This is a genomic window from SAR324 cluster bacterium (assembly GCA_015232315.1).
Taxonomy (GTDB): Bacteria; SAR324; SAR324; order SAR324; family NAC60-12; genus JADFZZ01.
On the sequence record JADFZZ010000006.1, the window covers coordinates 1 to 115,343 of the forward strand.

Annotated in this window: 93 protein-coding genes (1 of these 93 running past the window's edge); 62 read left to right on the forward strand and 31 right to left on the reverse strand. The window is 40.5% G+C overall.

Annotated elements, in window-relative coordinates; translation table 11 throughout:
* Positions 1-46: 46 nt before the first annotated feature.
* Both HQM11_06580 and HQM11_06585 read left to right on the forward strand, forming a co-directional pair.
* Positions 47-412, forward strand: a complete 366-nt coding sequence (locus HQM11_06580; protein ID MBF0350678.1) for an AAA family ATPase — start codon at positions 47-49, stop codon at positions 410-412.
* A 10-nt stretch (positions 413-422) separates the two neighbouring features.
* Positions 423-740, forward strand: coding sequence for a PD-(D/E)XK nuclease domain-containing protein (locus HQM11_06585; GenBank protein ID MBF0350679.1), 318 nt, complete (start codon positions 423-425; stop codon positions 738-740).
* Between the two features lie 19 nt (positions 741-759).
* Here the strand turns inward: HQM11_06585 and speB are convergent, their stop codons facing one another.
* The 4 genes from speB to cobA all read right to left on the reverse strand — a co-directional run bounded on the left by speB (position 760) and on the right by cobA (position 5,811).
* Positions 760-1,650: an agmatinase gene (gene speB / locus HQM11_06590; protein MBF0350680.1), complete on the reverse strand. Its 891-nt coding sequence runs from the start codon at positions 1,648-1,650 to the stop codon at positions 760-762.
* 13 nt (positions 1,651-1,663) lie between these two features.
* Positions 1,664-2,998 (reverse strand): hypothetical protein, encoded by a 1,335-nt coding sequence (locus HQM11_06595; protein ID MBF0350681.1) that lies wholly within the window; start codon positions 2,996-2,998, stop codon positions 1,664-1,666.
* Positions 2,999-3,079: 81 nt separating this feature from the next.
* Positions 3,080-4,255, reverse strand: coding sequence for a phosphoserine phosphatase SerB (gene serB, locus HQM11_06600; protein ID MBF0350682.1), 1,176 nt, complete (start codon positions 4,253-4,255; stop codon positions 3,080-3,082).
* Positions 4,249-5,811, reverse strand: coding sequence for a uroporphyrinogen-III C-methyltransferase (gene cobA / locus HQM11_06605; GenBank protein MBF0350683.1), 1,563 nt, complete (start codon positions 5,809-5,811; stop codon positions 4,249-4,251). Before cobA ends, serB begins: the two co-directional genes overlap by 7 nt.
* 47 nt (positions 5,812-5,858) lie before the next feature.
* Here cobA and HQM11_06610 point away from each other — a divergent pair, with 47 nt between their 5' ends.
* Genes HQM11_06610 through HQM11_06620 form a run of 3 tightly spaced genes read left to right on the forward strand, consistent with a single transcriptional unit; the run spans position 5,859 to position 7,284 of the window.
* The gene (locus HQM11_06610) at positions 5,859-6,026 is read left to right on the forward strand and encodes a hypothetical protein (GenBank protein ID MBF0350684.1); all 168 of its coding nucleotides are present in this window, start codon (positions 5,859-5,861) and stop codon (positions 6,024-6,026) included.
* Complete coding sequence (locus HQM11_06615; protein ID MBF0350685.1) at positions 6,019-6,564, forward strand: PilZ domain-containing protein; 546 nt, start codon at positions 6,019-6,021, stop codon at positions 6,562-6,564. Before HQM11_06610 ends, HQM11_06615 begins: the two co-directional genes overlap by 8 nt.
* Positions 6,565-6,594: 30 nt before the next feature.
* Positions 6,595-7,284 (forward strand): ABC transporter ATP-binding protein, encoded by a 690-nt coding sequence (locus tag HQM11_06620; protein ID MBF0350686.1) that lies wholly within the window; start codon positions 6,595-6,597, stop codon positions 7,282-7,284.
* On the opposite strand, the gene HQM11_06625 is transcribed toward HQM11_06620, so the two are convergent.
* A complete protein-coding gene (locus HQM11_06625; GenBank protein ID MBF0350687.1) occupies positions 7,279-8,613 on the reverse strand; it encodes a hypothetical protein in 1,335 nt (444 codons plus the stop codon). The two genes, HQM11_06620 and HQM11_06625, sit on opposite strands and share 6 nt — an antisense overlap.
* A gap of 96 nt (positions 8,614-8,709) precedes the next feature.
* Here HQM11_06625 and HQM11_06630 point away from each other — a divergent pair, with 96 nt between their 5' ends.
* The 3 genes from HQM11_06630 to HQM11_06640 all read left to right on the forward strand — a co-directional run bounded on the left by HQM11_06630 (position 8,710) and on the right by HQM11_06640 (position 12,040).
* On the forward strand, positions 8,710-9,615 hold the full coding sequence (locus HQM11_06630) for an LD-carboxypeptidase (GenBank protein ID MBF0350688.1): 906 nt from the start codon (positions 8,710-8,712) through the stop codon (positions 9,613-9,615).
* A 198-nt stretch (positions 9,616-9,813) separates the two neighbouring features.
* The gene (locus HQM11_06635) at positions 9,814-10,269 is read left to right on the forward strand and encodes a M67 family metallopeptidase (protein MBF0350689.1); all 456 of its coding nucleotides are present in this window, start codon (positions 9,814-9,816) and stop codon (positions 10,267-10,269) included.
* Between the two features lie 10 nt (positions 10,270-10,279).
* Positions 10,280-12,040, forward strand: a complete 1,761-nt coding sequence (locus tag HQM11_06640; protein MBF0350690.1) for a PLP-dependent transferase — start codon at positions 10,280-10,282, stop codon at positions 12,038-12,040.
* A gap of 170 nt (positions 12,041-12,210) precedes the next feature.
* On the opposite strand, the gene HQM11_06645 is transcribed toward HQM11_06640, so the two are convergent.
* Positions 12,211-17,472 carry an AAA family ATPase gene (locus tag HQM11_06645; GenBank protein MBF0350691.1) on the reverse strand — a complete coding sequence of 1,754 codons (5,262 nt, stop codon included), beginning with the start codon at positions 17,470-17,472 and terminating at the stop codon, positions 12,211-12,213.
* Positions 17,473-17,565: 93 nt separating this feature from the next.
* The gene (locus HQM11_06650) at positions 17,566-18,216 is read right to left on the reverse strand and encodes a cyclic nucleotide-binding domain-containing protein (GenBank protein ID MBF0350692.1); all 651 of its coding nucleotides are present in this window, start codon (positions 18,214-18,216) and stop codon (positions 17,566-17,568) included.
* Positions 18,217-18,269: 53 nt separating this feature from the next.
* Between HQM11_06650 and HQM11_06655 the strand changes: the two genes are divergently transcribed.
* Positions 18,270-20,540 (forward strand): hypothetical protein, encoded by a 2,271-nt coding sequence (locus tag HQM11_06655; GenBank protein ID MBF0350693.1) that lies wholly within the window; start codon positions 18,270-18,272, stop codon positions 20,538-20,540.
* Positions 20,541-20,555: 15 nt separating this feature from the next.
* Here the strand turns inward: HQM11_06655 and HQM11_06660 are convergent, their stop codons facing one another.
* Positions 20,556-21,719, reverse strand: a complete 1,164-nt coding sequence (locus HQM11_06660; protein MBF0350694.1) for a hypothetical protein — start codon at positions 21,717-21,719, stop codon at positions 20,556-20,558.
* A gap of 179 nt (positions 21,720-21,898) precedes the next feature.
* On the opposite strand from HQM11_06660, the gene HQM11_06665 reads away from it, so the two are divergent.
* The 5 genes from HQM11_06665 to HQM11_06685 all read left to right on the forward strand — a co-directional run bounded on the left by HQM11_06665 (position 21,899) and on the right by HQM11_06685 (position 28,697).
* Positions 21,899-22,585 (forward strand): TetR/AcrR family transcriptional regulator, encoded by a 687-nt coding sequence (locus HQM11_06665; protein MBF0350695.1) that lies wholly within the window; start codon positions 21,899-21,901, stop codon positions 22,583-22,585.
* Between the two features lie 15 nt (positions 22,586-22,600).
* Positions 22,601-22,807, forward strand: a complete 207-nt coding sequence (locus tag HQM11_06670; GenBank protein MBF0350696.1) for a DNA gyrase inhibitor YacG — start codon at positions 22,601-22,603, stop codon at positions 22,805-22,807.
* Positions 22,804-24,750 (forward strand): DNA mismatch repair endonuclease MutL, encoded by a 1,947-nt coding sequence (gene mutL, locus HQM11_06675; protein MBF0350697.1) that lies wholly within the window; start codon positions 22,804-22,806, stop codon positions 24,748-24,750. The genes HQM11_06670 and mutL overlap by 4 nt, the downstream gene beginning before the upstream one ends.
* Before the next feature lie 215 nt (positions 24,751-24,965).
* Positions 24,966-28,085 (forward strand): isoleucine--tRNA ligase, encoded by a 3,120-nt coding sequence (locus tag HQM11_06680; GenBank protein MBF0350698.1) that lies wholly within the window; start codon positions 24,966-24,968, stop codon positions 28,083-28,085.
* 42 nt (positions 28,086-28,127) lie between these two features.
* A complete protein-coding gene (locus tag HQM11_06685; GenBank protein MBF0350699.1) occupies positions 28,128-28,697 on the forward strand; it encodes a hypothetical protein in 570 nt (189 codons plus the stop codon).
* A gap of 1 nt (position 28,698) precedes the next feature.
* On the opposite strand, the gene HQM11_06690 is transcribed toward HQM11_06685, so the two are convergent.
* Positions 28,699-29,082, reverse strand: a complete 384-nt coding sequence (locus tag HQM11_06690) for a response regulator (protein ID MBF0350700.1) — start codon at positions 29,080-29,082, stop codon at positions 28,699-28,701.
* Between the two features lie 152 nt (positions 29,083-29,234).
* On the opposite strand from HQM11_06690, the gene hemH reads away from it, so the two are divergent.
* The 5 genes from hemH (at position 29,235) to carB (ending at position 38,606) form a co-directional block, all read left to right on the forward strand.
* Positions 29,235-30,323 carry a ferrochelatase gene (gene hemH / locus HQM11_06695; GenBank protein ID MBF0350701.1) on the forward strand — a complete coding sequence of 363 codons (1,089 nt, stop codon included), beginning with the start codon at positions 29,235-29,237 and terminating at the stop codon, positions 30,321-30,323.
* A 137-nt stretch (positions 30,324-30,460) separates the two neighbouring features.
* Complete coding sequence (locus HQM11_06700; protein ID MBF0350702.1) at positions 30,461-31,378, forward strand: chemotaxis protein CheV; 918 nt, start codon at positions 30,461-30,463, stop codon at positions 31,376-31,378.
* 224 nt (positions 31,379-31,602) lie between these two features.
* Positions 31,603-34,152: a hypothetical protein gene (locus HQM11_06705; GenBank protein ID MBF0350703.1), complete on the forward strand. Its 2,550-nt coding sequence runs from the start codon at positions 31,603-31,605 to the stop codon at positions 34,150-34,152.
* A gap of 6 nt (positions 34,153-34,158) precedes the next feature.
* Positions 34,159-35,184, forward strand: coding sequence for a hypothetical protein (locus HQM11_06710; protein ID MBF0350704.1), 1,026 nt, complete (start codon positions 34,159-34,161; stop codon positions 35,182-35,184).
* Between the two features lie 197 nt (positions 35,185-35,381).
* Positions 35,382-38,606 carry a carbamoyl-phosphate synthase large subunit gene (gene carB / locus HQM11_06715; GenBank protein MBF0350705.1) on the forward strand — a complete coding sequence of 1,075 codons (3,225 nt, stop codon included), beginning with the start codon at positions 35,382-35,384 and terminating at the stop codon, positions 38,604-38,606.
* Between the two features lie 147 nt (positions 38,607-38,753).
* On the opposite strand, the gene HQM11_06720 is transcribed toward carB, so the two are convergent.
* From HQM11_06720 to HQM11_06730, 3 genes are all read right to left on the reverse strand, one after another.
* Positions 38,754-39,260 carry a hypothetical protein gene (locus HQM11_06720; GenBank protein MBF0350706.1) on the reverse strand — a complete coding sequence of 169 codons (507 nt, stop codon included), beginning with the start codon at positions 39,258-39,260 and terminating at the stop codon, positions 38,754-38,756.
* An 85-nt stretch (positions 39,261-39,345) separates the two neighbouring features.
* Positions 39,346-40,476: a protease SohB gene (gene sohB, locus HQM11_06725; GenBank protein MBF0350707.1), complete on the reverse strand. Its 1,131-nt coding sequence runs from the start codon at positions 40,474-40,476 to the stop codon at positions 39,346-39,348.
* Positions 40,477-40,509: 33 nt separating this feature from the next.
* On the reverse strand, positions 40,510-41,910 hold the full coding sequence (locus HQM11_06730) for an undecaprenyl-phosphate glucose phosphotransferase (GenBank protein ID MBF0350708.1): 1,401 nt from the start codon (positions 41,908-41,910) through the stop codon (positions 40,510-40,512).
* Positions 41,911-41,958: 48 nt separating this feature from the next.
* On the opposite strand from HQM11_06730, the gene HQM11_06735 reads away from it, so the two are divergent.
* Positions 41,959-42,990, forward strand: coding sequence for a hypothetical protein (locus HQM11_06735; GenBank protein MBF0350709.1), 1,032 nt, complete (start codon positions 41,959-41,961; stop codon positions 42,988-42,990).
* Here the strand turns inward: HQM11_06735 and HQM11_06740 are convergent.
* Genes HQM11_06740 through HQM11_06760 form a run of 5 tightly spaced genes read right to left on the reverse strand, consistent with a single transcriptional unit; the run spans position 42,976 to position 47,430 of the window.
* The gene (locus HQM11_06740) at positions 42,976-43,476 is read right to left on the reverse strand and encodes a cytochrome c-type biogenesis protein CcmH (protein ID MBF0350710.1); all 501 of its coding nucleotides are present in this window, start codon (positions 43,474-43,476) and stop codon (positions 42,976-42,978) included. The genes HQM11_06735 and HQM11_06740 overlap by 15 nt on opposite strands.
* Positions 43,476-44,012, reverse strand: a complete 537-nt coding sequence (locus HQM11_06745; protein MBF0350711.1) for a redoxin domain-containing protein — start codon at positions 44,010-44,012, stop codon at positions 43,476-43,478. Before HQM11_06745 ends, HQM11_06740 begins: the two co-directional genes overlap by 1 nt.
* A gap of 3 nt (positions 44,013-44,015) precedes the next feature.
* A complete protein-coding gene (locus HQM11_06750; GenBank protein ID MBF0350712.1) occupies positions 44,016-46,007 on the reverse strand; it encodes a heme lyase CcmF/NrfE family subunit in 1,992 nt (663 codons plus the stop codon).
* 2 nt (positions 46,008-46,009) lie between these two features.
* Positions 46,010-46,738 (reverse strand): bifunctional demethylmenaquinone methyltransferase/2-methoxy-6-polyprenyl-1,4-benzoquinol methylase UbiE, encoded by a 729-nt coding sequence (gene ubiE, locus HQM11_06755; protein ID MBF0350713.1) that lies wholly within the window; start codon positions 46,736-46,738, stop codon positions 46,010-46,012.
* 17 nt (positions 46,739-46,755) lie between these two features.
* On the reverse strand, positions 46,756-47,430 hold the full coding sequence (locus tag HQM11_06760) for a histidine phosphatase family protein (GenBank protein MBF0350714.1): 675 nt from the start codon (positions 47,428-47,430) through the stop codon (positions 46,756-46,758).
* A 235-nt stretch (positions 47,431-47,665) separates the two neighbouring features.
* Here HQM11_06760 and polA point away from each other — a divergent pair, with 235 nt between their 5' ends.
* Both polA and HQM11_06770 read left to right on the forward strand, forming a co-directional pair.
* Positions 47,666-50,422 (forward strand): DNA polymerase I, encoded by a 2,757-nt coding sequence (polA, locus tag HQM11_06765; protein MBF0350715.1) that lies wholly within the window; start codon positions 47,666-47,668, stop codon positions 50,420-50,422.
* A gap of 152 nt (positions 50,423-50,574) precedes the next feature.
* Positions 50,575-51,027 carry a hypothetical protein gene (locus HQM11_06770; protein MBF0350716.1) on the forward strand — a complete coding sequence of 151 codons (453 nt, stop codon included), beginning with the start codon at positions 50,575-50,577 and terminating at the stop codon, positions 51,025-51,027.
* A 6-nt stretch (positions 51,028-51,033) separates the two neighbouring features.
* Here the strand turns inward: HQM11_06770 and HQM11_06775 are convergent, their stop codons facing one another.
* On the reverse strand, positions 51,034-51,648 hold the full coding sequence (locus tag HQM11_06775; GenBank protein MBF0350717.1) for a regulatory protein RecX: 615 nt from the start codon (positions 51,646-51,648) through the stop codon (positions 51,034-51,036).
* Here HQM11_06775 and trmB point away from each other — a divergent pair.
* Genes trmB through HQM11_06805 form a run of 6 tightly spaced genes read left to right on the forward strand, consistent with a single transcriptional unit; the run spans position 51,640 to position 56,214 of the window.
* A complete protein-coding gene (gene trmB / locus HQM11_06780) occupies positions 51,640-52,362 on the forward strand; it encodes a tRNA (guanosine(46)-N7)-methyltransferase TrmB (GenBank protein ID MBF0350718.1) in 723 nt (240 codons plus the stop codon). The genes HQM11_06775 and trmB overlap by 9 nt on opposite strands.
* Before the next feature lie 52 nt (positions 52,363-52,414).
* Positions 52,415-53,134 (forward strand): NTP transferase domain-containing protein, encoded by a 720-nt coding sequence (locus HQM11_06785; GenBank protein ID MBF0350719.1) that lies wholly within the window; start codon positions 52,415-52,417, stop codon positions 53,132-53,134.
* 5 nt (positions 53,135-53,139) lie between these two features.
* Positions 53,140-54,186, forward strand: coding sequence for a dTDP-glucose 4,6-dehydratase (gene rfbB, locus HQM11_06790; GenBank protein MBF0350720.1), 1,047 nt, complete (start codon positions 53,140-53,142; stop codon positions 54,184-54,186).
* On the forward strand, positions 54,158-55,144 hold the full coding sequence (locus tag HQM11_06795) for a glycosyltransferase family 61 protein (GenBank protein ID MBF0350721.1): 987 nt from the start codon (positions 54,158-54,160) through the stop codon (positions 55,142-55,144). Before rfbB ends, HQM11_06795 begins: the two co-directional genes overlap by 29 nt.
* Positions 55,145-55,165: 21 nt before the next feature.
* Positions 55,166-55,516: a hypothetical protein gene (locus HQM11_06800; protein ID MBF0350722.1), complete on the forward strand. Its 351-nt coding sequence runs from the start codon at positions 55,166-55,168 to the stop codon at positions 55,514-55,516.
* A gap of 38 nt (positions 55,517-55,554) precedes the next feature.
* Positions 55,555-56,214, forward strand: coding sequence for a hypothetical protein (locus HQM11_06805; protein ID MBF0350723.1), 660 nt, complete (start codon positions 55,555-55,557; stop codon positions 56,212-56,214).
* A gap of 8 nt (positions 56,215-56,222) precedes the next feature.
* Here the strand turns inward: HQM11_06805 and trmFO are convergent, their stop codons facing one another.
* Complete coding sequence (trmFO, locus tag HQM11_06810) at positions 56,223-57,548, reverse strand: methylenetetrahydrofolate--tRNA-(uracil(54)-C(5))-methyltransferase (FADH(2)-oxidizing) TrmFO (GenBank protein ID MBF0350724.1); 1,326 nt, start codon at positions 57,546-57,548, stop codon at positions 56,223-56,225.
* Positions 57,549-57,746: 198 nt separating this feature from the next.
* On the opposite strand from trmFO, the gene HQM11_06815 reads away from it, so the two are divergent.
* The 9 genes from HQM11_06815 to HQM11_06855 all read left to right on the forward strand — a co-directional run bounded on the left by HQM11_06815 (position 57,747) and on the right by HQM11_06855 (position 66,867).
* Entirely contained in the window at positions 57,747-58,181 is a 435-nt protein-coding gene (locus HQM11_06815; GenBank protein MBF0350725.1) for a hypothetical protein, read from the forward strand.
* Between the two features lie 166 nt (positions 58,182-58,347).
* Entirely contained in the window at positions 58,348-59,517 is a 1,170-nt protein-coding gene (locus tag HQM11_06820) for a hypothetical protein (GenBank protein MBF0350726.1), read from the forward strand.
* 10 nt (positions 59,518-59,527) lie between these two features.
* Positions 59,528-60,136: a tetratricopeptide repeat protein gene (locus HQM11_06825; GenBank protein MBF0350727.1), complete on the forward strand. Its 609-nt coding sequence runs from the start codon at positions 59,528-59,530 to the stop codon at positions 60,134-60,136.
* A gap of 4 nt (positions 60,137-60,140) precedes the next feature.
* Positions 60,141-60,437, forward strand: a complete 297-nt coding sequence (gene yhbY, locus HQM11_06830) for a ribosome assembly RNA-binding protein YhbY (protein MBF0350728.1) — start codon at positions 60,141-60,143, stop codon at positions 60,435-60,437.
* A 31-nt stretch (positions 60,438-60,468) separates the two neighbouring features.
* A complete protein-coding gene (metG, locus tag HQM11_06835; GenBank protein ID MBF0350729.1) occupies positions 60,469-62,379 on the forward strand; it encodes a methionine--tRNA ligase in 1,911 nt (636 codons plus the stop codon).
* A gap of 33 nt (positions 62,380-62,412) precedes the next feature.
* Complete coding sequence (hemN, locus tag HQM11_06840) at positions 62,413-63,810, forward strand: oxygen-independent coproporphyrinogen III oxidase (protein MBF0350730.1); 1,398 nt, start codon at positions 62,413-62,415, stop codon at positions 63,808-63,810.
* Positions 63,811-63,831: 21 nt separating this feature from the next.
* A complete protein-coding gene (locus HQM11_06845) occupies positions 63,832-64,200 on the forward strand; it encodes a response regulator (protein MBF0350731.1) in 369 nt (122 codons plus the stop codon).
* Positions 64,201-64,241: 41 nt separating this feature from the next.
* Entirely contained in the window at positions 64,242-65,867 is a 1,626-nt protein-coding gene (locus HQM11_06850) for an FAD-dependent thymidylate synthase (GenBank protein ID MBF0350732.1), read from the forward strand.
* 40 nt (positions 65,868-65,907) lie between these two features.
* Positions 65,908-66,867 carry a histone deacetylase gene (locus HQM11_06855; GenBank protein MBF0350733.1) on the forward strand — a complete coding sequence of 320 codons (960 nt, stop codon included), beginning with the start codon at positions 65,908-65,910 and terminating at the stop codon, positions 66,865-66,867.
* Positions 66,868-66,869: 2 nt separating this feature from the next.
* Here HQM11_06855 and HQM11_06860 read toward each other — a convergent pair whose 3' ends face one another.
* The 8 genes from HQM11_06860 to dnaN all read right to left on the reverse strand — a co-directional run bounded on the left by HQM11_06860 (position 66,870) and on the right by dnaN (position 75,245).
* Positions 66,870-67,337: a methylated-DNA--[protein]-cysteine S-methyltransferase gene (locus tag HQM11_06860; protein MBF0350734.1), complete on the reverse strand. Its 468-nt coding sequence runs from the start codon at positions 67,335-67,337 to the stop codon at positions 66,870-66,872.
* A gap of 25 nt (positions 67,338-67,362) precedes the next feature.
* Complete coding sequence (locus tag HQM11_06865) at positions 67,363-68,235, reverse strand: glycosyltransferase family 2 protein (protein ID MBF0350735.1); 873 nt, start codon at positions 68,233-68,235, stop codon at positions 67,363-67,365.
* A 67-nt stretch (positions 68,236-68,302) separates the two neighbouring features.
* Positions 68,303-69,001, reverse strand: coding sequence for a type 1 glutamine amidotransferase (locus HQM11_06870; protein ID MBF0350736.1), 699 nt, complete (start codon positions 68,999-69,001; stop codon positions 68,303-68,305).
* A gap of 1 nt (position 69,002) precedes the next feature.
* On the reverse strand, positions 69,003-69,356 hold the full coding sequence (locus HQM11_06875; GenBank protein ID MBF0350737.1) for a hypothetical protein: 354 nt from the start codon (positions 69,354-69,356) through the stop codon (positions 69,003-69,005).
* Positions 69,357-69,372: 16 nt separating this feature from the next.
* Complete coding sequence (gene der, locus HQM11_06880; protein MBF0350738.1) at positions 69,373-70,686, reverse strand: ribosome biogenesis GTPase Der; 1,314 nt, start codon at positions 70,684-70,686, stop codon at positions 69,373-69,375.
* Between the two features lie 2 nt (positions 70,687-70,688).
* The gene (gyrB, locus tag HQM11_06885) at positions 70,689-73,055 is read right to left on the reverse strand and encodes a DNA topoisomerase (ATP-hydrolyzing) subunit B (protein ID MBF0350739.1); all 2,367 of its coding nucleotides are present in this window, start codon (positions 73,053-73,055) and stop codon (positions 70,689-70,691) included.
* Between the two features lie 13 nt (positions 73,056-73,068).
* Positions 73,069-74,133 carry a DNA replication and repair protein RecF gene (recF, locus tag HQM11_06890; GenBank protein ID MBF0350740.1) on the reverse strand — a complete coding sequence of 355 codons (1,065 nt, stop codon included), beginning with the start codon at positions 74,131-74,133 and terminating at the stop codon, positions 73,069-73,071.
* Positions 74,127-75,245 (reverse strand): DNA polymerase III subunit beta, encoded by a 1,119-nt coding sequence (gene dnaN, locus HQM11_06895; GenBank protein MBF0350741.1) that lies wholly within the window; start codon positions 75,243-75,245, stop codon positions 74,127-74,129. The genes recF and dnaN overlap by 7 nt, the downstream gene beginning before the upstream one ends.
* A gap of 208 nt (positions 75,246-75,453) precedes the next feature.
* Between dnaN and HQM11_06900 the strand changes: the two genes are divergently transcribed.
* The 14 genes from HQM11_06900 to HQM11_06965 all read left to right on the forward strand — a co-directional run bounded on the left by HQM11_06900 (position 75,454) and on the right by HQM11_06965 (position 93,481).
* Complete coding sequence (locus tag HQM11_06900; GenBank protein MBF0350742.1) at positions 75,454-77,538, forward strand: hypothetical protein; 2,085 nt, start codon at positions 75,454-75,456, stop codon at positions 77,536-77,538.
* Positions 77,539-77,548: 10 nt separating this feature from the next.
* On the forward strand, positions 77,549-78,580 hold the full coding sequence (recA, locus tag HQM11_06905) for a recombinase RecA (protein MBF0350743.1): 1,032 nt from the start codon (positions 77,549-77,551) through the stop codon (positions 78,578-78,580).
* The gene (gene mnmH / locus HQM11_06910; GenBank protein ID MBF0350744.1) at positions 78,564-79,631 is read left to right on the forward strand and encodes a tRNA 2-selenouridine(34) synthase MnmH; all 1,068 of its coding nucleotides are present in this window, start codon (positions 78,564-78,566) and stop codon (positions 79,629-79,631) included. Before recA ends, mnmH begins: the two co-directional genes overlap by 17 nt.
* Positions 79,624-82,167 (forward strand): hypothetical protein, encoded by a 2,544-nt coding sequence (locus tag HQM11_06915; GenBank protein MBF0350745.1) that lies wholly within the window; start codon positions 79,624-79,626, stop codon positions 82,165-82,167. The genes mnmH and HQM11_06915 overlap by 8 nt, the downstream gene beginning before the upstream one ends.
* A 39-nt stretch (positions 82,168-82,206) precedes the next feature.
* Complete coding sequence (locus HQM11_06920) at positions 82,207-82,896, forward strand: (d)CMP kinase (protein ID MBF0350746.1); 690 nt, start codon at positions 82,207-82,209, stop codon at positions 82,894-82,896.
* Between the two features lie 73 nt (positions 82,897-82,969).
* Entirely contained in the window at positions 82,970-83,668 is a 699-nt protein-coding gene (locus HQM11_06925) for an HAD family hydrolase (GenBank protein MBF0350747.1), read from the forward strand.
* A 205-nt stretch (positions 83,669-83,873) separates the two neighbouring features.
* Complete coding sequence (locus tag HQM11_06930) at positions 83,874-84,653, forward strand: pentapeptide repeat-containing protein (protein MBF0350748.1); 780 nt, start codon at positions 83,874-83,876, stop codon at positions 84,651-84,653.
* A 369-nt stretch (positions 84,654-85,022) separates the two neighbouring features.
* A complete protein-coding gene (locus HQM11_06935) occupies positions 85,023-85,529 on the forward strand; it encodes a hypothetical protein (GenBank protein ID MBF0350749.1) in 507 nt (168 codons plus the stop codon).
* The gene (locus tag HQM11_06940; GenBank protein MBF0350750.1) at positions 85,523-87,055 is read left to right on the forward strand and encodes a DUF4832 domain-containing protein; all 1,533 of its coding nucleotides are present in this window, start codon (positions 85,523-85,525) and stop codon (positions 87,053-87,055) included. Before HQM11_06935 ends, HQM11_06940 begins: the two co-directional genes overlap by 7 nt.
* Positions 87,056-87,204: 149 nt before the next feature.
* Positions 87,205-87,435 (forward strand): exodeoxyribonuclease VII small subunit, encoded by a 231-nt coding sequence (gene xseB / locus HQM11_06945; protein ID MBF0350751.1) that lies wholly within the window; start codon positions 87,205-87,207, stop codon positions 87,433-87,435.
* Between the two features lie 330 nt (positions 87,436-87,765).
* A complete protein-coding gene (locus HQM11_06950; protein MBF0350752.1) occupies positions 87,766-90,189 on the forward strand; it encodes an Rne/Rng family ribonuclease in 2,424 nt (807 codons plus the stop codon).
* 52 nt (positions 90,190-90,241) lie between these two features.
* Positions 90,242-91,636 carry an L-seryl-tRNA(Sec) selenium transferase gene (selA, locus tag HQM11_06955; GenBank protein ID MBF0350753.1) on the forward strand — a complete coding sequence of 465 codons (1,395 nt, stop codon included), beginning with the start codon at positions 90,242-90,244 and terminating at the stop codon, positions 91,634-91,636.
* Positions 91,636-92,346 carry a heme ABC exporter ATP-binding protein CcmA gene (gene ccmA / locus HQM11_06960; protein ID MBF0350754.1) on the forward strand — a complete coding sequence of 237 codons (711 nt, stop codon included), beginning with the start codon at positions 91,636-91,638 and terminating at the stop codon, positions 92,344-92,346. Before selA ends, ccmA begins: the two co-directional genes overlap by 1 nt.
* Positions 92,333-93,481, forward strand: a complete 1,149-nt coding sequence (locus HQM11_06965; GenBank protein ID MBF0350755.1) for a U32 family peptidase — start codon at positions 92,333-92,335, stop codon at positions 93,479-93,481. The genes ccmA and HQM11_06965 overlap by 14 nt, the downstream gene beginning before the upstream one ends.
* On the opposite strand, the gene HQM11_06970 is transcribed toward HQM11_06965, so the two are convergent.
* A complete protein-coding gene (locus HQM11_06970; GenBank protein ID MBF0350756.1) occupies positions 93,476-94,879 on the reverse strand; it encodes a YihY family inner membrane protein in 1,404 nt (467 codons plus the stop codon). The two genes, HQM11_06965 and HQM11_06970, sit on opposite strands and share 6 nt — an antisense overlap.
* 309 nt (positions 94,880-95,188) lie before the next feature.
* Between HQM11_06970 and HQM11_06975 the strand changes: the two genes are divergently transcribed.
* Complete coding sequence (locus tag HQM11_06975) at positions 95,189-96,850, forward strand: aldehyde dehydrogenase family protein (protein ID MBF0350757.1); 1,662 nt, start codon at positions 95,189-95,191, stop codon at positions 96,848-96,850.
* 10 nt (positions 96,851-96,860) lie between these two features.
* Here HQM11_06975 and HQM11_06980 read toward each other — a convergent pair whose 3' ends face one another.
* Positions 96,861-97,523, reverse strand: coding sequence for a hypothetical protein (locus HQM11_06980; protein MBF0350758.1), 663 nt, complete (start codon positions 97,521-97,523; stop codon positions 96,861-96,863).
* A gap of 89 nt (positions 97,524-97,612) precedes the next feature.
* Here HQM11_06980 and HQM11_06985 point away from each other — a divergent pair, with 89 nt between their 5' ends.
* From HQM11_06985 to HQM11_07025, 9 genes are all read left to right on the forward strand, one after another.
* Positions 97,613-98,029 (forward strand): GNAT family N-acetyltransferase, encoded by a 417-nt coding sequence (locus HQM11_06985; GenBank protein MBF0350759.1) that lies wholly within the window; start codon positions 97,613-97,615, stop codon positions 98,027-98,029.
* 85 nt (positions 98,030-98,114) lie between these two features.
* Positions 98,115-99,362: a TerB family tellurite resistance protein gene (locus HQM11_06990; GenBank protein MBF0350760.1), complete on the forward strand. Its 1,248-nt coding sequence runs from the start codon at positions 98,115-98,117 to the stop codon at positions 99,360-99,362.
* A gap of 35 nt (positions 99,363-99,397) precedes the next feature.
* Positions 99,398-100,942 (forward strand): hypothetical protein, encoded by a 1,545-nt coding sequence (locus tag HQM11_06995; GenBank protein ID MBF0350761.1) that lies wholly within the window; start codon positions 99,398-99,400, stop codon positions 100,940-100,942.
* Positions 100,943-100,944: 2 nt separating this feature from the next.
* Positions 100,945-102,909, forward strand: coding sequence for a HAMP domain-containing protein (locus HQM11_07000; protein MBF0350762.1), 1,965 nt, complete (start codon positions 100,945-100,947; stop codon positions 102,907-102,909).
* On the forward strand, positions 102,906-106,205 hold the full coding sequence (locus tag HQM11_07005; protein MBF0350763.1) for a hypothetical protein: 3,300 nt from the start codon (positions 102,906-102,908) through the stop codon (positions 106,203-106,205). Before HQM11_07000 ends, HQM11_07005 begins: the two co-directional genes overlap by 4 nt.
* Positions 106,206-106,252: 47 nt before the next feature.
* Positions 106,253-106,975 (forward strand): cytochrome c biogenesis protein CcsA, encoded by a 723-nt coding sequence (ccsA, locus tag HQM11_07010; GenBank protein MBF0350764.1) that lies wholly within the window; start codon positions 106,253-106,255, stop codon positions 106,973-106,975.
* Between the two features lie 166 nt (positions 106,976-107,141).
* Complete coding sequence (gene ccmE / locus HQM11_07015; protein MBF0350765.1) at positions 107,142-107,576, forward strand: cytochrome c maturation protein CcmE; 435 nt, start codon at positions 107,142-107,144, stop codon at positions 107,574-107,576.
* Positions 107,577-107,591: 15 nt separating this feature from the next.
* Positions 107,592-109,808, forward strand: a complete 2,217-nt coding sequence (locus HQM11_07020; protein ID MBF0350766.1) for a PAS domain-containing protein — start codon at positions 107,592-107,594, stop codon at positions 109,806-109,808.
* A gap of 7 nt (positions 109,809-109,815) precedes the next feature.
* Positions 109,816-111,381 carry a metallophosphoesterase gene (locus HQM11_07025; GenBank protein ID MBF0350767.1) on the forward strand — a complete coding sequence of 522 codons (1,566 nt, stop codon included), beginning with the start codon at positions 109,816-109,818 and terminating at the stop codon, positions 111,379-111,381.
* Here HQM11_07025 and HQM11_07030 read toward each other — a convergent pair.
* Positions 111,378-112,439, reverse strand: a complete 1,062-nt coding sequence (locus tag HQM11_07030; protein ID MBF0350768.1) for a phosphotransferase — start codon at positions 112,437-112,439, stop codon at positions 111,378-111,380. The two genes, HQM11_07025 and HQM11_07030, sit on opposite strands and share 4 nt — an antisense overlap.
* Positions 112,440-112,748: 309 nt before the next feature.
* Here HQM11_07030 and HQM11_07035 point away from each other — a divergent pair, with 309 nt between their 5' ends.
* Positions 112,749-115,337, forward strand: a complete 2,589-nt coding sequence (locus tag HQM11_07035; protein ID MBF0350769.1) for a BamA/TamA family outer membrane protein — start codon at positions 112,749-112,751, stop codon at positions 115,335-115,337.
* On the opposite strand, the gene HQM11_07040 is transcribed toward HQM11_07035, so the two are convergent.
* Positions 115,334-115,343: the 3' end of a hypothetical protein gene (locus HQM11_07040; protein MBF0350770.1), read on the reverse strand. It continues 344 nt past the right edge of the window; 10 of the gene's 354 nt are visible here — the last part of the coding sequence; the start codon falls outside the window, past its right edge — the gene reads right to left on this strand; its stop codon occupies positions 115,334-115,336. The two genes, HQM11_07035 and HQM11_07040, sit on opposite strands and share 4 nt — an antisense overlap.

Here is a 115,343-nt window from a genome sequence, read left to right on the forward strand (position 1 = left end):
AAAATGATGAATCATTTTTTTTGGGAGGACTATGGAAAGGTGGAACATGATTTATAAAATAAAAGCGCTTCATGATGATGGAAACGGACTATCGATCCATCAGATCGCGGAGCAGTTGAAACTGTCTGATTATGGCATCAGCCACTTTCCCAAACTGGCAACCGAAAATTATTATTTCATCGACCGCACAGTTTTTCTGGAACAACTGGAAAGTCTGCCGGAATCCTATCTGGTGTTCCTGCGTCCGCGGCGTTTCGGCAAAAGTCTGAGGAGCGTTCTGGCATGGAAACCCGGTTTCTTGCCATCGGGGCCACCATGCGCAAAATGGCCTATGACAACCAGCCCAGTGATTTTTTTGCGCTCATTGAAGCTGAACTTCAGGGACTTTCCAACCGGGATTTATCAAGTTTGACGAGAAATACGTGCAGTTGCTGTTTGTGACCTTTGCCCGTCTGAGCGACCTGTATTTTGTGCTGAGCCAGCGGGAAGTGAGCCAGACCTACCCGGACATCCTGCTGACGCACCGACCACCGTTTTTTCCACCGTCCCAGTTCATGTTCGAGTTCAAGTATCTCAAGCAGGCTGATGAACGTCAACTGGAGGAAAAACGCAGGGAAGCCGTCGAACAATTGAAGCGCTACCGCCAAAACGCAGAACTCCGCAACATCGCCCAACTGAAAAGCTACGCTGTGGTCTTCGTCGGCTCCCGACTCGCTGTGCTGGAGGAAGTGACGGACTGAGAGGAATTTTTCAGCGTTTTCAGGGCAGACAGAGTTTTTGATAAAAAACGTAAGAGAGAACTTTATAGGTGAGTTTGGCCACAGCAAAATCGGCATAAGACAATCCGGGCATCGGCGAAAGTTCCATGATATCAGCGCCCACAACGTTATGTCCCAAACAGATCTCCTTCAGTAACATCATCGTTTCATGCCATAGCAATCCTCCCGGCTCCGGTGTGCCTGTCGCTGGCACCACCGACGGATCCAGACCATCGACATCAATGGTTAGATAAACCGGTTCCTGAATACCACGCAGATGCGTGATCAATTGATCCCACAGACCTGAGGATTTGATGGCCGAAGATTTCCACAATTTGACATCCGGTCCAGTCTTGAGGAAATCATGTTCTTCCTCCGAGCAGTTGCGTATCCCGATTTGTGTGACAGGGATACCCATTTCAACCACTCGCCGCATCACACAGGCATGTGAATATTTACTTTTTTGATAAGTATTTCTCAGATCCGCATGAGCATCAATCTGCACCACTCTTAAATCAGGGTATTTCTCTTTATGAGCCTGAATGACAGGCGCACTGACAGAATGTTCCCCTCCCAGACTCAGTACAAAATCATCCGATTGCAGCAGATTTTTTGCGGTTTCATAGACTTTCTTCATCATGTATTTAGGGCCGCGCGAATCTGTCTCAATGTCTTCTTCAACCCGGAAACGAACATCCTTTGAAACATCCCATTCCAGTTCATCATCAAAAAACTCAAGTTGAGGACTAGCATTAAGAATGGCCGCAGGCGCAAACCGGGCCCCCGGATTATAACTGGTTGTGGAATCATAAGGAATCGGCAAAATTCTGACGGTGCCCCGTGCTTCAGAAAGATTCTGATTGTTGACACCAAAACAACGTAAAGACGACATAACTATAACTCATTTAGATTTTATGAAGAACTTCGTTATGGAACAAATGTTCCGCACGATGCACAATAGAGGATAACCAGGAATTCCCGAAAGCCACACTTTCATGAGATAAATTCTGAATCAACCGCGTGTAGCGATTGCCATGTTCAAGACTTAAATTTTCCAATTCATTGGTCAGTGTGTTGGGTACATTCCAGACGTGATCCTGATAATCCAGCAGTTTATTTTTGAGTTTGGGCCAGTGTTTCATAATATTTTTCTGTTCTTCGATCGAATTTTTAGGAGGTAACACCTGCTGACTCAAAATTTGGACAGAATCTTCCAGTGAATTGACAAAATGCTCAATTTGTTTGATTCGCTCTTCAATATTACGTTGAATCACGGCCTGTCCAGCTTGATAGGAGCCACGTTGTTCCTCGTTATTCCGGGCAATAAACATGCGGATTTTATCATACCAGTGAAACATGGCATCCAGTTGTCCCACATAATTAATCTGGGAATTCATAATGTGTTTGGCTCGGGTAAAAATTTTTGGATTATAATCCATTTTACCGGTGGGCAAGCCCCGTCCGAGATTCAAGCCATTTTCCAGTTTTCCGGCAACTCTGATACCCGCGGCTGTGAAGGCGCCAAAAGGACAGCTCAAGGGCCCAAGCAAGCTGTTATTCCCGCCGATAAAAATGCGTTCTTCTCTTAAAAAAATTCCATTTGGAACATCACCCAGCAAAGACGCTGTGGCCTTGTCGCCTCTCAACGTGAAATTAAAATGAATCGTTCCACTGCCAATTTCGGTAAACTCCCCCAAATTCAATCCTGTTCCACCCGCAACAAGAGCATCACAAAAATTAATATTGCTTCCCATTGTGACCCAGGGAAACAGAATCGTCATTTTTGTATCTGTATGCTGAGCCGAGGAGGCATCTTCTTCATAGAGAGACCCCTTGCGAACCCTGAATCCCATGCCAGTTGTCAAATCACTCAAAAATTCTTCCCTGCCCAAAAAAACGGCATCTTCCGCCACGCCACTCCCAAGAATGGAATTAGGCCCAACCCAGGTATTTTTAAGAGTGACAGGTCCAAGTTCACCAATCACACTATTTGAACCGACCACACTGTTGTTCAATGTCGCAGGACCATTCAATCCGATTCGGGCATTGGGAAATAATCTGGTTTGACTCCCTGAAAGGCGGGTGAATGGATATAAAATCACTCCGGAACTGATGCGTTCCAGTTGAACATCCTGTTGAATCGCAACCTGTTCCGGTACAGGAATCACGACTCCACGCGATTGAAGTTCCTGAATGACTTTCACAGGATAATACCCTGAAGCATTGTTGGATGGTTTCATAAGATCATTGTCCCTGAAAGTTTGAAATAATTTTATGCCGATAATATGAATGGCGTGGTGTTTGGCAAAAACTGAGTGAATTTAGTGGCTGAGAAATTCCAGATCCTGACGGGACATTCCCAGAAAATATAACAATGCGTCAAGGTTTGGCTGAGATAAACTTCCTGTGGCCCGTTCCTGTAAAAAACGTTTTGCGTTAAACGCAATTCCCAAACCAGCGCAAGCCAGCATTTCCAGGTCATTTGCACCATCGCCGACCGCGATAATCTGCTCGGTAGCAATATTCTCCGATTGCGCAATTTCCTTGAGCACAGAGGCTTTCCGGCGGGCATCCACAATGTCATTGTCCAGTTCACCAGTCAACACACCATCCCTGATTTGCAGGGTGTTGGCAAATCCATAATCCAGTTTGAATTTTTGACGGATGTGATCAATGAACAGTGAAAAACCGCCACTGACAATGGCAATTTTATATCCCAGTTTTTTCAGAATCCGCACCAGACGTTCAACACCCGGAGTGTATGGAATGTCTGGAATCAGTTGTTCAATGCGTTCCACCGACAGTCCTTTGAGCATTGCGACACGTTGACGTAGAGACTGCTCAAAATCGAGTTCGCCATTCATGGCTCGATGGGTGATGTCTTCAACCTCCCGAACTTTTCCTACCAACTTGCTGAGTTCATTGATCACCTCGCATTGAATAAAGGTCATGTCCGCGTCAAACACGATCAGACGTTTATTTTTACGAAGCAGGGTATCCGGTTGAATCGCCAGATCCAGGTGATATTGTGTTTTGAAATCCAGAAGTCCACCAATAAAATTTTGACGATCAATCGGTTGATCCGAGGTGATTTTGACATCAAACACATGCAGATTTTGATAATCCAGTGGGCAGATACCCGTAACTTTGAGCCGTTTGTCATTCAGATAATGAAACAATTGCGACAAGGCCTCCGAAGAAAAACTTCGGCTGAGCATGGTGAGAATATAGCGATTGGACGGATCTTCCGCAGTCAACAAGGTGATGTCCCGGTTGAAAAACAGATTGAGTCCAAAGTGATCGGCAATTTTCTGAATTTCAGATTCAAGATGTTCAAACGAGCCGTTGGAACCTTGATCAATCAGAATATGAAGATTCAAACTGTGATAAAGATCCTGATGATACATCTCAAGAATTCGGACAGGAAACCGCGATAACAGTTCTGTCATTGTTTCAAGAATATGTGGGTGGTTTTTCCCCTGAAGAGAAATCAGCATGATTCAATCTCCGGAATCCTTAATGTTTGACTGTGAGTAGCAACATATTCACACATGGCGTTTACCATCCCGTCAAAATCCTGAATTTGGGGTTGAACAGTGACAGGCAGATCAAATTTTTTAACTGCGGTGGCTGTTGTTTCGCCAATACAGGCAATCAATGGCGGATTTTTTTGCATCTGCAACAAAATATCCGGAGGTAACATTCCCATCAAATTTTTTACAGCAGAAGGGCTGGCAAACGACAACCAATCGAACTTTTCATTCTTGAGCCGATCCAACAATGGCGCAAAATCAGTATCGGGCATAAGTGTCTGGTAAACCGTGGTTTCTATCACTGTTGCGCCCCACTGTCGCAATGCTTGTAAAACCAGATCCCGCCCTTCCCTGGCTTTGGGCAACCAGACTTTTTTATGTTGCATGTCATGATCCTTGAGATTTTCAATCAGCCCTTCCCCCTGGTAATGATCAGGAACAACATCGGCTGTCAATCCATAAGGTTGAAGAGCCCTGGCTGTTGCCAAACCCACACACGCGATCTTCATATTGCCAAAAAAACGGGAATCTCTTCCAAGATGCCGCAATCGACCCAGGCAACAATGAACCGCATTGGCGCTCGAAAAAATAACCCAGTCTACCAGCTCACCGGATTCAACCAGCTTATCAAACGCATCCCACGAGTCAGGCTCTTGAATCGCAATCATGGGATAGCATTTTACACTGGCACCCGCCTGTTTCAATTTTTCAGAAAGAGAGTTTTCTCCAGATTCCTGTCGTGTCGTCAGGACACATTGTCCAAACAAAGGTTTATTTTCAAACCAGGCCAAAGATTGTCTCAATTCACAGACTTCGCCAATGATCACCAGAGCGGGCAGGAGTTCAGTGGCACATTGAATCCGGCTGACAATGTTTTCCAGAGTGCCTTCAATGGTTTGTTGAGTCGGCCATGTTCCCTGCTGAATCATCGCCACCGGAGTCGCCTGTGATTTGCCATGATGGAGCAATTCTTTCACAATGGTTTCCAGCATCATGTTTCCCATCATGACCACAATCGTCCCCATCCGACTCACTGCGGCCCAGTCCACTTTATTGAACGTATCCTGATGTTCAACCCCTGTCAGCAATGCTACATTGGATGAATAATGACGGTGAGTCAGAGGAATTCCGGCGTATGCTGGAGCCGCAATAGCCGATGTAATTCCCGGCACCACTTCAAACGAAATTCCCGCCTTTGCGATTTCCTGCAGTTCCTCGCCTCCCCGGCCAAAAACAAAGGGATCTCCGCCTTTGAGGCGCACCACGCATTTTCCTTCCTTTGCCTTGGCAACAAGCAACTGATTCAACTGATCCTGGGGAATGGTATGATTTTTCTGGTGCTTTCCCGCATGAATCATTTCTACATGGGCAGGAATTTTTTCCAGAATGGACTCATGAACCAACGCATCATAAATCACAACATCACATTGCTGAAGAAGATTCTGAGCTTTCAATGTGAGCAATTCAGGATCACCGGGACCCGCACCCACTAAATACACTTTACTTCTCGGTTCAGCCATATTACTAACTGCAGAAGCTCATTCTTTCTTCTAAAGAGAGGGGAATCATGGATCAAAAATTTCGGGGGATCCACCTTGATTTGATGAATGACAAACGGGTCCGCCATCATCATGATATGAGCCTGTATCAAGGCCACCAAGCGATGGCCAACATAAATAAAACAGGAAGAACCACAAGTCTTTTTATGGTTTGCGAAAACGGGCAACATGGGTGAAAAATTTCAACGGGAATTTAAACGGGCGATCGGTGTCGCGCCTATAATTTGTGGTGGTATCAGAGGACGATTGGTAGATATAAGTCGAGGTGGTTTGGCTTTCACAGTTCCGCCGGAATCAAAAGACCATTTTGAGAAAGACGCCATCTATGATTTGATGATCAAAACCCCTCAGACCGAAGCCGTGAACCGAACGGAACTCCATATCAATGCCCAGATCCGTAGTATCAGTTATATTGAAAACCAGAAACGCTGTAACATTGGCGCACAATTTGTGGAAATTTCGGACACACAAAAAGAACAGATCAGCCAGGTCATTCTATTTTTTGCCACCAATTTTGGTGAACTTCAAAACCTGCATCAACTGCTGGATTCTATCGGTGAATCCCGCACACTGAACGTGAAGGAGCTCCAAAAAGTATATCAGGTTTCTCTTGATAATTATGAGAATCTCCCGGTGGAAGTTCAAAAGAAAATACATGAATTTGCCATGTTTCTTATCAACAAGATGCGCATCTCGCTGTCATCCGCTAATTAATCACTCTCTTCAATATTTCAAAACCGGACCATGGAATCAGTTTTAAATGTAAAACAATTGTATAAGGGCTTCAAAAGCCATGATCTACCACGGCTGGATGTGATTAAAGAGCTGAACCTCGAAGTGTTTTCAGGAGATACGATTGCCATTGTCGGTCAATCAGGGAGCGGGAAATCAACGTTGTTGGCACTGCTGGCCGCGCTGGACCAACCGGATTCCGGACAAATCCTGGTCAAAGGGCAGGATATTGCGCAAATGAATGAAGACCAACTGGCACGATTTCGAGCCAGACATATTGGAATTGTTTTTCAGCAATTTCATCTGCTCTCACACCTCTCCGCACTTGAAAATGTGAGTTTACCCATGGAACTGGCCCGACATAAAAACGCGGAAAAAAAGGCAGTTGACGCCTTAGGCAGGGTCGGTCTGATCCACAGAACCAGTCACTTTTCACATCAATTAAGCGGGGGAGAATGTCAGCGAGTTGCTATCGCCAGAGCCATTGTAAGCAACCCGGCCATCCTGCTGGCAGATGAACCCACGGGGAATCTGGATGTCAAAACTGGAGAATATATTTCTGATATGCTGTTTGATCTGGTTCATGACATTGGCATGACCATGATTCTGGTGACTCACAATGAGGCACTGGCCAGCCGTTGTTCCCGACAGTTCTTACTCAACAATGGCAGACTTGAGCAAGTGGCACCCAAGCCCTTATGATTTTTTTTCAGGTGGTTTGGAATCATCTTCTTTTTTCCTGGTTTCATCCCGTTTTTTCCCTTCCATACCTCTAACCTGATTTCTCAATTCAGCGAGTTCCTTGACCATGGCTTCTGTTTTTCTGGGAGCTCCGTGCTCCTTACTGATTTCGATGAAGTATTCCAGCATATTGATTTTCTCATTGCCTTTTTCGATGGCTTTCAGATTTGCCTTGGACAAGGCAACCAGTCCTTCCTGCAAACATTCCATTGCGGGTTTGGCCTTGTCGCCAAGCATGTGATTGCGAGCCTTGCATAAATAAGCTTTGTGACGATGGGGAAACCGCTCGTTGTTGCCAGCCTGGGTATAATAATGATTGGCAATACTCAAAAAACTGGCGATGGTTTTATTCAGTGGCAAAGGCCCCGTGCCGACCAACGGCTGGAGTTGCAAACTCCTGTTATCCAGATTGAACCGAAAAATGAAAGATCGTAATTTGCCCATATCCTTCACTTGCTCTTTTTCTTTCTGTCCCGAGGCAACTTTGGAATAAAAATCTACAATCTGTTGAAAAATAAGTGCCTTTCTGAACTGAATTTCTCCAGCTTTGAGCACATACATCGACCGGCTTTTCAACTGCATGATGCTTTCAAATTCAACCAACTGATAAAAGGCCTCATAATATCGCCGTCCCTGCATGCATAAATTAATCATGCGGTTTCGGGATTCAAGATCGTTCAAATCTTTTTTCTGATTGGTCATCACGGTCATTTCCTTGAGTATCTCTTTCTCAATCATATAACCGGAAGATGTTCCACCTGTAATCTTGAAAACCGCTACAATCAAGGACTGGGCAGAAAGATTCACTCGCTTGGCAGAATGCTGAACCGCCATCGAAAGCGTATCAAGCGTTTGATACAGCAAATAGCGTTGGTAACCCTGATCCGTTTTTTCTTTGGACGCACCCTCCAGTAATTTTCTGGCCAGAACTTCGAGATAATGTTCAGGATCCTTGTCCATACGTTTATAATAGAGCTGACATTCTTTAAGAGGCAGATCCAGTTCCTTCACAGAAGTTTTATTTTCAATCAGGGACGCGATCTGTGAAATGGGCACTTTGGGTTTTTTCCCAAATAATGATTTGAGTTTTTTCTGCTCCAGTTCCAGCATTTGTCCGGTGATCGGTTTTGAATTGGCATCAAACGGAAAATCGACACACTGGGGTCCGCCGCCGCCCTTGGGTTTGAGACCAGGTCCCGGTTTTCCTACAGGAGCTTTGCCCGGTGCAGTAGGAGCTTTGCCCGGTGCAGCAGGAGCTTTGGATGCGGCAGGAGGTGGTTGTGCTGGCATGAGGCATATCCTTCAATTGTGACTGGTGTTGGTTGAAAATGAGCGTTGTTTATCTATACAGAATCTATCCTGTTTTCTCAATAGGTATGGTAATTTATGTGGAATCCCTCTCCCTTGAAACCAGGAGACAAAGTAGGAATCATTGCTCCGTCGAGCCATCAGCCTGCCGGTAAAGACACCTATATTCAACAAGCAGTAACGACATTGCAATCGTGGGGACTTGAAGTTATTACACAAGCATCACAAGCCAGAGATTTTTATCTGGCCGACAAGGATAGCGAGCGAGCACGGCAATTTCAAGAAATCTATACTAATAATGACATTAAGGCCATTTTTACAACACGAGGCGGATATGGTGCGGCTCGTCTGATTCCCTATCTGGAAAAAATGTCTCTGGAACCCCACGCCAGGATACTGGCAGGATGCAGTGACATCACAACCCTGCTTCTTTACCTGCATAAACGTTGTGACATGGTTGTGTTTCACGGTCCATGTGTCGCGACTGATCAGTTTTTAACTGAAAAAAACGCCCCGCTGACAAGGGATTCTCTTTATCAATGGCTGTTTAATCCTGATCACACACCAACGCATCAGGTCCAAACCATTAATCCGGGTCAAGCTTCAGGAAAGTTGACTGGAGGTTGTTTGTCCATTGTAGTCACATCGCTTGGAACACCCTATGAAATTCAAACAGACAACAAGATTCTGTTTCTCGAAGATGTGAACGAACCTGCTTATCGGATTGACCGCATGCTGACACATTTGAAAAACGCTGGAAAATTTGATAAGGTTTCCGGCCTGGTTTTTGGAGTCATGGATCAATGTGGTCCTGACAAAGATATTTTACGGGAAATACTGCTCAATCTGTTCCGTGATGGGCCATTTCCAGTGGCCTTCGGCTTGCCTTCAGGACATGGCCCCTTTGGAGTCACTTTGCCCCTGGGACACCCTGTTGAACTCAACACCCACAGTGGGTACCTGCGCTTCCTGAGAGCCTTATGATCGACAACTTGTCTCAATGGTTATTACAGCATCCACGCGAAGGTGTGGTTTTATTATTATGCCTGATTTTACTATTGAGTGTATTGACATTGAGGCAATTGTGGCTGATTTTTTCATATCGTAGCAGCCAGAAGAAAGTTCGTAAAAAAATTACCGAACATCTTTCAAAACCCCAATAATACAAACAGGAGTGATTTGATGCATGTGAGCGAACATATTCTCGAACAATGTCTGGCACACGGGATGGAATCCTATCCTGAAGAAGCCTGCGGTTTCATCAGCGGACCACGGGAACAGGATGGACTGACAGACGTTCACCGAATGGCAAACCTCATGAATGAATATCACGCTCGTGATCCGCAGATGTTTACCAGAACCAACCGTAATGCCTATATGATTGATCCGCTGGCACAAACCAGACTTGAACGACATTTGAAAAAACAAGGACAACAGATCAAAGTCATTTACCACACACATCCAGATGTCGGTGCGTATTTTTCTGAAAAAGACCAGGCCGATGCCCTTTGGAACGGTGAGCCCCGATATCCCGGAGTTTATTACCTGGTTTGTGGAATCACACAGGGAAAACCCGATGGAGTGATTCTCGCATGGTTCAATACAGACACCCGTTCTTTTGATATCATCACACTTTGAACATACCACTATGAAACTGGCTGAACTTTTATCTCAACTTGATGCACAACAGGATTCTTCATTTTTTCGGCAAGTTGATCCTGTTGGTGGAAAATATACTGTGACTGCCGTTCTACCAACGGTTGAAGATATTCTGGACTGGCAGGAAGGGCGGTGCAGTTTTAATTATGGATATTACCGGTTTATTGACCATCCACTGATCCATACATTGCAAGAAGAGCTTGCACGCTATTATCACATAAAAAACTGTATGGCTTACACCACCCATCAATGCGCATTGATGGAACTGCTGGATTATTTGTTGCTGGCAAAACCGCGAATGACAATCAAAGTGATTCATGAACAGGCCAATGATCCTTTGCTGAACAGACTTGAACAACTCCAGACCAACATCGTCCAGGTGCTTCCTGCGGATATCAATAAACTACAGCCCTTATCTGCCGGAAAAGATGAAATTATACTGTTGGCCGTGCCTTCCCCTGATTCATTGATTGAGCAGGAATCATCATTTTTTGAGTTGGTCAGACAACAACGAATTCCTGTGATTGTCTCCACTTCTGAATTGCCGGAAACCACATGGGATACCGCCACAATCACCTATCGGGTGTGTGAACTGGATTCTGAAAAAAGAATCCAGGGTGGAGTGATTTTAAGCAATGCAGACCGTCCGCTGGCGGCTTTGAGAGAATTACGAAAGCAAAAAGGACCCGTTCTCTCCAGCAGAAATCTGGATGCTCTAAAACAGAATATATCCACACCGCCATCCAGAGAATCACAAATTCTGGGTCGGCTATGCGACATGGAACATGCCCGCTATGGATTTCTGTTTCCATCGGGAATGAATGCCATTGCCACGCTCTTCTCAATATTACGCACCGAAACAAAAAATCAGATGGTATGCATCGGTCATCTTTATACCGATACCTATTCTCTGCTGACATATGGGAAATTAAGGTCTGGAAGGCCCGACAATATTTTTCTCAACACTCACGAGTTGGATCAACTGCCCGGTATTTTGCATGAAAATACTGCGGCCATCATCACTGAAACCATTACCAATCCGCTGAATGATGTACCGGACCTGAGAAAAATTTCAGAAATCGCACGGCAACACAATATTCCTGTTCTGGTGGATAATACCTTTGCTACTCCGTTCAATTGCAATCCATTGGATTTTGGAGTCACCGCGGTGATTCACAGCACCACTAAATATCTGAGTGGCGCCAATGATCATGCCGGAGGTGCCGTCCTGGTCAATGATGAAACGCTCGCCCGCAAAATTGAAACCTTTCAGCAGGCATGGGTCAATCGAATGTCAGAATTTGAAACTTCTGTCCTGTGGGACCATATGCAGGATTTTGAACAAAGAATGGTGCGGTTCAACCACAATGCACTGCAGGTAGCCCAATTTCTGGAACAACATCCTGCGGTTCAACAGGTTTTTTATAATCAAAACCCATCCCATGATGATTACGCTGTTGCCAAATCCCTGTTGAGGGGCGGAGGAGCGGTGGTGAGTTTTACGCTGAAAAATGATTCGCTTCAGGGACTGACACAATTTTACAATGCGTCTCTTCAACCAATTATCAAGGCACCCAGTCTGGGATCAAACACCACACTGGTTTGCCCCTACACCCTACTGGCTCATTATCATGAATCTGATGACACATTGACAGAACTTGGATTATCCCGTTATCTGATCCGGATTGCAGTGGGATGTGAGGATGATCTTTCCAAAATCATAGATGCTTTGAATCAGGCACTGTCATAAACAATAGTTATATCAGTTTTTAAAAAGTTAAAAAAAGATGGCAAAATAATATTACTATTGTTTTCATTTCAGCACTTTAACAACATGACTGAGTTTCTTCCCCGCCGCACAGAGTATCATGTCGGGGCCGAAACCCAAACCTACCAATTATTGGTTCTGGCTAAGCCGGGTTAGGTTTGGTTAAAACGAAACACAATCACCGAAACATCATCATCTGACGGATTCCCCTCTGCAAACTGTTCCACCGTCTGAAGCAGTTTATCCAGGAGCAACTCCAATTCCAGAGTCTGATTCTCTTTCATAAACTGAAGCAGACGCGCCTCTCCAAATAATTCAGACCCATTGTTCCGTTCAGTGATTCCATCCGTATAAAGGATTCCCACGTCCCCTGAATGAAGGGTATATGTGGATTCATGACAATTGAAAAAAGGAGTTGGAAATGGCCCCAGCATCAGACTTCTGGAGGATATAAGGACAGGTTCCTCTCCGTTGGCAGGCAGGATCATCACGGAAGGATGTCCGGCATTGACAATGGTCAGCAAACCATCATTCTGGAGGTTCAGCAAAACGGCAGACATAAAGCGATCCTCCGGCAAATGGGCGTGGAGTTGGTCATTGACAAAGGTCATGACTTCCTGGGGAGAAGCATCGGCTTTTTGCCCAATCAGAATATCTGCCATGATGGTGGTCAGCGCAGCCGCCACCCCATGTCCGGTACTGTCGCCAAGAAAAAGGTTGAACCCCCCGGAAGAGTCTGCATACAGTTTGTAAATATCTCCTGAAACATGGGAATGTGGAAGATACCGCACTGCCACATTCAGAAATCCAGGAAGTTTATATCCTGTGAATAACTGGGACTGCACCACGGCCGCAGTCTTTAAATCCTGGGTCATCTCGGTATTTATCTGTGCCAGTTCCTGATTGGCTTGAGTGAGCGTCTCCGTTTTTTCCTGTAATTGTTGGGTACGATCCTGAACTTTCTCTTCCAGATTGGCATACAGTTGAGCATTTTCGATAGAGATGGAAGCTTGGGTCGCCAACATGTTCAGAACTTCCAGACGCTCAGAAGTAAAGGCACCCGTCAGCAAATTATTTTCCATGTACACCACGCCGGTGAGTTGTCCATGCTGGAGAATGAGTTCACAGAGAACGGATTTCAGGGAATGCTGTTTCACATAAGAATCTTGGGAAAACCTTGATTCCGCAAGAGCATGGTCTAACAGAACGGTTTGAGAGTTTCTCAGAGCGTGACGGATGATCGAACAGGGAATCAGGGAAGTTGCCTGTTCAGAGTCCAGAGGAATATCCTGAAACACCTGAACCTGCTTTCCTGTGTTGTCTGCCATCGCCTGGATGGCCCACTGTTTTCCTTTCAGGAGCAGAACTCCTTTTTGAGCGCCGGCATTTTCCATCATCAGCCAAACCAGTTTTCCCAATAGATTTTCCAGATGGATTTCTCCTGAAATGGCCTGAGCTGATTTCATCAGACTTCCAAAATCCAGATCGGTCGGAATGGTGTTTATGGACGTGGAATGGATTGTAAGATGTCCTGGATAGCTCCGGGTTGTGCTTGAACTACGGTTCAGGACTGAGAGTTCTTCATAGTTTTCTTCCAACTGATGGACTTTGGCATTCGCTTCCAGGATTTGATACAAATGATGAGCCTGTTTTAAATACGTAGTGGCGATCAGGAATTTGCCCCGTTTTTTGAAATATTTGCCTGCATATTCGTAGGCTATGGCTTCATCGAGGGGAAATTCATGGGTTTGCGCTCCCTGGATGGCTTTTTCGTAAAAAAGTTCTGCATCCTCAAAATGACTTGCCAGACGGCAACGTTCGGCTTCGATCAGATCCCATTTATGCTGATAGGTCATGGGATTATGTTTTGCCCATAGTTTGATCATTTTTTGTCGTTGGACTGCCTGTTTTTTCAGACGGGCCGCCGCCTGTGGTTTCAATTCCGAAAGCTGCAGGGAATTCATGGCATCCAGAAAAGATAACATCCCAAAGTAAGCCAGCCCCTTCATGGCATCCTTATTGGGGATTTGCTGCACGCATTCCCAACCCTGTTCATACTCCTCAAACAGGAACGCCAGGTGCAGTTTGGTGGTTAACACGTATGTGACTCCATTATGATCATTCGCTGCACGCAGTTCTTCCAGGAGTTCCTGTTCCTGATCCAGTAGCAGGGGGGATTTTCGAATTTCATACAGATTTTTCAGTGTTGCCTGACTGATGAGTGCATACAGATAGGAGGTACGATGATTGAGAACTCGGGTTTGTTCTACCAGGATTCTGGTTTCCTCCTGAGCCTGACGGATATTTTTTCCATGGAGTATAAAATATTGGGCTACAACGCAGTTACAATAGGCGGCATATTCGACATCACCCGATTCCAATCCTGCCTTGTATCCCATCAGGAGGGGTTCCCTGGAATCCCAGAGATTGTGAAACCAAGGGGACACAAAATGAGTATTCAAAAATAGCGCTTTGCTTTGCATTTGACGCAAATTGTATTTCTGGAGGAGTCCCATAGCCAGCCGAGAAACGGATTGCCCTGTTTTCATATCCAGAAGCACTCCGCAATGAACAATGCTATAGGTTAACAGGCAGATGATCGACTCTGGGGCAATGCCATAACGCAGGGTCAGTTGAATCCCTATCAGTGAAAGATTCAGAAAAAGATTCTGTTCACTCATATAGGCAACCCCGGTCAGCGCTGACAGTATTTTCATTGCACCCAACATTTGGGTATCACTCATGAGAGGCGCTTCTTTTAAAGACTCCATTGTGTGCCAACGCATCAGAAATTTTGTTTTAAGCAGAGAGATTACAATATCGATGGAGGTTGGATGAGGAGAAAGCGGAATACCCACCAGTTTTAAGGCTTCACAACCCGTTACTAACGCCTGCTCATTGTCTTGACGTGCGGTGAGTACTCCAATTTTGATTTCATAAAATTCCAGTTTTCTGGTCAGTTGAATCCGATGTTGAAACACAGCCTCTATCAAGGAATCCACCAAAGAATACTTTCCTCCCAAATAAGCCGCACTGACCGCCGCCTGATACAAATCTACGGTCAGCTCATGAAACCGTTCCCATGAATCGGCAGGCAACAGGGTGATGGCACGTTGAACATAATTCAAGGAGGGTTCAAAGGCTGAATTCTGAAGAGCTTTCTGTCCAGCCTTCAGATTGAGATGGATGAGTTCCAGATAATCCTCTTTGCTTTTCAGAAGGGTTTGTCCCTGATTCAGGTGATAAACGCATTCAAACAAGGATTCGTCCTGATGCGGAAGGGAGTCCTGCTGGATCAAACGGCCTGCTTTCAGATGCAAGGCCGGAAGTTCCCCCGAATCGAGGAGAGAAAACGCGGCCTGTTGGAGTCGGTCATGGGCAAACCGATAGCCAACCCGGCTATGGTCTGTTTCTTCTCCAATCTGCAGATATTCTGAATTGACCGGCAGGAGAATCCGAATTTTCAGGAGTTCCAGAAGGCTTTTACTCAATTCTAACGGATTGAGTCCACAGAGTCCTGCCAGTCGTTTGAGGGAAAACCGGGTTCCCAACAAGGCGGCGAGCGCCAGAATTTTCTGTTCCTCTGGACTCCGCTTTTTCAATTGGGTGAGGATCAGTTCCACGACATTTCCAGACATCTGCTGCTGGATCACCGCGTTCATGTTCCATTGCCAGATTCCTGTGCCGGCTTTCTGATGAAGGATTTTTTCCTGATGCAGAAATTCCAGAAAGCGAATCAGGAAGAAGGGATTTCCGTCTGTTCGTTTCAGACACTCTTCAGCAAGGGCTGTGACCTCCACCTGGGAAACATGGAGGGTGTCACACAACAGGTTTGCGACATCCTGACGCCCCAGGTGGCCCACGGAAATCAGGCAAGCGTCGAAAGGGTGGGCGTCTAGCTTGGCAAACCATTCGGTGAGGGGATGAGCCGCATCCACCTCATTATCCCGATACGAAATCAGGAGCAATAATCCCTGAATTCGCTCATTGAACAATAGTATTTTTAGAAGCTCCAGGGAAGACAGATCGACCCATTGCAAGTCATCCAGAAACAACACCAGGGGATGCTCTGGTGTTGCCAGAACCTGGACAAAATTCTGAAATACCAGGGAAAACCGATTTTGTTGTTCCAGGAGTCCCAGTTCAGGGAGTGGAGGTTGTTTCCCAATGATCTTTTCCAGTTCAGGAAAAACATCGACCATCACCTGTCCATTGGGTGACAAGGCTTCCTGAAACCGTTTTTTCCAAACAGCAGTGGTTTGTGAACCTTCATCCAGAATGCCCTGCAGAAATTTCTGGAACGCCTGGATCAATCCGGAATAAGGCACATTGCGCTGGTACTGATCAAATTTGCCTTCCAGAAAAAAACCTCGCCGTTCCAATACCGGTTTATGGATTTCATGAACCAGAGAGGTTTTTCCAATTCCAGAATATCCAGCAATCCGTACCAACCTCCGGGAAGTGACCGACTCTCCAAACTGTTGCAGCAGGGTCTGGATTTCAGCTTCCCGTCCATAGAGTTTTTCAGGAATCATAAACTGTCTGGAAAAATCTTGTTCTCCCAAGGGAAAGGGCTCGATCCTTCCCTGCTGGCGAAGCAGATCCTGACACCGTCTCAAATCAGCCTCCAACCCCTGGGCAGACTGATAACGATCTTCTGCCATCTTGGACAGCAATTTCAGAATAAGGTGAGACAGAGTCAGATCGATTCCTTCCACTCGTTCATGAGGAGAAACCGGGGCTTTGGCAATGTGGGCATGAACCAGTTCAAGAGGATCCTCACTGACAAAGGGTAAATCTCCGGTAAGCATTTCATACAGTAGGACTCCCAGCGAGTACAAATCCGTTCGGTAGTCCAGACTCCGGTTCATCCGTCCCGTTTGTTCAGGAGACAGATACGATAAGGTTCCCTCCAAAATATTGAATTGGGTGAGAGTCACCGTCTCCTGAGACAGTTCTGTGGAAATTCCGAAATCAATCAGTTTGAGCACCCCTGTTTGAGGATTCCAGACAAAGTTGGAAGGGTTGATATCCTTGTGGATGATTTTTCGCTGATGAATCACACCCAGGATCTGAGCCATCTGAATTCCCAGTTCCAGGCATTGCATCAGATCCAGTTTTTTCTGTTTCATCCAGTATTGCAGGGATTCTCCGCCAAAGTCTTCCAGAATCAGGAACCATGTGTTGTGGAATCCTTCAAATCCGTAAACCTGGATAATAGAGGCATCCTGAATGGAATGGGTGATGTGATACTCTCTCTGAAATTGTGCTGCCTTCTGGGGTGAAGGATAATCTTCATGAAGGAGTTTCAGAATGACCTGTTGACGCGTTTTGGAATGAACGCCCCGATAAATCAGTGAGTTGGTGCTTTCGTATATTTTTTCTGAAATTTCATAGTTTAACAAGGTTTGCATAAGAGATCACCTTTTCAGAGAGCAGAGGGCTTGGAAAGAGTTCCACATCACAATTTTGAAATTTATCGATGATATTGAAACCATTGATAAAAATTAATTCAGATAATTCGAAAGCTGGTCTGAAAGAATCATGAGTGAGGCGGCCCCGGCACTGCTGTTGACCATGTATTCCCTCAACTGATCCTTTTGCGACATATAATGTGGAGGGGTTTCCAATGCGGGCGAGGGATGAATCGGGTTGATGCCACGTTGAGACAATTCGTTTTCAACACTGCGGAGTCGTTTGAAAATTGTCCGCTGGATCACTTGAAACACCAGGATTTTACTGGACAGATCCATCCTTGAATCCTGAACATTGGAAAAAACTGAAAAATCTATTCCCACCAGCAACGTTTCAGGTTCATCAAAATTTGCCACAATAAATGCGGTTCGGGGCAATCCCATGATGGCTGTCAATTCACCAACAATATCTCCCGGTTTCAGATGATTGATGGGAATCCGGTCATCTTTTTCAATATACGCAAAGCATCCTCCCTTCAACACGACATACATCCACGAACTGATATCGCCCTTGTTGATCACATACTCTCCCGGTTTCACCCGGAATAAACGGCAGTTGGACAACAGACTCTTTTGCTTTTCATCAGAAAGAGCGCCGAATAAGGCATCCAGGAAGGGAGCCTTCCGCAAAATGCCTGTAATTTTTTTTATTTCGTACTGATCCAGAAGCCCTGTAATTTGCATAACTTTTCCAAGATGGAAATTTTATTCACAACAACTGTTACGAGAATTGATTCATGAATTTCGCCTTGCGCCACGACAAAACCGCGCCAGATTTTCCCGACCCGGAAACCCTTCAGGCTTTGTTAAAAACACATGGCTATTCGTTGCCACAATTTGAAAGGCTTCAAGCATTTCTGCACACAACACAGCATGAATTCTTTGCCCGCAAAACAATTGGTTCGATACATTCTCAATTGACACAATTTCGCAAGGATGCCAAATGGAAACGTGTCCGCAGAACATTTAATAAAATCTGGTCTTCTGCCATAACCCAGGAAGAATTGGGATTTTTGAAGATTGATGAACCTGAAGGCGACTGTGTTTTCATCAACCGACTCCTGATGGATCATGCCATGAAAGCCTCTCCCGCCTTGTTTGACGCACTGGTTATTCCCGAGTTAAGAAACGCTCGCAACCGTTCACAGGCGCCTTCACTGCCATCAAGGTCCCCGCACCAGACTGACGCTGTAATTTTTACCGCCAATCCGTTCAGTGTCTTTGATTTACTGAACGAGGTCATTGCCTATCAGAAAAAATTGCTCCATCCTTCCCGTTGGCTCTATCTGGAAGCGTTCATTGACCGCTGGTTTTACAAGCTCAATCAATACATCCTTGTGTTTTCTCCCGTACCTGATGCGCATCTTAGCCTGCTCCTGAGTCAACGAAATCCCCAAGGTCTTGATTCAATCAGGGATTTTATCAAAACCCAAACTGAAAAACAACGCAACAGGCATCAGTTACGGAACCTCCCCGAAGGCAGAAATAACCTGAGAACTTTTTATATACTGCTCATGCGTTCGGTTCTTTATCATTTAACCATGGGTGACCTGCCAAACAAGGAAATTTTTGAAATCATGTCGCTCCTGAATGAACTGCATATCTTCAGTCTACAGGATTATTCAAAAGACGGCATGAGAAGTATTTATGAAAAACACCACCTTTTGCCCAAATTATTTCGTTCCGTCAAGACGAAGGAAGAACAACTGAAATTAAAGCGATGGATCTCTCAAAAGTTTGAATTCTTCTGGAAAACCTGTTCACAACTGGACCTGCCGATATATCGGGGTTTATTTCTCATGACCTTTGCCGATGAAGATCAGGACTGGTTTTTAAGCCAGTGTCATTTTCACGGAAAACTCATCGAACTGGCAGAACTTTATGAAGTCATCAATTCGCATATATACAATCCGGAAAGCCCCTTTTATCCTATTCTTCAAACAGGCGCGCTCGGCAGTCGACTGCTCAATAATCTACTGAAATTTTCTCAAAAACAGGGCTTGACCCAACCCACGCTGATACGGAATCAAGCTGAACAGCTTAAACTCCAATCTGTCTTTGACGCAAAAATTGCCGACCTTACCAATCTTGAAGACTATGAAACAAACTCGGATGAACGATTCAAACACAGACAACTCAACTGGAAACAAAAATCCATTCATGACATTCCACGCTATAATCGTGTCCGGAAATGGGAACATGTGCCCAAACAACCTTTTTCAGTCCCTGATTCAAAGAATTTGCTGGAATCCTTTCTGCCCTATCTGCGTCTGGAAGGAGACAACCTGAAAGAACGGTTCCCCCTGTATCACTGTGTAGAAATTGCCCGTATCGCCTTTTGCTACATGGTACCTGATCTGGCCCGTCGCTTCAGGTTTCATTTTCTGAGTGCCGCCGATTTGCTCATCATGAGAATTGTTGGCTCAGAACAGGAAGGCGCTGATCAGTTTTTTGATTTTGTGTTGAAGAGCGGTCAGCTTCAACTGGAAGAATCCGCGGATTTGCTCAAACACCTTTATCCTGTGTTGGAATTGAATATGGGCGAGGCGCTCACACAAAATATTCCGTTTGTACGAACGCATGTATACACCCACCGTTCAGGAAGGTTGCATGGTCACAATGTGGGAATTGGTATCAAACGAATCAATGAAGCGATGGATACTGGAGTATCCTATCTTTCGGCTGGGAAAATGTTTTTAAGAATGGCGGAAGAATTGTTTTGGCGGCTTTCTTCGGTGCTTGAACCCAAATTCATTCAGGATGACATCGACATTCCATCCATTAAATTTGAAGCCCTGTTAGCAGAACACCCACTGAAAAAAATCCTGATTGATAATCCTGATCAAAATCTGGACAAAAAATTTCCTGTGCTGATGCGCTGGTTGAAAGGACTTCCTCCCGATGAACAGATCCTCTGGCTCAATGAGTTAAAAAATGAGGTATTGCGACTGCAACGCATGTTTTTTGCGCCGCAATACCCGAATCCATTTTTACTGCATGGTGAATGAAACAACGTCCATTGGTCACGCCGCACGATTTACGACATTATTACCAAAAACTTCTTGTTCAACAATCAGTTCTTTTTCACCAAGTGTTGTCTCTGAGTCCAGAAATTGTGTGTGAACATGCCCTTTCCGTGTTAAAAAACAATAAGAGTTGAACAGTTCATTGAACATATTTGTCACCGTGCTATTCGGAAGAGCCAACTCAAAGCCAATTTTATTCGACAGATGCAATACCTTCCTTGCCACGGAACCACCAAATTCAAACACATCAATTCCCAGTTCCGCCAAATCTTCTTCCATATAAAAAACAAAGGGAATGACAGGCAACAGGAGATTCAACCGCTGAATTTTTCCGCTGAACTTGTTTTTTTGTTTATCACTGAGCGGAAAGACATCAAAATAATTGGCTGGTAATCCTGTGTGACGGGCTTCGTCCAGATGAAAAAACCTTAATATCTCAAGTCCCGGAAAGGTGCTGAACATTCCAAAAATTCCCAGTGCAATGGATTCAATCAACACGTTCATTCCAAAAAATTTATCCAGTCCCTGTGCTTTGTGCACTCTTTCCAGCATGAGATATTCCCAGGATGAAAGCTTCGGAATTTCAACATCAAACGCCTGCACCAATTCGCGTAGCACCACAAAGTGTTTGGCTTCTTCCAGCACTTGCATGGTCAGGGCGGCCCTAGCACCGGTGCTCTGAACTTCCTGCAAAAGTTCCGCAGAAACCAGCCAAGCATAGGCTTCTCCGTGACCAATCGCTGATAAAATTTTGACAATGGCCTCTTTCTCTCTCGTAGTATATTCCCGATTGAGTTTGTCTTTAAATTCCTGACTGTTCATCTGTTGCCTGGCAATTTTTTCTTTTTTGGTCATAGATTGATCTGCCATCTCCATCAACATTTTTTCTTCACGGGAGGCATCCTTGAAGGACAACCATGGCGCATGCTGTTCCGCTTTCCAAAGTAATTTTAGACTTTTGTCATAATGTTTCTTGCGTAAATAGTCCCCATCACCTCCGACAAATTCGTATTTGATATCATCATAATTCGCTTTTCTTCCTGTTAAACCGATGCGGGACTTCAACAGATCCAGGTTTCTGACACCATCATTGAATATGGCATCAAGCTGCCGATGAAATTTACTGACACTTGGATTGATCATCACCTTTTCAAAAACCATAACGCCTCCTAATGAATGATTTCGGAACAGCAACCCCGGAGGGTCACATAAATAATTTCCCCCTTTTGACTGGAGGTTTTGCCTGTTCAACCACAGGATACAATTTTAGTGTTGTATACAATGCGTATACCATATATACAAACCGTATACAGCAAGGTCAACATTTTTATCAGGGGCACATGCTTTTAAAAGACAAACCATTCAAAATAGAATCCCTACTGGGTTTCCTTAGCAGTTGGCGCGTGGATATTACGCCGTTCATTGACATCTCCGTCAAAAATAAAATTTTGTGGGGAGCCGCAAGGGTTTTCAGTGAAAAAGGACTGAATAAAACAACGGTAGAAGATATTTTAAGTGCCGCTAATGTATCCCGACGAACTTTTTACCAATCCTTTCATAATAAGGAAGATGTCCTGTCTGACATTTTCAACATTTCCGCCGAGTTGATTGTTGTGATGATCAAAACAGTGACTGACTCACACAACAGTATTTTCCATAAACTGGAGGCTGGAATTAATATTTTTATTGATTTTCTGATCGTGGTTGGCCCTTTGGGTAATTTGCTGCTGAGCGAATCCATGCGCCCGGAATCGCCGTTAAGTCACCAAAGAGTCGTGCTGTATTCCAAAATTATCGAAATCATTGATAATGAAACATGGGAATCTCAAGGTTTTCACCTGGACCCTATGGTGTATCAGGTTTTGATCTTTGCAGTCGTTGGAACCGCGATTCATCTTTATCAGGAGACAGATATTCAGGAAGCTGATATTGACAGAGCAAAAATGGCACTGATTGCCATCATGGCCAGGGCGTCAGCCATGCCAGGTGAAGAATTGCCGCCCTGGCCTGTCAAATCCATTTCATAACGCGGAGATTATCATATGACAGACACAAAACTACGAAGGGTTCCTTGCCCACAATGCAGGAAAACAACACCATGGCAGGACAATCCCTTTCGACCTTTTTGCTCAGATCGCTGTAAAACCATTGATCTCGCCGCATGGGGTTCCGAAAAATACAGGGTTCCCGCAGCGTTGGACCCTTCATTGGATGAACTGGATTTTAACCTGGATGAGCCTTCTCAATGACAATGGATTCCGCCACCAGAATCAAAATTCTGCCTGAGCTCATCATCAACCAGATTGCCGCCGGGGAAGTTGTGGAACGCCCGGCATCCGTGGTGAAGGAACTGATTGATAATGCGCTTGACGCTCAGGCGGATCAAATCATGGTGACTGTTAAAAATGGCGGGAAAGATTATATTTCCATAGTGGATAATGGGATTGGCATGAATGAGGCTGATGCCCGGCTTTCCGTAGAACGGCATGCCACCAGCAAAATATATACGGAAAGTGATCTTGCCAAGATTCAGACCATGGGGTTTCGGGGAGAAGCTCTTGCCGCGATTTCTTCGGTTTCGCATTTTGAACTCATCACTTGCGAAGATGAACAGCAGGGTGGGATCAGGATGATGATCAAGGGCGGATATATGGAGCATATCGGTAAAACCGGATTTGCCAGAGGAACCAAAATCACGGTTCAGAATTTGTTTTATAACACACCTGCCCGTCTAAAATTTTTAAAAGCCACCACCACCGAATATCAACACATCCAGCAGATTCTGCTCAATGTTGCTCTGGCCCGGCCTTCCATCCAGTTTCGTCTCACACACAATCAGCAATTGCAGATGAACACCAGTCGGGGACAAACACTGGATGAGAGAATTTATCAATTGTTCGGTGAAGAATTTCAGGATGGGCTGATTCCGGTTGACTATCAGGATAACTATTTACGACTGCATGGTTTTGTTTCTTCGCCAACAGCCTGTCGTCAGACACGACGGTGGCAATATCTGTTTGTGAACAACAGGACCGTCAAATGTGTTTCCTTCACTCATGGAGTGTATGATGCCTACCAGCCCTTTCTCAGCAAAGGTCAGCATCCCGTTTTTTTTCTGAATCTTGAACTCGACCCGACAGAAATTGATGTGAATGTGCATCCCGCCAAAACCGAGATCCGCTTTCGCAACAGCCAGCTTGTTCACACCATTATCGCCGACAAGCTTCGTGGATTCCTGAAGGACGGAATGCACCGTCGCTTTTTTGCCCGGGACCGATCCTTCATTCCCCCCATGGAATCACGACAATTATCCATGCTAGACGAGGAACCTGAGCCAGAAGATCTGGTGTTGACAGCACCTGAAAAAAAAACGACACGACAACATCCCTCTCCGAAAAAACAGGTGCGGGAATCTGATCTCAAAAATCAGGAACCTTCACCCGAAATACAGAAAGTCCCTGCTCCGTCAAAGCCTGAAACCATCGCCCTTGAAGAAACTGTTTCTGCCCCATCAAAACATGAAACCATCACCATTGAAGAAACAGTTCCTTCCTCAAAAGATTTATCAGAAAATCAAGTGCGAAAACTGCTGGATGAGCATTATGCGATACGTCAACATTTCCGTGTTCTCGGACAGATGCGAAATCACTGGATTGTCGCAACGACGGACACATCGCTGGTGGTGATTGACCCTCATGCGGCTCATGAACGAATTATTTTTGAAAAGTTTCGCAATGATTTTTATAACAAAACCATTGAGATCCATTCTCAATCAATTCCTGCGCTGATAGAACTCAACTCCCAACATGCCATTTTGATGGATCAATATCTGCCCCAGTTTCAGAAATTGGGATTTCAAATTGAGCCTTTTGGCGGAAAGACCTTCTCCATCCATGCATTTCCCCTGATTTTACCTGAGTCAAGCATGCAGGCGAGCATTTTGTCCATCCTTGAGGAAGTGAGCTTTTTCGGCAAACGAAACCGGCCTGAAGAGATTCTGGAAACGGCCCTGAAGAACATTGCCTGCCATTCTGCGATTTCTCAACAACAACTTCCTGTTGAACGCATGGAAATTCTGCTGGATCAATTGTCACGGGTAGATTTTCAGATTTTCAGATTGCATGAACAGCCGATTTTAATTGAACTCCGTCAGGAAGAGTTGATGAAACGCTTTGAAAAGGAAGCTTTTTAAAAACTTGTAAACCTGCCTTTGATTTGTTAGGGTTTGGCCCATTTTCCGGTCCGGACATTTTGATAAAACCATAAATTTATTAAAGAGTTTTTAAACTCCTGTCGAATCAGATTGTCGCTCCGGAAGTCGCTTCTCCCTGCTCGCTGATCATGACGTTTTGAATTCAGCATCACCCAGACAAATTTAGCCCATATCATTCAAGGAGTATGGTTCTGATGAAAGAAGTATCCAGCAAAGTGTCTTTTCCTGACCAGGAAAACAGCATTCGAACGTTCTGGCAGGAAAACCGGATTTTCAAAAAATCTGTAGAACAACGCCCCAACGACAAACAGTTTGTGTTTTATGATGGCCCTCCTTTCGCAACAGGCTTACCCCATTATGGACATTTACTGGCTGGAACCATCAAAGACGTCATTCCCCGTTACAAAACCATGAAAGGCTTCAGGGTTGAACGTCGCTTTGGCTGGGATTGCCATGGCTTGCCCGTGGAATTTGAAATGGAAAAAAAGCTGAACCTCAACGGCAGATCAGAAATTGAGAAATTCGGCATCGACCGGTTCAATGAAGAATGCCGAAGTATCGTCCTGCGCTATACCAACGAATGGCGATCGACCGTGGAACGGATGGGACGCTGGGTTGATTTTGACAATGATTATAAAACCATGGACCGCTCTTTTATGGAAACAGTCTGGTGGGTTTTTAATCAACTCTGGAAAAAAGGCTGGATTTATGAAGGATTCAAGGTCCTGCCTTATTCCTGGAGAGTTTCCACACCCGTTTCCAATTTTGAAGCCAATCTCAATTACAAAGATGTCCAGGATCCCTCTGTCACGCTGCGATTCAAAGTTCTTGATGAAGAAAATGCCTGGTTTCTGGCCTGGACCACCACCCCCTGGACATTGCCCTCCAATCTCGCATTATGTGTCGGTCCCGAGTTGCCTTATGTCAAACTGCTCGAAAAAAGCTCCCAATCTGTTTACTACCTTTGTAAAACCAGAATCCCAACCTACTTTGAAGAAGGCACCTTTGAAATTCTGGATGAATTTCCAGGGACAGCATTGGAAGGACGACGTTATGAGCCACTGTTTACCTTTGCCCAGGGAAAAATTGATACTCAGCAAACCTGGCGTATTCTGTCTGATGGCTATGTGAGCGATGACAGTGGAACAGGCATTGTTCATCAGGCCCCAGCCTTTGGAGAAGACGACTTACGAATTTGCCAAAAAGCCGGTTTACCGGTGTTTGATCCTGTTGATTCAGAAGGGAACTTCAGGGAGTTCATGGGGTTTATTGCCGGAATCAACATCAAGGAAGCTGATAAATTAATCATCCGCCAACTCAAAACAGACAACAGACTGTTCCGTCAGGAAACTTTACAGCACAGTTACCCATTTTGCTGGAGGACGGACACCCCCTTGATATATAAGGCGATATCCACATGGTTTGTGAATGTTGAAGCCATCAAGGAACTGATGGTTGCCAATAATCAGCAGATCAACTGGACCCCCGGTCACATCAAGGACGGACGTTTTGGGAAATGGCTGGAAAATGCCAGAGATTGGGCCATCAGCCGCAACAGATTCTGGGGAACGCCCTTACCGATCTGGAAAAATGAGGAGGGCGAACTTCTTTGCTTTGGCAGTGTTTCAGAACTGGAACAGGCTTGTGGGAAAAAAATAGACGATCTGCATAAGCATTTTATCGACGATGTGGTCATTGAAAGGAACGGAAAAACATACCGGCGTGTTCCCGAAGTGCTGGACTGCTGGTTTGAGTCAGGCTCCATGCCCTATGCCCAGCAGCATTATCCCTTTGAGCGCAAGGACGTTTTTGAAAACAATTTCCCGGCGGATTTTATCTGTGAAGGACTCGATCAAACACGAGGTTGGTTCTATACCCTGCTGGTGATCAGCACCGCACTGTTTGATAAACCAGCTTTCCGTAATGTCATCGTGAATGGACTGGTTCTGGCGGAAGACGGGAAAAAAATGAGCAAGTCGCTGAAAAACTATCCGGACCCTAATCACATGCTTGACAGTTATGGGGCCGATGCCATCCGGTTGTACATGCTCAATTCCGTCGCTGTAAAAGCGGATGATCTGAAGTTTTCTGAAAAGGGCGTCCTGGAAACAGTACGTTCAATTTTATTGCCGTTATGGAACTCACTCTCCTTTTTAACAACCTACGCTAAAATCGATGGTTGGCAGCCAACTCCTGAAAATTTGCGGATCCCGTTGAATAATCCGCTAGACCGCTGGATCCGTTCAAGACTGCATGCGCTTATTGAGGACGTTGGGAATGCCATGGATCAATATGATCTCAATCGTGCGGTTTCACCCCTGGTTGGATTCATTGATCTGTTAACAAACTGGTATATCCGTCGAAGTCGACGTCGATTCTGGAAGGCCGGACAGGGCAATGACAAACTGGAAGCTTATGCCACCCTCTATCTGACCCTGATTGAACTTTCAAAAATGATTGCTCCGTTCACGCCATTTTTAGCTGAAAGCATTTATCAGAATCTAAAAAGTGACACTGAAACCGAAAGTGTTCATCTTTGTGAATTCCCCGCTTATCAGCCTGAATTCAGGGATCATGGACTTGAAAAAAAGATGGACTTGATTCTCTCTTCTGTTAGTATGGGACGTGCTTTGCGTAGCAAACATCAATTAAAAATCCGGCAACCCCTGCCCAGAATTTTCCTCATTACACGTGACGCGAAAGCACAAGAAATATTGAAGGATCTGTCTGAGTTGATTACAGATGAACTCAATATCAAGGAAGTCGTAATCACTCCAAACGAAGAAGAATTGGTGCACCTGTCCGCAAAACCAAATTTCCGTGTTCTTGGTCCTAAACTCGGAAAGAAAATGAATCAAGCTGGTCAACAAATAGCCAATTTCGATCTGGCAACTATTCAGAAACTGATGACTGGACAAGAAGTTTCTATCACACTGGACAATGAAGCCATCAATCTCAGTCAGGACGATGTTTTGATTCATCGGCAAGAAAAAGAAGGCTTGCTGGTGTTGACAGAAAACAACCTGACAGTCGCCCTTGACACCAATCTGAACGAAGAATTGCTGAATGAGGGATACGCCAGAGAACTGATCAATAAAATTCAGAACATGAGAAAAACACAGGAACTGGATGTCATGGACCGCATTGAGGTTGTGATTCAGACCTCCGCTATTCTTGAAAAAGCGCTCTCACACTATCATGAATTTATTAAATCAGAAACTCTGGCATCAAACTTGGAATCAGGTTCCGTAGAACATGGAACCGAATGGGATATCAATGGAGAACTCTGTACGGTTTCAATCAAATCCGTATAATTTTTAACCGATAATAGATCATGCACTTATTGGAGAATAGCCATGGCCCTGGATCCTTACGCAAAGCAACAACTCCGCAAGCAAGCGGAAGTCAGCGTAGAAGAGATATGCCGCTGGCAAAATGAAGTTCTGAAAGTCGCGTCTGAATATGCTAAAGATGTGATTGTACGGCAATATCAGACCTTCAACAAAGTGGAATGCAAACGAAGAAACAATAAGGCCAGAAGAAAGAAGCAATTAAACAAATGGCGGAATAATATAGATCGATCTTTGGGGAATATTCTCGGATTCACTCCGCTGGCCCAGCATCTGCCAAGCATTCAGCCATTACTGGATCTCCCGATCAAGGGCGTTGATTTTGTTGAGGATCGCATTGATCAGGTTATTTTTGAGAGAATTGATCATTACCTGGGAGCAAACAGAGTGGTGGTTGATAAATTGATCGAGCAAGCATTCCAGAAGCTTGGAACTTATCAGCAGGCGTGGGGCGATAAAGTCAAAGAACAACTTGCTTCAAAGTTTCCTGTCACTGAAGAAGAACACCTTGCACTGGCAAGAGATATCACACATCTGGTACGTCGTCTGGACCTTATTGAAACATCCATGTCCTGATTTATTCCTGAATTTTTTTGAGATGATCTTCGCTGAAAAATTCCGCAATGACCTGACTCAAGGATTCATGAAACGGATTTTCCAGAATTTGGGTACAGCCTACCTGAAGTGCAATTCTTTCAATTTCTTCGCTTTTCGGTAAAGTAAATCCCAAAACGGGTAACTGACATAGGGCTTCTTCTGTTCGTAATAGACGAACAGCTTCAACACCATCCATGATACGGGCATTCAGATTAAAAAGAACTATGTCCGGTTTGTATAACATAGCCGCAGCCAATCCTTCCCATCCATTAAGCGCAACTTCCAGATTATGCTGACTGGAAAGAAGTTCCTGGATTTGAATGATTCGCTCCAGATCGTGATCAACATACAGTACTTTTGACATTTATATCCCCAGAGAGTTGAGGCGAAAAAACATTCTTGAAATGTGATGGATGAATTGATTTTTTAGTTCATCATACCCTAATTTATACATCAGGTTTCTAAAACTCATAACAAGTTCTAATCGATATTTCCATTAAAACCTTAAATATTTTTATGTCTGAAAAATCTGCCGTAATTTTACTCAATTTTGGAGGACCTCGGTCGCTGGAAGAGGTACCGTCCTTTCTATATGAAATATTAAGAGATCCTCAAGTGATCCAGTTTCCCTTTCCTTACTGGCTTCAAAACAGGCTTGCCCGCAAAATTTCGCAAAAACGCGCTCATAAAGTTCAGGCTCAATATCAACAAATTGGTGGCAAATCACCCATTGTGGAAGCCTCTGAACAACAACGGCAGGCGTTGCGGCAAATGCTCCTACAACAGAATTTGAACATGCCCGTCTATGTGGTTCATCGTTATCTCGATGGCTATACGGAATCCGTCGTGAAACAGATTTTAGAGCAAAAACCGGATAAACTTTACATGATTCCTATGTATCCTCATTTTTCGTGGACAACAAGTGGATCGTCCTTGTTGCAAATCATTTCACTATTGAAAAATCAAGGATTTAGAGGTTCCATTCAATGCCTGCGTTCCCATCCAGATCATCCCAAATACATTGAAGCCCTGAAACATAACATTCTGGAAACCATCACCAAACATGGGCTTAAGCCGAATGATTCCCTGATTTTCTGTTCCGCTCATGGGGTTCCCCAATCCTATGTAAAAAAAGGAGATCCCTATCTCATTGAACTCAATTTAACGATGGAGGCCTTACGAACCGCTCTGCCTGGATGGAATCTGGAACTTTGTTTTCAAAGTAGGGTTGGCCCCGCGACTTGGCTTCAACCTTATACAGAGGAACGCATTCCTGAACTTGGGCAGGAAGGAACATACAAGAATATTGTTTTTGTTGGAATCAGCTTTGTCAACGATCATCTGGAAACACTGTTTGAAATTGGGCAAACTTATTTTGAATTGTCCCGACAGTCCGGATTAACTCCGTTTCTGGTTCCAGCGATTGAGTCATCGCAAGAATATATCGAATTGCTCGGACATAAAGTGATGGCATGGTTTCATCATGGCACAGGATTTGATCCTGATTTGATATTGCCCCCTGATCAGTATTTTCAACGCTATGGTCGATGGGCTTTATATTTCTGGATTCTGGGAATGATGGGCACTTTGAGTATCGCTATTTAGTCATTTGTTTGCGCATTATAATGATAATGCTAAAGATTATGCATAATTCCTGTTTGTGCTATTGCCCAAATCTAAAAATTTTATTATGACTAGACTCAGAGCCTATTTCATAATCATGTCTGGACCTGAACAAAGCTATGACAGAAATTTTACTTGAATCCGGAACTAACGAGCTGGAAATTGTCGAATTTTACATCCACAACGTCCGTTACGGTGTGAATGTGACCAAAGTCGAAGAAGTCCGTTACCTGCCCAAATACAGGAAAATCCCCCAAACTTCACCCATCATTCTGGGATTTTTCAATCTGCGAGGAAAGGTCATGCCCATCATCGACTTGCCTCAAGTCATGGGAGCTCCTTCGATCTCACAGGATCACGCACAAGTCATCGTAATGCATTTCAATCGTCGAGTGGTTGGCTTTCTGGTTGAACGCGTCGTTAAAATTATCCGCCTGTCCTGGGAAAATATCATTTCGCCACCCTGTTCTTTTGAGAATCAGCAAGTGGTTGGTGTCATCATTGAGCCAGGCAGAGAAAGAGATCTCATACAATTGATTGATTTTGAAAAAATCATGGAAGAAATCACACCCTCGTTCCATGACATTGAAGATCTTGTGGAAGAAATACCGCCGGGTTCATTTGACCGATCCCAGAAAAAAATCTGGATCGCGGAAGATTCAAAAATGATTCAGAAAGTTGTTGCGGAAGGCTTAGGGTTGTCTGGTTATTCCAATCAGCGCTGGTTCAATAATGGCGCAGAAACATGGGATGCTCTGAATGCAATCCCTGAAGACAAGGTTTTTGATGAAATCGAGCTACTGGTATCAGATATTGAAATGCCGCAAATGGATGGTTTACATCTTGTCAAACTGATGAAATCCACTCCCAGACTCCAAAAAATTCCTGTTATTATGTTTTCTTCCCTGATCAATGACAGCACAATTCACAAATGTATGGAAGTGGGAGCCGACGCTCAGACAGCCAAGCCCGGAGTGGATGAACTGATTATTTTAATGGATGACTTTTTACAGCGAATTTCATCACCTACAGATTAACGCTGATCCCATCCTGCCCGTTTCCGGGATGTCATCCTAATAAATTTTCCCCAATACAATGGTCTGTCAATAAACTATATTTTTTAATACATAACCTTGTAGAAGATACTCAACTTTGTTAAAATTTTTTCCAAAGACCAATTAAGTCTGATTTGATTCAATTGGATTCTGTCAGTTCTTTCATAGATTAAATCAATTATATCATTCCGTTCTCAGGAGAATCTATGTTGCCAGAAAAAATATCACCCCGTATTTCATCTGAACTGGTACCTGAAGCAATAATATTTCGTACCAAGGGTATGATGCTTCGCAATCTGGCACGAAGAATCTACCAATTACTGACGGCGTACCCAACACCCGACGGCAATAATTTTCACCGAACGATCACCATCACGGAAAACAAACATCCCCAATACACCTTGGATCGTTTGTATAAATATCTTCATAATCTTTATTTTTTTTCGTCAGAAGAACAGGAAAACAGCGAAAATCGACTGATTGAAGAACATGGGCAACTTTATCTTCGATCTAAAACAGATCTTTGGAATGCACTTAAATTAATTGGTATTTCTCCTGATTTTTATGAAATCCCCCTGCATCTTCGCGAACACTCCAGTATCCAGATGCTGGAAGGTCTGGTCAAAGCTATTCCTGAATCCGGGATTCTATATAAAGATCGAGCAAATACGTCCCAACATTTCCGGGTTTCCATTCAAACGGATTCATTTTATGGCAAGCATCCGGATGGCAGTGTGATGCCTGAATACATTCACTGCATTAAAATTCACAGAATTTCATGGCATAAAATGCGCTCCATAAAAATCTGGGAATTGATTCCAAAGCAATGGACACGCCCCACCCCCGTTTGCCTGATCCATGGATTCATGTCCAATTATTACAGTTTTCATCTGGAAGGCAACACCAGTATGGACTATGAGTTAGTCCGATCAGGAAGCCGGGTCTTTGTTCTCGATCATATCCGGGTGGATAATAACGCAAACCTGGATGTTTTTGCTGAATATCTGGTGACCAGCATCGTTGATTTCGCCAGAGAAATCACAGGTTCGAGTCAGGTCATGCTTGCCGGTCACAGTATGGGCGGAATTTTATCAATCATCCAAACCATTCTTGACACCATTCGGCAACCACGTTTTTTTACCGCGGTCAAAGCATTAATGATTATCAACTCCCCGTTAACCATGAAACGGGGTTACTGGATGCCCGGCAATGTGCTGAACTATATGCTGTTGCCCTTATCATTGCTGAGTCGGGATGGCACCCTGCCTTTCAAGGAGTTATCCCGATTAGCCAAATTTATTCCGTTCATTGAGTATCTGGCAACCGCTGATATTTCTCCGACCATCAAGCGTCTCAGCCGATTGATGGGTCTGAACAGTGATAAAGTTCTAGGACAATTTAACACCTGGCACGAACGGCTCAACCCAATCAGCATTTCTCCTCAAATTCTGAAAACCAGTATGGAGCATGCCATCACAAACCCTCCGGAACCACTGCTTAGACACTTTGCCAAGATCGTCGAAAACGAAATAGGCGTGACTTCCTATAATTATGAGCTGACCTCTGGTTTGGTCGATCAGGATTTTTCTCCTGAAGAAAAAAAAATGATGGAGATGAAAACCAGGTATGCCCACATCAATTATACTGAAAATTATTACAGAATCCCGGCAACCATTCCACTCCTCGAAATCCATAACACCAATGACCCACTGGCTAATCCTGATCAATTTAACAGTGTGTGGAATTTATGGCCTCAACTCCATAAATTAAAAATATCGCATACCCCCAGTGATGAACTGGATGAACGACGTTGTATTGATCGCATGAATGAATGGTTCAACGAACATGGTCTGTCTTGTGTGATTGGACTTCATGTCACGGAAGGACGTCATATGGACTCCCTGGTTACAGAAAAAGGGATTATCAATGCGTTCGTAGACAAAATTGAGCAATGCTCCTGTACTCTGGCCGACAAAATCCGGCATGACATTGAAGCCCATGTGAAGTTTCGAAATTATGAAACACGTCCTGAAATCAAATTTATCGCGGAACGTGATTTTTCTAAAAAAATCCGTTTTCTGGAACAGTCTTTATTGAATGAACAGGAGCAGAAACAAGTCATTGACATGATGATTGAGTTGATAAGCACCTATGAACCTCATGCGAAAGTAGGAGAAAGCTTTCACAATTTCATGATCAGAAATCCTTCAATGGAACAGAACAAAGAAATCCAGTACAATGTGCTTTACACCAGTGTTCGTAAAATTTTATCCATGGCAAAAGCCCCACTTGAACTAATGCATAAAATCAACAACAAAGTAATTTCAAGTGATCCGGTACCTGTTCCTGAGTGTTTCCGTTCTTTAATTGATTTGAGTTTGGGACTGTTCGATCAAATTCGAAAACGTTCTCATGCGGGGCACATGGAATTCAGACCGGTTTTTGAAAATTTCTTAAATTTCTCGTTTGAGCAACCTCAGAAAGTTGTGAGCCTTCATGCGTTCCGCGCGTATCTGCATACTCGAGATCCGGAATTTATCAAAAAAGGTGGGGAGTTGCTCATGAATATCAAACAAGAATGGCAGGATCGCGCCCATCAGGTGTTCAGAGAAGAAATTGAGCATCAACTCAATGAATTAAAATACGCATCTATTCCGACCTTCACGAAAAACATCAAACCCCTCATGGATGTTTATCGACAACTTGAGGAACGTGTTCTTGATCAAACAGTAGATTATTCATCCATTATGAAATGATGTGATATGAATGCCTCCAGCATACCAACGCTCGAACAATATTTTCGTACTTTTTATCGAGGTGATCCAGACCTGGGATACCATAATGTTGCCCAATATCTGATTGATCTGGACACATCTCAGCAGTATTACGATCAGCATTATCTGATTCAACCAGAACATGAAGAAGAATTCCAACGAATCATCCGGATCATTTCAGGAGCGTTGTATTCACCGACAAACCATGAAAATTCCATTTTCCGGGAGTATGTCGTGGATGATGTCTGTGTCATGGTGGAAGGCAGTACTCGTCCTATCCGAATTAGGATGAAACATCCGGACCTGCCTGATGAACAGGGCTTTGAACGAGTGTTTTATATCAAAAAAAATTCAGATTTTAATCCACGGCTCATTTGCTCATATCTCTACCATCTTTTTTCCAAAAATCCTTTGGGCCTCTGGGTCAACAATAAAATGATTGTAACCAGCGAAGCCAAGGGGACGATCGGGAGCCGATTGCCACCGGGTCGACTGGATTATCTGATGCACCAGCGTCAATTTCTCAGGGAAGTGATTCGGATCAATGTGAGTGTCAATCTCATGATGATCGCTGATATGTTTCCCAAAAACTATGTGATTCGCCAGGTTTTGAACAAACAGCATTGGCCGACCTGGCAGATCGTTCCCATTGATTTTGACCATGCTTTTCTTCCGGAAAACCTGGATGAACCCCGATTGATCATTCCTGATCCATCTAAACCCCTAGTGCCAGAAAACAATTTGCTGGACACCATTATTCCTGAATTTTACTCTCAAGCGGCAATCCGGGTTATTGTCAGAGAAGAAGAAGAACGTCTCGCTGCGATTTATTTAGTGTATTATGATCAATTGAATCTCCTGTTTGAAATTTTGAAAGGAAGAAAATATTCGCGGTCAATATTTCGCTCACTGAGTGAGGAGTTTGTGCAAAAATATAAATTTGGTGTGGTTTCCAATTACCTGGGAGACCTGCTGAAAAATTCTTTCGATTATCTTGTCAAAAAATTAAACTAAGCAAAACAACTGTTTAAAAAATTCAACTGAAATTTTTGGATACTGACTTTATTTTTAAAACAAACATCTGTAGTTTTTCTCAAATTTTCAAAAAATAACCATTCCGTTTTGTGTTTTCTGTTATTCTTTCAGCAGAAATCCACAAACCTCAGTTTTTCTTTTGATACACCAGTATAAACATCCACCCAAAGATAAATATGCCAAAAAGAACTGATATTAAAACCATCTTGTTGATTGGATCCGGACCTATTGTGATTGGACAGGCCTGTGAATTTGATTATAGCGGAACTCAAGCATGCAAAGCACTTAAAGAAGAAGGCTATCGGGTGGTGCTGATCAATAGCAATCCCGCAACAATCATGACTGATCCGGGTCTCGTTGACGCGACCTACATTGAGCCCATCACCGTCCAGGCACTGGAAGCTGTGATTATTCAGGAAAAACCTGATGTCCTTTTACCGACAATGGGTGGCCAGACCGCATTGAATATGGCGATCAAACTGCATGAGGCTGGAATACTGAAAAAATACAATGTTGAATTGATCGGTGCCTCCATTGAGGCCATCAACAAAGCTGAAAATCGGGAACTTTTCGCCAAGGCCATGAAAAAACTGGGAATCCACATGCCCAGGAGTCGAGTCGTTCACAGTTTGAAAGAAGCGAAAGATGTAGCCAATGACCTCAGCTTTCCCATCATTATTCGCCCTTCTTTCACGATGGGTGGAGCCGGGGGTGGAATCGCACGAGACCTTAAAGAACTGGAAGCCATTGTTTCTCATGGTTTAGCTGAATCTCCCTCCAATGAAGTCTTGGTGGAACAATCCATCATGGGCTGGAAAGAATATGAACTTGAAGTCATGAGGGATAAAAAAGACAATGTTGTAATCATCTGCTCCATTGAAAATCTGGATCCGATGGGTGTTCATACCGGTGACAGCATCACAATTGCGCCCGCCCAGACCCTGACCGATGTCGAATACCAGAATCTGCGAGACATGTCTCTGGCTATTATCCGTGAAATCGGTGTGGATACCGGAGGCTCCAACATTCAATTTGCCGTAAATCCTGAAAATGGCGACATCATGGTGATTGAAATGAATCCCAGAGTTTCCCGAAGTTCAGCTCTGGCCTCAAAAGCCACAGGATTCCCCATCGCCAAATTTGCCGCCAAACTCGCGGTTGGTTACACACTGGATGAAATTCCTAACGATATTACCCGGAAAACCCCTGCTTCCTTTGAACCGTCGATTGATTATGTTGTCACTAAAATCCCCCGGTTCACCTTTGAAAAATTTCCTCTGGTTGAAGACAGGCTTGGCACTCAAATGAAATCTGTGGGTGAAGCCATGGCTATTGGCCGAACATTCCGTGAATCTTTTCAAAAGGCCCTACGCTCGCTGGAAACGGGGAATACCGGGCTCGATGAAATGACCTATAAAAATATGACTGAAGAACAGATTCAGGAAAAACTACACAAAGAACTGTCTGCGGTGAGCAGTAAACGAATCTGGTTTGTGGGTGATGCCATGCGACATGGCTGGGATAATCAAAAAGTGTTTGATTACACAAAAATTGATCCCTGGTTTCTGGGCCAAATCCGTGCCATCATTGATACGGAAGCTGACATCCGCCAACACACGTTTGACAACATTTCACCTATTGAAATGCGTTACTGGAAACAGATGGGTTTCTCTGACGCGAGAATGGCCAAACTCCTGAAAATCAAGGAATCTCAAGTCACTCAAAAACGCAAAAACTGGAACATTACCCCTGTCTTTAAACTGGTTGATACGTGTGCTGCTGAATTTCCCTCTGAAACCCCGTATTTTTATTCAACCTATGAAGATGAAAATGAGTCTGTTCCCACAGAAACCCCCAAGGTCATGATTTTAGGAAGTGGGCCAAACCGGATTGGACAAGGAATTGAGTTTGATTATTGCTGTGTTCATGCGGCCTTGGCTATCCGTGAACAAGGCTATGAATCAATCATGGTCAACTGTAACCCGGAAACAGTGAGCACCGACTATGATATTTCTGACCGTCTTTATTTTGAGCCTGTGACCTTTGAAGATGTCATGCACATCATTGAAACAGAGCGTCCGATTGGGGTGATTGTGCAACTTGGAGGACAAACTCCGTTAAAGCTGGCCAAACAACTGCACGACGCAGGCGTCACCATCATGGGCACTCCCTTTGAAAGCATCGACAAAGCTGAAGACCGTGAACTCTTTGCAGAAGTCCTCAATTCGCTCAAGCTGAAACAGCCTGATAATGGCATGGCCCGCTCTCTCCCTGAAGCGCACAAAGTAGCAAAACGTATTGGTTATCCCGTACTGGTACGTCCGTCCTATGTACTTGGCGGAAGAGCCATGATGATCGTTTATTCTGAAAACGAAATGGATGAGTTTTTTGAAGAAGCCGCCAAGGTTTCTCCGGACCATCCTGTGTTGATTGATAAATTCCTGATGAACGCCGTGGAACTTGATGTTGATTTGCTGTGTGATGGTGAAAATGTCGAAATTGCGGGAATCATGGAACACATTGAACGGGCAGGGATCCACTCAGGTGACAGTGCCTGTTGTCTGCCACCACACAAACTGACATCCGATATGATCCAAAAGATCAAGGATCAGGGCGTCCTGATGGCCAAAAAACTTGAGGTGAAAGGTTTGATGAATGTTCAGTTTGCCATCCAGGATCATGAAATTTATGTACTGGAAGTCAACCCGAGAGCCTCACGTACTGTGCCCTTTGTCAGTAAGGCTATTGGTCATCCTATTGCAAAATATGCCACACGATTGATGCTGGGAGAGACCTTGGAAGAAATCGGATTTCACTACACCACGCCTACCAACTTTTCCGTCAAGGAAACCGTTTTTCCCTTTGCCCGTTTTGCCGGGGCTGATACTGAGCTTGGCCCGGAAATGAAATCAACCGGCGAAGTGATGGGGCGTGGCAAAACCTTTGAAGAAGCTTACATCAAAGCTCAAGCGGCCATTTATCCCAAATTTCTCAACAAGGGATATGTTTTTATTGGCGTCAGAGATCTGGATAAAGCGGCCATGATTCCATTGGCCAAAACACTGGAATCTTTAGGGTTTTCTATTCTTGCAACGCCCAGTACCTTAAAAGTATTAAAGGATGCGGGTGTCGTCAAACTCCAGGAAACTCATTTGGATTATACACGAGCAGAGAGTGTGTATGAATATATGGATCGTAATGAAGTGATTCTGCTGATCAATACAACGCAACGTTCCAAAAGCCTGATCGACCCACGTCATATACGCAGGATGATTCTGCATTACAATTTACCCTATTGCACCACGGTAGAGGCGGCTGAACACTATGTGGATGCTCTGGCAAAAGTCAGAACTCCAGCATCATTCACCTATCAACCACTGGAATTCACAAAGAAAGAATAATAGAAATCAGGCAGGATTTAGTAGAGGGATAAACTGGTGGTCTTCAGGCTTTACGGTTAACCGGACAAGGCGCAGACGGACCACCTTTTCCGCGACTGTTCCCTTTAATTTATAAAACAGATTCCATGAGTTCCAATAATGATCGTCCTACACTATTGCTGAACGGGCTAAAAGCGTCGCATCATCCATGTCAACAGCATCTCGCATGATCAAAGATTCCTCATCATCAGATTGAGATGAATCTGTATTCTGATGTCCTATGTAAGTTTGATAGGAAAGACGTCTCGCCAGCAACCGTAGCAAGGTGTCCTGAATGGGGCCAAATACTTTAGCAAATTCATGGTCTTGAAGTGGTTTTTTCATCGACCCCTTGAGCCTGACTTTTAACGTAACTCTCAGTTCCTTGCCATTTCCACGGGCACCACCAAATCCTGAATTTTCAGCCAGGACCTCCTCAACATCATCCAGACTCCTTAAATGATCAACCCATGTGACCAATGACATTAAAGGAATCAGTTGTTCTTTGGGATTGGATGGATTTTTCGGACATCCAATAAAATCTTCCATTTCAAGAACAGTATCCCCGCTTTCCTGATACAGCTCAGGTAGTCCATTTTCCTCGAGAATTTGATAAATCAGATTGGTGTTTGACACTTGTCCTCCTTTGTCCAAAATAAGCAATAAATGTAGAACTAAGTATCTATAACCAATCAAGCTATGACACGTCCAGCATTTTTTCTTATTGAGGCCATGATATGGAATCTTGAATTGTGTTTAGAGGATGGTGCCTTGACCATAACAGTCCCCATGCGGAAACGCCTCTCTCCATGACTTTTTCCAGCCAGTTATGATTTTCAAGGGTTTCAATACGAATCACCTCATAGTCCTTGAGCTTAGACATCAGATAATCATCACTGGTCATGATTTCATCCACAAGCCCCATTGATTTTGCCTGTGATGCCAGCCAATATTCACCTGTCGCGATTTCTTCAATATTGACCTGCGGACGATATTCCTGAATATGAGACTTAAATGCTGTGTGGATATCCGTCAGACTTTCCTGAAATTTCTGTTTGCCTGATTCTGTCACTTCAGACAATGGGGTGACTGTTCGTTTATATTCTCCCGCAGTGAACAGATAATAATCAATATCATGTTTTTTCAATACTTTATGAAAGTTCGGAATCCCCGCGACAACACCGATCGAGCCAATAAACGCAAAAGGAGCCGCCACAATTTTGTCCGCCACAGCCGCCATCATATATCCACCGCTGGCGGCGACAACATCCACACAAACAGTTAATCTCAAACCAGCGTGCCTTAACCGCGCCAACTGAGAACTGGCCAGACCATATTGCGGAACAGCTCCTCCAGGACTGCTTAAACAAACCACAATCTCATCCGATGGTGTTGCCACCTGAATTAAAAATGAGATTTCTTCACGCAGATATTCCATGCGACTTGCCATAAGATTTCCCACGAACTCAAGCACATAAATTTTATTTGAATGCTGTTTTAAAATTTCCTCGCTTGAAATCCCTTCGTCCAGTTGCGTTCGGACTTTCAATGACAAATCATCAGAACGTTGCTGTTGAATCAACTTTTCCTGTTTCTGAGCCGATTTATGATTTTTTTTCAATAATTTTATTACTTCCTTTGAAAAATCTGGATGTTTCCTAAGTTCTTTTTCCAGATGATGCATGTCTTTTTCAAAACGGTTATTCATTCTCTCAAAGGAAAGAGATTTATGTTTTTCATGTCCTTCCTTGCGAGCAAACAGCCATTTGCCAAGTAATACCAATCCTGCCAAAGCAAACAACAGAACACTTACATGATAAAATGTAAAAAACTGGTCTAAAAATTCATTCATTATTTCCTCAGCAGTTGAATCTTATAGGAAATGTCAGTAGGCATTAGGATGGATAAACCCTTTGACAGCAGTGATACATAGAATACGAATATCAAACCAGACTGACCAGTGTTCAATATAAAACAAATCATATTCAATACGTTTTTCCAGGGAGGTGTTACCACGCCAACCGTTGATTTGAGCCCATCCTGTGATACCAGCCTTGACTTTATGCCTCAGCATATAGTTAGGAATTCTTTTTTTAAATTCATCAATAAAAACGGGTCTCTCCGGACGAGGTCCAACCAGACTCATTTCACCTTTTAACACATTAAATAACTGTGGCAGTTCATCCAGACTGCTACGCCGTAAAAATGAGCCAAACGGCGTACAGCGGTCATCATCCTTTGAAGCCCAAACCGCGCCTGTTTCTTTTTCGGCATCAATCCTCATAGTCCGGAATTTCAGAGTCTGAAAGGTAACCCCATCCAGTCCCATGCGTTCCTGCTTATAAAAAACAGGCCCCGGTGAAGTTATTTTAGTCATCACGGCAATGATCAGCATCACCGGTGAAAACAACAAAATCGCAACGATGCTTCCCAGATAATCCACAGATTGTTTGACAATCCGATTCCAGCCCACCATTGGACTCTCAATCAAGGTGACAATCGGAATTTCCTCAAACGTATCCACATCACTTCGTAATGTTTTGAACACACCGATATCCGGAATCAGCTTAATATCGACCAGTTGATCATACAGCAATTCACGGATCAACGGCATATGTGAATGCTCATCTGCCGTCAAGGCGATAAAAACTTGATCAATTTCATACTGCTTAATAATTTGAGGAAGTTCCTCCACTGTTCCCAGCAAGGAAATATTGGACTCAAATTTTAGTTGATCTGAGGGATTCAATCTTACATAACCTTTCAGTTCCAGTCCTACCGAACGATATTGTCGGATTTTCTGTGCGAAATTCAATCCGGCATCAGAGGACCCAATCAACAGAATATTCAGAATATGAACACCCTGTTGATGCAAAATCGTCAATATCCAGCGCGCAATAAAACGGGAAATAATCAGAAACAGGGTAAAATACGCAATAAAATGAATTAAATGCAGTCTGGAAAAAGAAAATTCCCTATAAAAAAAGGCGATTGAAAGGATAAAAACCTGCAATCCGATCATCCCTTTGATCAGTCTGAATATTTCAGATACCAATCGGGTGAGATGCTGAGGACGGTAGACTCCATTGAAGCCAAAGGAAATCAGTGTCAGCAAGGACACCGCCCCACCAGCCTGAATATAGGGCATTTCAGGAGGTATCCAGGTTTCAGGATAGTTAAACCAGTAAAATCTGGACCAATACGCACAAGCCCAAGCCAGATTAGCCAGGATCAGATCCACTACGGCCAGTATGGTTGCGGGTATCTGGTTATGATGTTTCAGCACAACACCTCTCAATCACCAATGTTACAGGATTTCTAAAGGAGAATATTTATGTTTGATCCAAATCACATTCAATCTTTAATATTTGATTTGAATCACCTCGTTTCACATTCAGCCAGGCAGGAATGGACCATATTTGAACAAATTCTTCAGGTTTTAATTGAAAGAGATTATCATATCATCCTTATTTCACAGGAAATTCCAGCATTCAACTATCATCAGTATGAACAAATTTCCTTGATCCAAAGCGCCGCTATTCCTGCAATTGCCAATAATCCGTCACTGCTTCAAAACACTACATTCTGGGTGACAAATGATCCTGAAGTTCAGGAAAAACTGGGCTCTGTAAGACAAGTATTTGCTGGCAGCACGTTGATTGAAAAAAATTATCCTTCTTTTCAGTTCCAGCAACTGCAAGATATTTTGTATATGTTTCATCCCAGTCAGAATACAGCCGATTATTTAGCCCAACAAATTATAAAAACCAAACAGAAAGCAGAATCTATCCCATTGATTGTTGGTATTGGCGGACCAGAGGATTGTGGGCATGCCTATTTTATCGGCCCGTTGGTAGATGCGCTGGAAAATCATGATGTTTTGCTGGCAGGACTCGATTTGACTGAAATCCTGGGAACAGAGTTTCAAGCATCCACCCGGGCAGGATACTGGCGTTCACAGGAGATTCGTGACTGGATGTTGAACACCATCATTTTGCCTTTTTCCAAAGGTGAACGGGTTTTTATTGAATCAGCACCAGATTTTATTGAACCCTACGAAATCAGTGTTTTTCCCTTATTTATTGCGCCAGAAATGGTTTTACTTCTATGGGGAACAACCATATTCCTCCCGGAACTCTCATGTATTGATTCCAAAATTCTGCTCGACCTCTCTCCCAAATCAGCAACAGCCAGAATGTTCGGGCTGGATGATCGGCAAAACTTCAGTCCTGAGTTTGTTCAAAACTATGAGACACATGACCAGCAATATTATGCGGAATACCTGAGTAAATATAACGTGCTTAAGAACACAGAACATTGGGTGGATTTTAATAATTTCCACGCATTTCGGCTAAAGCAACGATAAGTCCTCAGATTTATTGAATTCTTTTAAATCCTTGTCCAATAACTTTTGCTCTTCTGGTGTGAGAGGTGCCGCAGTTGGATCAATTTTCGTTTTTTGAACCCAATAACGACTGCGGAGCCATACCAGAAACAACCCTGCGACAATACCAACCCCAGGTAAAAACCACAGAATCAGATTAAAGCCCGCTTTAGGTGGAGCTCTCAAAATCCATTCACCATACCGTTTTACAAAATAGGCTTCGATTTGTTCGTCAGACTGTCCTTCCTGAATAAGCTCAGCGACTTTCTCACGAATTTTCAATGAAAAACCTGTTGAAGATTCCTGAACGGACAACCCCTGGCATGTGGGACATCGCAACTCATTTGAAATTCTTTGAACCTCAAGTTCCAGTTCATCAGGCGTAAGAGCCCATACCTGGTGAGCAAGCAACAGGAACAGCCCCATATAAAATAATTTTGTTCTCATCATAAAGGATAACATAGACATCACGACTCACTTTTTAACATTTCATTCAATTTGAATTGCAACAATTCCGGAGTAAGACCACCAATCTGTTTAAACACAATCGTCCCCTCCGGATTAATAAAAAACGTTTCCGGAACGCCATAGAGCCCGTAATCCAGAGAAATATTACCAGAATCATCCAGACCCAGGAAATACGTTTTTCCAAACTTGCGGGCAAACGCGATACTGCGATCAGGAGAATCCTGAATTGCAATCCCCAGAACCCTGACCTTGTCTCCGAATTGCTTATGAAAGCGTTCCAGAATTGGCGCTTCCTGACGACATTCAACGCACCATGAGGCCCAGAAATTAACAATAACCGGAGTTCCTTTCAATTCACTCAACTTTATCTTACTTCCAGACTCCATCAAACTTGTCAGTTCAAAATCAGGAGCCGGTTTTCCGATCAGTGGAGAAGGAACTTTTTTGGGATCCGTCATAAATCCGAATACAAACATTGCGACCATCCCGCTGATACCGGCCATCACCAACCAAAACTGCCATTTTTTGAATATCATAGATCACACCGTGCTGGATATGTATTGAGAACGCATGACTGATTCATGTTGAACCAGACTTTTAGGGCGATATGACAAGCAGATTCCAATGCCTAGAGTGAAGCAGGGAAGACTCATCCATGCCCAAAGGACGAGAGGATTGATAAATATTTTAAGTGTCACTGATGAATTTTCAGTAGCGTTTTCACTGGAAAAAACCAGATAAAGGTCTTCCATCAGGCTTCTGCGAATCGCGACTTCCGTGAGAGGATCAGGTTGAGTAGGATAAAAACTTTTGGCAGGTTTGAGTATCTCAGTCATTTTGCCATCCTCCCAAACTTCAATAGAGGCGGCACGATGAGTCGCGTTTCTTACCTGAAATTCCTCAACCCCTTTAAATACCAGTTCATATTGACCAATCGCAATTTTTTGGTCTTTTTCCAGAGTGATGTCCTTCTCGACCGTGAACAACCGACCGGTCAAGCCGATGAACATGAAAACCATCCCCAAATGAATGATCAAGCCGCCATAACGACGTCTATTGCGCATAATCACATACACCAATCCTGACAGATAATTAGTAGACATCTGTTTCGATTTGATGCGTGTCGCATTGCCTAACTCAATCATAATGGTTGCGGTAACAAACATCGTGATCCATATAACAATCAACGCCAACGGGTGGCCTCCAGCCCAAATTGACGAAATCGCAGTCAACACGATCGCCACCAAGATGGGCATTAAAAAATTACGTTTAAGGCTTTCCAGACTTGAACGCCGCCAGGCCAGAAGGGTCCCCACTCCCATCAGCAATGCCAGTATACATCCCAGCGGTGTGATTATGGTATTGAAGAATGGAGCCTGAATTGACAGCTTTGTTCCCCGGATCGCTTCAGCCAGCAAGGGGAACGTTGTTCCCAGAAGGACAGTGAACGCCATTCCGACAAAGATAATATTCTGTGCCAGAAACGCGTTTTCCTTGCACAAGACAGATTCCATTTTATGCTCTGATTCCAGCATTTGCATACGCATGAACAACAGCGTGAACGCAAAAATTAGCATGATAGCCAGGAATACCAGAAATGCTGGTCCAATTTCTGATTGAGCAAACGCATGGACTGAATTAAGAACACCAGAGCGTGTGATAAATGTCCCAAGAACACTCAAGGCATAAGCAATGATCACCAGTACAATATTCCAGACTTTAAGCATGTTTCGTTTTTCCTGAATCATCACTGAATGCAAAAACGCTGATGCGACCAGCCAGGGCATGAAGGCCGCGTTTTCAACAGGATCCCAGGCCCAGTATCCTCCCCAACCCAATTCCTCATAAGCCCATTGCCCGCCGAGGATCAGTCCAAGAGATAAAAAATACCATGACACTAAGGTCCATCGACGAGTGGTCATAACCCATTGATTATCCACTTTTCCACGCATCATTGCCCCCATGGCGAAAGCAAAGGGCACGCTCAGTCCAATGTATCCCAAATAAAGCGATGGCGGATGTGCCACCATGGCAGGATGCTGAAGCAATGGATTGAGTCCACGGCCTTCTATCGGAACCATGGTTTGGATCGCAAGAGGATTCGACCAACCCACCAGTAAAAACAGTAAAAATGTCATCATCACATTCAGGGTCAGCAGAACATAGGGCAGGATTTCACGATTAGAATATTGATAGCGATAGGCAACAATCATGGTGAAACAGCTTTGAACAAGTGCCCAAAGCAAGAGTGAACCATCCATTCCCCCCCAAAATGCGGTCACTTTATAGAAAATGGGTAAATCCGTGCTGGAATGGTGCCAGACATATTCCACGCTGAAATCACTGACCACCAGACAATAAATCAAGGCCCCGCTCGCCAGACTTACCAGAATAAAATTAAGAATACTCCCGATCTGAACAGATCTGATCAAATTCCAGTTATTGGTTCTCACCCCAATATGCGGAACCAGTGTGCCATACAGTGACACAGCCAGTGCCGCAACCATCATGATATATCCAAAAGTTGCCATAACTATTGCTCCGAAGAGGATTTATACGCGACATGAATGGTAGAAGAACCAAACATGAAATTATGAACATCCACCTGTTTGAATCCCAGGCCTAGCATCAAACGTTTGAGTTGTTCCTGACCGGGGTACTCAAGTGCTGAATGTGGCAGATAATCAAACATTTCCTGCCCTGGCATCAACCATTTGCCTATCCTGGGAACAATATTGAAAAAAAACCAGTGAAAGATTTGCTTAATTAAAGGAACATTGACTTTTCCCACATCCAGACTCACCAGCACACCACCTGGCGTGAGTACCCTCAGAATTTCTTTCAAAGCTCCTGAAAGATTGGATACATTTCTAAGACCGAACCCGACTGTAACCGCATCAAACCGATTATCCGCAAAGGGCAGTTTCATGGCATCGCCCTGTAATAATTGCGGATGCGCCATTCCCGTTTTATAACGCTGTGACGCATGAAACAGCATTGCTGAAGAAAAATCCATCCCATAAACCTGTCCATCTGGAGCTTCATTCAACAGATATTGGGCAATGTCTCCAGTCCCACAGCATAAATCGAGACATGTGGCATTCCGACCAATTCCGGTCTGCCTCACCATGAACCGTTTCCACCAGCGATGCATTCCCATTGTGATCAAATCATTGAACAGATCATACTTTTCCGCGATCTCTCCAAATTTCTGTTGTACATAAACAGCTTTTGTCTCTATTTCCGGCATCTGATAGGTCATGAGTTTTTTCCAGGGAGTTATACAGACTGACTATTTTTAGACCCTATTTCTGATAATTTTTTAAGCGGATCCCAATGAGTATAGTTGATTTGACGAATTACAAAGTGATGCGGGGGAAGGCAATCAATAATATTGATCGCACAATTTTCCTGATAGAGTGACATCATATTCTGAAACGGAAGTCCCATGAAATGACACAGCAAGATCATATTTGTTCCGCCATGCGCGTAAACCACAATATTTTTGTGGTTGGATGAGAGAATTTTTTGAATTCCAGACAAATAATTTTGGTAAACATCCCTGAAACTCACGCCATCCGCCAGTTGAACTTCATTGTAAGGCAAGCAGGTTAAATCTTCTGTGAGCGTCAAATAGGCCTGGATAATTTGGCGATACGTAGGCGGTTGAGGGACATCCACTGGCAATTCATTGAGTTCGGGGATTGATGTCACAGACAAGTTTTGTAAATCCGCCAGCGGTTGCGCTGTTTGAAGTGTCCGTTGCATCCCACTACAAAAGATAGCATCCATGCGGATATGGGCATTTAAAAACTCCGCGATTAATTTTGCCTGCTCATGACCTTTACTGGTTAAAACGGCCTCTTGCCCTGGTACAATGGTTTCCAGGGCAGGATCAAACGTATGTCCATGCCTGATCAGAAACAGCCTTTGTAACGAGGAAACATTGAGCATAATCAAAATTTCTGGAAAATGTTAATAATTTTAACCTGCCGAATGTTCGACCATCCCAACACAAGATCAAGGCAAAATTCTGTCGCAAGCCCTATGAAAGAAGGGCAATCAGGACTTGACTTCACAAGGAACGTTATTACTTTCAGTTCCGCCCCAAAATATGGTTGGGCACATACGCTGTCGATAATAAGATTTCAGAAGTCATAACATAACACTTCGTCTATGGTATAAAACCATGCCTCGTTTATTTGCTATTGATTCCATGGCCATTTTGTATCGCAGTTATTTTGCGATGATCAGGTCTCCGCTGATCAATTCAAAAGGACTCAATACCAGTGGTGTCTTTGGATTTTTGACACAAATCATCAAAGTGATTGAAGAGGAATCCCCTGATTATCTGGCAGTCGTTTCTGATTCGATTGAGCCCACATTCAGGCATCAGCGTTTTCCTCAATACAAAGCAACCCGAGAAAAAATGCCTGAAGATCTGGTCACACAACTGCCCTATCTTTCCCGTCTGGTTCATGCGCTGAACCTTCCTTATCTGATCATGCCCGGTTATGAAGCCGATGACATCATCGGTACCCTGATGCGAGTGTGCGATGAACACGATATCGAAGGCATTATGGTGACCAGTGATAAAGATTATATGCAACTGATCTCTGATAAACGAATCATGTTGAACCATAAACAGGAAAAAATCAGAGCGCCACAAGTCCGTGAAAAATTTGGCTGTGCCCCCCATCAGGTGATTGAGGTCCTTGGACTCATGGGTGACAGTTCAGACAATGTTCCAGGCGTGCGAGGCATCGGTGAAAAAACCGCGATCAAGCTCATTCAGGACTATGGAAGCATTGATAATATTTACAAAAATCTGGAAACAATTCAGGGAGCCAAGCTTCGTGAAAATCTGGAAAACGGCAGAGAGCTGGCTTTTCTTTCCAGAGAACTGGTAACAATCCATTGTGAAGTCCCGATAGCGTTGGATTTGGAGTCATTGCATCTTGATAAGACACGACTTCACAACAACCCTGAATTTCATGAAATTCTAAAGGAACTTGAATTCAAATCATTCATTAAACGGTTTTCGGTCGTTCCATCATCCACCGCTGACGCCCCCCCCCCCAACAAGCCCCCCGCAGAGACGCTTCAGCGTTCGGAACAGTCTGAATCGTCGCCCGCCATTGAACACGACACTATCTGTCATTGCGTAAAAAAAATTGAAACCTGGAACCAGGTCGCAAAAAACATTCGACAGACAAAAATGTTCAGTTTCAATGTTTGGCCTGTGGGAACCGTTCCTATGAAAAATGATCAAATTGAAGGTATCGCGGTCAGTTACGACTCCAATGAAGTTTGGTATCTGGATTCAGAGTTGATTCAATCATCATACTCCAAAGTGATGTCTGTTTTTAAAGATCTGATGGAAGATCCTGCTATCACCAAGACAGGATTCGATTTGAAAGAGCGATTCCACCTGTTGATGGAATCAAATATTGTTCCCCAAGCCCCATTTTTTGATGTGATTGTGGCAAACCACCTGTTGGAACCTGTTTCCAAAAAACAGAATACGCTGGAATATCTGATTGAAAGCAGATTGTGCTGGAAAACAGGCCAGATTTCTCGAAAACAACCCGAAATGCAACTGTCTTTACTGCCTGATGAAGCACCCGAAATTGATATGCATTGCAGAAATATTGATGGCGCTCGTGACTTATTTGTTTTACTGCGGGAACAATTGATTCAGTCTGGTATGTGGGATTCATTTCAGACCGTTGAAATGCCTCTACTTTCTGTTCTGGTAGAGATTGAGCACAATGGCGTATCCATTGACACTTCACAATTGTCTGCAATTTCAATCGAGTTTGAAGAACGTTTAGAACAAATTTCCGCACAGGTTTTTCACCTTGCAGGAGAATCATTTAACATCAACTCTGTTCCTGATTTGCAGAAAATTCTGTATGAAAAAATGAATCTGCATCAAATATGCGGAATACGTCCCAGAAAAATCAAAATCGGAAATCAAATGTCAACCGATGAAGAAACTCTGGAAAAAATGCTGGAGCATCCCTTACCCCAAAAGATTCTGGAATATCGGGAACTGAACAAACTAAAGAATACATACATTGATCAATTGCCAACCTTTGTGAACAAGACAACAGGCCAAATTCATGCGTCCTTTCATCAAACGGTCACAGCGACCGGGCGCCTGTCTTCAGAAAACCCCAATTTACAGAACATTCCTGTCAGAACCATTGAAGGGCGCAGAATCCGCAAAGTATTCATCCCGTCTTCAGCCGAAAAAATTCTTATTTCAGCCGATTACAGTCAGATTGAATTGCGTATCGTTGCCCATTACTCTAAAGATCCCACTTTTTTAAAGGCTTATCGGGAAAATCAGGATATTCATGCGTTGACAGCCTCTGCTATTTTTAATGTTCCGATTGAAGATGTTTCCCGTGAGATGCGTTCCAGAGCCAAGGAAGTAAATTTTGGACTGATTTATCGTATGGGCCCTGAACGCCTTTCTGTCGTTACTCAGACTTCCAAATCGCAGGCAAAAGAATTTATTGAAAAATTTTTTCTTCGTTATCAGACAATCCATGCCTTACAGGAACAATTCATGGAACAGGCCAGAAAAGAAGGCTATAGTCTGACTTTGATGGGACGTCGCCGATATCTTCCTGAAATCAACGGAAAGGGACTTGCCAGAAGTCTTGCGGAAGGCGCGGCTGTCAATACTCCGATCCAGGGATCTGCCGCTGAAATAATAAAACTGGCCATGATTCGGATTCATGAACGTATTAAAAAACTGAAAATGCGTTCCAAAATGATTTTGACAGTTCATGATGAACTCGTATTTGACGCATTTGAAGATGAAGAATCACAACTAACCCAAGTGATAAAAGAAAATATGGAAAACGTAGTCACACTGGAAGTACCACTCGTGGTTGAGGTCGGAAGAGCGCATAATTGGCTTGAAGCCCATTGACAAATATGATCTGGAAATTTATAAAAACAATGTTAAAGAATCACAGAAAAGGTGTTGATACTCTTTCTTGAAAATGTTAGCTACACTTCAAAGAGCTATTTTCACGTGGTTATTTTGATAATCATTTTTATCTTTAATTGAGGAATGAACCGATGGATTTGAAAATCACACAGGATGGCAACAAATTTACCCTGGATGGTATTATCAATGAGTTTGCTAAATTTCAGCCATTGTTTGACTTTGAAGGTCCGGAAATCATTCTGAACCTCAAAAACATTTCCAGAATCAACTCCACCGGTGTTCGGGAATGGATCAATGCGATTGAAAAAATCAACACTGACATTGCAATATTTTTTGAAGATTGTCCTCCCGTGGTGGTCTATCAAATGACCATGATTCCAAACTTTACCGCACGAGCCAAAGTATTGTCAGTTTATGCGCCGTTTTATTGCGCTGAATGTGGAAATCAGGAAGATATTCTGATCACAATGGAAGGTTTCAATCTGGATGAGGGGCTTCCGGAAGTGAAATGCAAGGAATGCGGAGAAGCAATGGAATTTGATGATGATGAAGAGTCCTATTTTTATTTCATGGAACTTTCCTGATCGAAACTATGATTCATTCAACACCTGATGAATGATCTCCCTGGAAAAACCTCGTGTGTAAAGTTTATTCCACTGTTTTTGATAAGAAAGATTTTTAGAAGTTTTTTTGATCCACTCTAAATAATTCTTTGCCTTTTCAAGCCATAGATCATCATCTGCCTGTTCCCTTAATAATTTTTCAGCCACTTCTTTTGAAATTCCCTTCTGCTGAGCTTCCGCAAGAATCATATACGACCCGCAATCTTTTCTTGTCAGACGTGAAGATATGAATGCCTCGGCATAACGTTCGTCACTTTGAAAAGCATGTTGCTTCAAATGTTGAAGGCATTTTTCAATCAAGTGTGTTTCCTGAAACCGTGTTGTGAGTTTTTGAAATAATTCTCTGGAAGAATGTTCTCGAACAGCCAGAAACTCCATCGCTTTACGATAGATTGCTGAATAAATCTGATCTTCTTTTAATTGGAAAACTGTTTCAACACTCAAACTGGACTGAAGTGTTAAGCCAAGATCATTCACTTTCTTTTCTGGAATCAACAACGAATCACCATCGTTCAATAACAGCAACATCATGTTTGCGCTTTTTTTTCGCAATTCAACTATAAATACTTCTTGATGAGTCATAATCCGTCAATACCTTATCGTCCACAGGACAACCGAAATCTTCCCCGTGAAGTTTTTGAACGCAGGATTCAAAACAATCCCTATATCAGTCATATCTACGAGTATGAGTCATGGATTCTTCCTCATCCCGACCCCAAAGTTTTTCAACAAACCTACCTGGCTGACAGAAAAAACGCAAAAAATCATGTTGAACTAGGCTGTGGTTCAGGACAATATCTGATGATGCTGAGCCAACAATATCCTCTTGATTATTTTTATGGTTTTGAGATTCGATATAAACGAATCGTTCAGGCTGCCAGAAAACTTCAAAAACGGAATATTAACCACGTATTACTGATTAAAGACAAGGCTGAGTATCTTTCCGATTATTTTTCACCACGAAGCATTGATAGCCTGCATATCAATTTTCCAGATCCATGGGCTAAGGATTCTCAAAAAAAACATCGTTTACTCAATGAAAACAATCTCTCCACCATTGCTCTTTTGTTGAAAGAAACAGGATATTTGTCGTTTAAAACGGATCATGGCGAATATTTTGAAAGCGTATTCAACTTGATTCAAACAATGGCTTGTTACCAGGTTGCGGAATATACTCAGGATCTTCATCAAAGCCAATATAGTCCGCAAAATATCGAAACAGAATTTGAACATTTATTTAAAACTAAAGGCAATCCGCCCATTTTCTACATGAAAATTGTGAGGCGCGCAGTTTAAACCTGAGGTATTTAACATCCTCTTTTTTCCTTAATCCTCAATGGAGCGGTTTATGAAGGGTATCGTCTTGGCCGGAGGCACAGGCTCCCGGTTGTTTCCGTTAACCAAAGTCACCAACAAACACTTACTTCCTGTGGGCAACCAGCCCATGATTTTTCATCCGATTCAAAAACTGACAGAAGCTGGTATCGAGGAAATTCTGATTGTCACAGGCCTGGACCACATGGGAGATGTTGTCAATTTGCTGGGCAGCGGAAAAGATTTCAATTGTCGCTTCACTTACAAGGTTCAGGATGAAGCCGGTGGTATTGCCCAGGCACTGGGCCTGGCAGAGAATTTTGCCGGTGGATCTCCAGTCTGCGTTATTCTTGGCGATAATATCTTTGAAGACTCCATTGCGCCTTATGTTAAAAATTTTCAAAAACAGGAAACCGGCGCTAAAATTCTGATCAAGGAAGTGCATGATCCTCATCGCTACGGTGTGGCCGAAATCCATGGAAATCTCATCGTCGGGATCGAGGAAAAACCACAAGAACCCAAATCATCTTACTGTGTCACCGGAATTTATATGTATGACGCTCAAGTATTCAAAGTGATTCCAGTGCTGAAACCGTCAAACCGCGGAGAACTGGAAATTACTGATGTGAACAATTATTATCTCCATCAGAAACAAATGACCTTTGATATTCTTACCGGATGGTGGACCGATGCGGGGACTTTTCCTTCCTATCGTCTGGCAAATGAACTGGCTTTCAGTGAGGAGACAGCATGAGGATCATGATCACAGGCGGAGCCGGCTTTATTGGTTCCAATCTGATACTCCACTGGCTCCGAAAACACCCGGACGATGTCGTAATCAATTTTGACAAACTGACATATGCTGGCAATTTGCTGAATCTTGCCAGCATCCAGGATCTTGCCGGTTATCAGTTTGTTAAAGGCGATCTTTGCAATATCTCAGAAATTGAAGCCGTATTTGAAAAATATTCGGTAGACGCAGTGATCCATCTGGCCGCTGAATCCCATGTGGACCGTAGCATCCTTGGTCCGGGTGAATTCATTCAGACCAATATTGTTGGAACTTGGAATCTAATCGAAACCGCTCGAAAATATTGGAAGAACGATCTCTCTGGACACCGTTTCCATCATGTCAGCACCGATGAAGTTTATGGAACTCTTGGCGAAACTGGTTTTTTTACAGAAGATACACCCTATGCGCCTAATTCGCCCTATTCCGCCTCAAAAGCCTCCAGCGACCATATTGTAAGAGCCTATCACCACACCTATGGCATGAATGTGGTAACCACCAACTGCTCCAATAATTACGGTCCTTATCAATTTCCCGAAAAGTTATTGCCGCTACTGATTAAAAACTGCATGGAAAAACGCCCTGTCCCAGTGTATGGCAACGGTTCCAATATCCGTGACTGGCTGTATGTGAAGGATCATTGTGACGCAATCGAAACAGCTTTTTGTAAAGGGAAAACTGGCGAAAGCTATAATATTGGTGGTCTGAATGAATGGAAAAATATTGATATCGTTCATTATGTCTGTCGCAAGCTGGACACGATTCTTGATCGATCCGGAGCTGAATCCTGCCTGAATCTGATCACCTTTGTCAAAGATCGTCCAGGACATGATCAGCGTTATGCCATTGATGCCTCTAAAATTGAAAAAGAACTGGGATGGAAACCCAAATACAACTTTGAAGAGGGAATTAATGAGACCATTGACTGGTACATGAAAAACCAGGATTGGGTTCAAAAAGTCACAACTGGTACTTACCGTGATTATTATGAACGGCAATACAATCAACAGCCATAAAACTGCCGATTGCAATAAATCTCAGGATAATCACCGATACATACCATTTTCACAATCGGATAATGCTGCCAGTTTTTTACTGAGGGATGCCTATGTTTGTGCTGACGATGGTCTCGTAGAACATGATGGAATATTGTATTTTCATTTTCAGCACTATACGTGGGACTTACTGAATCCTGAAAAAAATCCTGCGCAGGGAGAACGCAAAAGACGTGTCTTCCGACGAATGGCTGAAGGAACTGTTGATAAAACACAGGCCCAATGGCTTTCCGGAAAATATATTCTAGGCATCAGTCCATTTATCAACAGTTATTATCATTTTATCTGTGATCTGCTGCCATATTTGACTCAGGCTCCCCCCTGGCCGTTGTTGATTCCAGCCCATTTACCTCCTTATTATGTAGCGTTTTTGCAACAGTGCGGCATTTTGACACTCACACTGTCTCCTCATCAGGTTTATCGGATCGAACAATTACTGATTCCGATGCGAACCATTCCTGATTGGAACGAATCAAAAATTTTAGTATTACAAAAATATTTTGATTCTCTCATCCCCAACAAGACTGAGAAACCACCATTCCGGAGAATTTATATTTCAAGAAAACTGGTACGAAGACGTCACTTGGTCAATGAAGAATCATTGTTGCCGCTCTTTCAAAAATATGGTTTTGTCAGAGTATTTATGGAAAAGCTGACCATCCGGGAACAAATCATGCTAATACGGGAAACATCTCATCTGATAACCCCCCATGGTGCGGCACTGGTCAATGTATTATTTGCTCACAAGGATCTGCGTTTACTTGAAATAAGACCGACGCTCAGCAGCGGACAATTCTGCTTTGAAGCCTTATGCAAATTCGGTTGGCCTGGGTACGAATATATTGTACCACCCCAAAAACCTGAATTTGTTTTGGATATTGAACTCTTAAAAAATGTTTTGGAACAATGGTTTGCCTAAACTGTTTCCAGAGGAGGATTGATGGCTCTCAAGACTGGAGAAAATGCGTTTATCATCCTGATGGAAACAGCCAGAGAAGATCCGCAGATAAGACAGCAACTGCTAAATCTTCTCAAAATAGACTCGTTCAATCGCCAATCCATGCTGAATACCTTTATGGAAGAAATGAGAATGAAGGGTGCTTCGTCTGAATTTATTGAAGCAGTGTCGTATCTGAAAGAAGAACATATCGCTGAAAAAGCGATTCAATTGATCACTGATGTCCGGCATCCAGTAATGCAACCACGATTATTAAATGGTTACTTGCTCTGGCTATTGATTATACTGGTCTGTCTGACAGTGTTTATTTTTTTTGGAAATATGATCAGGTGATGACAATGTGGTCCCCTTTCGGCAAAAAACAAAAATCAATGAGTCGATTTTCTCATGAAACATCCCGGCAGGACTGGGAAAATTTGCTCAATGAACTCTTCGACCTGGTGGTCAACTCTTGGAAAAATGGACTGGCTGTGATTTCCAACACCACCCAGAAAGGCATGGAAGATCCCACCGGAACTGTAACCATCAATCTCTGCTATCGTCTTAAAGAAGGACTTGATCCTGTGTTGAAGCAGGTCATTTCTCAATTCAACCGATCGGAATTTGAACGTATTTTCATCCTCGGAAGCAAAAATAAACCTGACTTGTCCGATTGCTATTCGCTGAAAAATCTTGGTCTCCCCAATAACACTCTGGTTTATCTGATCACACAAGCCAACAGCAAATCTGGAGAAAGAAAAAAAGCACTACTGGCATTTGCAGGCCCCTGTATCAAAAAAGATCTGGAGCAGAAACTTCTCAAGGCCACTGAAATTATCGGTAGCTCTGAAAGAATTCGTGAGATAGCCCCTGCGGCATCGATTCCACCCGCATTAAAACCAACCCAATTACGAAAGGTCAAACCTGCTCAAATCAAGGACCGTTTGAACTATCTGGAAAGCAAGGATGTGCTGAATTCCATGGAACAAAAAGAAAAGCAGGCTCTTGAGGATTTTCTAATGCATATGTTCAAAACCTCTGTGAACAAATAGAAACTGTTTTACTCAAATTGCTCTGCCCACGCTTTCATATCCGCCAAGGCTCGTTGTGACATCTTTGATTTACGTTCATGTCTTTTGACTGAATCCCCTAACGAATTCAACAATCCCAAATTTGAGTTCATCGGCTGAAACCTTTCAGGATGTGTTTCTGTAATGTATTTAACCAAACCACCCATCATTGTGGTTCGAGGAACTGCTGAAATGGTCTGACTTTTCATTGCCGCATACATATTCAAAGCTGCCAGGACTCCCATAGATGTTGATTCGATATAACCTTCCACTCCGGTGATTTGTCCTGCGAAAAACAGGCGTGATTCTGATTTCAATCTCAAACCTGAAGTTAGTAAAAGTGGGCTGTTGATAAATGTATTGCGATGGATTGAACCCATTCTCACAAATTCTGCTTCTTTCAAACCTGGAATCAATCTGAGCACTTCATTCTGTGCAGTCCATGTCATTTTGGTTTGAAATCCAACCATATTGAATAAACTTCCCGCCGCATTTTCCTGTCGTAACTGTACTACTGCATATGGCTTGATGGATGAATGGGGTGAGATGAGCCCCACAGGTTTCATCGGACCAAAGCGTAAGGTATCCCGGCCCCTTTCAGCCATGACCTCAATTGGCAGACATCCTTCAAAGGGTCTGGTTTCCTCGAAGGAATGAAGAGGAACTTTGGCGGCATGTTGGATTGCGTCAATGAATGCGTAATACTGAGTTGCATCCATCGGACAGTTGATATAGTCCGCATCTCCTTTGTCATAACGCGAAGCTTTAAACGCAACATTCATATCAATGGAATCAGCAGTCACCACAGGAGCAATCGCATCATAAAAATTAAGTGATTTCTGGCCTAAATATGTTTGAAGTGACTGGCTGAATTTTTCTGAGGTAAGCGGGCCCGTTGCAACCAGCACATAATCGTAGTTTTCCAGTATTTCTGTAATATCCGATATTTCTTTACGGAAAACGGAGAGAACGGGGATGCTTTCCAATGTTTCTGTGATTTTTTGAGAAAAGATATTTCTGTCAACGGCCAGTGCCTGTCCTGCAGGAACTTGTGCCTCACGAGCACTCTTCATAATCAGGGAATCCAATAATTCCAACTCAGCTTTTAACAGTCCATGCGCATTTTCATGAGACAGGCTTTTAAATGAGTTGGAACAGACAAGTTCCGCAAAACTTCCTGTTTGATGGGCACCTGTTGTCTGATCAGGTCGCATTTCATATAAATCTACCTCAATTCCTCTTTTTGTTAACTGCCATGCCGCTTCTGAACCGGCAAGTCCCGCACCGATAACCGCTACTTTATAAACCTTGCTCATGCAACATCCTTTCATGATCAATAATTGAGGATCAACAATTTTTGTATATTTACAGGGATTTTCCAACACATTCCTGAGAAAAGTGATCAACGAAAAACCCAATCACTTTTTTTATTGCCAATGATTAGTGGATTTCGTTATGTCTAAAGGAGACAATCGGTCTTTTTATCAATAAAGCACCTCAGAAGGAGACGTATTATGAGTGAAAAAGAAAAATTTCAGCAGGCTAGAGCAGCGGAACTCGAAGCCCATAAGGCCTCAATTGAAGAATTAAAGACTAAAGCAAAAACACAGGTAAACAAACTGGAAACCAGAATACAGCAAGAACTGGATCAACTGGAAGCCAACGTTCAGGAAATCATGGACACTGGTGATGAAACCTGGCAGGAAATCAAATCAAAAGTGGAAGATTTGAAAATCAAAACAAGGTCACAAATTGGAAAAACTGAAGCAAAGATGAAAGAAGAAGTCGAACAATTGGAAAAAGTGATTGAACGATCACGAAACAAACTACAAGAACTGGCAAATACCGGTGAAGACGCTTGGGAAGACATTAAAAAAGGGGTGGAAGGCGCATGGACCGATATGGGAAACTCCATCAAAAAAGCTTTGTCGCGTTTTAATGTTAAATAATAACAGATGACTCTGACAGGAAAAGAGATTCTTTGTCTCTTTTTCTGCATTAACCTTCAGACATATCAGATTCCACTGGTAAAGGTATTGCGATTTACTTGTTGAGTGATAGACTCCGGCCTTCCAATTGATTCAGCTTTTTTCACTTTTGTTTCAATATCAGCTTATGATCCGTCGGTCTGCAGGGCAGTCAAATGCGGATATTTCCTACTCGAACAATCTCAAAAACACCTTACAGAGCCTGTTTCGTTTTCAGGATGATATACCTCCGCCCCCGCCTGAATTTGTAGAAGTCAGTAGCATCACCTACATCAATTATAAAAAAATTCTGGAAATGTCGCGAAACACCATCGCCGTCATTAAATCAGAAGTTGTTGCTGTTGATGTTTCTGAAGTGAAAGATGTCCTGTTTATTCTTCAATTGGCCATTTACAGGACTTCCTATAAATTGAATATTCTGGACACACGTCTGGAACAACTGGAAACCTTTATCAGCAGTCAGGCAAACTGGAAAATACATTGGCCATGGACTAAATCCTATGATGCGCACGTCAAGAGCAAAAATCTGAAAACCGAATATGAAAAAGGAAAACAGCTACTGGATAAATTGAAATTTCAGCATCAGGAATTACAGCGCAGTATCCGGCAAATGGCTCTTGCCATGATAAAACATGACCTCCCGCCGGAAGAACATGAGCGCCTTCTCGCTGTTGAACTGCTGGAAGATACACGCACACATATATTCTATATTCTCGAATCAATTGATGAACATATCCACCAAGCACAGCAACTGAAAAAAATAGTCTATTATGAATCTGATCGAATTCAAATTTACAATGCCCTGTCCAAAATAAATCTTTTGATGAACACCCTGGACAATCATGTTCGAATTCTAAATTGGAATCCTGCTTTGTTTAACAATGAATTTGTAACCACGTTAAAAACAGGAGTCAAACGGGGAATTTTGTGGTATTTGTTTGATCGATACGTGTTTCGTTTGTTCACTCTCAGAGAACCGCCCTTGCGATTATTGATGGAACGTTTGGACCATTTGCTACAGCCTGAATCGTATCGGTTGAATCGGTATGCTGAGCAAGTCGCTGGTTTGCATTCATTGATTGGCCATTATCAGTTTGAAAACAATTTTACTGAAGGAAAAACCACTTCTTCCGACTCCATAGTAAATGATGAAGGCTTCACTGATGTTTTTGATTCTAATCCGCAACAAGAAAATGTAATTCTGGAAAAAGACCAACTTCCACAAGATTCAACACTTGAACTGAGCCTTGATATGGAAGAATTTTCCAAACTGAACAATGACTCAACCAAATTATGAGAAACATCTGATGATTCCAAATTTCATTGCATGGTTAAAAAACAGAGCACAGGAAAATGCTGTCAATTATTTAAAACATCAGGCAAATGCAAACCTGAACAATAAAGACTGGAGTCAGGCTGAAAAAACGCTCCTTAAAATCCTGGAACTGGATCCTGACCAGGAAGAAACCTTAATTTCATTGAGTTCTCTGTTGAGAAAAGAGAATCGTTTGGAAGAAGGTGTCACTCTGTTACGAAAAGCCATTGAAATCAATCCCTCTCATCTGGAAAAAATCCTGAAATTTGTTGAAGCTTATCAACTGAAAAAGGATTATGATTCCATGAAAAACCTGTTGTTCAGCATGTTGCAACAATTTCCTGAAGCTGTCCCATTAAGACTCTATCTTGCACAAAGATTATTCGAAAATTCACACATTCATGAGTCCCAAAATGAGCTTTATGAAGTGCTGAAATACGACCCTGCCAATCTTGAAGCCGATATTGGTCTGGCGTACTGTTTCATTGCTCATGGAAAAAAAGATAAAGCACTGGCACAGGTAGAAAAAATAAAGAAATTGTCCGAACCCAAAGCGAATGAAGTTTTATCCGCTATTTATCAAAACGTTCAAAATTTTTAATTGTATGCTGACATCCAAACAAAAACTTTATTTAAAAGGCCTGGCACATTCCCTGAAACCATTGGTCAATATTGGAAAACAGGGATTGACAGAGCCTCTTAAAAAACAAACTGACACCTACCTGACACAACATGAATTGATAAAAATTAAAATTCTTGAAGCCTGTCAGGAAGACAAAAAAATCTGTGCCCAAACGCTTTCAGAGCAAACGACATCCCAGGTTGTTCAGATCATTGGCCGAACCGTAGTTCTTTATCGTCCTCATCCAGAAGAACCCGTGATTATTCTCCCTTCAACCTGAATTTATTTCTGTCATCCAAGGCCTATTGATTATGGAATCAAAATTTTACATCACAACCCCCATTTATTATGTCAACAGTCACCCACATATCGGTCATGCTTATACCACCGTAGTGGCCGACGTGCTACGGCGCTATCATCAACTGTTTGAACAACCAACGTATTTTCTGACAGGTACTGATGAACACGGACAGAAAATCGCGGAATCGGCCAAAAAAGAAAATTGCACCCCCCAGGAATTCGTGAATCGGATATCACAGGAATTCAAAGATCTGTGGCCCCACCTGAATATTCAATATGACTATTTCGTTCGAACAACAGATTCTCATCATAAAGCCTTTGTTCAGTCCATTCTGAAAAAAATTTATGACAACGGTGAAATCTATTTAAGAGAATATGAAGGATTGTATTGTGTAGGTTGTGAACGATTTCTGGATGAAAGCGAACTGATCGAGGGCAAATGCCCTGATCACCAGAAAACCCCCGAACAACGACAAGAAAAAAACTATTTTTTTCAGATGAGTCGTTATCAGGATTGGCTTGTTCAATCTATCGAATCCAACCCTGAACTGATTTATCCGACCCGATATAGAAATGAAGTCCTTCAGTTTTTAAAATTTCCGCTTCAGGACTTATGTATCTCACGTCCGAAAGAGCGCTTGACCTGGGGCATTGAACTACCCTTTGACAGCAACTTTGTTACCTATGTCTGGTTTGACGCGTTGTTGAATTATGTCAGTGCGCTTGAGCATGAAAATCAATATGATCATTTCTGGCCTCATGTGCATCATTTGATCGGAAAAGACATCTTAAAAACTCATGCCATCTATTGGCCCTGCATGCTCCACGCGGCTGGAATCCCAATATTCAACCATTTGCTGGTTCATGGACATTGGGTCAGTTCCGGAAGCAAAATGAGCAAGTCCGTGGGAAATGTGATCAATCCCCTGGATATGAAGGATTTGGTAGGAATTGATGCGCTAAGGTATTTCTTAATCAGAGACATGAGTTTTGGTGAAGACTCTAACTTTACCCAGGAGCTCGTTATCACTCGTTACAATGGTGAATTGGCAAACAATATCGGCAATTTGATCAATCGCAGTATCAGCATGTGTAGGCAACATTTCAATCAATGTATTCCGCCAAGAGGTACACCCGAAGAAACTGAACAGCAGTTGTATCAGGTGTTTCACGATGGAGTGGCGCAAATAAAAAATTTCATAGAAGGATTTCAGTTGCACCGTGCTCTGGAAGTGGTTGCCACTCTAAGCAGTCACGTCAACAAATATCTCGACACCTGTGCTCCCTGGAATCTGGCCAAGCAGGAAAATTCAAGAGACAGGCTTGGAACTGTGCTGTATACCGCAGTCGATATGAGCCGAATTGTGGCAACCATTTTGTTGCCTGTCATGCCTGAAAAAATGACATCGGCCTTGGAGGCTATGGGAATCAGCAAGCCATCAACCTCCTGGAACGATCTTTGCCCGGGACTTTTGGTTGAAAATATTCAGATCCCGGCACCATCGCCCCTGTTTCCCAAGATAAAACCTGCTGAAGTACAACCTGAAACCAGGCAACAGCCACAGGAACATTCTGAAATGGTGGAAACAGACTCAGCCATGATCACCATTGATGAGTTCAGTAAAATGGTCCTGAAAGTTGGCAAAATATTATCGAGTGAAAAAGTAAAAAAATCTGATAAGCTTTTACATTCACAGGTTGATGTGGGCGAAGATAAACCCCGTTCAATTGTTTCAGGAATTGCTTTGCACTATCAGCCCGAAGAGATTATTGGTCGAAATGTGATGGTTGTCAGTAACCTTAAACCTGCCAAATTGAGAGGAATCCTCTCTGAAGGCATGATTTTATGTACTGATGATGGAACTAAACTCAACCTGGTTGAACCTCCTGCCGAGGTTCCCCCTGGAACTGTCATCAAATAAAGATTTCTTATTTAAACCTTATATAAAATTGCCATGCAAACTGTACTTACGGATTATAAGGAAGTCACCCCTGAAATCATTCAACGATATGATCGCTCAGGTCCTCGTTATACCAGTTATCCGACCGTTCCAATCTGGGATAAAGGAGAATTTTACTCTGAAGATTATGTCGAATTTCTGGAACGTGAAGGACAATCTGATAAATCCTTGTCTCTCTATATCCACCTGCCTTTCTGCAAGCGATTGTGTACTTTTTGCGGTTGCAACAAATTCATTACCAACAATCAGGACGTTGTTGAACAATATCTGACCACGGTTCAAACCGAACTGAAAATGATTTCCCAATATATGGGACCTCGAAAAACAGTGAAGCAACTCCATCTTGGCGGGGGAACCCCCACTCATCTTTCTGTTTCACAATTGCAAAAGTTAATAGCCACAGTTCATGAGTATTTTGATGTGGATTTTTCAGGTGAAATCGCATTTGAGGCTCATCCTAAAGTTACAAGAGAAACACATCTGAAAGCTCTTTATAATCTTGGCTTCCGGCGAGTGAGTTTCGGAGTACAGGATATTGATTCACAAGTCCAGAAAGCCATCAATCGTGATCAAACCTTGGAACAAACCCAGAAAACCTTTTATTCAGCCCGGGAAATTGGATATACCAGTATCAATATTGACTTGGTCTATGGATTGCCGAAACAATCGGTTGCTACATTTACCAGGACGATGGAAGAAGTAAACGCCATGCGTCCAGATCGACTGGCTATTTATAGTTTTGCATATATTCCGGAAATGTTCCGTACTCATAAAAAAGCCATTAAAGAACAGGATCTGCCCACACCAAAAGATAAAATTGCTATTTATATTGAATCGATCCGTTTTTTTACCGAGGCGGGATATGAGATGATCGGAATGGATCATTATGCAGGCCAAACCGATGAATTAGCCGTGGCTCAGGCAAACCATACCTTGCACAGAAATTTTATGGGTTACACCACACTAAAGGGCCTTAGCCAGATTGGTGTGGGAGTATCCTCTATCTCCGATTTTGGAGATGGATATTTTCAGAACGATAAGGAATTATCCATTTATATGGAACAAATCCAGCAGCAGAGGTTTCCTGTTGTGAGGAGAAAAGTTCTGGATAAAGATGATGTATTGCGGCGAGAATTGATTGAATCGCTGATGTGTCATTATTATTTACCCATACAGCAATTTGAAACCAGATATGAAATTAAGTTTCATGAATATTTTTCCGGCGAGATGGAATCCCTCAAAATTTTGGAACAGGAAGGATTACTGAGCATGGACAACCATGAGATCCGACTGACAAAACTGGGAACTTTATTCATGCGTAATGTTGCAATGGTTTTCGACCGATATCTTCATGATAAATCACGTATCTTTCATTTTTCGAGAACAGTATAAAATTCTCTTTTTGGGGGAAGCATGTCCAAACGTATTTTAGTAGTAGATGATTTGGCAACCCAAAGAGCCGCCGCCGCCTATACTCTGACTGGTGCGGGATATGAAATATTTCAGGCTGAAAATGGCGAAGACGCTATTTACCAGATGGAAGTATTGGGTGGAGTCCATCTGGTAATCGCTGATTTAAGCATGCCTGTGAAAGATGGACTTTCCTTATTAAAAACATTGAAACAAAATCTTCAATTTCGATCCATTCCAGTGCTCATGCTTCTAACTGAATCGCAAATTCCCCGAAAAGAAGAACTGCGTCAGGAAGGTGCCGCCGGTTGGATTCTGAAGCCCTATCAACCTGAACAATTATTTAGTATTGTGTCCAAACTGATTTCGTAAATTCGGTTTAGTTTTTTAAAAATCCTACACTTTATTACTCCATGAAAACACATGAAAATTTTACATCTGAAGAACAAGCACTTCTCAGCAGATATGTAACCAATACAGACAAAACCATTTTTGTTCTGACAAACCTGCCTGAAGTGATCAAAGGAGCGTTATTTTCACGCTACTCACGTTCAACCCTTGGTCTTCGTCAACTCCTGCTCCGTGAATTTATTCAGAATGAAGAATCTGAATTTCACGCTATTCAGGGAACACAATCCTCTGATAAAAGTCAGGAACAATCTATTTTGGCGATTGAACGTGCCCAAAATTTTTATGACAGGATTCTTGACGGTTATGGAGATGACTCCATCGGTGAACTGGGTGGAGCCCACCTTGCTCTGGAAAATATTTCTATCTTGGCTACCAAAATTATTGAGGATTGTCGTATTGGTGGCTCTCCGCTTGAAAAATCCACCCGCTACGTTGATTTTAGTCAAAAGGTGAATGGTGATTATCTGTTTTATAAAAATTCTCGCCTGCTCGAATCTCATCACAAGGATCGGTATCTTGAAATCAACCGGTATTTGTTTGACACCTATACCTCCATGATTGAACCGGTAACAAAGTTTGTAGAATATCTGATGCCACACACTGAGGGCGTGAACGATGCCGCCTATAAACGTTCTGTTAAAGCCAAGGCTCTGGATTTGCTCAGGGGATTGTTACCGGCGTCAACCATGACCAATATGGGCGTGTATGGGAATGGTAGATTTTTTGAGACCTTAATCTCAAAAATGCATGTGCAGGAAATTGGAGAGTTACAGCATATTGGACAGGATTGTTTTGAAGAATTATCCAAGGTTATCCCCTCTTTTATTCGCCGATCTCATCCGGAACATCGTCATTTCAAAAATTTTCAGGAATTTTTTCTTAAAAACAGAACTTTAATAAAAAGTTCCTGCAATCGCTATTTGTCAGGCAAACCAACCACCACTTCAGGTGTCCAATTAGTAGATTATGATACTGATGCTGAAAATAAACTGTTAACGGCACTTTTATATCCTCACACAGAATTATCCATGACTCAACTCATGGAAATCATGCGTAAGTTACCACTGTCTGAAAAAGTCGCCTTGATTGACCAACACGCAAATTTACGTGAGCATCGAAGACATAAACCCGGAAGAGCATTGGAGCAGATTTTTTATACGTTTGATATTGTTGGCGACTATGGAATGTATCGTGATCTTCAACGCCACCGAATGTTAACCCAGGAACGCCAATTATTGTCAACCCACCTTGGCTATATCACCCCACCTGAAATTGAACATTCCCGTATGGCCCCTAAATATCATGAGGCCATGTCAAAAGCCGCTGAGGTTTATGAAAAAATCGCTGAAGATTTTCCTGTTGACGCACAATATGTTGTTCCTTTGGCCTATAACATTCGCTGGTTTATGCATATCAATCTGCGATCATTGATGTGGTTGGTAGAATTGAGAAGTACTCCACAAGGTCATGAAAGTTATCGTAAAATTGCACAATCCATGTATCACGAAATTGAACGCGCTCATCCATTGCTCATCAAATATCTTAAATTTACGGATTTAAAGGAATATACCTTGGGACGTTTGGACTCAGAAATTCGTCAAGAACAAAAAAATGATCCTGGTCTGTAATTCGAAATGTTCATTTAAATCTTTGTGAGGCTGGAAAAATATGAAAACCGGCTTTTATTTTGATCCTGTTTTTTTTAGACACGAGACAGGACTCCATCCTGAAAATTCCAAACGCCTAGAATCTATTGAAAACAAAGTTGTTTCAAGCGAACTGTATTCAAAATTAGAAAAGCGTTCTGCCGTAAAAGCATCTCCTCAGGAAATCAGCACGATCCATTCTTATAATTTAATCGCTGAAGTAGAAGACGCTTGCTCTTCGGGTCTTAGTTATATTGGAACTACCGACTGCACCATTTCTCCTCAAACCTATGACGTTGCCCTTTACGCGGCTGGAACCGTGATTGAGGCCGTTACTCAGGTTTCTGAAAATCAAATGGATAATGCTTTTTGCGCTGTTCGTCCCCCAGGACATCATGCTGAATACGACCAGGCAATGGGCTTCTGTTTTTTCAACAATATCGCCATTGCCGCAGAGTTTTTATTAAAGAATTTCGGGTATCAACGGATTGCGATTATTGATATTGATGTCCACCATGGAAATGGTACCCAACACATTTTTGAAGACCGAAAAGATGTCCTTTATGTAAGCATCCATCAAGACCCGCGCACTTGCTATCCGGGAACCGGATTTGCACATGAAAACGGAAGAGGCGAAGGAAAAGGCTACACCCTGAATTATCCGATGAGACCAGGAGATGGTGACAGGGAATATACTGAAGTCTTCAAGAATTATTTGATTCCGGCCTGTAAAGAATATAAACCGGAATTTATACTGGTTTCAGCAGGATTTGACGCTCATGAAGATGATCCTTTGGCCTTCATGAATCTAAGTGACGCAGGATTCAGAATGATGTTCAACGAATTAAAAAAACTCGCTGAACATTGCTCTCAAGGCAAAATTGTAAGTGTGCTGGAAGGAGGGTATGCCTATGATGCTTTATCTCGATGTGTGCTTGATCATTTGACTATTTTTCAACAAGACCAACTGGAAAGTGATTGATACTATTTCGATACAAGCTTGCTTTCAAAATCAAGCAACCATTTTTTCTTGTCAACTCCGCTTGAATAGCCTGTCAAACTGCCATCTTTTCCTATCACCCGATGACATGGAACAATAATTGCCACCGGATTCATTCCATTAGCCTGTCCTGCAGCTCGAGCCCATGATTTTAGTCCCATTTGAACGGCTTGTTCTTCATAACTGATCGTTTTACCAAAGGGAATGGTTTGCAATACCTCCCATGCTTTTTTTTGGAAAGGTGTCCCATCTAAAAGAAGGGGTAAATCAAATATTTTTCTATTTCCTTGAAAATATTCACCAAGTTGCAGAATTGTTTGCTGAAGAACAGGAGTGATTTGTTGTTCCTTGATTTGATCCGATTCCACATTCTCTTGATAATCAAGCCTCGTCAGGAATCCATTTCGTTCTTCAACCAGAAGAGGTCCTAACGGAGAATTATAGACAAACATGGTTTCTGTATTCATACGGCCCCTATCAGTCTATACATTCAGCAATAATTGCATGAGGTCGCCTCTGCGTTTCTGAATATATTCTGGAAATATATTCACCTAAAATTCCCACGCAGGCCAAGTTTAATGAACCAAAAAACATGATCATAATAATCAGAGTTACAAAACCTGGTTGAACAACACCAATTGAAAAATATTTAATCAAAATATAACTGGTATAACTCACAGTAATGATTAACCCAAGAGTTCCTATAATTGTGATTATTCGTAAAGGGACTCTTGAAAAAGAAAATATTCCATCAAATGCAATTTTAAACAGTTTTTTTATACTATACCCTGATTCCCCAGCAAGGCGCTCTGAACGTTCATATTCAACCCCTGTCTGTTTAAATCCCACCCAGGCTCGTATCCCGCGCAAGAATGGATTTTGTTCACTCAGTTGCAACATTTGTTTCACTACTTCTTTCTTCATGACACAGAAATCCCCAGTATCTAAAGGCATATCGATATCGCTTAATATTTTTAAGATTCGATAAAAAGCATTATACGCATATACCTTGAACCATGATTCTTTCCTTTTTCTGCGCACACCATAAGCCACATCAAAACCTTCATCCAGGTATTTAAAAAACCCCGATAACAATGACGGAGGATCCTGCAAATCATCATCAATAATTGCGATATAATCTCCTTGACACAATGACAGACCTGTCCTGACCGCAGCTTGATGACCAAAATTTCGTGATAGCCTGAATCCTCTGATGTATGGATAACTGGTATGGAGTTGCTTCATCATATCAAAACTATTATCGGAACTTCCATCATCCACCATGATCAATTCCAAATTCCATGAATGAAGCGTTCTTTCCTTTTCTATCGCCTCCAGAAGAATTGGCATAATCTGGCTTGAATTATAGACTGGAATAATGATTGAGATGAGATGCATGTAGAAAAGATACTCAGGATCAATTGGAGAAAAGATAATTCAAGCAATTTTCCATTGAATGATGGATTGCAGAATAGTACTGGGTTGTATTGATGATCTGGTTTTTGTTTTGAATATATGATTGTCCGTCAACCAATTCATTTTCACATTCATCGGCAAGAATACGGACACTTTCAGGTGTGGCTTCCATATGAAACTGTAATGCCAACACTTTTTCCTGGTATAAAAATGCCTGATTTTGGCAACCATCACTGGTTGCCAAATGTATCGCACCATTGGGAATATCAAACGTATCACCATGCCATTGAAAGACTGTAAACGGAGAATCCAATTCTTTAAAGCATGAAATATTTTTTGCTTCAGGCTTCCATGTTACAGGAAACCAGCCAATTTCCTTATGGGAATTTTTATATACTTTAGATCCCAAGACGCTCGCCAATATTTGAGACCCAAGACATATTCCCAAAACAGGTTTACCCTGCTTCAATACTTGTTCAATCCAAAGCTTTTCCTCCACTAACCAAGGAAATAATTTATCATCATGAACCCCCATAGGTCCACCCAATATAATAACCGCATCCATGTTTCTTATAGAAGGCAGAGGTTGATTCTGAAATAATTTGGTAGATGTGAATATATGACCTGACTTTAGTCCCCATGCTTCAATTGCTGATAATGTTTCAAAGGGGACATGCTGTAAATAGTGAATCTTTGCCATTCTATTGTCGCTTTTGAGAATCAGAATAATAATGATATTGAGTTGTTTGCATTTCTTCTAGTTTGAGTTGATTTGCAATAGATTGTAATCGTTGAGGTCTTGTCAAATAATTGATTTCAATTTGCAATAACTCCAAACGAAGTTCGAGAGCATTTTTTTGCTTTTCCAATAACTGGACGTAATATCCATGTTGCAGATAATTCATCCATTGCCAAAGATAAAAAATCCCGGAAATCGCAATAACAAACGTTGTTAATAAAGTTAAATGAAACGATTTTAATAATCTGAACAACAGAAGGCTTTTTGTTGTTATTTTATTTTTAAACAATCGAGATTTTGATAATGATATCTGCATAATTTTCTTATTGAATTTAATTTTTGAAAATCAATTCAATTGGACACCCTGTAAAATCAAAATGATGTCTTATCTGATGGATTATATATTTTTTGTAAGCCTCATCAATCCTGTCCGGATGATTAGTTTTCAATACAAATGTAGGTGGTTTTGATTTAATTTGACTGCCATAGAAAATTTTTACTCTAGTCGGACCCTTGATTGATGGTTGATGTCGATTTACAATTTTGATCAAAATTTCATTAAAATCATGTGTTTTAATATGTCTATTCAGTTGCTGGCGAACTTTGTCAATGGCCTTAAATATATTATTCATATTTTCACCATTTTTAGCACTGACAAATACAATTGGAGCATAATCAACAAATTTCATTTTGTAATCAAAATCGTCCAGTAACGTTTTTTTATAATTTTCTAAAGCTAGAAGATCAATTTTGTTAAAAACAATAATTATCCCTTTTTTTCTTTGAGAAACATCACCTGCGATCCGCATAACCTGGTCTGTGATACCTTCAACAGAATCAATTATAAGTAAAACAATATCCGATCGTTCTATGGATTTGATAGAAGTAACAATACTGTAATGTTCGATTTTAGAGTTTACTTTCATCTTTTTTTTGATACCCGCAGTATCAATTAAAACAAAATTCTTATCCTGATATTTGAATTTCACATCTACTGAATCACGGGTTGTTCCAGCTTCATCACCAACAATCATCCGCTGTTGACCTAAGATCATATTGACTAACGATGATTTCCCGGCATTTGGCTTTCCCACAATAGCAATATGGCATGAATCCTCATCTTCATCATTGGTTTCAACAGCTTTTAATGGAATAATTTGATTGATATCCTCCAATAATTGTTCAATTCCAATGTTATGCGCACATGAAATAGTATTTATTTTTTCACCTGAATTAAAGAATTCATAGCTTTCATTTCTGCGTTTTTCATTATCTACTTTATTAACAACCAGAAAAACAGGTTTGTTAAATTTTTTACAGAAATATAGCATTTCATTGTCATACGAGGTCCATCCATTATTGACATCAGACATCACAATAATAGCATCTGATTCCTCTATAGCAACCTCAATTTGTTGATGTATTTGTGCCGATAATAATGATGATTCCGGATTATCCATTCCAGCGGTATCTACCAAGATGAATTCGTAGTCATCATAATTGATAATGGAATAATTTCTATCTCTTGTTACCCCTGGCATGTCATCAACAATAGCAGTTCTTTTTCGCTGAACTTTATTCAGAAATGAAGACTTGCCGACATTAGGACGCCCAATTATTGAAATCACTGGTAATTTTTTTTTCATATTTAGACATCCAGGTTTTTAACTCTTAATGCATTTTCTTCAATAAATAGCCTCCGTGGTTCAACTTGATCTCCCATCAATATTGTAAACATTGAGTCCGATTCAACCAGATCTTCTACAATAACTTTTTTTAATGCTCTTTTTTCAGGATTTAGCGTTGTGTCCCACAATTGCTCAGGATTCATTTCGCCTAACCCTTTGTATCTTTGAATGTAAACACCTTTTTTACCATAGCTTAATAAAAACTCCTTAATTTCTTTCCAATCCTGAAATATATGACTTTGCCCATTATCTTCAATGATATTGACCGTATCTTTACCTAGTATACTCTTTAATTTATTATATTGATTGAATAAAATATTGTATTCATACAAATCCAGACTTTCCAATCCAGATTCTGCAATTTTTATTATTTTTCCTTCAGATTCAATAGTCACCTGTTCTGTTTCCTCATTAATGTCAATTTGGATACCCTCAATTTTTTTAGAAATTTCAACCAATTGTTCCAGGAGTTTAATTTCATTATCATCCAGTTTAATTTCTTTTTTTAACAAAATATCTATCAAATCCAATAGATTAGGATTATGAGATATTTTATTTAATGATTCATAATGATGATATAGATCTTTAGATAACTTAGCTAAATTTTCTCCAGTAATTTCATTTTCACCAATCATTACTTTTAATTTTTTACTAGACAACTCAATTAGTTTTTCTGATAACTGGTCATCATTTAAAACATAAAATTCTTCCTTACCTTTTTTTATCTTATACAATGGTGGTTGGGCAATATACAGGTGTTGTTTTTCAAGGATTTCTGGCATTTGACGATAAAAGAAAGTTAGTACCAACGTCAATATGTGACTTCCATCAATATCAGCATCCGTCATTATAATAATTTTATGGTATCGAAGCTTTGATATATCAAAATCATCTTTTCCAATCCCTGTTCCCAATGCGGTAATCATTGTTCTGATTTCATCGCTCCCCAGCATCTTATCAAAACGTGCTTTTTCAACATTCAATATTTTACCTTTCAAGGGCAATATTGCCTGATTTTTCCGATCCCGTCCCTGCTTTGCGGATCCTCCAGCAGAATCACCTTCTACAAGAAACAATTCACTCAGGGCAGGATCTCTTTCTTGGCAATCTGCTAATTTTCCTGGTAATGAACTTATTTCAAGAGCATTTTTTCTTCTTGTCAGTTCTCTAGCTGTTTTTGCTGCAATCCTTGCTTTTTGAGCATCCACTGCTTTTTCAAGAAGTTTTTTTGCAACAACAGGATTTTCTTCAAAAAAAGTTGATAAATGCTCTGTGACCAAATTCTCAACTTTTCCCTTCACTTCCACATTGGTTAATTTGATTTTTTTCTGAGATTCAAACTGGGGATTACCCAGACGAATACTGACAACTAATGCAATTCCCTCTCTGACATCTTCCCCTGATAAATTTTCCTTTAACTGTATATTGTTTGCTGTTGCATAATTATTAAATGTTCTGGTTAAACCACCTTTCACACCTGATAAATGAGTTCCTCCTTCCATTGTATTAATATTATTAACGAAGGAATAAACCCTTTCATTATAGGTATCATTGTATTGAAATGCTACATCAATTTCCAGATTCTCTGATTTGCCACAAACATAAACAGGCTCAGGATGTAACACTGTTTTATTCATATTTAAATGTTCAATAAATGAAATAATCCCACCTTCATATTTAAATTCATGCACTTTATCATGGATATCATCTCGGATTATGATGCTTATCCCTTTATTTAAAAACGCCAGTTCTCTTAAACGCTGAGATAATGTTTCAAAATTAAAAACGATTTCAGGAAATATGCTAGAGTCCGGTAAAAATGTTGTTTTTGTGCCATGCTTTGAACTTTCCCTTATACGTTGAAGTTCTGTAACAGGAATACCTTTTGAATATTCCTGTTTCCATAAAAACCCTTCTCTTTCAACTTCAACAACCATCTTGATTGACAAAGCATTCACAACTGATGCACCCACACCATTCAATCCTCCAGAAACCTTATAACTGTTGGAATCAAACTTTCCGCCTGCATGTAGTGTGGTCATGATTAATTCTAATGCGGAAATTCCTTCCTGATGCATACCGATGGGTATTCCTCTTCCATTATCCTGAACTGTAATGCTGTTATCAGAATGAATTATTACCTCAATCGTATCACAATGACCTGCCAACGCTTCATCCACACTATTATCTACAATTTCAAAGACCAGATGATGTAGCGCAGTAAGATCAATTCCGCCAATATACATCCCTGGACGTTTTCTGACAGCTTCCAGCCCCTTTAAATGAGTAATTTGCGTTGCACCATAGTCTGTTGTTTCTTGTGTCATAGATATCCTTTTATTATTCACATGATAATTCTGCGTTTATCACTCTAAATTTTGTAAAATTCAGGGATACGTCATTTGTAAGATAAGTGGAAGTAACAAAAATTTGATTTGGCAAGCTACTCAAATAACTCATCAGATTTTTTGCAATATTTTGATCTAATTCAGAAAAAATATCATCAATAACCAAAATAGGGATAATTTGGTAACGATCAATAAAAATTTGGTTAACTGCTAATTTTAGTGCAAGACAACTAATTTTAAGCTCTCCCTTTGAAAAAAAAATTCGATCTTCATACTCATCCATAAAAAGCTGATAATTATCCTTGTGAGGTCCAATTAAGGAATATCCATATCTCAACTCTTTTTCCTTATATTCAAACAATTTATCTTCCCAAGAATCAGTATCAAGAATTGATGGTTCATAATTTAATTTTAGCAGTTCAAATCTACCTGTTAATGCAAAAAAAATCTGGGAAATTTTTTCATTTATTTCTTTGACGAATTTTTCTCGTTTCACAGTGATTATTTTCCCAAACTTGCTCAATAAATTATTCCAAATGTGCAGTTGAGAAATATCCTTTGTTTTTAGAAGCTTATTTTTCTGTTCAATCACATTGATATATTCTTGCAGTTCATGAATATATCCTGATGAAATTACAGAAATTGCTCTGTCAAATATTTTTTTTCTTTCAACTGAAGATGTTTTGAAGATTTGTGAGTCATCAGGGGCAAATGAGAGAGCAAAATATGCCTGGATATAACTGGATGCTTTTTTAGAGGGTGTATTATCCAGCCATATTTTTTTACCTTTTTTGGTAATTAATATTTTAACAAATTGTAATACCTGTTTATTTTCAATTTTTGCGTTAATAACGCAATATTCTCGAGTGTTTTTAATTAAATGATCCAGCTTATTTGTACGGAACGATGATAGATTGCATAAAAAAAATATTGCCTCAATAATATTTGTCTTTCCCTGACCATTTTCTCCCCAAAAAATATTATTTTGAGGAGAAAATTTTATGAAAGTGTGAGTGTAATTTCTATAATTTATTAATTCCAGTTCTCTAATTACCATTCAATTCTTAAAGGCATTATCACAGAGATGCAATCATCATTCTCTGGAGATCTTATTAATCCAGGAGCCATTGAAGTTTTTAAGTCAATTCTCACTTGAGTGTGTTGAACTACATTCAATGAATCCAATACGTATCTTGCATTGAAACCTATCTGCATTGATTCATTATTATAATCAATATCCATTTCATCACAGACTTCACCATAATCTGCTTTTTCACTTTCAATTCTTAATTTATTATTCCCAAAAATAAATTTGACTGGCTTCATTTTTTCATTGGTAATTGATGAAACAATACGAAGGGCATTTACCAAACGTTCTCTATCCATAATAGCAATCAATGGGTTATCTTTAGGTATAATTGGATCACAATTTGGAAATTTTCCTTCTATTAATCTTGTTTTAAACACCACAGACTTTCCTGAAAATTGGAGTGTATGTTCGTCAAAACTTATTTCAATGCTTTCATCAAATAAATGTATAGCTTTTCTAACTTCTGATAAAGCTTTTCTCGGAATTATTACTTCTGAAAAATTTTTATTCTCAATTTGTGATGTTCCATATGCTTGTGCTAGTCTATGACCATCCGTTGAAAGCCACCTCGTTCTTCCATTATAACTAGATAAACAAACCCCCATTAAGTTTCTGCGCGATTCATTTGTCTGTGAAGCATATAATGTTGCGTCTATACATTTTTTTAATTCATCCGAAGATATGATTAGTTTTTCTGGCAATTCTTCTATAACTGTTTGAGGATAGAGACCTACTTCGACTGATGGCAATTTCAGTTCAGATGAATCACTTGTTATATGTATCCATAGTTGTTCAGTAGATTTGATATGTATAGTATCCCCTTGGAATTCTTTGCAGATATCATATAGTTTTTTTGCACTTATACAGATACTTCCAGATTCTATAACTTCAGCAGAAAAATATTCCAAAATTGATATTTCATGATCAGTAGCAGAAAACTCTATGGTATATTGTTCATGATTTTCGATGCTTTTAAGTAAGAAGTTTGACAAGATAGGTTTTACGGAACTTTTATCAATGATGGAAATAATGTTTTGTAAAGCATCTTTTAATAATTCTTTTTTTATCTTAATTTCCATAGGATTTCCTTTAAACTTAATAGTAAAAGGTATTGAACCAAAGTTGATTTGGTCATTAAAACTCTAATATTAAAAATAAATTTTCACATTATTAATAGTATAATATGTTTGTGAAGTATATGTTCTGATGTTTGTATTTTATAAATATTGATAAATAAAGTGCAATCTTTGAATATAATGATAAATCCAAGCTTATAGAATGGTTGTTATGATAAGATTACAAGGTACTGATGGTATCAGAGGTAAAATTGGAAAATCAATAGATTATATGGGAGTTTCCCCTCAAGATTTATATTTGAATAAGGGGATTTTGACGGAAACCTTTTTTGAATTATATGTTTATAGTTACTGTAAATATTTGATAAGTCAAAAATTTATAAAAAATAACAATAAAATTGTAATTGGTTGGGATACAAGGGATAAAGAAGGCCATTTTAACGCATCTGCTGTTAATGGAATTTTAAAAGCTGGTTTAGATGCTATTGTAGTGGGAATTTCACCTACACCTGCAGTAGTTCTATATATGATTAATATTGAGGCCAGTTCATCAATTGTTTTAACAGCATCGCACAATCCTCCTGACCAGAATGGAATTAAAATATTTGCGGGGCATACTGCATTAAAATTATTACCCAAAGATGATATTAATTTATCAAAAATTGTTCTAGATACCTCATATGATGAGATAAAAAATTTAGAATTGTTAGGAAAAATCGAAAACCACGAAATTATATCAAACAAGATTTTTAATGATTATACATTAAATGAACCTAATTTTTGGGATAAAAAAAATATTTTATTGAATAATTCAATACTCGTTATTGATGCGGCCAATGGAGCTTATTCACCATCAATTACTAATATTTTTAATCAAATTGGTGATAACGTAGTGATCACTAATAATGACATTACAGCAGCAATTAACTATAAATCGGGGGTTGCTGATTTTGAAGGTTTAGGAATTATTGATTGGAATATGGCATGTAATGATTATGCTGAATATTCAACAATAAAGAAAATGTTTGAACTCGGAAATATTAATAGAGATAGGTTTAAACATTTTAATGAAACTCTTTATTGTACAATTTTTGATGGAGATGGCGATAGATGTTTTATTTTGGTTTATGAACCATTTGATAATAAACTACTTGTATTATCAGGTGATAAACTTTCGTTCATTCAAGCTCAATATTTGTTAGAGAATAATAGAGATAGTAAAGAAACTATATACATTAACACTGTAGAAAGTGATATTGAAACAATAAGAAATATAAAACAAACTGGTTTCAAAACAGTTCAGACAGCTGTTGGCGATAAATGGATTTTATGGGAAATATTTATCCACAATTGGAGTTTTCAAAAAGAATATTTATTGAATATATTCAGTAATAAAAATATACATTCAGAAATTTTTGAAATAATCGGTAAAATTGATGTACTTCTTGACTCTATGAGTTTGAGTCATGAGTATGAATCATTACCAATATCTCAATTATATTATGAACTAGATGTACTTCTTCTAAGATCTGGAAATCAATCATTATCGTCGGTATATCCCACTTTATCTTCTGTAATAGGTGCAGAAGAATCAGGGCATGTGATAACATCAGGATATTTAAATAACCAAAGGGTGTTTATTGGGAATGGATTAAAATCAGGATTAAATTCATTGGTTTCAATTGAATATTTTAAAACTAAGATGAGCATCCAAAATTTTTATCAATGGCTAGAAAATCCATTTTCAGTCGGATATCATATAAGTCAGCCTGTCTATTATGTTAATAAATCATTATTGATTCCTAATTCTGATTTTACTAAAAATATGGAGTCAACTTTTGGGCAAATTCTTCAAAAATATTTTCCAGAACAAAATATAAGAAATATATTTCGATCAGAAGAACCCGAAATGCTTTTTTTTGAAATAGAAGATAATAGTATTCCTTTGGCAACCGTATTTATCAGAAATTCAGGAACTGAAGATAAAATGTCTTTATACGTAAGAGGTAGTTATAAAATTAAAGAAACTTTGGATAAAATTGCTGATGAATTATATAAAATTGTTTTTTTTATAGTAAAAGATTTTAATAAAGATATCGTACTTGATGAGATGAATGTTATTCAGCAAATTCATAGTTTAATGACTGATATCTCAGTCAGATTTGTATCTTTAGATCGATTATTTAATGAAATGAAAAAACAAAAACTGATTTTTTTTCATAATAATCAGATAAAATTGTCTCAAATGGGTTATGAATATTTAAATTTTATTAATAATTCTGAACGTTCAGAATAAATGGAGTGATATGATATCAGATGAAAAGAAAAAAGATTTGGAATCAGCGCTTAACTTAATTGAAAGGCAGTTTGGCAAAGGCTCTATCATGAAGATGGATGATACAGCTATCATGAATATTCCTGTAGTTAGTTCAGGTGATATAGGATTGGACATTGCTTTAGGGGTTGGTGGATTGCCCAGAGGAAGAATTATTGAAATCTATGGGCCTGAGTCATCAGGGAAAACAACTCTTGCGCTAATGGCACTGGCCGAAGTTCAAAAATTGGGAGGTGTAGCTGCCTTTATTGATGCAGAACATGCTTTAGATAGGATGCATGCGAGAACTTTGGGGGTAAAAGTTGAAGAGTTGTTAATAGCACAACCTGATTATGGTGAACAAGCATTAGAAATTGCAGAACAACTGGTCAGGGTTGGAAAAGTTGATATGGTTGTTGTTGATTCAGTTGCGGCATTAGTTCCTAAAAGTGAATTAGAAGGCGATATGGGTGATTCGCATATGGGGTTACACGCAAGGTTAATGTCACAGGCATTACGGAAATTGACTGGTGTCGTTTCTAAATCAAATACCATATTGATCTTTATCAATCAACTTCGATCAAAAATTGGTGTGATGTTTGGTAATCCAGAAACAACAACTGGAGGAAATGCTTTAAAATTTTATGCAAGTATCCGGATTGATGTTAGAAAAGCATCACAATTAAAAGATGGTGATGAAATGAAGGGGCACAGAGTTAAAATAAAAATTGTGAAAAATAAAGTTGCAGCTCCGTTCAAAACTACAGAATTTGATATAATCTATGGGGAAGGAATTTCAAAAACTGGAAGTTTATTAGATCGAGCAGTGTTAGATGGGATTATTCAAAAAAGTGGAACATGGTATTCTTATGGTACAGAAAGGCTGGGACAAGGAAGAGAAAAAACAGAACAATATATGAAGGAAAATTCAGAAATGACAAATGAGATTGACGATAAAGTAAGACAACTTCATAAGTTAAAATCAGGTCAGGAGTCAGAGGTAGAGAATGGAAAAAAAGATTGATGATATTATAGAGGATCGAGAGCATTTTTTATCCTCTAAAATACCATCAGTATCCATAGCAGAATTAGATCATGATTCAATAGTGATTGATGTAAGGACGCCAGAAGAATATGATAATGGTCATATTCCTGGCGCAATTAATATTCCATTATTCAATGATGAACAAAGAACTATAATAGGAAAAATCTATAAACACCAAGGGAAAAAAAATGCAATAAATCAGGGCTATGATTATGTGGAACAAAATTTAAACAACTTCATTAATCAGTTAGTGCCTTATATGAATGACAAAGTTGTGATTTATTGTGCAAGAGGTGGGATGCGATCTGGGTCTGTAACTCATTTACTTATGAAATTAGGTGGAAGTAATGTCTTGCAGTTAGTTGGAGGATACAAATTTTACCGTCAGCACGTACTTCATTTTTTTGAGACATTTTCGATAAAATGTATAGTTTTGAATGGCAGAACTGGTACTGGAAAGACAGAGATAATAAATCAATTGGACCATTCAATTGATTTGGAAGGTTTAGCTCAACATAGGGGATCCTTATTTGGATTTATTGGACGTAAACCAAGGAATCAAAAAACGTTTGAAGGATTACTTTATAATGAAATAAATAAAAATTTTGATCATGTATTTATTGAAGGAGAAAGTAATAAAATTGGTAAGGTTTTTATTCCTAAAGGTTTATTTGAAAAAATGCAAAAGGGTGTGAATATTTTAGTTACTGCACCATTAGAACAAAGAGTACAAAGAATATTAAATGACTATAGATTTGATAATGAAGAGCAATATACCCAGATTTATCAAGTGATTCAGTCATTAAAAATATCATTGGGTAAAAAGAAAGTTGATTATCTTTGTGATTGCTTGGCCAATAATGATTTACCTGATTTGGTCAGAACTTTGCTCATCGAATATTATGATCCATTATATGATCATAAAATAGATAATAAAGAATATGCTTTAGAAGTATGTTCCTCAAATATTTTTGAGGCAAAGAAATCATTAGAAAAATTTAAATTTAGGCTCAAAAACAGAAATGAATAATAAACATTTTTATTATTGTATTTGTCTATTTATTTTTTTTCTAAATTATAAAATTACTTTTGCTGTTGTTACAAAATTAGGTGAATTTGCAGTAAGCTCAGACATTCACTTTGAACCCCTCCAATATCCATCCTTTGATTATTTATTTTCAGAGAATCCAACTCTCACTGATCCATATACGTTTTCTGTACCAGAAATTCATCTTTTTGACCAAGCTTCATTATTGTATCATAAAGGCTTTATACAGTTACGGGAAAATAAACTATTTTCTGCCGAAAATTTATTTGATCAAATAATAAATTCCTACCAGGAAAGTGATACATATTTACCCTCATTATTCTGGAAAGCCTATATTAAGATAAATAATAAATCTGAACAAGAAGCTGGAAAATATCTGAAATTGATAATTCAATCACCCAAACGAACTGAATATTTTTATGAAAGTGCGTATGTCCTTGTCATGATAAAAATTCGACAAGGGGTATATAATGATGCTATTGAGATTTTAGATAATTATTTAAAGGTAATAAAAGAAAATAAGAAACTGTCTATACGATTAATGAAATTAAAAATATATTGTCTGATACATTTGCAACGATGGGATGAAATAAAATTCCTGATTCAGAATATTCAGAATAATGATCGATCAATTCAAAGTTACTTACAACTCATCGCCATAAATTATAAATTAAAAAACTATCCAGAACTATATCAATTAATAGATCAATGTTTGTCAAAATTTCATAATGACAGAACTATTGACACAATTCTGTTAATTGGTATTTGGACTGCTCTGAAGGAAGAAAACAAAGAAATTGCTGAAAAATTTTTATGGATCATGAAAAATAGAGGAAACAAAACGGATAGTTTTAGGAAAATTCAAATAATTCATTTACTTCAAAATCATGATTTACAAAATGCATTGAACCTGTGGAATCAAATTACAATTACAAATATTAAGCAGGAATCATTGCAACTAGTATATAGATATATGTTACAAACAGAAAAATATGATCAAATCCTGAAATCAAATTTTGATAGTATATATTGGAAAACATGGTGGGATGAAAAAAAACTCATTGATGGAATAGCTTATCAAAAAACAACAAATACTCAAAAATCTGTAGAGATATATAAAGGCCTTGTTGATTCAAATCAAACTTCGAGTTCAATTAAAGAACAAGGAATGTTTTTGTTAATCAAATCATTCATTATTTTAAAAGATTTCAAACAGGCAGAATTATATTTAATTCAAATTATACAAAAATATCCATCATCCCTCAATATAGGTGAATACTATTTTTGGTATGGAATTGTCTTATATGAAATTGGTGAACACACTCATGCTTTGATGGCATTGAAACAAAATAATTTGGATTCAGAGATAGGAATCAATAGTACTGTAGCAATAGCTGAGTGGTATTATTTAAACCAGGACTGGGATCAAGCAACCCACTATTATGAACTAATTATTGAAAAATATTCGGGTAGTGATTATTCTCAGTTAGCTAAATTTAAATTAGCTAATATATTATATTTAACTCAAAATTATAATGAGGCAGAAGTTGTAATAAATGAGCTTGTTAGTAAGTCCGACAATAAAATAGCTTTTGATATTAATTTGTTACATGTCAAAATTCTGTCAAATCTAAATCGAATAGATCATGCAATAGAGTTGTTGGAAAATGAATTCAAACAAAATAGATTCAATAATCTTATAATTAGAGAATATTTTGATTTATTAGAAAAACAAAAAAAATATCAGAGAATTATTTCTTTTTCTCAAATAATGGAAAATAAACAATCAAGTGACATAGATCTATCATTTTTGTATATGAAAAAAGCAGATGCGTTATTAGCATTAAATAAAAAACAGGAAGCATCAGTTTTTTATGAGAAATTTTTAAATAATGCAGGAAGAGATCAGCGAGGCATTCATTATCGGGTTATAAAATTAAAATATGATTTATTAGAATATTTTGAATTTGAAAGGCAAGCAAAAGCCTTTATTCAAAATGATGTTGCAGATGAGTGGATGATCAAAGTTTTAGAATTGTTAACAAAGTATTATTCCGAAATAAAGGATTCGACACAGAAATTGCTATATATGGAAAGTTTGGCAAAAAACTATGAAAAAATTTTGAAAAACGGAATTGATAGTAAACAACAAGTTATAATCATGGTTAAAATAGGCAGGATCAATAACGAAATGAAAAAATATAGTATGGCTGAAATTTGGCTCAAGCAAGCCTTTGATTTAGCTAATCTATATTTTGATAAATGGAAAATATTTGATCAATTAGGGATTGCGGAATACGGTCAACAAAAATATTATGAGGCATCAACTAATTTTTTAAAAATATTGTATTTGGACAAAACTATTCAAAATCAAAAAAAAAATGAGTTAATAGAAAAAATTCAAGTGTGTTTAAAAAATGATAATTTATTGATGGAATCAAAAGCTTTATTTCAAAAATATTCTAGAGAATATGATCATGCTTCAGATACGCAAAATGACACGTTAATGGATTTATAGAAAGTCCATTGGATTTGTTTCACGTGAAACGGGATTAATATGAAATTTATTGTAGTGGCAATTGATGGACCAACTGGTGTTGGAAAAAGTACAATTACAAAACTGTTGGCTAAGAACAAACAATTAATGTATGTCGATACTGGAGCAATGTATCGTTGTTTAGCCTGGAAATGGGAGCAATACGGTTGTTTGGAAGAAATAAATATTTTAGATAAAATTGCCAATGAAACAGTTATTGAATTTCAGGACTCAGGAGAAATTTTCTGTGATGGAGAGAATGTAACTGAAACAATAAGGTCTGAAAAAATTTCAGCACTTGCATCAAAAATTAGTCAATTTTTACAAATTCGTTCTTCGATGAAGAATCAGCAACGACGTTTGGTTCATAACATGAGGAATCATTCACAGTTTAATGGCGCTGTATTGGAAGGACGCGATATTGGAACTGTTGTATTTCCAGATGCGGATGTTAAATTTTTTGTTGATGCAGATGCCTCAGTCAGGGCAAAAAGAAGATATGATCAATTGTCCCAAAAAGGAATTAATGCAAATTTTCAGGAAATACTGGATGCCTTGCAATTGAGAGATAAACAGGATGTATCACGAGAATTTGCACCATTAACCAAAGCAAATGATGCCATTGTTATTGATACCACGCATTTATCAATTGATGAAGTTATACACCAAATGATGTTTCATATTGATAAATTATCACTGATAAAATCATGAGTGCTTTCTAACAGATAAATGAACTAAATATTTATAAATCTGGTTATTTGTAAAAATCTATTATTGTCAACTGATGATCAACTGGAATAATTTTGATAGTTATATTTTTGATCTGGATGACACGTTAATCAACACAACTCAAGCAGTACAATCAGGATGGGAGTATGCCTTAAATAAGCATTCATTTAGAAATGATCTTTCACAAGAAAAAAAAATTAATTTGCTGAAAAAATTAATCAAATTTTTTGGATCATCTTCAGACAATGAATATTGGCATGCTTTTATCTTTGAACTTTCAAAAACATCCATTCGATATCCCAATCCGATAGCTACTGCTTTATGTGAAACATATCGGCAGGGATATTGGCAAGAATTGAAGGTTTCCTCACAAATTTTATCATTCCTCCAGTTTCTTTCCCTCAAAAAAAAACCATTGATACTAGTAACTAATGGTTGCCTTTCGTTTCAGATCAAAAAACTTCAGCATACAGGACTATCGACATATTTTGAGAACAGTGTGTTTTGTTCATCACAATATCAACCAGATCACCAAAAACCGTCTCCACATATGCTAATTCAGGTAAAAATGAAATATTGTGTGCAAAAATCAATTTTTATTGGTAATGCTAATTCAGATATTATTGCGGGTAATTTAGCTGGTATGGATACTGTGCTGATTTCTGAGAATACGCAGGAACAGGACTTAAAATTGATGGAACCGACATATACACTTTGCTGGAATGAAATCTTGATGAGTATGAAGGATAAATGAATACTAAACCATTTTTTAAGTTTGGGTATATAATTCCTATATCTGTTTATAAATGGATTCCTGTCCTTATACTTGAGCAATTTACAGATCAGTGCTGTCATTGTCAGGGGTCTGGTAAACATCCAAAATATATGTGCAACGAGCAGAAATGTACTTATTGTGGTGGAATTGGAAGAGTAAAAACAATGGTTCAGGAGGACTTGTGATGAAAACTGAACAACTAAAAACTATTCTGGAACAGCATCAACTATGGGTTTCATCGCAAGGAAAGCAAGGAATCCAAGCAAAAATGCAGCATGTAAAGATACCTAAAACTGATTTGCATGGGAAAATTTTGGACCAGATCTATTTTGAATATGCAGATCTTTGGAAATCAAATTTGAACAATACGAGTTTAATCTCGGCGCATTTGGAAGAAGCCTTTTTAGAAAGATCACATTTGGAAGGAGGGATACTTAAATATGCCTTTTTAGAAAATGCAAATTTATGGGGTGCTGATTTAAGATCTGCTAACCTGGAAGGTGCCCGACTGGAAAGGTGTCATCTTGAGAGTGCAAATTTAAATAAAACAATTTTTATCAAGGCTCGGATGATAGAAACATTTTTAACAGATGCATATCTTGTGGATGCTAATCTTGAGGGCGCAAATTTAGAGGAGGCTGGTCTAGTTGGTACTAATTTGATGAAAGCCAACTTTAAAGATACTATTTTAAGAGAAGCAAATTTAAGAAATGCAAATGCGCAATTTGCGTGTTTTGAAAATGCAAATTTGGAGAGATCAAATCTGGCACATACCCTTATGCAATTTGCTAATTTAAAAGGAGTAAATTTTAATATGGCACATTTAATAAATACCAATTTTGCAAGTGCCAATCTTGAAGAAACCAATTTAAATCAAGCCTATATTGAAAATTGTTTCTACAATGAACAGACTCAATTTCCAAAAGGCTTTATTCCAATGCATTATAGTTTTTTACAAATCTGATAATGACTATATCATCTCGAGTGAGCATAAATCCCCATCTTTTGTTCAAACCAAGCAGAAATCAAACCGGAAAATAATCCCTTAAAGTTTTTACTGATAATATTTCTTTTTGCTTCCAAGTGATCAGTTCTGTGAAATTGGGATCCAGGAAGTGCTATGAAGATTTAGTTTCAAGTACGGAAAAACTCGGAGAACCAATTTTCATTAGCGAATAATTCACGATTCTTGGAAATCTACCGATAAAGTCTTCATAAATAATCACATAAAAATATACAGGGTAACGTTCAGATGAATAGATCTATATATTTTAAAATGATGTTTGTGATTGAAGTATGTTTATTGACACCATCTGTTTGGGCTGGAGATATCATGCTGGAATTGGGTGTCAATTATGCGTCACCTCCAACAGGAAGTTTTCTTGATGAGCAGGTCGTCACAGGTGTGGATTATGTCTCTGGTCTAAGGCTTGCAACAAAATACACCTTTGAAAATGGATTGATGTTTGGCCGCGAAGCCCTAAGTACAGTTTATCAAGTCAAGTATGATGGTGCCGATTACTACCTTATCATTGTTCCAGGCAATTTTACATTAGGATGGGCATGGGGTGAGGACGTCAAATACATGCTGGAAGCGGGATTGCATGAAACTGCGACCGTTGCAATGCGGTCGAGATTATCTCCGAGAAATACTGATCATGTGCAATTAGTGGATAGTAACTGGTTTGGGGTTGCAATTGACTGGGGGGGAAGTGAGTTATTGGGGGTGATATTTACCATTCGCAACATGAGTCTGGGAATCAAAGATATTTATCATACAGGGTATGATCTGAACACCAATGAATTCAATTTTGGACTTGGAGGACGAGTTAGATGGTGATTTATAAATTTAATCTAGGATTGATTGGTAGATTGTTTGTTTTTTTGTGCTTGTTGGCTGGATGCAATGAAACTGATTGTGCGGATGTTTGTAATCAATTTATAGGAACAAAAACTTCTAATAGTCATTTTAAGAGTTTGTCAGGAATAGATATTCCGAATCCACAACGTGGTTTTTATCATCATACAGAGACGCATTCGAATCAGTATCAACTGTTGAAGATTGAAGATTTGCTGGCATATCGGCAGGAGGAGAATATCACATTGATTATGAGGGTTTTTTATATGGAGGATTTTGTGAATTCAGACATCACTCAAACCTATCTTGACTCAATACAAGCAGATTTTAATACAATTAGGGATGCGGCAATGCATGTGATTGTGAGGTTTGCTTATACAGACGAATTGAATAACGATCGTTTACCGCCTTTTGGAGATGCTACTAAGTCAAGAGTATTGAGTCATATCGATCAGTTGGCATCTGTCTTACAACAAAATAGTGATGTCATAGCCTTGATTCAGTCTGGATTTATTGGTGTTTATGGTGAATGGTATTATACAGATCATTTTGTAACAAACCCTGAAAAACCGGATAATGTAAAAAGTACAGATTACGCAGATAGGAGTGATGTGGTGTCCGCATTGCTGTCTGTTATTCCTGAAAATCGAATGATTCAGATTCGGACACCAAAAAATAAACAGAAAATATTGGAGGCAGAAGGGGGGAGGGCTGATGCGATTGTATCTACGGATTATTACAATGGATCGCGGATTGCCAGAATTGGTCATCATAATGATTGCTTTCTGGCAGACGAAACTGATGGAGGCACTTATGATAGTATTAATAGCGATAAAACATATCTTGCTCAGGAAACTGTCGCATTGCCAATGGGGGGCGAAACTTGTAGGGATACACGTTATGCCTCATTGAGGTCGTTATGTCCTGTAGCTCTAAAAGAATTGGCTCGGTTCCACTGGTCATTTCTGAATGTCGATTATAAGAAAGCTGTACTTGAAAGCTGGGATCGTTTGGTGCCTCCACATAATTGTCTGGATGAGGTTAAGCAAAAATTGGGTTATCGGTTTGTTTATAAAGACTCAGAGATAGATGCAATGGCATCTCCTGGAAGTCAGATACTGGTTAATATTTTATTAAAAAATGAAGGTTGGGCTGCTCCCTTCAATCCACGATTTGTTGAGTTACTGCTACGAAATATTTCGTCAGGGGAATTGTATGGGGTGCGGTTGCAAGATGATCCCCGTATGTGGTTTGGTCAGTCAGATTTTGCAATTGAACAGACAGTGTGTCTTCCTTCAAATATTTCTGAGGGTGAATATGAGTTGTTGTTGAGTTTGCCTGATCCAGAAACAGATTTATATTCCAGGCCGGAATATGCCATACGATTGGCAAATGAAAATATGTGGGAAGATATAACCGGATTCAATAAGCTTCCACCAACAATTACTGTTTTAAATTCAATGGAGTCGGTAGCTTGCGAAAGTGAGTTGGTGTTAGATTCAAGATGATATGTTTATTCTGAATGTTCAGAAAAATGATGAAGCATGACGGTCACAGGATAGGTGGCAGACAATCATCAGTAACACAAAAAACATATTGATTTCAAGGCTGAGTGGTGTTAGTAATGATTCGCTTACATGTTTAATAGAAAGGTTCAATGAAGAAAAAAATTTCATTTGAAGCAAGTCTGCAACAGTTAGAACTGATTGTGACAAAACTTGAGGAAGGTAGTCTGGATCTTGAAGAATCCATGAATGCTTTTGAGGAAGGCATAAAACTGAGTAGAACTTGTCAGCAATTTCTTGAAAAAGCAGAAAAGCGTATTGAAATTATTATGAAAAGTGAGAAGGGTGATTACGAGCAAATTGAGTTTGAACTCGAAAATTAATGTGTCCTGAAACGGGATGCATGATGAAACAATAATAACATCAAAAATTAGCTCTTTCTGGTTACTCTTGAAGTCATAGATTGTAACCGTGGCAAAAAGTTATTTAACATCGCAGACTGTGAATACAGATTCAACCCGTCCAGTGGCCATCCATATTGAAAATCCACAGACAGAAGTATTGGAACAGAAGGCTAATTAAAAAAACACTTAATTTATCGAAGTGTGAGCTCTGGAAGTATTCCTGCACGTTAGTTCTGTTTTTGCAAACGACAATTTAATGTTCAGCACGGAGGCATAAGAAAGGGCATTCATTAAATGATAGGGAGATGAATGTCAGAAATGTCTAAAAAAATGTTTGTTAATGTGGAAGATGATGAGACACGCATTGCATCCACGAATAATTCGAATCTAGAATACCTTTATATTGAACATACTCATCACGCACAATTAGCAGGAAATATTTATTGTGGAACCGTTGTCAAGGTCCAAACTTCTTTCCAGGCTGCGTTTATTGACTATGGCGCTGAGCGTCATGGTTTCTTGCCCGCATCTGATATAAACCCCAGACTTTTCAAATCCAGTCGTCCGACAAGAGGAAGACCTTCCATTGATCATTTGCTCAAACCAGGACAAACAGTTTTGGTTCAGGTGGTGAAAGATGAGATCGCTCATAAGGGCGCAACATTGACGACCAATATTTCGTTGCCTGGACGATTCATGGTGTTTATGCCAAACACCAGCAAAGGTGGTGTTTCTAAAAAGATTGATGATCCGGAACAGCGAAGCAGGCTAAAGCATCTACTCGAAGGATTGGCTAGCGAAGAAGGGGCTGCTATTGTCAGAACCGCTGGTGTCGATCGAAGTCTGAATGAACTGAAGCAGGATTTTTTATCGTTGAGAAGAAAATGGATCCAGATTCAACATAAATTTTCGTCTTCAACAAAACCTTGCCAACTATATCAGGAAGATGATGCGGTAGTACGTATGTTGAGAGATTATTTTACAGATGACATTGATGAAATCTGGATTGATGATCCTGAAGCATTTCAACGATCACTCGAATTTTTTAAAATTAATATTCCAAACAAACAAAAAAAACTACATTTGTATTTGGGGGAAAGATCACTGTTTGATGCTTATAGTATTGAAGAACAGATCGAAAAATTAAGTCTCAATGAAGTGCCTTTAATATCAGGTGGAAGCTTAGTGATTGATCCTACTGAAGCTCTGGTAGCAGTGGATGTCAACTCAGGCAAATCAAATCAGGAGCGATCCATTGAAGAAACAGCACTCAGGACAAATCTTGAAGCTGCTGAAGAAATTGCCAGACAACTCAGACTTCGTAATCTTGGCGGATTGATTGTCATAGATTTTATTGACATGGATCATGAAACAAACAGGAATAAGGTTATTGCAAAACTTGAAGAAAGTCTGGCTAATGATAAAGCCAAATGGACTGTTGGGAAAATATCCCAATTTGGACTCTTGGAGATGAGCCGTCAGAGAATTGCTAGCAGTCTGACGTATAATTGGAAAAGACTTTGTCCAACATGTCAGGGGACGGGGTACATTCTCTCAACTCTATCGCAAGCGAACGCTTTTATCCGGAAAATCAGGGAAATCATTGTTGATCGAACGGTGAGAGAAATCAGATGTCAGGTTCCGCTTGAAATATCTATTCACTTACTCAACACCAAGCGCAAGCAACTTTATCAAATGGAATTCGAGTTTGATACCCGAATTATAATTATTCCAAATCCAGCACTGAGTATTGGCGAGATTCCTGATTTTGATATAAGTTATCGTGAAAATATTGCAGAAAATGGAGAGATTGAAACCAAAGACAAGACGAAGGAAAAAGAAAAAAAAGACCGTTATAGAAGAAATCCAAGACGCAGAAATGTTAAGGAACGTGAAGATGAACCTGTTTCTGAGATTGATGAAATCCGACAGGAAGTGATTGCCTTCAATCGGGGAGACAAAAGTGAAGATACCAATGTCACACAGCCCGATTCCCAGGAAAAAATAGAATCCAGTGTGCAACCTGACTATGATGTGACTGAGAATGTTGTTCAGAATGAATCTGCTGTTCATGATGAGAATGACATTCCTGAGTTGCCTCAGAATGCTACTTCTATTGAAGAATCTCCTAATACAAAAACATCACTCACCACTCACCCTGGATTATTGTTCAGTAGTGTACATGAAGATGGTCCAAGGTATGTCAGACCAGTCAAGGTAAACGCCTGGAAAGAATATGTACGAACATTTTCTCCAGGAACTCTGATTTTCAGTAGCAGTCACCGGTTTGAAAAAGCGGATGTTTCAGATGATAACCCTGTCTCATCAGAAGTGACATTCCTCGAAACTCAGACGGACAGCTTGGTTGAAAATGCAGATTCTGAAAATCAAAATATCTCTGAAAACAAGGATACAATCCTCTCTATTGATTCTGAAACAACGGATGGTTCAGCAGAGAATGAGACAGAGTTGAATGTTGAATCTGAAATATTGGATGTGCAACATGAAGTTACTGAGAATCTTGAAGAAGAAGGATCTCATAAAGTAGAAAAACCGAACAAAGGGAGGACGTCATCCAAAAAAAATAATACGAAAACAGTTGTCAGTAAAAATTCTGCCAAAAAAGTAGGGAAATCTGGATCTGGGGCCGGTAAAACATCTCCTGGAAAAAAGAAAACTGAAGCAACAGAGACTACTGGTACAGAAGAAATATCTGCAGATCCTGAAGCATAACCTTTAATCTGGAATACAAATTTGTAAAGACTCAAAAAGGAGAAGACTCTTGATGGAAAAAATACAATTGTATTCCAGAATACCTTCCATCTCAGAAGTAGATCATTGGCTTCGAACCAATAAATTACCCTTTGGCAAAAGGGTTCGTTCCGAAGTTCAGGCGATTCTTTCTGAACTTAGAATGAAGATTCAGAATATCGAGGAAGAGTCAGCGTTCCAGTATGAAAACAAACAGGAGATACTCGATCATATTTTAATCCGGTTTATTGGAAAACAACATGAGAAGACTTCTAATGTAATCAATGCCACAGGGATAGTTGTTCATACGAATCTGGGGAGGTCACCACTGTCTCTTGAAATACTGACTCCGTTGTTGAAACAATGGAGTTGTTATACACCACTTGAGTACAACCTAGCTACGGGTACACGTGGTGAGCGGGGACACAAAATCATCGAATATTTAAAGCTCCTTTCAGGAGCACCTGAAGCGTTAGTGGTTAATAATAATGCTTCTGCTGTATTTTTAATGCTGTTTGCATTGGCAAAAGGCAAAGAAGTCATTGTCTCACGGGGAGAGCTTGTGGAGATTGGTGGCAGTTTTCGAATTCCTGATATCATGCGAGCAGCCGATGTTAAATTGATTGAGGTTGGCACAACGAACAGAACTCGATTGTCAGATTATGAAAATGCAATTTCTGAAAATACAGTAGGTTTTCTAAAAGTTCATCCTTCAAATTATGTCATTCATGGATTTGTCGAAGAAGTTTCTACGGGAGCACTAGCTGAGCTAGCCAGCAAACATGATTTGAAAACTTTTTATGATTTGGGCAGTGGAACTTTTTATCAGTTCAAACAACCTCAACTGGCATCCATTCAGACGATTCAACAGGAATGGAATGAGGGAGTTGATATTTTAAGTTTTAGTGGTGATAAATTGCTGGGCAGTGTTCAGGCAGGTATTGTTTTGGGAAAAACGGATCTCATTACAAAGTTAAGAAAAAATCCGCTTTATCGTGCTTTTCGTTTAGATAAAATCACACTGAGTATTCTCGAATCCACGCTGATTTCTTATTTGGAAATGAAGGACTATCCGGAACACAATCTAACAATCCAGTTACTTGAACAACCCATTGATGTTATTGAAAAGAGGGCAATAAAAGTTTTAAAGTCATTAGACGGATGTCTTGGCCCAGGTTGGAAAATAAATTTGATAGAAACGCTGTCTCTTACAGGTGGTGGTGCATTGCCTGAATTGTATCTGCGATCTTATGGGTTGCTGGTGGAGCATCCTGATAAATCTGCAAACATCATTCAAAAATTATTGAGGGAATCAAGCATTCCAATAATAACAAGGATTGAAAATAAATGTGTGATTCTTGATTTTAGGACAGTTTTTGATGAAGACTGTGAAAGTGTTTCAAAAAACCTTCAACTCTTGTGTTCGTGATGACAACTGCGCCATTACTGGAAATCAGGAATGTATATAAAAAGTATGGTTATCGTACCATTTTAAGAGACATTAGTTTTTCTGTAAGTGCAGGAGAATGCATATTATTGCTTGGTCATAACGGTGCGGGAAAAACAAGTTTGACACGATTGATCTGTGCTTTATCACAACCCAATCATGGAACATTATATTTCAAAGGTCAGCCTTTTTCTCAATCCAAACAGGAAGTCCATAAATCAATTGGGGTTATTTCGCATAGCAGTCGATTGTATCATGATCTGAATGCATGGGAAAATCTGAAAGTGTTTGGAACACTATATGGTGTGCCACAATTAAAACAAAAAATACCCAAAGTCCTGGAAATGGTTGAATTAACTTCCGCAACCTATATGCCGGTTTATACTTTCAGCAGCGGAATGCTGAAGCGCTTAATGATAGCTCGAATAATGCTATACAAGCCGGAATTACTTATTCTTGATGAACCCTATACGGGATTGGATCCTCATTTTGTGAAAATGCTGCAAATTTATTTAAAAAATCACATTCAGCAAGGAAATACTGCGTTTCTAATCACCCATCAACTTTCATTAGGATTGGAAATCGCTACCCGAGGATTATTACTTCATCAACAACAAGTTCAGCAGGATGTTCCCATCTCAGATCTTCCTGTGGAGCAATGGACCCATTTTCTTGAAAATGCTAAAATATAATACCTACTTCTCTGATCCTCAGCAACTCCCACAACTAAAAAAGTCTCCAGTTCGTGAAGTCATTCTGGAACATTCAGTATTAAGCCGTTTTGGTTTCTGGAACACTGAAACACTGCTGAAATGGGCAGATATCTTGAAAAATGAAGGATTTGAACTGTTGTTGCAATGGGACATTTTGACTACCCAGGATGGGTTGGGAGAATGTCTGGATGTAATACAACAATTACCGATGCATTGGTTTAAGGCTATCAGAGTCAAAGACCTCGGGGCTGCGCAATGGTTATTGGAAAATAGGCCTGAGGGTGCAATGCATTTATTGCTTGATACCGGTAACCATAATTTGTTTGCGGTGAAGCGTTGGCAACAATACTTCAAGGGGCCCTTGAAACGCATTGTCCTATCCTCAGAATTGCCGGGCTACCGTCTGAAAGAATATACAGATGAATTGGAAATCCCCTGTGAGGTGCTCGGCGTAGGTAAAATCCTGTTTTTTTATACACCACGGCAATTACTGACACCTCTCGGATTTGAAAAGCTCAATGGCAATATTCAGATGACAGCTCAGGAAAATCTCACGTTCCAGCGTCATTTTCCAACAATTGAGAATCAACATGGAACTTTTATGTTTCATGATAGAGATCTTTTTTTACTTGATCAACTGGATGAAGTACAGGCAACCGGAATCGATACGTTGAGATTGGACCTACGCTTTGGCACACCATCGGACTGGATTCATGAATTGGCGCAACTGAATTCAGAAAGAGAATCTGCGTTGAAAAACAAATGGCCTATAAAAACAACACATGGGTTTTTTAGAACAAATCGAACAGACAAACCTATTGAGTTGATTAAAAATAAATATTTGAAACTGCACCAGGGGGATTTGTTGGGGCAGGTCGTTGAAGCGGTTAAAGGGGATTATATCGCATTAATGTCCAGGAAACCATTTGATTTGGGGGATCATTTATTAATAATAACGCCGGCCGGGAAAAAAATTGAGGTAACTCTGTCTTCTATTCAAACAATTTCTGGAAAAAGTGTTCAGCAGGCTCAAGATTCGGGATTATGGCTGATTCCACATCAGAAATTTGTGACACAGAAATCACTGGTTTATAAAATCATTGAAGCTTTATGAAAACAATTCATCCCCTTTATTTGTGTGCACGTCATAATCTTGTCGTAATCTTCCAATGATAGATAGAAGACGGGCCAGCACCTGATGGGGGTGTTTAATGGCCTCCTCAAAAGTAAATGTGCTGAAAAAATCCTGTTCAAGGGAATGAAGAGGTTCAATGATCATATAAGTTGGTTCTGAAATATTAAACCAGCGTCGTCGAGGTTGGAATATACTGAAAAAAACATCGCAAGCAACGTCAGATGGCGGTTTGCCCGGGTGATAGGCTACAGAATGGTTGTGATTCGAAGCTGGGGAATATTCTACAACAAGATTAGCCTGTTTCATCTGTTGCAGGATATAACGTAACCTCTGATCACTGAGGGATATAACTTCCTGCATGGTTTCAATGGATGCCAGTTGGGACTGTTGATAATAGCGATGGCAAATGAATAAATAGATTCGTGTCGCGCTGATAGCAAGTGATTCCTGGTTATCTAAAACCAGATGCTCTCTGAAATCATTAGCTCGATAGGTTTGCCAAATATAAGTAATCAAAGCTCCAAGAAGAATCACCAGCCAAACAATATAAATCCACAGAATTAGAATTGGAATTACTGCCAGAGATCCATAAAGTTTCTGATAACCGAATATTTCAATAAAATAAACATTCAGTGAAAGGTAACACAACTGGATCATCGAAGAAGAAAAAATAGCCCCCATGAGTGCGGCTCCTTTACGAACGAAAACAATGGGTATGAAGGCATACATCAGAAAAAGCAGGATGCCAGATGATAGAACAGGAATAATAAAACTGGTTGCATAAATAAAAAAGCCATTGGACATGCTTTCAAATATAGGCATTTTTTGAATAAAAGTTGTAAATGAAACCGAAATAAAAATTCCTAAGGGGCCCAGAATTATGATCATCAAAAAAATCATTATATTCTCATTCCATTTCCTTTTATCATCCACTTCCCACATATCATTGATTACTTTGTCAATTCTATTGTAAAATAGGAGGCCAAGCAACATGAAGGTAGATAAACCAAAAGTTCCGGTGGCCTTTGAGGTATTGGCCACTTGTTCCAGATATTTAAAAATGACATCACCATATTGAGGAATAAAATGGTTGGCAATGTAAGTTTTTATTTCAATTTTGCTTTGAGGATGGTTGGAAATGGCGCCAATGACTGAAAAAAATATGGCAAAAATGGGTACTAATGATAACAGTGAGACAAAAGTTAAAGACTGTGCCGTTTCAAGCAATCGTTTTTTCCAGATGTTTTGTATTAGAATTCTGAAAAACCGATAGATAGTGACACTCTTTTTATAAGTAAAAGTGTGGGTTACTAGAAATTTATTGAGGGTTTTCGAACTGAGTCTGAAATGATTTAAAATTCTAGGGAATTCTGTCATGGGTATTTTTACATCCTGTTCTTTTTGTTTGATTCGTGTATAAGCCAGCAAGGTATTGCAAAAGATTGGCCTTGATTCTGTGCTTTTGTAAATGAGTTCGAATCAATGCGGAATTTATCGATATTGATCGAAAGGGTTGCTCTTCTTCGGAATAGTTTTTCTGTCCAAATTTGAATCACCTCTGTTTCTTAAAGGGATAGTATGAGCCAAGATAAAACAAATATAACAAGTACCAATCCTGATTCAGGAAAAAATACTAACAAAACTAAAAGTCCATCCAATCCAGAGACTAAAGTGGTACAGGAACCAATGGCACCATTGTATCCTAAAAGCTATCCATCAATTAATCCTGCGACCGGGGAACTCAATAGTGATGTGGAATGTACGCCTTTAGATGCTTTTCCCAAAATTTTTAATGATGCCAGAAAAGCTCAGGAAATTTGGGCTGAAATGAGCTTTGACCAGCGCAAGGAACACATTTTGCGGATGCGTGATTATTTGATTGAAAACGCTGAGGCTATTTCGCGTGTGATTGCTAAAGATACTGGAAAAACCCTTTCGGATGGTTTTCAGACAGAAGTTTTACCATCAATTTTTGCGACAGATTGGTATGCAAAAAAGACCCATAGATTTCTCAAAAAAGAACGGGTTGCTCCCTCAAACGTTCTTTTTGCTAACAAACAAAGTTACATTTTAAGAATGCCTTTGGGTGTGGTGGGAATTATTACACCATGGAATTATCCTTTTGCTATTCCCTGGAGCGAAATTGTCATGGCGTTGATGGCTGGTAATGGGGTTGTGTTTAAAACATCAGAAGACACTCCGCTGGTTGGTCAAGAAATTCAGAAAGTGATTGATGCGGGACAACTGCCCAAAGGCTTGTGCCGATTTGTGATGGGAGAAGGATCACAAGTTTCAAAAGCGATGTTTGAAAATGGGGTGAATAAAATATTCTTTACTGGAAGTGTCCGGGTGGGAAAACTGTTGATGAAACAAGGTTCTGAGTATCTGGTTCCCGTGTCTCTTGAACTCGGTGGAAATGACGCTGCAATTATTCTGGAAGATGCTAATCTTGAACGAGCCGCTAATGGTGTTGTATGGGCTGGATTTCAGAATAGCGGACAAACGTGTGCAGGTGTGGAACGGGTTTATGTTCAAGAATCCATTTATGAAGAATTTATGAAATTGGTTCGAGAAAAAACTATCCAGCTTCGTCAAGGTGCTGATACCGGCAAATTTGATATTGATGTCGGTTCCATGACAACAGTAAGACAACTAGAGACGGTTCGACGCCATGTTGATGACGCATTGAAAAAAGGAGCGGTTATTACAGCTCAAACCAAAGTAAAAACTACAAAAGGAAACTTCTATCCTGCTACGGTATTGGAAAATGTTAATCACACCATGGCTGTCATGATGGAGGAAACATTTGGTCCGTTGATCGCGTGTATGAAATTCAAATCGGATGACGAAGCTATCTCACTGGCCAATGATTCCGATCTTGGCTTGACTTCAAGTGTCTGGACTATGGACTCTGAACGAGGACAGTTTATTGCCAAAAAACTGGAAACAGGAATTACAACAATAAATGACCACGTCTTTACGCATGGTCTACCCGAATTGCCTTGGTTAGGTTGGAAAAACAGTGGTATTGGCTCAACACATTCTCACCTTGGATTAGAAGAAATGACCAAACCCAAGGTGGTTAATTATGATCTTGCTCCAAATCTGAATTCAAATCTATGGTGGTTTCCACATCGAAAAATTACGTTTGATGCCTTGATCGATACACCAAAACTGATTTTTGGAAGTTTGCAGGAACGTGCAGATTCGTTGTCGAAGATCATGCCAAAACTGATCAGAGATCCTCTTGTAAAAGAAAAGTTGTTTTTTGTTCTCAAGCGAACAGGACTTCGAGTGAGAAAAACTATTTCAGAAATAAATGAAATGCCTTCAGATGACGACAATTAGGGAGCAACTCTTATTTTGAAACAGGAACCAAAATTTTTTGGTAGCTTAACCGGGTTCCTGTTACCATTTCTACTATTCCAAGATCAATTCGAACAGAATCGCCATTTTCAATCGCAGACAATGTGAGAGGGATTAGTGCTTCTGTTTCCTGTTTTCCTTTAAGCCAATAATAAGCAACAGGGATATTCAGGGGTGTCTGATTTTTCCACACATGGAAGGAAACTTTAAAAAAGCGCGAAACAATATCAGGGTTTACAACCTTATATATGAGTTCACCATTCAAATTATTGACTTCCGGGTGAAGTGATGACGGTTTAAAAGTGAACCGAGAAACAAAAATATCTTTTTCACCGGGTATTCTGTACCTGGAGTAAATTCTTTCCAGAGCACCTTTCCAGATTTTCTTGACATAATCGGTTTCACTAAGATGCATGCGTTTCATCAAAACAGGAACATCATTTTCAGAGCCGAACATTCCCAAAAAAAATGCTAGACGCCAGCGAATATTTTCGTCAAGAGTTTCGTTGTCGACCTTTTGCCGGATTACTCCTAATGAGAATTCAGGAAACAATAAAAATGCATCCATTGCACGAATTCTTGTCGCAAGTGAATAATCACCAAGTTCAGTCAGCCATTGATTTCTAAGATTGTTCTGAACCATCTCTTCAATCATACTCGCGGAGATATGACTGGAAAATAAAACAAATATAATAATAAGAAAATTGCGTTTTAATATCATCGATCTTTTATCAGGGAAATTGTATGGAACATATTCAATATGAAATAAACGCCTTTGTCAGCGCAGAGGAATTTATAAAATTGCTTCATGCGTCAACGTTAGCATCACGAAGGCCTGTTGATGATCAAGGTTGTATCGAAAGTATGTTGAAACACGCAAATTTAATTGTTTCAGCAAGGTCAGGTTGCCAACTGGTAGGGATCGCAAGATCGGTCACCGATTTTAGCTACTGTTGTTATCTTTCTGATTTAGCCGTAGATCATTCTTGTCAAAAACAAGGAATTGGCAAACAATTGATTTACTGGACTCAAAAACAACTTGGGCCTAAATGCAAGATCATTTTGCTCTCAGCTCCCGGAGCCGTGAACTATTATCCTCATATTGGTTTCTTCAAACATGAGCAGGCATGGATCTTACCTCCTGAGGTGGAACTGAAATAAATCATTAAAATCAAATGCTTTATCCTGTTTAGCAAGGTTGTGCTAATTTAAAAATAATTCCTGAAATATTTTCAAGGATTGTTCCATGCACCAGCAAATATTCTCTTCTCAAATATCCAGATTGCCAGTTTGGGCAATATTTCAGCGATTTTTTTTAAATCACCCTTCTGAATTATTGGTTCATGCTATTGCAACTCTTGGTCTTATGGCCAGAATTTCCTGGAAAGAGCAGGGTTTTCAGCACGAAGAAATCCAGTATATGGCTAGTCAACTGGCTGAAATTCTAAATATTAGCCAGGAAGAAGTTAATTCATTGATACTTGAACTCAAAGCAATTCAATGGCGAACTTCTTTTGCTGAAAAGCAACTTTTTGAGCAATTTTTCAGGTTTGAGTGTGATCGTTCTACCAGAAATGCCTTGTTGAGATCATTGCTGGGAATGGCTGGTTGTGACAAAGCTCTGACGGAGCGTGAATGTGCCATCATCTTGAGAACAGTGCAATCCATTGGACTTTCCCTGACGGAGTATAAAATGGCTGTTTTGCCATATACGTCTGTTCTTGTATCGGCTCAGGCTGGATTGAATAAATATATTTTAAATGCAGCAGGTAATGAAAATGTACAAATATATTGCCAGAATAAAATCGTGACTCAGGAGTTGGAAAATATATCTCTGGCAGAATTGACCTTTAGAAGTAATAAGAAAATATCTGTTGGTACTTTGATTCAGATTAGTCTTTTTTCCTATATATCCATTATATCTTATGTGTCACGTGCAAAGAAAGAAGATGGTCAGTGGGTGATCAGCCTTGATTTGGATCTTAATCCTGTGGAGTGTGGGTATTTGGATAATCTGCTCCACATGGGGTCAATCAATCAGCCTGAAATCAGCCTGAAAACGACATTTGCATCTTGCCAACAATTGCCTGAACAACTGCTGGGATACTTATGGAATAGTATGCCTGATTCCAGAGCAGATATGGCTATGTCTTTGAAGAAAATGATTGAATCCCGGAAAGTGCTACCCAATTTGATTTTCAGTGATATTCAGGCTTGGCATGCTGATTTACTGAAAACACAGATGGAAAAACGAAATATTTTGTTTGGCAATCCGGATTGGGATGTGATTGGACAACAACTGGATCAGGAATTTTCTGAGCCATTGTCAGTGATTATAAAGCTTCAATTACTGAGTCTGATCCGATGGATATTGCCCAAGGGATTATGGAAAAAAAAGGTGTTTTCGACATCGGAAATGGCAGTTATCAAACCTATGATGGAACAATTAGGATTATCCCCTGAAAAATGGAGTTTAGAGAGGGCTGCAATATGAGGTGTGGGTTCTCAGATGCTATTTTCAGGAAAATATTGCAATCGGGATTTCTGGTTTTTACAATCATGATCATGGGTCTGATTCCTGATCTCTGGGGGATAACTCCACAGTATGGTGGAACATTTATTTACCGGGCGCCAGATAAGGTTCAAATACTTGATCCGCCTAGAATTGAAGACAATGTCAGTTATAATATTTCAGGCAATATCTATGAGGGTTTAGTACGATATCAGGGTGAGTCTGCGATTATTGAACCTTCCTTGGCCACACGTTGGGAAGTCTCAAAAGATGGATTGTATTGGACGTTTTTTTTGAGACATGAAGTAGTTTTTCATGACAATACAAAGCTTAACGCAAATGCTGTCTTATTTTCATTCATGAGACAGATGGATGAGCATCATCCGTATTATCGAGATGATTTTCTTTATAAAGATGTCATTTTCAGCCATGTAAAATCCCTTAGCGTTCTGGATGAATACACCATACAGTTTGAACTTTCCAAACCGTTCAGTCCATTTTTGCATCTACTGACTATGCCTCCAGCAAGGATCGTATCTCCCGATGCTGTCATGAAAAATCCAGATGAGTTTGGACTGCATCCTGTGGGAACGGGTCCTTTTTATGTCAAGGAATGGACTGAGCGTGATTTGGTGCTTGAACCATTCGGTGCGCATTGGGAGGGGCGTCCTTATCTGGATCGGGTCATCATTCAACCTGCAAAATATTTGAAGACGATGCTTCTAAGTATGAGGCAAGGTAATCTTCACCTTTCAGAAGGGGTTACCAGTCGTGAACTATTATGGGTTCGTGGTGATTCTGAAATAAAAATGAAAAAAACCGCGGCCAATTCGATCAAATTTATAGTTTTCCACACCCAAAAACCTCCATTAAACGACATTAGAATCCGTCGAGCTCTTCAAGATGTTTTGAACCGCAAAGGTTTGGTGAGTTGGTTATGGCAAGATAATGCGCTGCCGACCAATTCACCTGTTCCCCCAAGCAACTGGGCCTACAAAGCGGTTGATATTCCTGTGCAGAATCTTGAAAAAGCTAAAGAGTTGCTGAATGAAGTCATAACAGAACCGTTATCACTGAAAGTGGTTATGTTGCAAACCCGTGATACAGCATGGGAACGTTTTTTTGAGAGTTTTTCAGCGGCATGTTCACAGGTGAATGTTCAATTGAATGTGAAGACGTTAAAAGGAAAAGACTATCTTCAGGCAATGAAAACCGGCGATTATGATCTAATCTGGATGGGATGGTCTGGAGATCATGCGGATCCTGACAATTTTGTCTATCCCTTGCTTCATTCCATTAATGCGTATCCGGGAAGTTTTTCAAATTTATCTTATTACAGTAATCCCGTTATGGATGAATTGATTGAAAATGCTCAACGGGAAACCGTCATGGAAAAACGTCAACAGCTATATTATAAAATTCAGGAAATACTGGTTGAAGAAATTCCATGGATTCCGATACTTGTTCCACAGAATATTTATCTGTATCACCATTCTGTTCAGGATGTCAGTGTTACTGTGACCGGGAGGGTAAAGCTCGAAAAAATCTGGATTGAGAAATAATCATGCGTTGGTCCATCAAATATAAAATCATTATCCTTGCTGTTGCGGTATCGTTGTTGGCGGCATTCGTGGTGACATGGGTGAGCATTCGTCAGGTCACGTTGCAGGTCAACAAACAGTTGAATGAAACAGGCCAGGGCCTTCTTGAAAGCGTGCAGAATCATATTCGACAGGATCTGGAAAAAGCAGAAAGATTTGCAGATTTATTAGCGACTCATCATCAACTACGTGAATATCTTTTGCATCATGATGCGGAAACACTGGTTTCATGGTTGAACAAACAATCTGAAATGGAGATATATGCGTTGCTTGAAATATTTGATCGGGAGGGGAACCGTGTTGCGGTTAACCGATGGCTGAACAAGGACAGTGATGAATTGACGCCCTATTTGACCGATCAGAAAGACCCTGTTTTACAAGCAGCTCTGAAGTATCAAATATCTGCTGAAATCAAACAATTGACACAAGGTTTGTCCATTCGGGTGACAGTTCCGATTGTGGATATTATCACGATTAAGGTTCTGGGGGTTTGTGTGGTGAGTTTCCCCATGAATTATGACTGGATAGATCGAATCAGGGCTGAATCTCCCTATCATTTGGCTTTGATTGCCAACAGCCAGTCTAAATTAGCAACCAGCGTGATCACTCCAGAAGGTCGACGTATGGAAGAACTACCTGTTGAAATTTCCCAAAATATATCGGGCGATTTACCGGGGCAAATTGAACAAATATCATTGTTTGATCATTCCTATATGGTTCTGTTTGCGCCGATTTATGATCCGCGTTCCATTGCCCAGGGACAAATGATTGCCTTGATGCAGAGAGATTTGATCGAATCCACAACGGAACAGATTCTGAATGTACTGGTTTTTGTGGCATTGGCCACTGTTTTGGGGTGTGTGATCCTTGGAACTTTTGTTGCATACGGCATGACCAAACCTTTGCAACGTTTGATGGAAGCCATGCACCGGATTGCTGAAGGGGATCTGGACCAGACCATTAAAGTGAGTTCCAGAGATGAGATTGGTGAGCTAACACAGGCCGCTCAATGGATGCAGGATGAATTGAGAACCATCCAGGATCTTGTGGACAAGATGTTACAAACATTTCAATTGTTTGTGCCAACTCAGTTTCTAAGACATATCGCACATGATGGCATCGAAAATGTGAAGTTGGGAAATGCCCAACAGGAAACAGTCTCTGTCCTGTTTTCAGATATCCGTGGTTTTACGACAATTTCAGAATCCATGTCTCCACAGCAGTTGCTGGATTTTCTCAATCTTTTGTTTCGGCAGGTCGGAAAAGCCATTGAACAATATGGTTTTATTGACAAGTTTATTGGAGACGCGGTGATGGCTGTTTTTGAAGGGGAAGCAGAAGATTACAGCGGAGCGCAAAATGCGGTGACTACCGCGTTGATTATGCAAACAGCGTTGCAGAAATTCAGAAATGAAAATCATTCACCCGTAGAAATCGGGATTGGAATTAACACTGGACCTGTGGTGATTGGAACGGTTGGAACCTCAAGCAGGATGGATTCAACTGTGCTGGGAGATACCGTCAATCTGGCATCCCGCATGGAAGGGTTGACCAAAAATTATGGAGGGTCGTTGCTGATTTCGGAAAATACATTCAAACAGCTTCCAAACACCCACTGTTTTCAGATTCGAGCTGTTGACAAGGTTAGAGTGAAAGGTAAAAAAGAACCGATTACTGTGTATGAAGTATTTGATAATGATTCTCCTCCAGTTCTTGAAAAAAAACTGGGTATTCAGAATTTTCTCGAACAGGGACAAGCATTGTATTACTCTCGGCAGTGGCAAGAAGCTCTCGATTTATTTCAGAAATGTTTCAACCTTTTCCCGGAAGATGTAGTGAGCCAAATGTATTTGGATCGTTGCCGGGAATTTTTCCATCATCCCCCTCCCGGAGATTGGGATGGTGTCATTAGTATGAAAACAAAATGACTACAATTTATCGTTTTGTGTGGATATTAGGGATATGGAGCGTTCTTCATGGCATGATTCCCGGATTGATTTGGGCGGAAGAAGAAGGCTCAGCTAAGGGTAAACTGGCTGAACTTGAATGGCACACAATCGAAACCAGACACTTTTTCGTCCATTATCATGATGATATCGAAGAACTGGCACGCCTTTGCACTGTGTATGCTGAAGAATCTCATGAAATTCTCGCCCCCTTGCTGGATTGGGAACCCCAGCAAAAAACACACATGATTATTACCGATATTCTGGATAATCAGGATGGCAACGCACGCAATCTCCCTTATCCCATTTTACGAATTTATCCTTATCCGCCAACAATCAACAGTGCCATTGCTGAATATGAGAGCAGTGATTGGCTGCGTATCCTGATTTTACATGAATATGTCCACATTCTGAATCTGGACACAGTGGCGGGATATTCCAAAGTAGTGAGAGACTGGTTTGGTCGACCGGGGATTGCGTTCAATCCTTTAGCGGCAACGGGGTTTCTCCATCTGAACAGTCCAAATAACTTTGCTCCTCCCTGGTTGACAGAAGGATTGGCTGTATATCTTGAAACAGAACTGACTCACTCAGGACGGGGGATTAGTCCTAAGTCAGAAATGCTGTTCAGGATGGGAACGAAATTGAATGATTTGATCAGCCTGGACCAACTTGATTTTTATCGTTTGGGATTTCCAGGACAACATGCGTCCAGATATATTTATGGAGCCTATTTCCTTGATTATCTGATCAGTGAAAGATCTCCTGAATATGTTGGGAAACTCAATCATCTTCTGGCTGAATGGCCTCCATACATGGGAATACATATGCTGGAAGATGAATCAGGAGCCTATCTGGTAGCGGCTTATGAACGTTTTCTGGAATACACCAGGACAGAGCATGAGAAACGGTTGGCGATTCTTGAAACTCAGTCTTTGACCCAGTTTCAGGGAATCCAGACGCATGGTTTTTTACAACGAAATTTTGCGCTGTCTCCAGATGAACGAAAAATGGCCTTTGTCCTGATTGATGTCAAAGGACAGAAACATTTAAAACTGTGGCGGGAATATCCATTGACCGGGGGTTATTTCAGGGAACTGGCTCCGGCAGCAACTCAGGATGACCGATGGATTTATACGACATCTCAGGGAATTCCTGTTGAAGAATTTGAAACTTTAACCAATCAGGATGCACTTTCACTCAGTTGGCATCCTTCTGAAAAATATTTATTTTATACCGCCCTGTCTCCAGAAGGAATATATTCATTTCAGGAGCTTTTCGTTTATGACTTTAAAACCGCAAAAACACATCAACTGACCACAAATGCCAGAATTGGGGATGTGGATGTGTCACCTGACGGCAAATTTCTGATTGGTGTTGAAAGCGGGAAAGGGCATCAAAATCTGGTTCTGTATGAATTGACGGAAATCCCTGATTCTGGTGATAAACCACCATTTAAGGCAATGCGTCTGGATGTCTTGACCAAGCATCAATATTCTCGTGTGAGTCAACCCAAATGGGATCATCAGGGAAAAAGACTGGTGTATTCCCTGTCTGATCGCAAAGGGGATACTTTTCTGCCCATTATTGACATGGAATCCCGTCAGGAAATCAAGATTATCTCTCAGGGACACCTCCAATCTAATCCAGTCTGGGAACCTGGGGACAATGCCATTCTGTTTAGTTCTGATCACACTGGAGTCAGCAATATCTATCGTTACAGTCTGGAGTCAGAGGTCATGCTACCCATCACTCATGTTCTTGGTGGAGCGTTGGAACCTGTGATTTCAAGGCGAAAGGAAAGACTTTATTTTCAGAATTTTTATGGAGAAGGACTGGAACTGGCGTTTATTGAATGGAAAGCGGGGCAAACACGTTCAGAACCTTTGCCACAAATCACGCCTGTCTGGAAGCACCAACCGGAATTGGCTGTGGTGCGGGATGGTTCTGTCACCCAATCTGTGACAGAACCACAGGAGCCTTATTCTCCGTGGCAGAGCATGTTTCCGCAGTTCTGGTTTATTTATGCTGAAGATGCTCCGGGAGGTTACGCCTGGGGTTTGATCACAGCCGGGGTTGATGCGCTGGAAGAACAAGGGTATTACGGTGCGGTAACGTATGGAGAGGGGCAACCTTATTACCGGTTTTCCTATTATACAGACCACTGGTATCCAAATCTGAGTTTTTCATCTTCATTGCTTCCGCAACGATATTCCAAAATTCCTAATTTGAGACAGGGGTGGGAATTGCTGCAGGAACATGTTGTAGGTATTTCCTTCAAGCTGGATGACTGGTCTTTGGGGTTTAATTACCTCAATACCACAGAAACTCCATATGAAGACAGCGGGTTTCTGACTGAAGCCAATAAACGCGCTACCGAAAAATTGGCTACAGCACAAAATCCTTACCGAAGTGTCGGAGATTATTTCAAGCGTCGGACCTTTACCGGCAATCATCAAGGATTCAATTTGTTTTCCTCCTATTCTACAGTGTCTCATTTTCCCACGTCAATCAGTGAGGAATCCGGAAGCTATTTTTCGGTTGGTTATACGCATTATCCCACGTCTTTAGGTGATAATCCTGAAATAAAAACATTGGCCGGGGAAGATTTTGATGCGGCGGTACTGTACATGGAAAATACAGATCCGGGATTCAGCTACGATCAGCTCACACCTAGACGGGCAGAAACCCTTGCCAGTCTCCTCCATGCAAAAGAACAACTGGTGTCTAATGAGTATCAATTGCTGACAACCAGTTATGGCCACTTTTTTTCATCGCCCTGGCCCAGGAATGTGTTCCATTGGAATTTGAATGGGGGGGTTGGATTGAATGGAAGCGAGCTATCTGCGGAATTCATGACCAGAGTCAACATTCCAGTTCGTGGTTACAAATATGATCTGGAAACCGCTCGTCAATATATCAGCCAGACCATAGAATGGCGTATGCCGTTAGGGAGTGTTTTCAGAGGAATAGGTTTGATCCCTTTTTATTCGGAACAGGTGCATACCGCATTGTTTTATGATTATGCGGTATTTAGTGGGGGGTATACCGCCACAGACATTTATATTGGGGATGAATCATTTTTATTACGTGATGACCAGGGGGTGGCCACCCGTCGTGGGACTGGTTTTGAGCTTAAGCTGAGGAGCAAATATGGTTATCGTTTTCCTGTAGACCTGATTGTCAGGTATTCCTATGCTCCTGATATCAACAATATCGCGGGTATCGACGGCAAGAAGGGCTATCTGCTTGAACTGGATTATGAAACATCGTTTTAATACAGGCTTCAGTTTTGTAAATACTTGTATTATTGTCCATCCCTTTCATGTGTTTTGTTAATTTCTTTAGAGAAAGTAATATGAAACGATTAACTATTCTGGAATGGATCTCATATCTGTCTCTGGCTGGATGCGGGATCTGGATTTTTGTGGCGCCCATTGAATCGGAAATGGGATTTATTCAGAAAATAATGTATTTGCATTTGCCTTCAGTTCTGGTCACATATCTGGCTTTTTTTGTGGCCTTTGCCTGCAGTATTGCTTATTTGTGGAAACGGGACATTGTTTATGATCAGGTAGCCCGGTCTTCCGCGGAAGTCGGATTAATTTTTTGCGGGTTGGTTCTGGTAACAGGATCCATCTGGGGAAAACCAACATGGGGCACTTACTGGGTATGGGACGCCAGGCTGACCACAACACTCATTCTGTTTATGATTTTTTCAGGTTATTTCCTGCTACGGATGTTTGCGACAGACCACGAACAGCAAGCAAGACTTGCTGCAATTCTGGCGATTGTGGGATTTCTTGATATTCCTATCGTTCACCAGTCTGTCAAATGGTGGCGAACATTGCATCAGCCCACGACCTTGTTTAAAACAGAAAATGGTCAGGCTGCGGCATCTATTCCCAATGAACTGCTGATGCCACTCATGGCCTCGATGCTGGCGGCGTTAGTGTTTTACGTATTTCTGTTTTTAATGCGGTATGAGGTGGAAAAACGCCATCATGAACTTCAGGAAAAAATTGCGGATCAGCATTTTCATTCATAAACTATTGCCAAGGTGTTTTTATGCCAATGAATCTCGATTATGTCCTTGCTTCATACGGAATTACATGTGGAGTTTTTTTGATTTACATCGTTGTGATGAAATTAAAATTACGTGAATATAACAAACAGATGGGGGCGCACCCTGAATCAGAAAATGGAGACAAATTATGAAAACAAAATATAAATTTTTAATTGGCGGACTAGTTGTATTCGGCGCGATTGTGGCACTGTCCATTGTTGGGCTTCAGGAAATGACGGTCTTTTTTTATACACCTCAGGAAATTCTGGCCGCGCCAGATGATTTTCAGGAAAAAACAATTCGAATTGGTGCCATGGTGGAGAAGGGATCTATCGATTGGGATGCTGGAAAAATTAAACTGGCATTCAGAATGACAGAAGACTCTCAACATTATATTCCTGTAGTATATCATGGGGTCAAACCTGATATGTTCAAAGAAGGACAGGGGGTTGTGGTGCAGGGGCAACTTGAGGGAGATACTTTTTATGCGGATGAATTACTGGTGAAACATAGCGAAGATTATAAACTCGAAGCGGGTGACCATAAAAATAAACAAGAAATGTACAAATCTTTGATGCAGTAACCCCGGTCTCTTCTCATGTCTGCCATTATCCGGGAAATCAAACAGCGTCTTGGGGATTTGCTGGAAACAGATCCCCGAATCCGCAATCGGCTGTTAGCAACAGTTGTTCTGTTGTTTTTGATCATTTTTCTTGTTTTTTTTGATATCCAACAGGGATTTTCAGAATGGGAAAATATCAATTCCAAATTGAGCATTTTTGTAGCTCTCAACATCAATCTGGTGTTGTTGGTTCTGGTATTTTATCTCATTCTCAAAAACATTCTGAAACTGGCCTATGAACGTCACAAGCATGCTATTGGCGTTAATTTAAAAACAAAACTGATCATTTCATTTCTCCTCCTCTCATTTCCAGCAACAATTTTCCATTTGTTCGCCAGTGGTTTTATCGCCTCAACACTGGAAAACTGGCTCACTGGTCAGCATAAATCCGTCATACATAATGCTCAGAAAGTTGCGGATGCTTATCATCGAAATCTGAAAAACATCATGGATTTACAAGGGTGGGTGGTTGAAGCGAACCTTCAGCGTCATCCTGAACTTCTGGAATATCCCTCTTCACTGGATCATATTCTTACCAAGGAAATGGGGGAAGGGATTATTCTTTATAATCAGAATCATGAAATGATGTATCAGGCATTGCGCAATACAGATTCCCAGAAATACTGGAAACCTTTGTCATCGACAGAATGGGAACAAATTGATATAGCGCCGGTTGCCTGGCTGGTAGAAGAATTGGAGGATCGGTTTATTTATCGTCATTTAAGAAATATGAAAGTCAGGGAACAGCGTTGGATACTGGAAATATTTCTGCCGGCCACCAAAAGTGTGACATTGGCCATCAATGAAATTGCTGAACAGGAACAGAATTCCAAGGTGATTTTTGAGTCGGAACAATTGGTCAAACAATACTATGTCATCATCTTTCTGTTCATGACCTTGTTTATCATTTTTGTGGCAATCTGGCTTGCTTTCTATCTGGCGCGGGGGTTTGTGAATCCCATTGAAAAACTTGCGATCGCGACCCAGCAGGTTGCTGAGGGGGCGTTGGGATATCAGGTCGAGAAATCAACCATGATGCTTGATCGTGATTTTGAGTTATTGATTGATTCGTTCAACTCCATGAGTAATCAATTGCTCGAAAATCAGTTGGCGTTAGCTCAGACCACGGAAAATCTTAGAAAAAGCCATATAATTCTTGAAGAACACACACGGTTTGTGGAACTGGTGCTGGAAAATATAAAAACCGGAGTGATGTCTGTTGATATGGAAGGAAGGGTTAATGGGTTGAACCGGGCGGCATTGTCGTTGCTGGAAGTTAAAATGAAAGATTATCACAATATCCATTATAGGGATTTATTATCCACGGATGCTCTGGAACCTCTGGATGAAATGTTCCACCAGATTCAGCAACAAACAGATTTCACCATATCAAGAAATTTGAGTATGACCAAAAGCGGAGTGCCGGTTCATGTTTCTATGACCGCGTTGATTTTAAAAAATCCGGAAGGTAATACCGAAGGGATGATTGCTGTGTTTGAAAATATTACGGAAATACAACGCTTGCAGCGGGCACGAGCATGGCGTGAAGTCGCACGCAGAATTGCTCATGAAATCAAAAATCCTTTAACCCCCATTCAGCTTTCTGCAGAAAGAATCCGGCATAAATACAGCCGATTGATTGAGGATGGAGATACGCTGGATAAATCAACGAAAACTATTATTCGGGAAGTAGAACAGCTTAAAAAAATGGTCAGTGAGTTTTCAAAATTCGCACGATTGCCTGAATCTAATCCTCAACAAGACAATCTCAATGACATTATTGAGGAAACAGTCCAATTGTATCATGCGATTCCACCGGAAATTGTTTTAAAAACCAGACTTTCACCCAAGCTTCCCAGATTTTCCGTGGACCGTGAACAGATCAAACGTGTGTTTATTAATCTCATTGACAATGCGATTGCCGCTATTGATAAGAGTGGTGAAATTCTGATACAGACAGAATATGATGCTGTGTTTAAAATCGTTCGCATTGATGTGATTGACTCTGGTCCCGGAATTGATCCTGCCATCCTTAATCGTTTATTTGAACCCTATGCGACCACAAAAAAACATGGGACAGGTTTGGGGTTAACCATTGCGAGTCAAATTATCTCGGATCATCAGGGATTTATTCGCCACAAAAAACCGAAAAATGGAGGAGCCTGCTTTTCAATTGAACTACCTGCTGTGTAAGAACCTTGTGCGCCTGATCTTGCTGATAACAGTTGGAAGCTCAATTATATTTTTGTTTGCTGGTAATTCAGCCGGTGCTGATTCAAACTCCAGAGTCCTTGAAATTGTCGTAACGTCAGACTTACATGGAAATCTGGGGGATGAAACAAATTCATTTTCTCCTGCCGGAATCACGACTCTAGTACCTTTGATTCACTCCCTCAGACAAAATAATCCGAATTTAATCCTGCTGGATGCAGGTGATACATTAAATGGTGACAGGCTATCCTATTACATGGATAAGGTGATGGCTCATCCCGTTCCTCCATGGCCAATCATCCAGCTTATGAACGCTCTTGAGTATGATGCGGTTGTTCCTGGAAATCATGATTTCGATTGGCCTGCTTCCGTTTTTGTCCGTTCCATCCAAATGTCTCAATTTCCCTGGATTTCAGCCAATATCAAGAATCATTCAATAGAAAACCTGTTTTTAGCCCAATATCGGATTATTCAACGACAAGGACTAAGGATCGGTATTCTTGGTTTGACAACGCCAGGAGTCCCCTTATGGGTTGATACCTCCAATTTAGGAACATTGGTGGTTGACGACATGGTTTCAGCGGCCCGGCATTGGAGTCAGGTTTTAAAACCGCAGGTAGATATTTTGATAGGTTTGTTTCATAGCGGCGAAGAAGCTGATTATGATTATCAGGAAAGCTTGCTAAAACAGATTCCAATGCCAAATGCATCAGGAATAATCGCGGATTCTATCTCTGATTTTGATCTGATCATTGCAGGACATACGCATAAAATATTCCCTCGAACTCAAAAATCGATGCCCGGTTCTTTCATTATGCCGTTGATACTTCCGGGAAGTCATGGCGAAGGACTCATGGATATTCAACTGCACCTGAAATTCATAAATGGAAGATGGAATGTGACTCAAACAATGGCTGAATTTAAAAGGCCTCTTAAAAAATCTCTCACAGACCAAAGTAATAAAACTCTTGCGTATCTTGACCCATGGATGAAGGGGGTTAATCAATATTTTGATGCAAAGACTGCAATCCAATTTGTAAAGGATCCTGCAAAAATAGAACTGGAATCCTGTGGTCGTCAGTTATCGTATGACGCATTGGTTTATTTTGAAGGGAATGGAGATGCCGCGGTGCTTTCAAATTGGAAATGGAACAGGATGCCAAAAAAAATTGCAGGAATCTACCTTTCCAGAAAACATTTGTTTGATTGGATGCCATACTTTAATAAGATTGTGAGAGCTTCAATTAGTGGGAGTCAACTTACAATGCTGAAACGATTGGAGCGGAAAAAGCAAAAACGTCCTGGAAGGCAGATTTATGTTGTTCCAGACCTGGATCAAAAAAAATTGGTTGCTGACCAGTTTTATTCCATATGGTTCACCAATTATCACTGGAATGGCGGATCAGGAATTACACTGGAAAGCTTGATTGAACCGGAACAGAAGCGCAATTTGAGTCAGCAGATTCTTCAGGAATATATCTTTTATTATCTCCGGAAATTTCCAGAACAATTACCAGAGATTTGTAAAGGTTTTTTGAAATCTGTTGGGGATTAAGGATGTGTTTGTTGTTTGACAAAGTTATGAAGCCATGTTTTAGAACACAGGTTGGGATCCTGACTCCATTGATAGAATAATTCCTTTAGCGCTGTCCATTGGCTCAAAGCTGGATGATTTGAGAGAAGTTGGAAAATATCATGGATCGTTCCGGGAATGGCATCCAGAAAATAAAATTTCCCTTTTTGCGACGGAAGAAAACCATACGTGCCAAGGGAACGTAACCGTCGAATCAATACAAAATTATAAAGAGTCTCTGTAAATTCAGCGTGAGACGGTTTCATCGTAGACGGAAGTTCATCCAGATATGTTTCAATTAATAGTTGTCGGAGCGGTTCGTTCAATCGAGCTTTGGAGGCATAAAGCATGGTGGCAACATCATAATGAATTGCACCGGGGCATCCAGATTGATAATCAATAAAACAGGGGTGATTCTTTTTCCACATGATATTTCTGGACTGGAAATCCCGATATACAAAGGATTGGCGTTCAATCTTGTCCAGTTGTAAAGCCAGTTGCTCCAGTTCCTGTTGAATCATGCCTGATTTGGGGTAATTGCTGGCAAACAGATTCCAGAAATATTGCTCAAAATACCTCAAGTCTGTCATAAAAGTATTGTAATCCAGGATTTTATCCATATAGCAAAATTGATAATCAAGCCCTTGATGACCCTGCAATTGAAGCTTCGGAAGCCAGTGTATGACCTGATGGTAATAATTCTGGATCAGTTTGGCATCCTGTGGATTGTCGGGATCAAGTGGTTGAAGCATATCCGCCAGAGTGATGTCACCCAGATCTTCAAGCAGATAACAGCCATGATTTAGATCCGTTTGATAAATATCTGGTACAGGAATGCCATATTGGGCAAAGTGACGCGATAACAGAATAAAAGCTTCATTTTCCAAACGATGTGAGTTGGTCACACCGACAAAAGAAAAACCATCAGGACGAAAGAAACGATAAATCTCTCTATCTGAACCATCTCCCTTCAGTGGCTTGGGATCGGATATTTGGGAGCCAAAATGTTGTTTTGCCAAGTTTGTTAAAGATTGTAGCATTATTCGGTTCTCAGCAAGTAATGTAGTCAAATATTTTATAATTGTGTTTCTCTGATGTGCGGTTTTTCCAGACTACTAACCAGAAATTCTTTTGCAAGGCCGCATGATTCCATGAGGGCTGTAATTAGTTTTTTTGTTATCATTTTCTGGTTGTTGCCGCTACAAAATTTATTTGCCCAGAATAATGACTGGCCTCATTATAAAATTGAGGTTCACTATCACGATGAATCCAGGGTGTTGCAAGGAAAATGTTCAATCACCTTTAACCCTCAGATTTATTCTGGACGTGAATTGATAGTGAGTTTGCCTATGAACCGTTTTGCTTCGATTGATCACCGGGGCACACGTAAAATTTTGGAAACTCCTGTTTTTGCATTAGATTCTTACAGCAGACTGAAAGATGATCCTTTGTTTCCCTATGGGTTCCAAAAAGGATTTACCAAGATTGACTCTCTTACAGATACCAACAACCGGCCAATTCCATTTTCCATCGAGAATAACCCGGATCTGCCTGTTGGATACAGCACGGAACATGGACTATTACGAGTTTCTCTTGAAGAGGCAATTCCTGAAAATACGCTTGTTTTTGAATTTACTACCAAATTGCCGGTACGGTTTCAGGACGGACTTGTCTTTAAGGAATTGATGGTAGTTGAATGGCACCCAGTTTTGCTGTCCTACAAGCATGGAACATGGATAAAGGATATGATGGAACCATCTCCTGGAATCTATGAAGTCATGTGGACTGCTGATACTACAGGACTTTTAATCACTTCGGCTGGAGATCTGGAATACGGCCAAGCCAGGCAACATGTCAAACTTGAACAAGTCCAGCCGCTCAAATATTTTCCACTGATTTTCTCACCGAATTATTCTCGATTGAATACTGGACATCCGGTAATCGAGTCCTATTATTTTTCAGAAGATCTACGTCGTGCCCAATTACTACAGATCTGGGGGGAAGAATTTCTTGATTATATGGCCTCTGAATTTGATTTGAAGCAACCGTGGGACAAAATCAGAATAGTGGAGGTGAGAGGCAATTATGAAGATATCAGGGTTGTCAATAATCTCATATTGGTCACGATTCCTCATTACAAACGCAGCACCTTTATGGACAGGCGAGTATTGGGCTTTTTTTCGCGTGGTATGGCAGAATTATGGTTTGGTGAGAAGGTTTGGGCCAATGAGGATACGCAATTATGGTTGCATATGGGACTGCCAGCCTTTTTCAGTCTGAAATTTTTTGAATATAAATATGGGCTTGACGCTAGAATTTTTGATTTTTTTGACTGGCTGAATCCTCACTATCGGGAGCACTTTTTTGAAAGCATGGTGCGCGGAGTGAATCCGGCTTTGGAAGTACCGATTATGTCTAAAATTTCAAAGTTATCCGACTATCGGGTCTATCTGAAATTTGCGACTTATAAGACAGCATTGGTATTTTCCATGTTACAGTATCTGACCGGAAATGCTGCTTTCAGGAAAGGACTTCGTCATTTTTTTGAAAATAATCAGTATCAGGTGGTGACCTTAAAGGATATTCATCAATCTATGGAGCAAATGTATCCTGAACCGCTGGATTGGTTTTTTTTGCAATGGTTCTATACCACAGATACAATGGATTACGGGATTCGTGAATTCACGTATGATGAATTGCCAGCGGGAGGATATGAAGTCAGGGTTGTTATTGAAAAAAAAGACAAAGGACAGATGCCGGTTGATGTTGTTATTGAAACCGAAGATGAGCAGGTGATCCATAAACGCGCATTGGGAAATCAGGATATTGAGATGATCCGATTTATTACCGTCTCTCCTCCTGTATCCATATCTTTGGATCCTGATGAAATATTATTGGAGACTGATAGACAAAACAACCAATCATTTCATTATTTCAGAGTCCGTTTTGCGTTTGACTGGCAGAAAAACAGGGAAATTCTGATCACGTTGGTTCCTAGAGGAAGCAGTAATGCATTTGATGGCAACCATATTGGTTTGGAAACCAGACATGTTATTGGTGATTATATCTATAATGTGACACCTGGCTATGGAACAAAAAACGAACAGCTTACCTATCAATCCTCTGTTGAACGAAGGAATTTGTTGGGAATTAAGGGGTTTGTCGCCAATGTTAATCTTTCCCGGATTGGAGGTATTTTATCGAAAGGAGTGGGACTCCTTTATAGTTCGCCTCAACATCAGGAAAAATACTCTTACAATTATGCCGTCAATCTGGCCCAGCAAGCAGCTTTTAAAGCCAGAAAAACGTCGTCAGGTATCTCTTCAGATATCATTGAAACAGGGGATACCAGCAATATTTCCATATCACATACCAGCAACATTGGATTTGGAAATATATATTATCTGGAATTCAATCTGGGATTCGAAAAACCAGTTCTCGCATTGGGGTCTGATTTTGACTACACACTTTGGACTGCTAAAATCCAGCATGCGATCAAAACAGGTTTTCGTAAAAGAATTGACTGGGAATGGATAGGGGGAACGACCCAAGGAACCAGTCCATTACAGAAACATCACCAACTTGGCAGTCCAACGGTATTGAGAGGTTATCCCCAAAGGACAATCCTGCGGGATGAAAATTTGCTGGCAATGCGGTGTGATTTTTCATTTCCGGTTATTTCTTCACAGTGGTGGGGGGATATCTCATCACTTGGAGTTTTAGGAGGTATTTTTTATGATATGGGTAAAGTTTGGGGTAATGATGTGAATCCTGCGGATGTACCACTTCGTCAGGATGTTGGTGTTGGTCTGGTATGGAACATCAATGCCGTTTCATTGGCAGAAGCCCCCTTGAAAATTGAAGTTGCCTACCCTCTCAATGATCCGGAATTTACCAAGCCACAGCTTATTCTATTTGAAGTATTAAGCATTTTTTAAGGTTCT

Bases quoted from the DNA above. Each gene is read 5' to 3' on its own strand.
- HQM11_06580 (MBF0350678.1), top strand. From the start codon at position 47: ATGATTTATAAAATAAAAGCGCTTCATGATGATGGAAACGGACTATCG.
- speB (MBF0350680.1), bottom strand. From the start codon at position 1,650: ATGTCGTCTTTACGTTGTTTTGGTGTCAACAATCAGAATCTTTCTGAA.
- HQM11_06595 (MBF0350681.1), bottom strand. From the start codon at position 2,998: ATGAAACCATCCAACAATGCTTCAGGGTATTATCCTGTGAAAGTCATT.
- serB (MBF0350682.1), bottom strand. From the start codon at position 4,255: ATGCTGATTTCTCTTCAGGGGAAAAACCACCCACATATTCTTGAAACA.
- cobA (MBF0350683.1), bottom strand. From the start codon at position 5,811: ATGGCTGAACCGAGAAGTAAAGTGTATTTAGTGGGTGCGGGTCCCGGT.
- HQM11_06610 (MBF0350684.1), top strand. From the start codon at position 5,859: ATGGATCAAAAATTTCGGGGGATCCACCTTGATTTGATGAATGACAAA.
- HQM11_06615 (MBF0350685.1), top strand. From the start codon at position 6,019: ATGGGTGAAAAATTTCAACGGGAATTTAAACGGGCGATCGGTGTCGCG.
- HQM11_06620 (MBF0350686.1), top strand. From the start codon at position 6,595: ATGGAATCAGTTTTAAATGTAAAACAATTGTATAAGGGCTTCAAAAGC.
- HQM11_06625 (MBF0350687.1), bottom strand. From the start codon at position 8,613: ATGCCAGCACAACCACCTCCTGCCGCATCCAAAGCTCCTGCTGCACCG.
- HQM11_06630 (MBF0350688.1), top strand. From the start codon at position 8,710: ATGTGGAATCCCTCTCCCTTGAAACCAGGAGACAAAGTAGGAATCATT.
- HQM11_06635 (MBF0350689.1), top strand. From the start codon at position 9,814: ATGCATGTGAGCGAACATATTCTCGAACAATGTCTGGCACACGGGATG.
- HQM11_06640 (MBF0350690.1), top strand. From the start codon at position 10,280: ATGAAACTGGCTGAACTTTTATCTCAACTTGATGCACAACAGGATTCT.
- HQM11_06645 (MBF0350691.1), bottom strand. From the start codon at position 17,472: ATGCAAACCTTGTTAAACTATGAAATTTCAGAAAAAATATACGAAAGC.
- HQM11_06650 (MBF0350692.1), bottom strand. From the start codon at position 18,216: ATGCAAATTACAGGGCTTCTGGATCAGTACGAAATAAAAAAAATTACA.
- HQM11_06655 (MBF0350693.1), top strand. From the start codon at position 18,270: ATGAATTTCGCCTTGCGCCACGACAAAACCGCGCCAGATTTTCCCGAC.
- HQM11_06660 (MBF0350694.1), bottom strand. From the start codon at position 21,719: ATGGTTTTTGAAAAGGTGATGATCAATCCAAGTGTCAGTAAATTTCAT.
- HQM11_06665 (MBF0350695.1), top strand. From the start codon at position 21,899: ATGCTTTTAAAAGACAAACCATTCAAAATAGAATCCCTACTGGGTTTC.
- HQM11_06670 (MBF0350696.1), top strand. From the start codon at position 22,601: ATGACAGACACAAAACTACGAAGGGTTCCTTGCCCACAATGCAGGAAA.
- mutL (MBF0350697.1), top strand. From the start codon at position 22,804: ATGACAATGGATTCCGCCACCAGAATCAAAATTCTGCCTGAGCTCATC.
- HQM11_06680 (MBF0350698.1), top strand. From the start codon at position 24,966: ATGAAAGAAGTATCCAGCAAAGTGTCTTTTCCTGACCAGGAAAACAGC.
- HQM11_06685 (MBF0350699.1), top strand. From the start codon at position 28,128: ATGGCCCTGGATCCTTACGCAAAGCAACAACTCCGCAAGCAAGCGGAA.
- HQM11_06690 (MBF0350700.1), bottom strand. From the start codon at position 29,082: ATGTCAAAAGTACTGTATGTTGATCACGATCTGGAGCGAATCATTCAA.
- hemH (MBF0350701.1), top strand. From the start codon at position 29,235: ATGTCTGAAAAATCTGCCGTAATTTTACTCAATTTTGGAGGACCTCGG.
- HQM11_06700 (MBF0350702.1), top strand. From the start codon at position 30,461: ATGACAGAAATTTTACTTGAATCCGGAACTAACGAGCTGGAAATTGTC.
- HQM11_06705 (MBF0350703.1), top strand. From the start codon at position 31,603: ATGTTGCCAGAAAAAATATCACCCCGTATTTCATCTGAACTGGTACCT.
- HQM11_06710 (MBF0350704.1), top strand. From the start codon at position 34,159: ATGAATGCCTCCAGCATACCAACGCTCGAACAATATTTTCGTACTTTT.
- carB (MBF0350705.1), top strand. From the start codon at position 35,382: ATGCCAAAAAGAACTGATATTAAAACCATCTTGTTGATTGGATCCGGA.
- sohB (MBF0350707.1), bottom strand. From the start codon at position 40,476: ATGAATGAATTTTTAGACCAGTTTTTTACATTTTATCATGTAAGTGTT.
- HQM11_06735 (MBF0350709.1), top strand. From the start codon at position 41,959: ATGTTTGATCCAAATCACATTCAATCTTTAATATTTGATTTGAATCAC.
- HQM11_06740 (MBF0350710.1), bottom strand. From the start codon at position 43,476: ATGTCTATGTTATCCTTTATGATGAGAACAAAATTATTTTATATGGGG.
- HQM11_06745 (MBF0350711.1), bottom strand. From the start codon at position 44,012: ATGATATTCAAAAAATGGCAGTTTTGGTTGGTGATGGCCGGTATCAGC.
- HQM11_06750 (MBF0350712.1), bottom strand. From the start codon at position 46,007: ATGGCAACTTTTGGATATATCATGATGGTTGCGGCACTGGCTGTGTCA.
- ubiE (MBF0350713.1), bottom strand. From the start codon at position 46,738: ATGACCTATCAGATGCCGGAAATAGAGACAAAAGCTGTTTATGTACAA.
- HQM11_06760 (MBF0350714.1), bottom strand. From the start codon at position 47,430: ATGCTCAATGTTTCCTCGTTACAAAGGCTGTTTCTGATCAGGCATGGA.
- polA (MBF0350715.1), top strand. From the start codon at position 47,666: ATGCCTCGTTTATTTGCTATTGATTCCATGGCCATTTTGTATCGCAGT.
- HQM11_06770 (MBF0350716.1), top strand. From the start codon at position 50,575: ATGGATTTGAAAATCACACAGGATGGCAACAAATTTACCCTGGATGGT.
- trmB (MBF0350718.1), top strand. From the start codon at position 51,640: ATGAGTCATAATCCGTCAATACCTTATCGTCCACAGGACAACCGAAAT.
- HQM11_06775 (MBF0350717.1), bottom strand. From the start codon at position 51,648: ATGACTCATCAAGAAGTATTTATAGTTGAATTGCGAAAAAAAAGCGCA.
- HQM11_06785 (MBF0350719.1), top strand. From the start codon at position 52,415: ATGAAGGGTATCGTCTTGGCCGGAGGCACAGGCTCCCGGTTGTTTCCG.
- rfbB (MBF0350720.1), top strand. From the start codon at position 53,140: ATGATCACAGGCGGAGCCGGCTTTATTGGTTCCAATCTGATACTCCAC.
- HQM11_06795 (MBF0350721.1), top strand. From the start codon at position 54,158: ATGAACGGCAATACAATCAACAGCCATAAAACTGCCGATTGCAATAAA.
- HQM11_06800 (MBF0350722.1), top strand. From the start codon at position 55,166: ATGGCTCTCAAGACTGGAGAAAATGCGTTTATCATCCTGATGGAAACA.
- HQM11_06805 (MBF0350723.1), top strand. From the start codon at position 55,555: ATGAGTCGATTTTCTCATGAAACATCCCGGCAGGACTGGGAAAATTTG.
- trmFO (MBF0350724.1), bottom strand. From the start codon at position 57,548: ATGAGCAAGGTTTATAAAGTAGCGGTTATCGGTGCGGGACTTGCCGGT.
- HQM11_06815 (MBF0350725.1), top strand. From the start codon at position 57,747: ATGAGTGAAAAAGAAAAATTTCAGCAGGCTAGAGCAGCGGAACTCGAA.
- HQM11_06820 (MBF0350726.1), top strand. From the start codon at position 58,348: ATGATCCGTCGGTCTGCAGGGCAGTCAAATGCGGATATTTCCTACTCG.
- HQM11_06825 (MBF0350727.1), top strand. From the start codon at position 59,528: ATGATTCCAAATTTCATTGCATGGTTAAAAAACAGAGCACAGGAAAAT.
- yhbY (MBF0350728.1), top strand. From the start codon at position 60,141: ATGCTGACATCCAAACAAAAACTTTATTTAAAAGGCCTGGCACATTCC.
- metG (MBF0350729.1), top strand. From the start codon at position 60,469: ATGGAATCAAAATTTTACATCACAACCCCCATTTATTATGTCAACAGT.
- hemN (MBF0350730.1), top strand. From the start codon at position 62,413: ATGCAAACTGTACTTACGGATTATAAGGAAGTCACCCCTGAAATCATT.
- HQM11_06845 (MBF0350731.1), top strand. From the start codon at position 63,832: ATGTCCAAACGTATTTTAGTAGTAGATGATTTGGCAACCCAAAGAGCC.
- HQM11_06850 (MBF0350732.1), top strand. From the start codon at position 64,242: ATGAAAACACATGAAAATTTTACATCTGAAGAACAAGCACTTCTCAGC.
- HQM11_06855 (MBF0350733.1), top strand. From the start codon at position 65,908: ATGAAAACCGGCTTTTATTTTGATCCTGTTTTTTTTAGACACGAGACA.
- HQM11_06860 (MBF0350734.1), bottom strand. From the start codon at position 67,337: ATGTTTGTCTATAATTCTCCGTTAGGACCTCTTCTGGTTGAAGAACGA.
- HQM11_06865 (MBF0350735.1), bottom strand. From the start codon at position 68,235: ATGCCAATTCTTCTGGAGGCGATAGAAAAGGAAAGAACGCTTCATTCA.
- HQM11_06870 (MBF0350736.1), bottom strand. From the start codon at position 69,001: ATGGCAAAGATTCACTATTTACAGCATGTCCCCTTTGAAACATTATCA.
- HQM11_06875 (MBF0350737.1), bottom strand. From the start codon at position 69,356: ATGCAGATATCATTATCAAAATCTCGATTGTTTAAAAATAAAATAACA.
- der (MBF0350738.1), bottom strand. From the start codon at position 70,686: ATGAAAAAAAAATTACCAGTGATTTCAATAATTGGGCGTCCTAATGTC.
- gyrB (MBF0350739.1), bottom strand. From the start codon at position 73,055: ATGACACAAGAAACAACAGACTATGGTGCAACGCAAATTACTCATTTA.
- recF (MBF0350740.1), bottom strand. From the start codon at position 74,133: ATGGTAATTAGAGAACTGGAATTAATAAATTATAGAAATTACACTCAC.
- dnaN (MBF0350741.1), bottom strand. From the start codon at position 75,245: ATGGAAATTAAGATAAAAAAAGAATTATTAAAAGATGCTTTACAAAAC.
- HQM11_06900 (MBF0350742.1), top strand. From the start codon at position 75,454: ATGATAAGATTACAAGGTACTGATGGTATCAGAGGTAAAATTGGAAAA.
- recA (MBF0350743.1), top strand. From the start codon at position 77,549: ATGATATCAGATGAAAAGAAAAAAGATTTGGAATCAGCGCTTAACTTA.
- mnmH (MBF0350744.1), top strand. From the start codon at position 78,564: ATGGAAAAAAAGATTGATGATATTATAGAGGATCGAGAGCATTTTTTA.
- HQM11_06915 (MBF0350745.1), top strand. From the start codon at position 79,624: ATGAATAATAAACATTTTTATTATTGTATTTGTCTATTTATTTTTTTT.
- HQM11_06920 (MBF0350746.1), top strand. From the start codon at position 82,207: ATGAAATTTATTGTAGTGGCAATTGATGGACCAACTGGTGTTGGAAAA.
- HQM11_06925 (MBF0350747.1), top strand. From the start codon at position 82,970: ATGATCAACTGGAATAATTTTGATAGTTATATTTTTGATCTGGATGAC.
- HQM11_06930 (MBF0350748.1), top strand. From the start codon at position 83,874: ATGAAAACTGAACAACTAAAAACTATTCTGGAACAGCATCAACTATGG.
- HQM11_06935 (MBF0350749.1), top strand. From the start codon at position 85,023: ATGCTGGAATTGGGTGTCAATTATGCGTCACCTCCAACAGGAAGTTTT.
- HQM11_06940 (MBF0350750.1), top strand. From the start codon at position 85,523: ATGGTGATTTATAAATTTAATCTAGGATTGATTGGTAGATTGTTTGTT.
- xseB (MBF0350751.1), top strand. From the start codon at position 87,205: ATGAAGAAAAAAATTTCATTTGAAGCAAGTCTGCAACAGTTAGAACTG.
- HQM11_06950 (MBF0350752.1), top strand. From the start codon at position 87,766: ATGTCAGAAATGTCTAAAAAAATGTTTGTTAATGTGGAAGATGATGAG.
- selA (MBF0350753.1), top strand. From the start codon at position 90,242: ATGGAAAAAATACAATTGTATTCCAGAATACCTTCCATCTCAGAAGTA.
- ccmA (MBF0350754.1), top strand. From the start codon at position 91,636: ATGACAACTGCGCCATTACTGGAAATCAGGAATGTATATAAAAAGTAT.
- HQM11_06965 (MBF0350755.1), top strand. From the start codon at position 92,333: ATGCTAAAATATAATACCTACTTCTCTGATCCTCAGCAACTCCCACAA.
- HQM11_06970 (MBF0350756.1), bottom strand. From the start codon at position 94,879: ATGACAGAATTCCCTAGAATTTTAAATCATTTCAGACTCAGTTCGAAA.
- HQM11_06975 (MBF0350757.1), top strand. From the start codon at position 95,189: ATGGCACCATTGTATCCTAAAAGCTATCCATCAATTAATCCTGCGACC.
- HQM11_06980 (MBF0350758.1), bottom strand. From the start codon at position 97,523: ATGATTGAAGAGATGGTTCAGAACAATCTTAGAAATCAATGGCTGACT.
- HQM11_06985 (MBF0350759.1), top strand. From the start codon at position 97,613: ATGGAACATATTCAATATGAAATAAACGCCTTTGTCAGCGCAGAGGAA.
- HQM11_06990 (MBF0350760.1), top strand. From the start codon at position 98,115: ATGCACCAGCAAATATTCTCTTCTCAAATATCCAGATTGCCAGTTTGG.
- HQM11_07000 (MBF0350762.1), top strand. From the start codon at position 100,945: ATGCGTTGGTCCATCAAATATAAAATCATTATCCTTGCTGTTGCGGTA.
- HQM11_07005 (MBF0350763.1), top strand. From the start codon at position 102,906: ATGACTACAATTTATCGTTTTGTGTGGATATTAGGGATATGGAGCGTT.
- ccsA (MBF0350764.1), top strand. From the start codon at position 106,253: ATGTGTTTTGTTAATTTCTTTAGAGAAAGTAATATGAAACGATTAACT.
- ccmE (MBF0350765.1), top strand. From the start codon at position 107,142: ATGAAAACAAAATATAAATTTTTAATTGGCGGACTAGTTGTATTCGGC.
- HQM11_07020 (MBF0350766.1), top strand. From the start codon at position 107,592: ATGTCTGCCATTATCCGGGAAATCAAACAGCGTCTTGGGGATTTGCTG.
- HQM11_07030 (MBF0350768.1), bottom strand. From the start codon at position 112,439: ATGCTACAATCTTTAACAAACTTGGCAAAACAACATTTTGGCTCCCAA.
- HQM11_07035 (MBF0350769.1), top strand. From the start codon at position 112,749: ATGAACCGTTTTGCTTCGATTGATCACCGGGGCACACGTAAAATTTTG.